General features: G+C 54.7%; 97 protein-coding genes (2 of these 97 running past the window's edge). 54 read left to right on the top strand and 43 right to left on the bottom strand.

Going from position 1 to position 115,343, the window contains the following annotated elements; genetic code table 11:
• The 21 genes from O1V65_RS06595 to O1V65_RS06695 all read left to right on the top strand — a co-directional run.
• A protein-coding gene (locus O1V65_RS06595) for an NAD(P)/FAD-dependent oxidoreductase (RefSeq protein WP_017491302.1) crosses the window boundary here: on the top strand, nt 1–342 show its 3' end. It extends 936 nt beyond the left edge of the window; the window shows 342 of its 1,278 coding nt (coding positions 937–1,278); its start codon lies off the left edge, out of view; the stop codon is at nt 340–342.
• Between the two features lie 85 nt (nt 343–427).
• A complete protein-coding gene (locus tag O1V65_RS06600; RefSeq protein WP_084912729.1) occupies nt 428–2,035 on the top strand; it encodes an ABC transporter substrate-binding protein in 1,608 nt (535 codons plus the stop codon).
• A 13-nt stretch (nt 2,036–2,048) separates the two neighbouring features.
• Nucleotides 2,049–3,002: an ABC transporter permease gene (locus O1V65_RS06605; RefSeq protein WP_017491304.1), complete on the top strand. Its 954-nt coding sequence runs from the start codon at nt 2,049–2,051 to the stop codon at nt 3,000–3,002.
• Between the two features lie 25 nt (nt 3,003–3,027).
• Nucleotides 3,028–3,897, top strand: a complete 870-nt coding sequence (locus O1V65_RS06610; protein WP_084912728.1) for an ABC transporter permease — start codon at nt 3,028–3,030, stop codon at nt 3,895–3,897.
• Nucleotides 3,894–5,615, top strand: a complete 1,722-nt coding sequence (locus O1V65_RS06615; RefSeq protein WP_084912727.1) for an ABC transporter ATP-binding protein — start codon at nt 3,894–3,896, stop codon at nt 5,613–5,615. Before O1V65_RS06610 ends, O1V65_RS06615 begins: the two co-directional genes overlap by 4 nt.
• A 110-nt stretch (nt 5,616–5,725) precedes the next feature.
• Nucleotides 5,726–7,057 carry an NAD(P)/FAD-dependent oxidoreductase gene (locus O1V65_RS06620; RefSeq protein ID WP_165429554.1) on the top strand — a complete coding sequence of 444 codons (1,332 nt, stop codon included), beginning with the start codon at nt 5,726–5,728 and terminating at the stop codon, nt 7,055–7,057.
• On the top strand, nt 7,058–7,945 hold the full coding sequence (locus O1V65_RS06625) for a GNAT family N-acetyltransferase (protein ID WP_017491307.1): 888 nt from the start codon (nt 7,058–7,060) through the stop codon (nt 7,943–7,945). It begins immediately after the preceding gene.
• A 9-nt stretch (nt 7,946–7,954) separates the two neighbouring features.
• Nucleotides 7,955–8,905: a 2-hydroxyacid dehydrogenase gene (locus O1V65_RS06630; protein ID WP_084912724.1), complete on the top strand. Its 951-nt coding sequence runs from the start codon at nt 7,955–7,957 to the stop codon at nt 8,903–8,905.
• Nucleotides 8,906–8,969: 64 nt separating this feature from the next.
• The gene (locus O1V65_RS06635; protein ID WP_206024019.1) at nt 8,970–10,148 is read left to right on the top strand and encodes a M20 aminoacylase family protein; all 1,179 of its coding nucleotides are present in this window, start codon (nt 8,970–8,972) and stop codon (nt 10,146–10,148) included.
• A 168-nt stretch (nt 10,149–10,316) separates the two neighbouring features.
• Complete coding sequence (gene gabT, locus O1V65_RS06640) at nt 10,317–11,633, top strand: 4-aminobutyrate--2-oxoglutarate transaminase (RefSeq protein ID WP_165429556.1); 1,317 nt, start codon at nt 10,317–10,319, stop codon at nt 11,631–11,633.
• A 193-nt stretch (nt 11,634–11,826) separates the two neighbouring features.
• On the top strand, nt 11,827–12,333 hold the full coding sequence (locus O1V65_RS06645) for an Lrp/AsnC family transcriptional regulator (RefSeq protein WP_084912722.1): 507 nt from the start codon (nt 11,827–11,829) through the stop codon (nt 12,331–12,333).
• Nucleotides 12,334–12,598: 265 nt separating this feature from the next.
• Entirely contained in the window at nt 12,599–13,291 is a 693-nt protein-coding gene (locus O1V65_RS06650; RefSeq protein ID WP_026110443.1) for a gamma-glutamylcyclotransferase, read from the top strand.
• A 569-nt stretch (nt 13,292–13,860) separates the two neighbouring features.
• On the top strand, nt 13,861–16,353 hold the full coding sequence (locus O1V65_RS06655; RefSeq protein ID WP_206600931.1) for an SET domain-containing protein: 2,493 nt from the start codon (nt 13,861–13,863) through the stop codon (nt 16,351–16,353).
• A 782-nt stretch (nt 16,354–17,135) separates the two neighbouring features.
• Nucleotides 17,136–19,076 carry an SET domain-containing protein gene (locus O1V65_RS06660; RefSeq protein ID WP_269130335.1) on the top strand — a complete coding sequence of 647 codons (1,941 nt, stop codon included), beginning with the start codon at nt 17,136–17,138 and terminating at the stop codon, nt 19,074–19,076.
• Nucleotides 19,073–21,361: a hypothetical protein gene (locus O1V65_RS06665; RefSeq protein WP_269130336.1), complete on the top strand. Its 2,289-nt coding sequence runs from the start codon at nt 19,073–19,075 to the stop codon at nt 21,359–21,361. The genes O1V65_RS06660 and O1V65_RS06665 overlap by 4 nt, the downstream gene beginning before the upstream one ends.
• Nucleotides 21,362–21,642: 281 nt before the next feature.
• Entirely contained in the window at nt 21,643–23,211 is a 1,569-nt protein-coding gene (locus tag O1V65_RS06670; protein WP_017491209.1) for an ABC transporter substrate-binding protein, read from the top strand.
• Nucleotides 23,211–24,263, top strand: a complete 1,053-nt coding sequence (locus O1V65_RS06675) for an ABC transporter permease (RefSeq protein WP_017491208.1) — start codon at nt 23,211–23,213, stop codon at nt 24,261–24,263. The genes O1V65_RS06670 and O1V65_RS06675 overlap by 1 nt, the downstream gene beginning before the upstream one ends.
• Before the next feature lie 8 nt (nt 24,264–24,271).
• A complete protein-coding gene (locus tag O1V65_RS06680) occupies nt 24,272–25,138 on the top strand; it encodes an ABC transporter permease (protein ID WP_017491207.1) in 867 nt (288 codons plus the stop codon).
• Nucleotides 25,128–26,018 (top strand): ABC transporter ATP-binding protein, encoded by an 891-nt coding sequence (locus O1V65_RS06685; protein WP_165429559.1) that lies wholly within the window; start codon nt 25,128–25,130, stop codon nt 26,016–26,018. Before O1V65_RS06680 ends, O1V65_RS06685 begins: the two co-directional genes overlap by 11 nt.
• The gene (locus tag O1V65_RS06690) at nt 26,015–26,695 is read left to right on the top strand and encodes an ABC transporter ATP-binding protein (protein ID WP_017491205.1); all 681 of its coding nucleotides are present in this window, start codon (nt 26,015–26,017) and stop codon (nt 26,693–26,695) included. Before O1V65_RS06685 ends, O1V65_RS06690 begins: the two co-directional genes overlap by 4 nt.
• A 427-nt stretch (nt 26,696–27,122) precedes the next feature.
• On the top strand, nt 27,123–27,692 hold the full coding sequence (locus O1V65_RS06695) for a YbhB/YbcL family Raf kinase inhibitor-like protein (protein ID WP_017491204.1): 570 nt from the start codon (nt 27,123–27,125) through the stop codon (nt 27,690–27,692).
• Between the two features lie 96 nt (nt 27,693–27,788).
• On the opposite strand, the gene O1V65_RS06700 is transcribed toward O1V65_RS06695, so the two are convergent.
• From O1V65_RS06700 to O1V65_RS06740, 9 genes are all read right to left on the bottom strand, one after another.
• The gene (locus O1V65_RS06700; RefSeq protein ID WP_017491203.1) at nt 27,789–29,111 is read right to left on the bottom strand and encodes a c-type cytochrome; all 1,323 of its coding nucleotides are present in this window, start codon (nt 29,109–29,111) and stop codon (nt 27,789–27,791) included.
• A 54-nt stretch (nt 29,112–29,165) separates the two neighbouring features.
• Nucleotides 29,166–30,770 carry a GMC family oxidoreductase gene (locus O1V65_RS06705; RefSeq protein WP_017491202.1) on the bottom strand — a complete coding sequence of 535 codons (1,605 nt, stop codon included), beginning with the start codon at nt 30,768–30,770 and terminating at the stop codon, nt 29,166–29,168.
• Complete coding sequence (locus O1V65_RS06710) at nt 30,763–31,302, bottom strand: sugar dehydrogenase complex small subunit (protein WP_017491201.1); 540 nt, start codon at nt 31,300–31,302, stop codon at nt 30,763–30,765. Before O1V65_RS06710 ends, O1V65_RS06705 begins: the two co-directional genes overlap by 8 nt.
• Nucleotides 31,303–31,321: 19 nt before the next feature.
• Entirely contained in the window at nt 31,322–31,789 is a 468-nt protein-coding gene (locus O1V65_RS06715) for a GlcG/HbpS family heme-binding protein (protein ID WP_017491200.1), read from the bottom strand.
• A 489-nt stretch (nt 31,790–32,278) separates the two neighbouring features.
• Complete coding sequence (locus tag O1V65_RS06720) at nt 32,279–33,412, bottom strand: M20 family metallopeptidase (RefSeq protein ID WP_084912718.1); 1,134 nt, start codon at nt 33,410–33,412, stop codon at nt 32,279–32,281.
• A 48-nt stretch (nt 33,413–33,460) separates the two neighbouring features.
• Complete coding sequence (locus tag O1V65_RS06725; protein ID WP_017491198.1) at nt 33,461–34,546, bottom strand: phosphotriesterase family protein; 1,086 nt, start codon at nt 34,544–34,546, stop codon at nt 33,461–33,463.
• A 4-nt stretch (nt 34,547–34,550) separates the two neighbouring features.
• Complete coding sequence (locus O1V65_RS06730) at nt 34,551–35,549, bottom strand: ABC transporter permease (RefSeq protein WP_026110439.1); 999 nt, start codon at nt 35,547–35,549, stop codon at nt 34,551–34,553.
• A gap of 29 nt (nt 35,550–35,578) precedes the next feature.
• Nucleotides 35,579–36,334, bottom strand: coding sequence for an ATP-binding cassette domain-containing protein (locus O1V65_RS06735; RefSeq protein WP_162287588.1), 756 nt, complete (start codon nt 36,332–36,334; stop codon nt 35,579–35,581).
• Nucleotides 36,335–36,801: 467 nt separating this feature from the next.
• Nucleotides 36,802–37,824, bottom strand: a complete 1,023-nt coding sequence (locus tag O1V65_RS06740; protein WP_084912715.1) for a LacI family DNA-binding transcriptional regulator — start codon at nt 37,822–37,824, stop codon at nt 36,802–36,804.
• Nucleotides 37,825–38,263: 439 nt separating this feature from the next.
• Between O1V65_RS06740 and O1V65_RS06745 the strand changes: the two genes are divergently transcribed.
• Nucleotides 38,264–39,169 (top strand): ABC transporter substrate-binding protein, encoded by a 906-nt coding sequence (locus O1V65_RS06745; RefSeq protein ID WP_086005809.1) that lies wholly within the window; start codon nt 38,264–38,266, stop codon nt 39,167–39,169.
• A 33-nt stretch (nt 39,170–39,202) separates the two neighbouring features.
• Here O1V65_RS06745 and O1V65_RS06750 read toward each other — a convergent pair whose 3' ends face one another.
• Nucleotides 39,203–40,099 carry a ribokinase gene (locus tag O1V65_RS06750; RefSeq protein ID WP_165429564.1) on the bottom strand — a complete coding sequence of 299 codons (897 nt, stop codon included), beginning with the start codon at nt 40,097–40,099 and terminating at the stop codon, nt 39,203–39,205.
• Nucleotides 40,100–40,126: 27 nt separating this feature from the next.
• On the opposite strand from O1V65_RS06750, the gene O1V65_RS06755 reads away from it, so the two are divergent.
• Both O1V65_RS06755 and O1V65_RS06760 read left to right on the top strand, forming a co-directional pair.
• Nucleotides 40,127–40,969, top strand: coding sequence for a BtpA family protein (locus O1V65_RS06755; RefSeq protein WP_269130337.1), 843 nt, complete (start codon nt 40,127–40,129; stop codon nt 40,967–40,969).
• A 3-nt stretch (nt 40,970–40,972) separates the two neighbouring features.
• Nucleotides 40,973–41,626: a TenA family protein gene (locus O1V65_RS06760; protein ID WP_269130338.1), complete on the top strand. Its 654-nt coding sequence runs from the start codon at nt 40,973–40,975 to the stop codon at nt 41,624–41,626.
• Nucleotides 41,627–41,656: 30 nt separating this feature from the next.
• On the opposite strand, the gene O1V65_RS06765 is transcribed toward O1V65_RS06760, so the two are convergent.
• The 6 genes from O1V65_RS06765 to O1V65_RS06790 are packed head-to-tail and all read right to left on the bottom strand — an operon-like array spanning nt 41,657 to nt 48,327.
• A complete protein-coding gene (locus tag O1V65_RS06765) occupies nt 41,657–43,201 on the bottom strand; it encodes a serine hydrolase domain-containing protein (protein WP_269130339.1) in 1,545 nt (514 codons plus the stop codon).
• 36 nt (nt 43,202–43,237) lie between these two features.
• On the bottom strand, nt 43,238–43,984 hold the full coding sequence (locus O1V65_RS06770) for an ABC transporter ATP-binding protein (RefSeq protein WP_017491189.1): 747 nt from the start codon (nt 43,982–43,984) through the stop codon (nt 43,238–43,240).
• Nucleotides 43,981–44,811 carry an ABC transporter ATP-binding protein gene (locus tag O1V65_RS06775; RefSeq protein WP_017491188.1) on the bottom strand — a complete coding sequence of 277 codons (831 nt, stop codon included), beginning with the start codon at nt 44,809–44,811 and terminating at the stop codon, nt 43,981–43,983. Before O1V65_RS06775 ends, O1V65_RS06770 begins: the two co-directional genes overlap by 4 nt.
• Nucleotides 44,811–45,725, bottom strand: coding sequence for an ABC transporter permease (locus O1V65_RS06780; protein WP_017491187.1), 915 nt, complete (start codon nt 45,723–45,725; stop codon nt 44,811–44,813). The genes O1V65_RS06775 and O1V65_RS06780 overlap by 1 nt, the downstream gene beginning before the upstream one ends.
• On the bottom strand, nt 45,722–46,735 hold the full coding sequence (locus O1V65_RS06785; RefSeq protein ID WP_017491186.1) for an ABC transporter permease: 1,014 nt from the start codon (nt 46,733–46,735) through the stop codon (nt 45,722–45,724). The genes O1V65_RS06780 and O1V65_RS06785 overlap by 4 nt, the downstream gene beginning before the upstream one ends.
• Nucleotides 46,732–48,327, bottom strand: coding sequence for an ABC transporter substrate-binding protein (locus tag O1V65_RS06790; protein ID WP_026110435.1), 1,596 nt, complete (start codon nt 48,325–48,327; stop codon nt 46,732–46,734). Before O1V65_RS06790 ends, O1V65_RS06785 begins: the two co-directional genes overlap by 4 nt.
• A gap of 243 nt (nt 48,328–48,570) precedes the next feature.
• Between O1V65_RS06790 and O1V65_RS06795 the strand changes: the two genes are divergently transcribed.
• A complete protein-coding gene (locus O1V65_RS06795; protein ID WP_084912710.1) occupies nt 48,571–49,695 on the top strand; it encodes a dipeptidase in 1,125 nt (374 codons plus the stop codon).
• A gap of 138 nt (nt 49,696–49,833) precedes the next feature.
• Here O1V65_RS06795 and O1V65_RS06800 read toward each other — a convergent pair whose 3' ends face one another.
• Both O1V65_RS06800 and melA read right to left on the bottom strand, forming a co-directional pair.
• The gene (locus O1V65_RS06800; RefSeq protein WP_084912709.1) at nt 49,834–51,102 is read right to left on the bottom strand and encodes an MFS transporter; all 1,269 of its coding nucleotides are present in this window, start codon (nt 51,100–51,102) and stop codon (nt 49,834–49,836) included.
• Between the two features lie 79 nt (nt 51,103–51,181).
• A complete protein-coding gene (gene melA, locus O1V65_RS06805) occupies nt 51,182–52,489 on the bottom strand; it encodes an alpha-glucosidase/alpha-galactosidase (RefSeq protein WP_269130340.1) in 1,308 nt (435 codons plus the stop codon).
• A 201-nt stretch (nt 52,490–52,690) separates the two neighbouring features.
• Here melA and O1V65_RS06810 point away from each other — a divergent pair, with 201 nt between their 5' ends.
• Nucleotides 52,691–53,521: an AraC family transcriptional regulator gene (locus O1V65_RS06810; RefSeq protein ID WP_017491181.1), complete on the top strand. Its 831-nt coding sequence runs from the start codon at nt 52,691–52,693 to the stop codon at nt 53,519–53,521.
• A gap of 110 nt (nt 53,522–53,631) precedes the next feature.
• On the opposite strand, the gene uxuA is transcribed toward O1V65_RS06810, so the two are convergent.
• Together uxuA and O1V65_RS06820 are read right to left on the bottom strand one after the other, a co-directional pair.
• Nucleotides 53,632–54,813 carry a mannonate dehydratase gene (gene uxuA, locus O1V65_RS06815; RefSeq protein WP_017491180.1) on the bottom strand — a complete coding sequence of 394 codons (1,182 nt, stop codon included), beginning with the start codon at nt 54,811–54,813 and terminating at the stop codon, nt 53,632–53,634.
• Between the two features lie 51 nt (nt 54,814–54,864).
• Nucleotides 54,865–56,178 (bottom strand): MFS transporter, encoded by a 1,314-nt coding sequence (locus O1V65_RS06820; protein WP_017491179.1) that lies wholly within the window; start codon nt 56,176–56,178, stop codon nt 54,865–54,867.
• Nucleotides 56,179–56,455: 277 nt separating this feature from the next.
• On the opposite strand from O1V65_RS06820, the gene O1V65_RS06825 reads away from it, so the two are divergent.
• On the top strand, nt 56,456–57,142 hold the full coding sequence (locus O1V65_RS06825; protein ID WP_084912706.1) for a FadR/GntR family transcriptional regulator: 687 nt from the start codon (nt 56,456–56,458) through the stop codon (nt 57,140–57,142).
• A gap of 133 nt (nt 57,143–57,275) precedes the next feature.
• Here O1V65_RS06825 and hutG read toward each other — a convergent pair whose 3' ends face one another.
• The 3 genes from hutG to hutC all read right to left on the bottom strand — a co-directional run bounded on the left by hutG (nt 57,276) and on the right by hutC (nt 60,246).
• Nucleotides 57,276–58,082, bottom strand: a complete 807-nt coding sequence (gene hutG, locus O1V65_RS06830) for an N-formylglutamate deformylase (protein ID WP_084912705.1) — start codon at nt 58,080–58,082, stop codon at nt 57,276–57,278.
• The gene (gene hutI, locus O1V65_RS06835; RefSeq protein WP_017491176.1) at nt 58,079–59,329 is read right to left on the bottom strand and encodes an imidazolonepropionase; all 1,251 of its coding nucleotides are present in this window, start codon (nt 59,327–59,329) and stop codon (nt 58,079–58,081) included. Before hutI ends, hutG begins: the two co-directional genes overlap by 4 nt.
• 131 nt (nt 59,330–59,460) lie before the next feature.
• Nucleotides 59,461–60,246, bottom strand: coding sequence for a histidine utilization repressor (hutC, locus tag O1V65_RS06840; RefSeq protein ID WP_017491175.1), 786 nt, complete (start codon nt 60,244–60,246; stop codon nt 59,461–59,463).
• Between the two features lie 167 nt (nt 60,247–60,413).
• Between hutC and O1V65_RS06845 the strand changes: the two genes are divergently transcribed.
• From O1V65_RS06845 to O1V65_RS06880, 8 genes are all read left to right on the top strand, one after another.
• Nucleotides 60,414–61,781, top strand: coding sequence for a formimidoylglutamate deiminase (locus O1V65_RS06845; protein ID WP_165429569.1), 1,368 nt, complete (start codon nt 60,414–60,416; stop codon nt 61,779–61,781).
• A gap of 8 nt (nt 61,782–61,789) precedes the next feature.
• Nucleotides 61,790–62,374 carry a HutD/Ves family protein gene (locus tag O1V65_RS06850; RefSeq protein WP_017491173.1) on the top strand — a complete coding sequence of 195 codons (585 nt, stop codon included), beginning with the start codon at nt 61,790–61,792 and terminating at the stop codon, nt 62,372–62,374.
• 270 nt (nt 62,375–62,644) lie between these two features.
• Entirely contained in the window at nt 62,645–63,643 is a 999-nt protein-coding gene (locus O1V65_RS06855; protein WP_017491172.1) for an ABC transporter substrate-binding protein, read from the top strand.
• Between the two features lie 83 nt (nt 63,644–63,726).
• On the top strand, nt 63,727–64,539 hold the full coding sequence (locus O1V65_RS06860; protein ID WP_420066652.1) for an ABC transporter permease: 813 nt from the start codon (nt 63,727–63,729) through the stop codon (nt 64,537–64,539).
• Nucleotides 64,536–65,321: an ABC transporter ATP-binding protein gene (locus tag O1V65_RS06865; RefSeq protein WP_017491170.1), complete on the top strand. Its 786-nt coding sequence runs from the start codon at nt 64,536–64,538 to the stop codon at nt 65,319–65,321. The genes O1V65_RS06860 and O1V65_RS06865 overlap by 4 nt, the downstream gene beginning before the upstream one ends.
• A 125-nt stretch (nt 65,322–65,446) precedes the next feature.
• On the top strand, nt 65,447–66,994 hold the full coding sequence (hutH, locus tag O1V65_RS06870) for a histidine ammonia-lyase (protein ID WP_084912701.1): 1,548 nt from the start codon (nt 65,447–65,449) through the stop codon (nt 66,992–66,994).
• 50 nt (nt 66,995–67,044) lie between these two features.
• Entirely contained in the window at nt 67,045–68,727 is a 1,683-nt protein-coding gene (gene hutU / locus O1V65_RS06875; protein ID WP_084912700.1) for a urocanate hydratase, read from the top strand.
• A gap of 233 nt (nt 68,728–68,960) precedes the next feature.
• Entirely contained in the window at nt 68,961–70,052 is a 1,092-nt protein-coding gene (locus tag O1V65_RS06880) for an iron-containing alcohol dehydrogenase family protein (RefSeq protein WP_269130342.1), read from the top strand.
• Nucleotides 70,053–70,143: 91 nt separating this feature from the next.
• Here O1V65_RS06880 and O1V65_RS06885 read toward each other — a convergent pair whose 3' ends face one another.
• A complete protein-coding gene (locus O1V65_RS06885) occupies nt 70,144–71,124 on the bottom strand; it encodes a LysR family transcriptional regulator (RefSeq protein WP_269130343.1) in 981 nt (326 codons plus the stop codon).
• A 201-nt stretch (nt 71,125–71,325) separates the two neighbouring features.
• On the opposite strand from O1V65_RS06885, the gene argH reads away from it, so the two are divergent.
• The 7 genes from argH to O1V65_RS06920 are packed head-to-tail and all read left to right on the top strand — an operon-like array spanning nt 71,326 to nt 78,442.
• Nucleotides 71,326–72,753 carry an argininosuccinate lyase gene (argH, locus tag O1V65_RS06890; RefSeq protein WP_017493757.1) on the top strand — a complete coding sequence of 476 codons (1,428 nt, stop codon included), beginning with the start codon at nt 71,326–71,328 and terminating at the stop codon, nt 72,751–72,753.
• 18 nt (nt 72,754–72,771) lie between these two features.
• Nucleotides 72,772–73,638: an amino acid ABC transporter permease gene (locus tag O1V65_RS06895; RefSeq protein WP_017493756.1), complete on the top strand. Its 867-nt coding sequence runs from the start codon at nt 72,772–72,774 to the stop codon at nt 73,636–73,638.
• A 9-nt stretch (nt 73,639–73,647) separates the two neighbouring features.
• Nucleotides 73,648–74,412 (top strand): amino acid ABC transporter ATP-binding protein, encoded by a 765-nt coding sequence (locus O1V65_RS06900; protein ID WP_269130344.1) that lies wholly within the window; start codon nt 73,648–73,650, stop codon nt 74,410–74,412.
• A gap of 26 nt (nt 74,413–74,438) precedes the next feature.
• Complete coding sequence (locus O1V65_RS06905) at nt 74,439–75,269, top strand: ABC transporter substrate-binding protein (protein WP_017493754.1); 831 nt, start codon at nt 74,439–74,441, stop codon at nt 75,267–75,269.
• A gap of 27 nt (nt 75,270–75,296) precedes the next feature.
• Entirely contained in the window at nt 75,297–76,151 is an 855-nt protein-coding gene (locus O1V65_RS06910) for a polysaccharide deacetylase family protein (protein ID WP_017493753.1), read from the top strand.
• A complete protein-coding gene (locus O1V65_RS06915; protein WP_017493752.1) occupies nt 76,141–77,061 on the top strand; it encodes a polysaccharide deacetylase family protein in 921 nt (306 codons plus the stop codon). The genes O1V65_RS06910 and O1V65_RS06915 overlap by 11 nt, the downstream gene beginning before the upstream one ends.
• Nucleotides 77,054–78,442: an MmgE/PrpD family protein gene (locus tag O1V65_RS06920; protein ID WP_269130345.1), complete on the top strand. Its 1,389-nt coding sequence runs from the start codon at nt 77,054–77,056 to the stop codon at nt 78,440–78,442. The genes O1V65_RS06915 and O1V65_RS06920 overlap by 8 nt, the downstream gene beginning before the upstream one ends.
• A 91-nt stretch (nt 78,443–78,533) precedes the next feature.
• Here O1V65_RS06920 and O1V65_RS06925 read toward each other — a convergent pair whose 3' ends face one another.
• Both O1V65_RS06925 and O1V65_RS06930 read right to left on the bottom strand, forming a co-directional pair.
• Nucleotides 78,534–79,523 carry an aldo/keto reductase gene (locus tag O1V65_RS06925; RefSeq protein ID WP_017493750.1) on the bottom strand — a complete coding sequence of 330 codons (990 nt, stop codon included), beginning with the start codon at nt 79,521–79,523 and terminating at the stop codon, nt 78,534–78,536.
• Between the two features lie 155 nt (nt 79,524–79,678).
• Nucleotides 79,679–80,644: an XdhC family protein gene (locus tag O1V65_RS06930; RefSeq protein WP_084912697.1), complete on the bottom strand. Its 966-nt coding sequence runs from the start codon at nt 80,642–80,644 to the stop codon at nt 79,679–79,681.
• A gap of 466 nt (nt 80,645–81,110) precedes the next feature.
• Here O1V65_RS06930 and O1V65_RS06935 point away from each other — a divergent pair, with 466 nt between their 5' ends.
• From O1V65_RS06935 to O1V65_RS06950, 4 genes are all read left to right on the top strand, one after another.
• Nucleotides 81,111–83,339, top strand: a complete 2,229-nt coding sequence (locus tag O1V65_RS06935; protein ID WP_269130346.1) for a xanthine dehydrogenase family protein molybdopterin-binding subunit — start codon at nt 81,111–81,113, stop codon at nt 83,337–83,339.
• 13 nt (nt 83,340–83,352) lie between these two features.
• Nucleotides 83,353–83,826 carry a (2Fe-2S)-binding protein gene (locus tag O1V65_RS06940; protein ID WP_017490660.1) on the top strand — a complete coding sequence of 158 codons (474 nt, stop codon included), beginning with the start codon at nt 83,353–83,355 and terminating at the stop codon, nt 83,824–83,826.
• Nucleotides 83,823–85,127, top strand: coding sequence for a cytochrome c (locus O1V65_RS06945; RefSeq protein WP_227955185.1), 1,305 nt, complete (start codon nt 83,823–83,825; stop codon nt 85,125–85,127). Before O1V65_RS06940 ends, O1V65_RS06945 begins: the two co-directional genes overlap by 4 nt.
• 77 nt (nt 85,128–85,204) lie before the next feature.
• A complete protein-coding gene (locus tag O1V65_RS06950; RefSeq protein WP_227955186.1) occupies nt 85,205–85,765 on the top strand; it encodes a nucleotidyltransferase family protein in 561 nt (186 codons plus the stop codon).
• 106 nt (nt 85,766–85,871) lie between these two features.
• Here O1V65_RS06950 and O1V65_RS06955 read toward each other — a convergent pair whose 3' ends face one another.
• Complete coding sequence (locus tag O1V65_RS06955; RefSeq protein ID WP_165429579.1) at nt 85,872–86,732, bottom strand: nitrilase family protein; 861 nt, start codon at nt 86,730–86,732, stop codon at nt 85,872–85,874.
• 181 nt (nt 86,733–86,913) lie between these two features.
• Here O1V65_RS06955 and O1V65_RS06960 point away from each other — a divergent pair, with 181 nt between their 5' ends.
• From O1V65_RS06960 to O1V65_RS06975, 4 genes are read left to right on the top strand one after another with little or no spacing between them, the layout of a single operon-like run.
• Nucleotides 86,914–87,918, top strand: coding sequence for an ABC transporter substrate-binding protein (locus O1V65_RS06960; protein WP_227955188.1), 1,005 nt, complete (start codon nt 86,914–86,916; stop codon nt 87,916–87,918).
• A gap of 6 nt (nt 87,919–87,924) precedes the next feature.
• The gene (locus tag O1V65_RS06965) at nt 87,925–88,635 is read left to right on the top strand and encodes a M24 family metallopeptidase (RefSeq protein ID WP_269130347.1); all 711 of its coding nucleotides are present in this window, start codon (nt 87,925–87,927) and stop codon (nt 88,633–88,635) included.
• A gap of 41 nt (nt 88,636–88,676) precedes the next feature.
• Nucleotides 88,677–89,468, top strand: a complete 792-nt coding sequence (locus tag O1V65_RS06970; RefSeq protein WP_084912347.1) for an ABC transporter ATP-binding protein — start codon at nt 88,677–88,679, stop codon at nt 89,466–89,468.
• On the top strand, nt 89,461–90,288 hold the full coding sequence (locus O1V65_RS06975) for an ABC transporter permease (protein ID WP_017490653.1): 828 nt from the start codon (nt 89,461–89,463) through the stop codon (nt 90,286–90,288). The genes O1V65_RS06970 and O1V65_RS06975 overlap by 8 nt, the downstream gene beginning before the upstream one ends.
• 169 nt (nt 90,289–90,457) lie before the next feature.
• On the opposite strand, the gene fetB is transcribed toward O1V65_RS06975, so the two are convergent.
• From fetB to O1V65_RS06995, 4 genes are all read right to left on the bottom strand, one after another.
• A complete protein-coding gene (gene fetB / locus O1V65_RS06980) occupies nt 90,458–91,225 on the bottom strand; it encodes an iron efflux ABC transporter permease subunit FetB (RefSeq protein ID WP_269130348.1) in 768 nt (255 codons plus the stop codon).
• Nucleotides 91,212–91,883, bottom strand: coding sequence for an iron efflux ABC transporter ATP-binding subunit FetA (fetA, locus tag O1V65_RS06985; protein WP_017490651.1), 672 nt, complete (start codon nt 91,881–91,883; stop codon nt 91,212–91,214). Before fetA ends, fetB begins: the two co-directional genes overlap by 14 nt.
• A 54-nt stretch (nt 91,884–91,937) precedes the next feature.
• Nucleotides 91,938–93,152, bottom strand: coding sequence for an FAD-dependent oxidoreductase (locus O1V65_RS06990; protein ID WP_269130349.1), 1,215 nt, complete (start codon nt 93,150–93,152; stop codon nt 91,938–91,940).
• A 187-nt stretch (nt 93,153–93,339) separates the two neighbouring features.
• Nucleotides 93,340–95,277: an exoribonuclease II gene (locus O1V65_RS06995; protein WP_084912343.1), complete on the bottom strand. Its 1,938-nt coding sequence runs from the start codon at nt 95,275–95,277 to the stop codon at nt 93,340–93,342.
• Nucleotides 95,278–95,521: 244 nt separating this feature from the next.
• Between O1V65_RS06995 and O1V65_RS07000 the strand changes: the two genes are divergently transcribed.
• Complete coding sequence (locus O1V65_RS07000) at nt 95,522–100,645, top strand: hypothetical protein (RefSeq protein WP_269130350.1); 5,124 nt, start codon at nt 95,522–95,524, stop codon at nt 100,643–100,645.
• 50 nt (nt 100,646–100,695) lie between these two features.
• On the opposite strand, the gene O1V65_RS07005 is transcribed toward O1V65_RS07000, so the two are convergent.
• On the bottom strand, nt 100,696–103,002 hold the full coding sequence (locus O1V65_RS07005; RefSeq protein WP_017490646.1) for an FdhF/YdeP family oxidoreductase: 2,307 nt from the start codon (nt 103,000–103,002) through the stop codon (nt 100,696–100,698).
• A 323-nt stretch (nt 103,003–103,325) separates the two neighbouring features.
• Between O1V65_RS07005 and dacD the strand changes: the two genes are divergently transcribed.
• On the top strand, nt 103,326–104,495 hold the full coding sequence (dacD, locus tag O1V65_RS07010; RefSeq protein ID WP_269130351.1) for a serine-type D-Ala-D-Ala carboxypeptidase DacD: 1,170 nt from the start codon (nt 103,326–103,328) through the stop codon (nt 104,493–104,495).
• 80 nt (nt 104,496–104,575) lie between these two features.
• Here the strand turns inward: dacD and O1V65_RS07015 are convergent, their stop codons facing one another.
• Together O1V65_RS07015 and O1V65_RS07020 are read right to left on the bottom strand one after the other, a co-directional pair.
• The gene (locus O1V65_RS07015; protein ID WP_017490644.1) at nt 104,576–104,986 is read right to left on the bottom strand and encodes a hypothetical protein; all 411 of its coding nucleotides are present in this window, start codon (nt 104,984–104,986) and stop codon (nt 104,576–104,578) included.
• A gap of 376 nt (nt 104,987–105,362) precedes the next feature.
• On the bottom strand, nt 105,363–105,590 hold the full coding sequence (locus O1V65_RS07020; protein WP_017490643.1) for a YgdI/YgdR family lipoprotein: 228 nt from the start codon (nt 105,588–105,590) through the stop codon (nt 105,363–105,365).
• A 361-nt stretch (nt 105,591–105,951) separates the two neighbouring features.
• On the opposite strand from O1V65_RS07020, the gene O1V65_RS07025 reads away from it, so the two are divergent.
• Both O1V65_RS07025 and O1V65_RS07030 read left to right on the top strand, forming a co-directional pair.
• Nucleotides 105,952–106,872, top strand: coding sequence for a LysR family transcriptional regulator (locus O1V65_RS07025; RefSeq protein WP_017490642.1), 921 nt, complete (start codon nt 105,952–105,954; stop codon nt 106,870–106,872).
• A 124-nt stretch (nt 106,873–106,996) separates the two neighbouring features.
• A complete protein-coding gene (locus tag O1V65_RS07030) occupies nt 106,997–107,497 on the top strand; it encodes a YjjA family protein (RefSeq protein WP_269130517.1) in 501 nt (166 codons plus the stop codon).
• Between the two features lie 77 nt (nt 107,498–107,574).
• Here O1V65_RS07030 and nth read toward each other — a convergent pair whose 3' ends face one another.
• From nth to araA, 9 genes are all read right to left on the bottom strand, one after another.
• Nucleotides 107,575–108,213: an endonuclease III gene (gene nth / locus O1V65_RS07035; protein WP_017490640.1), complete on the bottom strand. Its 639-nt coding sequence runs from the start codon at nt 108,211–108,213 to the stop codon at nt 107,575–107,577.
• The gene (locus tag O1V65_RS07040) at nt 108,213–108,905 is read right to left on the bottom strand and encodes an electron transport complex subunit E (RefSeq protein ID WP_084912339.1); all 693 of its coding nucleotides are present in this window, start codon (nt 108,903–108,905) and stop codon (nt 108,213–108,215) included. The genes nth and O1V65_RS07040 overlap by 1 nt, the downstream gene beginning before the upstream one ends.
• Nucleotides 108,898–109,530: an electron transport complex subunit RsxG gene (rsxG, locus tag O1V65_RS07045; RefSeq protein WP_017490638.1), complete on the bottom strand. Its 633-nt coding sequence runs from the start codon at nt 109,528–109,530 to the stop codon at nt 108,898–108,900. The genes O1V65_RS07040 and rsxG overlap by 8 nt, the downstream gene beginning before the upstream one ends.
• A gap of 9 nt (nt 109,531–109,539) precedes the next feature.
• Nucleotides 109,540–110,592, bottom strand: a complete 1,053-nt coding sequence (gene rsxD, locus O1V65_RS07050; RefSeq protein ID WP_026110365.1) for an electron transport complex subunit RsxD — start codon at nt 110,590–110,592, stop codon at nt 109,540–109,542.
• Nucleotides 110,593–112,689: an electron transport complex subunit RsxC gene (gene rsxC / locus O1V65_RS07055; RefSeq protein WP_017490636.1), complete on the bottom strand. Its 2,097-nt coding sequence runs from the start codon at nt 112,687–112,689 to the stop codon at nt 110,593–110,595. It abuts the gene before it with no gap.
• A 1-nt stretch (nt 112,690) separates the two neighbouring features.
• Nucleotides 112,691–113,257 (bottom strand): electron transport complex subunit RsxB, encoded by a 567-nt coding sequence (rsxB, locus tag O1V65_RS07060; RefSeq protein WP_017490635.1) that lies wholly within the window; start codon nt 113,255–113,257, stop codon nt 112,691–112,693.
• A complete protein-coding gene (rsxA, locus tag O1V65_RS07065) occupies nt 113,257–113,838 on the bottom strand; it encodes an electron transport complex subunit RsxA (RefSeq protein ID WP_017490634.1) in 582 nt (193 codons plus the stop codon). The genes rsxB and rsxA overlap by 1 nt, the downstream gene beginning before the upstream one ends.
• Nucleotides 113,839–113,910: 72 nt before the next feature.
• Nucleotides 113,911–114,351, bottom strand: coding sequence for a DUF2569 domain-containing protein (locus tag O1V65_RS07070; RefSeq protein ID WP_017490633.1), 441 nt, complete (start codon nt 114,349–114,351; stop codon nt 113,911–113,913).
• Nucleotides 114,352–114,678: 327 nt separating this feature from the next.
• On the bottom strand, nt 114,679–115,343 hold the end of the coding sequence (gene araA / locus O1V65_RS07075; RefSeq protein WP_017490632.1) for an L-arabinose isomerase. 841 nt of this gene lie beyond the right edge of the window; 665 of the gene's 1,506 nt are visible here — the last part of the coding sequence; its start codon lies beyond the right edge, outside the window — the gene reads right to left on this strand; its stop codon occupies nt 114,679–114,681.

Below are 115,343 nucleotides of genomic sequence, written 5' to 3' on the forward strand. Positions count from 1 at the left end.
GCCCGCAGCGGCGGCGTATTGCGCACGGGGCTGGGCGAGCTGTTCCCGTCGTTGGCCAATGCCAATATCGACTACTGCTGGGGTGGCCTGGTCGACATGACCGCCGATCGCCTGCCGCGCGCCGGTGAGCATGAGGGGCTGTTTTACTCAATGGGCTACAGCGGCCACGGCACGCAGATGTCGGTGTACATGGGCAAGGTGATGGCGGCGTTGGTGACCGGCAAACCGGTAAGCAATCCGTGGCAGCGCAGCAACTGGGCGGCGATGCCGGGATACTTTGGCAAGCCTTGGTTCCTGCCAGTGGCGGGCCTGTATTACAAAGCCAAAGACAAGGTGTCTTGAGTCGGCGGCACACAGCAATGCACTGGATTTTCTTGATCAAAAACAACAGCTTTTTTCGGTAAATACCGCATTCGGGGAGATTTCAATGAGTAAATTTCGTAAAGAATCAGGTCCAGCAACACCGAAGTCTGCTTCAAATTTTTCTGAGATCAATATCTCGCGCCGCGGCATGATGAAAATGTTCTCCGCCGGGGCGGCGCTCAGCACCGGCATCATCAGCCTGCCAAACGGAGCCTGGGCCGCCGAGGCCACGCCGGTCAAGGGCGGTAAACTGCGCGCCGCGGCCGCTAACTCCTCGGCCGCCGACACCATGGATCCCGCCAAGGCCAACAACAGCGGCGACTACATGCGGCAATATATGTTCTACAGTGGCCTGACTGAGCTGGACAGCAAACTTATCCCGCAGATGGGACTGGCCGAGTCGATTAGCAGCAGTGACGGTGTCACGTGGAGCATCAAGCTGCGTCAGGGCGTCACCTTCCACGACGGCAAGTCGCTTAACGCACAGGACGTGGTGTTCTCGCTGTCGCGCCATAAAGACCCTGCCGTGGCCTCGACCGCGATTTCACTCGCCAAACAGTTTGCCAGCATCAAGGCCGTCGGCCTGATGGAAGTGGAACTGGTACTCGAGCAGGCAAACTTTGACCTGCCGTCTATCCTCGGCACGCCAGCGTTTCTTATCCTGCAGGACGGCACCAAAGATTTCAGCAAGGCTGTCGGCACCGGCCCCTATGTCTGTAAAGAGTTTACCCCGGGAAATCGCACCCTCGGTGAGCGCAACAAAAACTTCTGGAAACCCGGCCTGCCGCACCTCGACGAGGTTGAGCTGCTGGGCGTGACCGACCAGGCGGCGCGCGTCAATGCGTTGCTGTCCGGTGAGCTGCACTTCGTCTCGACCATCAGTTCGCGCGACGTAAAGCGTATCAACGGCTCGGGATCCTGCTCGGTATTGGAGAGCAAGTCCGGCATGTACAGCGACCTCATTCTGCGTCAGGACGCACCGGTCACCGGCAATCCGGACTTTGTGCTGGCGATGAAATATTTGCAGCCGCGCGAACTGCTGCTTAAAACGGCGCTTCAGGGGTTTGGCACGGTGGCCAATGACCATCCGGTTCCACCTTGGCATCCGTATTTCAATAAAGACCTGCCGCAGCGGCCTAATGATCTCGACAAAGCGAAGTTTTATCTCAAGAAGTCCGGGTTAGTGAAGCCGAGCCTAGAAATCGTCACCACCGATAATATCGAAGGTGCGATGGAGGGGGCGCAGTTCCTGCAACAGCTCGGCGCACAGGTCGGAATGAACCTCAAGGTGCGTCGTGTTCCCTACGACGGTTACTGGTCGCAGCACTGGATGAAGCATCCTATTTCATACGGCTCGGTCAACCCCCGCCCGACGCTGGACCTGCTGTTCAGCCAGTTCTACAAGTCAGACGCCCCGTGGAACGAGTCCGGCTGGAAAAACCCGCAGTTCGACCAACTGGTGACTGCGGCACGCGGTGAACGCGATCAGGCCAGGCGCAAGCAGATGTATGGCGATATGCAGGCGCTGGTCTATGACCACTGCGGCACCATTATCCCGCTGTTTATCAGTTCGTTAGACGGCTACAGCAACAAGGTTAAAGGGGTGGAGTCTTATCCCTCCGGCATGATGATGGGCTATCGCTTCAGTGAGTTCGTCTGGTTGGCATCCTAATCTGGAGGCAGTTATGAATCAGCTTATCCTGTTACTTATTCTTCGTCGTATTGGTTCGGGCATTTTGACGCTGTTTATCGTCTCGGCGCTGGTCTTTATCATTACCAGCATGCTGCCGGGCGATGCGGCGCAGCAGCTGCTGGGGCAGGCGGCCACGCCGGAAACGGTCGCGGCACTGCGTGAGCAACTGGGCCTGAATCTGCCGATTTGGCAACGCTATTTCGAATGGCTGGGCGGCATGCTGCACGGCGATTTCGGCAAGTCGTTCGCCAACGGTTTACCGGTCGCCAAAATGGTCGCCCAGCGTATTCCCGCCACCTTCGAGCTGGCCGGGATTACCACGCTGGTGTCGGTGCCGCTGGCGGTAATCATCGGAATTACGGCGGCGATGAAACGGGGTTCGCTGATTGACCGCATGCTGGTGGTGGGCACTATGTCGGTGGTGGCCGTCCCTGAGTTTTTGGTGGCGACCGTCTCCGTTATGGTGTTTGCGGTGCATCTGCACTGGTTCCCGGCGATGTCGCTGGGTTCCACCAATCAGAATTTTCTGGGCTACCTGCAGGCGTACGCACTGCCGGTCTTTACCCTCTGCTGCGTGCTGGTGGCACAGATGGCGCGCATGACGCGCTCTGCCATCATCAACCAGCTCGACAGTTCCTATCTTGAAATGACCCTGCTGAAAGGCGTGCGTCCGCTGCGCGCCGTGCTGCGTCACGCGTTGCCCAACGCGGTCGGGCCGATTGCCAATGCCATCTCACTGAGCCTGTCTTATTTGTTTGGTGGGGTGATTATTATCGAAACTATCTTCAGTTATCCGGGCCTGGCGAGCCAAATGGTCGATGCCGTGAGCAATCGCGACCTGCCTATTGTGCAGCTGTGCGTGATGCTGTTCAGCGGCTGCTATCTGCTGCTACTGCTGCTGGCCGATATCGCCACCATTGCCTTCAATCCGAAGCTGAAACAATAAGTGACTTTCCAGAGGGGACTCAGTGATGCGTAAAACAGTTGTGGTGTTAAAAACGGCGCTGAACTTCTGGCGTTCGTTATCCAACGCCGGGCGAATCGGTCTGGTGATTACCCTGTTCTGGCTGTGCATGGCGCTGTTGGGTGGCTGGCTGGCCCCCTACAGCGTGGAGGACATTGCGGGCGGCGGCATCAACGAAGGCTTCAGCCGCGCCTTCCTGCTCGGTACTGACTACCTCGGACGCGACATGCTGACCCGCGTTCTTTATGGCGCACGCTATTCGATTGGCCTGGCGCTGTCGGCCGCCATTCTGGCCAGCGTCTGCGGCACGTTGCTGGCGCTGCTGGCGGCGATGTCCGGCAAGTGGCTGGAAGAGCTGCTGGGCCGTATCAACGACGCCCTGTTGATTATGCCGGGGAAAATTATGGCGCTGCTGATGGTGGCAGTATTTGGTTCCTCGCTGCCGATGCTGATTCTGACGGCGGTTATCACTTATTGGCCGGGTGCCTACCGTATCGCCTACGCCATGGCCTCGAACCTGCGTTCGATGGACTACGTGCAGGCCGCGCATCTGAGGGGTGAAAGCAAACTCTATATCGCATTAACCGACGTGCTGCCGAACATGCTGCATCCGATGCTGACAGATTTTGGCCTGCGCTTCGTCTACATTGTGTTGCTGCTCAGCGGCCTGAGCTTTCTCGGGCTGGGCGTGCAGCCGCCTTACGCTGACTGGGGCACGCTGGTGCATGAAAACCTTCAGGCATTGTTTGATGGCTCTCCGGCGGTGTTGGTACCGGCGGTGGCGATTGCCAGCCTGACCATTGGCGTGAATCTGTTTATCGACAGCCTGCAAACGCGTCGCGTGATTAGACTCGAACTGGAAGAGGAGGCGGCATGAATACATTTCCCATTCATTCAAAGCCGGGTGTGAAGGACGTAACGCAGGCCACGCGCAACGAGGCCCCTGTGCTGGTCAGCGTCAGCCAGCTTGAAGTGCAGGCCAAAAATGAGAGCGACGAGCAGATTGTGCTGGTCTCTGACATCAGTTTCGACGTGAAAAAGGGCGAGGTGCTGGCCCTGATTGGTGAGTCCGGCTCCGGTAAGACCACCATTGCGCTTGCGCTGATGGGCTATGCGCGTCACGGCTGTAGGATAACGCAAGGCACGTTGAACGTGGCGGGAACCGACGTCACGGCGCTGTCTGCTCGTCAGCTCAGCGAGTTTCGTGGCTCGAAGGTCGCCTATATCGCCCAGAGCGCGGCGGCGTCGTTTAACCCGGCAATGCGCTTGATGGATCAGGTTATCGAGCCGGTACTTATTCACCACACCATGAAACGTGCCGATGCCGAGAAAAAAGCCGTCGAGCTGTTTCGTGAAATGGCGCTGCCGTCGCCGGAAACTATCGGTCAACGTTATCCGCATCAGGTTTCTGGCGGTCAGCTTCAACGCGTGATGGCGGCGATGGCGCTGATTGGCGACCCGGAGGTGGTCATTCTCGACGAACCGACCACCGCACTCGACGTGACCACTCAGCTTGAGGTCCTCAAGACCTTCCGCCGCGTCGTCAAACAGCGCGGGACGACGGCGATTTACGTCAGTCACGACCTGGCTGTCGTGGCGCAGATGGCCGACAAAATACTGGTGCTATTGAAAGGGCAGATTGCTGAATACGGCACCACGGAAGACCTGCTGACGCGGCCTGCGGCTTCCTATACCCGCAGCCTGCTCGACGCGGCGCGGCATAAACCGCGCAACAGCCCGTGGAAACCGGAAGACGCGCCGGTCAAATGTTTGCTTGAGGTGCGTGACTTGGCCGCCGGATACGGTCCGCTGGACGCCGACGGTAAACCTAAAATTAGCATTCTGCAGGACATCAATTTCAAACTCTATCCGGGCCAGGCCATCGGCATTATCGGGGAGTCTGGTTCAGGAAAAACCACGCTTGCGCGGGCGATTGCTGGCATGATTTCTCCCAGCAATGGCTACATTTTGTTTAACGAGAGCTATCTGGCGGGCGAGATGTCTGCCCGCAGTCCGGACGAGCTGCGCCGGGTGCAGTTTGTGTTCCAGATGGCCGACACCGCACTGAACCCGAGTCAGACCATTGCCAGCATCCTGAAGCGCCCTCTGGTGTTCTTCCACGGGCTGCGCGGCAAGGCGCTTGATGCGCGCCTGAAAGAGCTGCTTGATCTTGTCCGCTTGCCGCACAGTATTCTGCATCGCAAGCCCTCGGGGCTGTCCGGCGGTCAAAAGCAGCGCGTCAATTTGGCGCGAGCGCTGGCGGCAGAGCCGGATCTTATTCTCTGCGACGAGGTCACCTCGGCGCTCGACTCGGTGGTTGCCGCAGCGGTACTGGACCTCATCTCCGAGCTGCGTCGCGAGCTTAACGTGTCGTTCCTGTTCATCAGTCATGACCTTCACGCCGTACGCTCGGTCTGTGACGACATCATCGTGGTGAAAAACGGGCAAATGGCGACCCAGGTGAGCCGCATTGACTACGACAAGACTTCCAGCAGCCTGTATTACGAAAGACTGAAAAGGGCGGTGCCAGAGCTGCGGCAAGGCTGGCTGGAGGAGCAGGACGGCAGTACCGAAGAGTCGATCAATGCCGAATAAGCTTTGCATTAATTTCGATAAATCCGCCACTTGATACAGTGACGTAAATCATCTCTATTGAATTAACCCCTTGCACCAGAAGATGCGTTTGAGATAAGGAAAAGCATTCGATGCCAGCACCGATCAGGTTTGTACAAGACAGTCATCTCTTCCCCGACGCGGTTGACGTTGTGGTCATTGGCGGCGGCATCGCCGGTGCCGCCACCGCCTATGAGCTGGCGAGAAAGGGCGTTTCCGTCGTATTGCTTGAAAAAGGCATGATTGGCGCGGAACAGTCGAGCCGTAATTGGGGCTGGTGCCGCCAGCAGAATCGCGATGAGCGTGAACTGCCGCTCTCCATCCACGCCCTGCAACGCTGGAAAGCGCTGAAAGAAGAAACCGGCGAAGAGCTCGGGTTTCGCAACACCGGGCTGGTTTACGCGACCAAAAAACAGGAAGAGATAGACGCCTGGGAAAAATGGGGGCAGATGGCAAAAAATTACGGCATGCACAGCGAAATCCTCACCGCCGCGCGGGCCAAAGAGCTGACCCAGGGCAGCGTCTCCCATTGGCTGGGGGGCGTTTATTCCCCGACCGACGGCCACGCCGAGCCCTCGCTGGCGGCCCCTGGGCTAGCGATAGCCGCCCAAAAGCTCGGCGCACTGGTGTTCCAATACTGCGCTGTGCGCGGGCTAGACGTCTCTGCCGGTTGCGTGAGCGGCGTATGGACCGAGCGCGGACTGATTCGCGCGGGTTCGGTCGTTTGCGCGGGGGGGGCCTGGAGCTCAATGTTCTGTCGCCGCCACGGCATCGACCTGCCGCTGGGTAACGTAATTGGCACCGCAATGCGCACTGCACCGGTCGAGCAGGTGATCAAGATGCCGCTCTATACCGAAGGTTTCGCCTGTCGCCCGCAGCTTGACGGCAGTTATACCCTGTCTGTCTCCGGCCGTGGCCGCGTGGCGATAGGTCCACAGGGTCTGCGTTACTCGAAAAAGTTTTACCCGACCTTTCAGGCGCGTCGCAAAAATCTCAAGGTGCATTTCAGCCCACGGGCGTTCCTTGAGGGGCCTGAAGCCTTGGGGTCGTGGCAATTTGATGGCCGATCGCCGTTTGAGAAGGTGCGTATCCTTGACCCCGAGGCCGACCATGCCATGGTAAAAGAGGGCATAGAGGCGATGCGCCGCGAGTTTCCTGCGCTTGGGGCGGTGAAGGTGGTGCAGTCCTGGGGCGGCATGATTGACAGCACGCCCGATGCGGTACCGGTCATCTCCAGCGTCGATAAACTGCCCGGCCTGTTTATCTCAGCGGGCTACAGCGCACACGGTTTTGGCATTGGACCCGGTGCGGGCAGCCTGATGTCAGATCTGGTGACCGGCAGTACGCCGGTCGTGGACCCAACGCCTTTCCGCTTCGATCGTTTTAGCGACGGCAGCGATATTAAAAAACCGGGAATGATGTAAATGACAGCACAGCTTTCACCTTCTTATGCAGAAATAACGCTGCGCGAAATGACGGCGGCTGATTTACCCGCCTGTCACGGACTCTCTCAGGCCGTATCCTGGTCGCACCGTCTCGAAGACTGGCAGCTGGCTTTCCGCTGTGGCAAAGGCTGGGTGGCCGAAGCCAACGGGCGCGTGGTGGGCAGCGCACTTTACTGGGCGTGGGGCAAAAAATACGCCACCCTCGGGCTGGTTATCGTCAGCCCTGACTTTCAGGGGCGCGGGATGGGCAAAAAGCTGCTCGTCACGCTGCTGGGCAAGCTTGAGGGTAAGACCGTGCGCCTGCATGCGACCCCGGAAGGTAAACCCTTGTATGAAAAGTTGGGTTTTGTCACCACCGGCGAGATTCGCCAACAGCAAAGCCGCGAACTGCCGCCGGTTACTGCGCCAGCCTTGCCCCAAAACTGTCAACTGCGTGAACTCAACGCCGAGGATGCGGCCACTCTCAGCGAACTAGATGGTCTCTCCAGCGGCATGCAGCGCCTTGCGCTGTATCAGGCGTTGCTTGAGACGGACTCATCGCATACGCAAAAGGGCCTGTTGCTGACGCGGGCGGGTAAGATTGCCGGTTTCGGTTTGCTGCGTCAGTTTGGGCGCGGGTATGCCATCGGACCGCTGATTGCCGACAACCTTGACGATGCCAAAGTGTTGGTTCGCCAGTTACTGAGTGAATGCAGCGGAAAATTTGTGCGCGTTGACGTCGAAGCGGACTCGGGTCTCGCCGAGTGGCTCGAGGCGCTGGGTCTGGCCTGCGTTGACCGGCCGACCACCATGTATAAAGACGGTGAGCCGCTTAAAGCCGCTGGCGGATGGCGTAATTTCGTGCTGGCAACCCAGGCGCTGGGCTAAGGGAGCAGGATGAAAACGATTCTCTATAAGTCTGAGCCGGTCCGGGGGGAACACTGGCAGAAACTTCTCGCCGACCTCGCCCCCGAATATCGTTTTGTGCAATGGAACAGCCTCGATTTTAGCGACGGTGACCCGGAAATCTTTGCCGAAGTGGATTATCTGGTGGCCTGGGTGCCGCCAGAAAACATCGCGCAGCGCATGCCGCAGCTTAAAGTTCTGTTTTCCGTTGGTGCGGGAGTCGACCAGTTTGATTTGACCCAGCTTCCCGCATCTTTACCGGTGGTGCGAATGGTTGAGCCTGGCCTCACGCAGGGTATGGTCGAATATGTCACCTTGGCTGCGTTGGCGCTGCATCGTGACCTGCCGCTGTATCTGCAACAACAGAAACAGAGCCTGTGGAAGTCGCATCCGGTGGTCAGTGCAAACAAAAGACGCATTGGCGTGTTGGGGTTGGGTGAGCTTGGGCAAGCGACACTGAATATGCTGAAGAATTTTGGTTTCGAATGCCACGGGTGGAGCCGTTCGGGCAATACGCCTGAGGGCGTGACCGGTTGGGCGGGCGTTGAGCAGCTGCCGGCATTTCTGTCGCACTGCGATATTATGGTTTGTCTGTTGCCGCTCACGCCGCAGACGCGCGGCATGCTTAATGGCGAACTGTTTGCCCGCTTGCCAAGGGGGGCGGCGCTGATTCAAACCGGGCGCGGGCAACAGCTGGTGGCAGAAGACCTGCTCGCGGCACTCGACAGCGGCCATCTTCGTGCGGCAGTACTGGACGTAACCGACCCTGAGCCGTTACCTTTGGAGGACGCACTGTGGTCTCACCCGGGTGTGTGGATAACGCCGCATATCGCCAGTCAGACCCAGCCGGAAACTGCCGTCACGGCGCTGTTGGCCAACCTTCAGCGTTATGAGCAAGGGCAGCCCATGCAGGGTGAAATCGACAAAACCAAGGGATATTAATATGAGCCGTACTGCCGTGAATGGCGATAATTGTTTAATTAATGGGTCTTTGATTAAAGAAATCCTGCCGCGCCTCGTTGCATTGCGCCACGATCTGCATGCGCACCCCGAGTTGGGTTTTAATGAACACCGCACGGCCAAAGTCGTTGCCGAGTTTCTGCGTGAGTTGGGGCTTGAAGTTCATGAAGGCGTTGGTAAAACCGGCGTAGTCGGGGTGTTACGCAAGGGCAGCAGCGGGAGAAGCGTAGGCCTGCGTGCCGATATGGACGCCTTGCCGATTATCGAACAGGGGACGCCGGACTATGTCAGCACCCATCAAGGCGTCATGCACGCCTGCGGCCATGACGGCCACACCACCATGCTGCTCGGCGCCGCGTGGCTATTGTCTAAAACGGGCGATTTTGACGGTACGGTAAACTTTATCTTCCAACCGGCCGAAGAGGGGCAGGCGGGGGCGAAAGCGATGATTGACGACGGACTGTTTACCCGCTTCCCCTGTGACAGCGTTTTCGCCGTACATAATTGGCCAGAACTGCCCGTCGGCGTGGCACAGACGCGTCCTGGCTCTATCATGGCGGCGGCCGATCGTTTCGACATTCGCGTTTATGGCGGTGGCGGACATGCGGCTCAGCCTCACCTTTCTCCTGATACTATGCTGGCGACCAGCGAACTGGTGGTTCAGCTTAATACCGTTGTTTCCCGCTGCATCGATCCGACCGACCCAGCGTTATTGACCGTCACGCAGGTACACGGTGGATTCTCGCACAACATGATCCCCGCCGAGGCGACCATCACCGGCACGGTACGCAGTTTCGACCTTCGTGCACAGGATATTATCGAAGCCAGCCTGCGTCGTATTGCGGAACATGTTCCTGCGGCCCACGGCCTCGATGCCGAGGTGAAGTATCACCGCTATTATCCGGCGACAATCAATAGCGAAGCCGAAGCCGAGGTGGCGTTACGCGCGGCGAAAAATGCCGGACTACAGGCCAGCGTCGCGCCAAAACCGGCGCTAACGTCTGAAGACTTTTCGTTTATGTTGCAGGAAAAACCCGGCGCCTATCTGTGGCTTGGACAGGGCGACGGCAGCCCTAAACCGCTGGCACCGCTGCATCATCCAAGATATGACTTCAATGACGATATCATTCCGGTGGGGGTGAGGTGGTTTGTAGAGGTTGTATTAAGTCAGCTAATACCTGACTCGCCGGGCGGCTGCCCAATAAATCCGTCGATTTCTTCTTAAATTTGCAATTAAAAAACCATTTGCGATTAAAGAAAACAACTGCCTTTTAACGCCCAATTACCGCATGATATTTTTTCTGAACCGCCATTACGGCACGAAATAAACGCATAGATTGAGATACTGAATCAAATTCTGACAGCGCCCGAATTAACCGGATGAGGTAATGCTATGCACAATGTATTAAATACACTGCCCGTAATTGAAGATGATACTGACTGGCTTGCGCTTCGCCAACAGCACGTTCCGCGTGGGGTGGTAACCGCACACAGCCTGGTTATCGCGAAAGCGAAAGGCTCAGAAGTGTGGAGCGATGACGGTCGTCGTTACCTCGATTTTGTTGGCGGCATCGGCGTATTAAACGTTGGACACAATCATCCTGAAGTGGTTAAGGCCGTTCAGCGTCAACTGGAAAATGTCTCCCACGCCTGTTTTCAGGTCGTCGCCTATCCTCCCTATATTGAATTGGCAAAACGTTTGAATAAAGTGGTTGGAAAGGGGGAGCATTATAAATCAGTACTCTTTACTTCCGGCGCTGAGGCCGTTGAAAATGCGGTTAAAATTGCGCGTTCTTATACCAATCGTTCCGGCGTTATTGTCTTTGACGGCGCTTTCCACGGGCGCACATTATTAGGCTGTGCGCTGACCGGAATGAGCCAGCCTTATAAACAAAACTTCGGGCCTTTCCCCGGTGATATATATCGTATTCCTTATCCGAATGCATTCCACGGTATTACGCCCGAGGACTCTCTAAAGGCCCTCGATACCCTTTTCGCCACGCAAACTCTGCCAGAGCGCGTCGCGGCTATCCTGATTGAGCCGGTTCAGGGCGATGGTGGATTCTTGCCAGCGCCTAAGGCCTTTATGCAGGCACTGCGTGACCTGACCCAAAAACACGGCATTCTGCTGGTCTGTGATGAAGTGCAGACAGGCTTTGGTCGCACCGGAAAGATGTTTGGCTTCCAGCATTCTGACATCACGCCAGACTTGATAACCGTGGCGAAGAGCCTCGGCGGCGGCTTGCCTATTTCGGGCGTCGTGGGTAAAGCAGAAATCATGGATTCTCCAACGCCGGGCGGGTTGGGAGGCACTTACGGCGGTAATGCGCTGTCCTGTGCGGCGGCACTGGCGGTGCTAGACGTGCTCGAAAACGAGCGTTTACTCGAGCGTTCGGTGAAGCTGGGCCAACAGCTTGAAACGCGCCTGCGCCAGCTGGCAGAGAAGTATGCCTGCATCGGTGAGGTGCGCGGCGTGGGCTTTATGCAGGCGGTCGAAATCGTCGATTACGATACCGGCAAACCGGATGCGGCGCTGACCGAGAAAATTCTCAGCTGTGCCTGCGACGCTGGGCTGTTGCTGATTAAGTGCGGTCTGTATCGCAACACCATTCGCTTCCTGGCGCCTTTAGTGACCACCGATGCTCAGCTGGAGGAGGCAATGCACATCTTTGATATCGCGCTGGCACGAGGAACGGGCCGTTTGGATTAATTTTTCTCCAGATATTTCATAGACTTTTATTACAAAGCGGAGGCAAAAACTCTCTGCGCCTGGCGCTGGTATTTCACTGCAAAAGCATGGTATATCCTATTCATGGCTTTTATGTGAATTCAGGGTCGAATCAGGTGCAGAGGGAAATCTGCTCTTTATTCCCGGTCGACGCTCAAGAAGACAGTGAGGTGCTATGAACGGCTTTTTAAAACTTGATCGCATCGACATCAATATACTGGTTCAACTGCAAAAAGATGGGCGCATTAGCAATGTCAACCTTGCGGATGCCGTCGGTTTGTCGCCTAGCCCTTGCCTCCAGCGGGTTAAACGCCTCGAAAGTGCAGGGTATATCACCGGTTATGAGGCTCACGTCAACCTGCCTAAAATCACCGACTCGGTGACGGTGTTTACTGAAGTGACGCTACAGGGGCATCGCCGTGAAGAGTTCTCCCGGTTTGAAAACTGCATCCGCGAATATGACGAACTGATTGAATGCCACCTGATAACCGGCGGCTATGACTATCTGCTGCGTTTCATCACTCGCAGCATTGAACACTATCAGGAAGTGATAGAATCTTTACTGGATAAGAATATTGGTATCGATAAGTATTTTAGCTATATCGTTATAAAATCCCCGATTATCAAAAGCAGCGTCCCACTGCGCACGTTGCTTACCCAACAGATGCAAAACACCAATTAATCTCATCTTTTTCCAATAGCACTCGACGCTAAAATAGCGCCGGGTGCTATTATTTCAGTCTGATGCTCATTTTTTTACAATTTTGTGGTTTATTTTCGTTTTGTGATCGACAGCATTCTTGATTGCAGCGCAATAAACGAATAAGGTTTGTCCTATGGGCCTTATTTATGTATGGCTAAACAAATTCTCAACCCCGATCAATCCTCAGTGAGGGAGAAGACACTAATAAAGTTATGGCAAGGTTAATGAGCGGAGGTATTGGATGGTGTTAACCCGAGATTTTCTGCGTAACGCAGACTGCAAAACAGCATTCGGCAGCATTGACGAGTCAATCTTATTGACCGCAGAGCAACGCTCGGCCTCGCTTGACTGTGCTCTGGCGAAAAGACCGGATAAAAGCCCGGTGTGGATCTTCGGCTACGGCTCGCTGATGTGGAATCCTATTTTCGATTCCGAAGAGTCATGTCCTGCAACGCTCAATGGTTATCATCGTGCCTTTTGCCTGCGCTTGACCGCAGGGCGTGGATCTCATGCTCAGCCCGGCCGTATGCTGGCGCTGACCGAAGGCGGCAAAACAACGGGTCTTGCGTTCAGACTGCCGGAAGACAAGCTGCGTGAGGATCTTGAACTGCTGTGGAAGCGCGAGATGCTTACCGGCAGCTACTGTCCGACCTGGTGTGAGCTTGAGTTGGCCGACGGGAGAACCGTCACGGCGTTGGTGTTTATCATGAACCCGCAGCATCCGTCGTTCGAGTCAGATACGCGTTATGAGGTGATTGCGCCTCTGATTGCCAAGGCCAGCGGTCCACTCGGGACCAATGCGCAATATCTATTTGCGCTGGAGAAAGAGCTGAAGACCTACGGCATGAACGATGACTGCATGAGCGAACTGGTTAATCAGGTAAGAATGTTATTAGGTATCTCGACAAATCCCACCACGGACATTCAGCTCATTTAGATAAGCCATCGGGTATAATGTGTATCCAACCCTTATTCGCTCACCCGCAAACGCCCGAAATACCCTAAGGTTTTCGGGCTTTTTTATAAATGTTTTCCGGTGTAAGGGTTAACCGTAGCGTGGAGTAGAACTTCTTCGGTGAGCCGGTGCTGGGGGCGCGCATCAATGTTAGCGCCACGCTGACGGATCCGGAGATGACCCAGACCCGGAGCGGGGACGGGAGGGGCATGACACAGGCCGACCCGCGTGAGTTTAATTTTTCTGCGACCTACGATTTCTAATATAGCCTTCACTGCGGTGTTAATTCACTGTGGTTTTTATTATTCTTTCATTATTCGCTTATTTAAATAAACTTTACTTTCCTATTGCATCACGCCCAGCATTACCCTTTTTATCTGCCAAATGGTTGCTTTGTATCTTGTGCTGGTATAACCGCCATTACATAATGATATCGTAAGTTAATAATGCCTTATAAGCACTCAGCTATTACCGGAAAAACGCAGTGAGTGCATAAAACCAAAGTTCATTAATGGGTAAGTCATCATTTAATTAATTTGGAAATAAATGCCATGAGCGATTTTTCAATATTACCGAACCCCGGCACATCAATCATTTCTTCATCATCAATGCCAATGTCGAGGCCCGACCCTCAGTCATTTTTAAACAATATTACCCACGTCAGTCAAAGCACGGAGGTCACCTGTTCACAGGGCCCTGCCTGCTTGCCTTCATCGAGAAAGTCAAAGATTGGTAATGAACAAACCACCTTTATAAATAACCTTATTCAACAATCAGGATGTGCTAATAACGTCGTTGAGGCCGCACGCGTCTGGCTAGATAATAAGCAAGAACTTGAAGCGTTACACATCTCAAGAGGTACTCTGGCAGAGCTTTGTAGCGTGCCACAAAAGGAATTATTCGCCCGTATCGGCAAGCTTGCCGTGCTGTCAAAGCTCGCGAAAATCAAACTTTCAGATGAACAACAGAGCATGATCACCAGGATCAGTGACGCCACAGGATGCAGGAGGAACCGGGCTCTCACCTCCGTTGCATGGGAGAAAAATAAAACCCAGTTGTTAAATAATAATATAGACGTGAAATTATTTGCCAGCAGGTGCGACGTTAACCCTCTGTCACTGGTGTGTTATATTTCTCAAAAAAAAAGGTGCTGGAAGCGGCTTGATAGCAATATCAGGCAACAGGTAGATAAACTCATTAATACTGCCGGGTGTAAAGGCGTCCCTAGCTTGGCTTCCGAGGTGTGGTATGAAAATAAAAAGACCTTAAAACAACTTGGGGTATCGAATATGGTATTTTGCTTTCGCTGTGGTGTGAAGACGCTTGCTATTAATACCGACCTGAGCATGCTTAATTATGTACCGCCGTCAAAAGAACCTGATTTCACGCCGCAACAGCGAGCACAGGTCGACAAGATTATTGAGGCGACTTCTTGCCTGAGCAATCCGGTGCTGGCGGCAAATGCCTGGGTTAAAAATCTGCAGCTGATGTCCGAGATGAACATTCGGCAGGAAGCCTTCGCTAACGCCAGTAGAGTCAATGCCACAGACCTGTTCATTAAAATACAAAAAGAGCGGGCACGCACCCGAGCATTGACAGAAACGCAACACGCGCTGCTGAACCGTATTGCCGTTAAAACCCGCTGCTGGCATTCCTCTACTAAAAGTGCCTGCGCCTGGCTGGATAATGAGCAATCTATTATTAAAGAAGATATTTGGCCGATAAATTTTGCCGAATTCTGTGGGATCAATTTAGACACATTTGGCTGGAGGATTGCCCGTGAAAGACGCGACAGAGTCATTCCTACCTCGGCGCAGCTAAGAGTTACAGAAGAAATAATACTCGCTGAGAACTCTGGAGGTAAGCCGTTAGAGACGGCCCAGGCCTGGGATAAAAATAAAAAAAGTCTGCTCGACGCCGGATTGACAGCCTGGCAATTTGAATATGCCAGTAAGGTCTGTTCCGGCACCATTTCATCACGGATTAGTTGTGTTTATAGGCCGCGAAAGAAAGGCCAGAAAACCCCGCAGTGGCGTTTACTACATGAAAAACGCCTGCAGGAACAGCAGCAAGTGATGGATGCCATCATTCTGAGCTCGAATTGCAGAAAAAACCTCAACAAAAGCACGCTTGCCTGGATAGAAAACCAACAAAATTTAGCGGATCTAAAGATAAGCAAAGTGCAATTTTCCCGCCGCTGCAATATTAATCCACAGTCATTGACCTCCTCGGTCAGTCGATTAAGAAAAAACAATGGCAGTTGCCCACCCCGGTCCGCTCAATATCTTCCCCCTGTGCCGCCGACGGGCATAAAAACGGGACTCGCCGCCGTTCGCGCTCAACTCGGGCGGGTCGACAGGCCCTCAATTAACAACTCACTGCCTATCCTTCGCCACCCTGATAATCCTCAGCACAGTTTGACGCTTGAAACGCTGGGCCTAGATGTGAATGCCAATGTCTCACAAATCAGGGTGACCCATTGGGGTAGCATGGAGCAAGTGTTTGCACGGTTACCCATTCTGGGACGCCTGAAATTGAAATCTAGACTTTTCATAGAATTACATCGACAGCTGTTGGATGAAAGAGGGCAGAGCAAGCCTATGAGTACGCTGATGAGCAATGCCGGAGAGCATCGTCTTGCTAACGGGGAGGACGGAATTATTAATCTGGATACGGGGGTGGTTAACCCCGGCCCAGCACCGGTGCCCATCAATACGGTATTGGGATTTTACGCGGGTTTACTGCTCGATAGTGCTACTTCACAGAAAAGGGTGCGTCAAACAGGAGCGGCAGAATTGAGCACTGATGCCTTTCAGGGCGGCAATATCTTACGCAATATCAACACCGGTAGATTGCCCGGGGAGCCGCCGCTGGCCGAAAATAATGTCGCCGCCGTTCAGGTTAATTCGCGGCTTATAGCCTACATCACTACGCGTGATATTGCGGCGGGTGAAGAATACTTCGTTGATTATGGTGTCCATTACAACCCTCTGTTTGGCATCGAAAAGGCCAGGCAGAAACAGCTCGCCGCCGGACGTCTTTAATTAATCTGGGAATAAACGCCATGAGCGATTTTTCAATATTATCGAACCCCGGCACATCAATCATTTCTTCATCTTTAATGCCACTGTCGAGGCCCGATCCACAATCATTTTTAAACAATATTACCCGCGTTAGCCAAAGTACTGAGGTCACCAGTTCACAGGGGTATGACGGTTGGCTTTCCTCTGGAAAGCGAAAGTTCGGTAATGACCAAATCAGTTTTGTAAATAACCTCATTAAACAATCAGGATGTAACAAAAGCGCAATCAAGGTTGCGCGCGTCTGGTTGGATAATCAGCAAAAACTTGAGGAATTACGTATCTCGAGAAGTTCGCTGGCAGAACTTAGTGGGGTAAAAAAGAAGACGCTTTACGCTAATATTTCTCAACTTGCCATTGATTCACGGCTGATGGAATTCCCATTCTCAAATGAACAGCAGAGCCTTATCGACAGGATCATTGACGCCACTGGGGGCAGGGGTAATTTAACTCTCACCGCCGCTGCCTGGGAAAATAATAAAGATCTGTTGTTAAAAAATAAAATTGATCTGCGATTATTTGCCAGCAGGTGCCGCGTCAACCCTCATTCACTGATGTGTTTTATTTCTGAAAAAAAAAGGGACTGGGAGCGGCTTCCTGAAAACACTAGGGATCAGTTAGAGAAATTAATTAAAACCGCCGGGTGTAAAGGGATCGCTGACCTGGCTTCCGAAGTTTGGTATGAAAATAAAGCGCTGTTTAAAAAGCTTAGGGTTTCTAATAAGGTATTTTGCTTTCGCACGGGTGTGAAGACCATTGCTATCAATACCGACCTGAATATGCTTGATTATGTGCCGCCGTCAAAAGAGCCTGATTTCACGCCACAACAGCAAGAGCAGATCGACAAAATTATTAAGGCGACATTATGCCTGAGAAGCCCTGCGCTGGCGGCTTACGCCTGGGTTGATAATCAGCGGTTGATGTCAGAGATGAATATCGGGCAGGAAGCCTTCGCTAACGCCTGTAAAGTGAATGCCCGACACCTGTTCATTAAGATACAAAAAGAGCGAGAGCGCACCCGACCACTGACAGAAACGCAAGAAAAGTTGCTTAACAGCATAGCCGTTACAACCGATTGCCAGGACTCATCCGCTAAAAGTGCCTGTGCCTGGCTGGATAATCAGCAATTCCTAAAGAAAGAAGGCATTTCACAGGCAAGTTTTGCCGATTTCTGTAGGATCAATTTAAAGACACTGGGCTGGAGCATTGCCCGGGAACGACAGGCCAGAAAGAACCCTTCACCGACGCAGGAGAGTTTTGCAGAAGGCATAATTCTCAAAGAAAAATGCAGGGGTAAGCCGTCAGAGACCGCGCTGGCCTGGGAGAAAAATAAACAGAGCCTGCTGGACGCCGGATTGACCGTCTGGCAGTTTGAACGCCTGTCTGGCGTCCTTATCGGCACCCTTTCATCACGGATTACCCCTATGTATCGGCAGCGAAATAAAGACCCTGACACTCCCGAGTCGCGTTTATTGCGTGAAAAACGTCTGCAGGAACAGCAGGAAGTGATGGATGCCATCATTCTGAGACTGGATTGCAAAAATAAGCTGATTAACAGCAAGCTTGCCTGGGTGAATAATGAGCAAAGGTTCACTGCGCTGGGGATAAGCAAAGCGCAGTTCTCCCGCCGCTGCAAGATTAACTCACAGTCATTGACCTCTTCAGTCAGTAGGTTAATAAGAAATAATGGTAATCACCCGCCCCCAGCCTCTCAATCTATACCGCCAGCGCCGCCGTTGGTTATAAAAACTGAAAGCGCCGCCAACCTGGGGATCATGGAAATTACTCTCGATGCCTTGGGTAACGAATTACGCGCCACCGTTCGTGCTGAAGCTAGGCTGGTCGACAGACCGTCAATTGACAACTCCCTGCCTATTCTTCGCCATCCTGATAATCCTCAGCATAGTCTGACGCTTGAAACGCTGGGGCTTGATGCGCATGCCGAAGTTACACAAATCAAGGTGACACATTGGGGCAGCATGTGGCAGGTGTTTACGGGCTTACCCGTTCGGAAACGCGAGACGTTGAAAGCAGAACTTTTGAAAGAATTACACCGACAGCTGATGGATGAAAAGGGGCAGAGCGCGCGTATGAATAGGCTGATGAGCAACGCCGGATCGCATCATCTTGCGGCCACTGGGGATGAAATTATTAATCTGGGTATGGGAGTGTTTAACCCCGGCCCTGCGCCGGTGCCCGCCAATACGGTGCTGGGATTTTACGCGGGTTTACTGCTCGATAGCGCCGCTTCACAGAAAACGGTGCGGCAAATAGGGACGGTCAACGGCCATTCTCACAGTTGGCAAACCCGAACGGAGAAATTGAACATTGATGCCTTTCAAAGCGGCAATATCCTGCGCAATATTAACACCGGTAAATTGCCTGCTCAGCCGCAGTTAGACGAAAACAACGTGGCCGCCGTTCAGGTTAATTCGCGGCTGATAGCCTACATCACTACGCGCGATATTGCGGTGGGTGGAGAATACTTTGTTGATTACGGTGACCACTACAATCCTCTGTTTGGCATAGAAAAGGCCAGGCAGGAAGAGCTTGCCGCCGGGCGTCAGCCCAAGACGGAACCCGAGGTGCTCACCGCGACGACTATCTACGGCGTCAATGCCTTTGAACCGCCGGTAAAAAGGCATCGACTCGAGTCAGTTCATAACGTGCTGGATGAAGCCCAATGAGCGATTTTTCAATATTACCGAACCCCGGCACATCAATCACTTCTTCATTGTTAAGGCCTCAGCCAAGGCCCGATCCTCAGCCATTTTTAAACAATATTATCCGCGTCAGCCAAAGTACTGAGGTCACCAGTTCACAGGGGCCTGACGGTTTGCTTTCCTCTGGAAAGCTAAGGCTCGGTGATGAGCAAATCAATTTTGTAAATACCCTCATTAAACAGTCAGGATGCAGAAAGAGTGGTATTAAGACAGCGCGTGTCTATTTGCTTAATCAGAAAAAATTTGAGGAATTATGTATATCGAGAATTTCGCTGGCAGAACTTAGTGGGATAAACAAGAAGACACTTAACGCCAATATCTCCCAACTGAACATTAAGTCACAGCTGATGGAATTCCCACTCTCAGAGGAACAACAGAGCCTTATCGACAGTATTATTGACGCCACAGGATGCAGGGGGAACCTGAATCTAATCGAGGGTGCCTGGGAGAAAAATAAAGCCCAGTTGTTAGATAATAATATAGAGGTGCGATTATTTGCCAGCAGGTGCGACATTGACCCTTATTCACTGGTCTCTTTTATTTCTGAAAAAAAAAGGGGTTGGAATCGGCTTAATAGCAATATTAAGGCTCAAGTAGATGAACTCATTAAAACCGCCGGGTGTGAAGGGATCGCTGACCTGGCTTCCGAGGTTTGGTACGCAAATAAAAAGTTGTTCACGCAGCTTGGAGTATCGAATAGGGTATTTTGCCATCGCTGTGGTGTGAAGACCCATGCTATCAATACTGACTTGAACATGCTTGATTATGTGCCATCGTCAAAAGAGCCTGGTTTCACGCCACATCAGCAAGAGCAGATCGACAAAATTATTAAGGCGACTTCATGCCTGAGAAGTCCTGCGCTGGCGGCTTACGCCTGGGTTGATAATCAGCGGCTGATGTCAGAGATGAACATCGGGCAGGAAGCCTTCGCTAACGCCTGTAAAGTGAATGCCCGACACCTGTTCATTAAGATACAAAAAGAGCGGGAGCACACCCGGTCACTGACAGAAACGCAACGAAAGTTGCTTAACAGCATAGCCGTTAAAACCGGCTGCCGGGACTCATCCGCTAAAAGTGCCTGTGCCTGGCTGGATAATCAGCCATCATTTAAGAAAGAAGAGATCCTGCAGACAAGTTTTGCCTATTTCTGTGGGATCACTTTAAAGGCACTTAGCTTGAGTGTTGGCCGGGAACGCCAGGCCAGAAAAGACCTTACACCGACGCAGGAGAGTCTTGCAGAAGGCATAATTCTCAAAGAAAAATGCAGGGGTAAGCCGTCAGAGACCGCGCTGGCCTGGGAGAAAAATAAACAGAGTCTGCTGGGCGCCGGATTGACCGTCTGGCAGTTTGAACGCCTGTCTGGGGTCCTTATTGGCACCCTTTCATCACGGATGAGCCTTGTGTATCGGCAGCCAAATAATGCCCCTAACACTCACGAGTCGCATTTATTGCGTGAAATACGCCTGCAGGAACAGCAGGAAGTGATGGATGCCATCATTCTGAGACTGGATTGCAGAAATAAGCTGATTAATAGCAAGCTTGCCTGGGTGAATAATGAGCAAAGGTTGACCGCGTTGGGGATAAGCAAGGTGCAGTTTTCCCAACGCTGTAAGGTTAACTCACAGTCATTGACCGCGATGATCAGTAGATTAAGAAATAACTGTGACAAACGCCAGCCCCGGACAGCTCAACTTGTTATCCCCGAGTTGGCGGCGGGCATGCAAACTGGACGCGCCAGCGTTCGCGCTGAAACCAGGCTGGTCGACAGGCGCTCAATCGACAACCCATTGCCTATTCTCCGCTATCCTGATCACTCTCAGCACAGTCTGACTCCTGAAACGCTGGGGCTTGATGCCAATGCGGATGTCTCACAAATTAAGGTGACAGACTGGGGCAGCCTGGACCAGGTGTTTAGACGGTTGCCGCCTCGGGAACGCGAGAAGTTGAAATCTAAGCTTTTGATAGAATTAAATCGACAGCTGAGGGATGAAAAGGGGCAGGACGCGCGTATGAATACGTTGATGAGCAACGCCGGAGAGCCTCGTCTTGCTAACGGGGAGGACGGAATTAATAATCTGGGTATGGGGGAGGTTAACCTCGCCCCTGCGCCGGTGCCCGCCGATACCTTGCTGAGAGCAGAACCCGAGGTGCTCACCGCGACGACGACCTGCGGCGTCAATGCCTTTGAACCGCCGGCAAAAAGGCTTCGGTTCGGGTCAGTCACAGCGTTCCCTAAAAACCTTTCTTAAAAACCGCAAAACTCTCTTTGGCCATCCCGTGCCCACCTCCTGCAAATAAGCCATATTGCTTGAGGTGGGGTTAGGCAGATGAACGCTTTGTATTGCCTGAGCCCTGATGACACAGGCTTTTTGCGGCTATTATGCCCGTTTTGCTCGACATATAACCATTCTCATCACGTTATGCAAAATTTGAATAACCATAGACCTCAAATGACTTTATTGTCGCTTCATAACTGCCATACACTCCCAAAATCATTAGCAACTTCGCTAACTTAAAAGAGCGTTAATCAATGAAAAAAATAATTCCTTCAGTTCTTTTTGCAGCCATTGCTGCCTCTTTTAGCGTACAGGCGGCGACGCCAGCCAACACTTTGGTTATTGCACAATCTCTTGATGATGCGTCGAGCTTCGACCCGGCTCAAGGCTTCGAACTGACTACCGTGCAGGCATTCACCAACGTTTACCAACGTCTGGTGCAGTCTGACCCAACTAATCCTATCGATTTGAAGCCAACGCTGGCGACCTCATGGCAGGCGGGAAGTGACAACAAGAGCCTGACCTTTACCCTGGATCCGAAAGCGACCTTCGCCAGCGGTAATCCATTAACCGCCGACGACGTGGTTTTCTCACTGTCTCGCGTGGTGAAGCTGAATCTTGAACCCTCCTTCATCCTGACCCAGCTAGGCTGGAACGCAAAAAATGTCGACGGTTTCCTGACCAAGATAGACGCACAGCACGTGAAAATTAGCTGGACTGAAAACGTCAGCCCGAGCTTTGTGTTGAGTCTGCTCTCTGCGCCGGTTTCTTCGATTATTGACGCTAAACTGGTTGAGCAAAACGCCAAGGGTGACGATCTCGGCCACCAGTGGTTGAGCGACCATTCCGCAGGCAGCGGCCCTTACAAAATTCGTACCTATATTCCACATCAGGTGCTGGTGTTGCAGGCAAACCCAAGCTCGCCGGAAGGCGCGCCGAAGATCCCGACCGTGTTGATTAAAAACGTGCCTGATGCGGCCGCTCGTCGTCTGCTCATTGAGCAGGGCGATGCTGATATGGCGCGCAACCTGGGTGCGGATCAGATGGCTGGCCTGCAGGGTAAGCCGGGCGTTAAGCCGCTGGCTGTGCCATATGCATCACTGTACTTCTTGTATTTCAATACTAAAGCCTCCCCAGCGTTAGCTAACCCGGCACTTTGGGAAGCGGCTCGCTACCTGTTTGACTACGACCATATCGCCAAGGATCTGCTGAAAGGCCAGTTCCAGGTGCATCAGGCGTTCCTTCCGGACGGTTATTTGGGCGCATTGAATGACAACCCTTACAAGTTTGATCCCGCCAAGGCCAAGGCGATTCTTGATAAGGCGGGGCTGAAAAACGTAAGCTTCACCATCGCCGTGACCAACCAGCCGCCGTATCTGGATATTGCTCAGGCGTTGCAGGCCAGTTTTGCTCAGGCAGGCATCAACGTTAAGCTGGAGCCGGGCGTGAGTTCGCAGATTTCACTGAAAGTGCAGTCACACGACTTTGACGCGACGCTGTCTTCGTGGGGGCCTGACTACTTCGACCCTAACACTAACGCCTCTGCCTTTGCCTACAATCCGGAAAACGGCAGCAAGACGCTGGCGTGGCGTGCAAACTGGAGTATTCCACAGCTGAGCAAGCAGACGCTTGCTGCGACGGCCGAAAACGACAAGGCTAAACGTGTAGCGGATTATCGTCAGCTGCAGCTTGCCGTACAAAAAGACTCACCGTTTGTTATCGGCCTACAGGCGCGCAGCCTGATTGCCGTGCGCGACAACATCAAAGGCTACGTGCAGGGCATTAATCCTGACATGGTGTTCTACAGCAAGGTCACCAAGTAATGATTCAAACTACTCCTCCTGTCGGTCTGTTCCGACAGGGTTGGCGTTGGTCAGGCCGCCTGCTAGGCGGCCTTGTTTCTTTAATGCTGACCCTGCTTGGCCTGCTGGCCTTTACCTTCGCGCTGTCACATCTTGCGCCGGTTGACCCGACGATGCAGATTGCTGGCGATCACGCCAGCGAAGCGACCTACGCGCAGGTGCGCAAGGATTTGGGGCTCGACCAGCCGATGCCAGTCCAGTTCTGGCGCTACCTCGAGCATCTGGCTCACGGCGATATGGGCATGTCGAGCATGACCGGTCAGCCGGTTTCCAGCGACCTGATGCATACGTTCCCTGCGACTATCGAACTGGCGACCTGCGCCATTCTTTTTGGTGCATTTTTCGGCATTATCCTTGCGCTTCTGTCGGTCTATAAACCCGGCAGCTGGCTTGATAACATCGTGCGTCTTGTCTCGCTGCTCGGCTATTCTGTGCCTATCTTCTGGCTCAGTCTGCTTGGACTGCTGCTGTTCTACGCCGTGCTGCACTGGGCCGGTGGCCCTGGCAGGCTCGACGACGCCTATCTCTATACCATGGAGCCGCGCACCGGCTTTGTGCTGATTGATACTTGGCTGTCGGGCGACCGCGACATGTTCTTCAACGCTATCCGCCACATGTGGCTGCCGGTAACGGTGCTGGGCCTGCTGTCGATGGCGGGGATAACCCGTCTGTTGCGCGCCTCGATGCTCGGTGAAATCAACAAAGAGTATGTGATCCTCGCACGCTCGAAGGGCGCTGGGCGCGTCCGGGTGTTGCTGTGTCACGTGTTTCCCAACGTCTTCGGCACGCTTATCACCGTGCTCAGCCTGTCCTACGCCAGCATGCTTGAAGGCGCGGTGCTGACTGAAACGGTCTTTGCCTGGCCAGGCGTTGGCCGCTATCTGACCACCGCACTGTTTGCCGCCGATATGCCGGCCATTTTGGGCTCGACGTTGCTGATTGGCAGCAGCTTTGTGCTGCTCAATGCGCTGGCCGATGCGTTGACCTATTTACTCGATCCGCGAACCCGGTAAGCCTATTTATGACTCCACTGACTCCTGAACAACCGGCGCTGGCTCGCGTCGCACCCGGCCGAGGCGCGCGTCGTGTGACCACGCTTTCCGTGGGCACCGTGCTGGCGGTAATTTTGCTGCTGGCCGCGCTGTTTGCACCCTGGCTGGCCCCTTTCGACCCGAATATTCAGCATATTGAAATCCGACTCATGCCGCCATCGGCACAGCATTGGCTCGGCACCGACGGTTTTGGCCGCGACCTCTTGTCGCGGGTGATTTATGGCGCGAGGCCGACGCTGCTGCTGGTGTCGCTGATTTTGCTGCTGACGATTCCCTTTGGTTTACTGATTGGCATCAGCGCCGGTTATCTCGGTGGCTGGGTTGAACGTATTCTAATGCGCTTCACCGACATCGTGCTGTCGTTGCCCAGTCTGGTGATGGCGTTGGCGCTGGTGGCGATTTTGGGGCCTGGTTTGATGAATGGGGCGTTGGCGCTGGCCTTCACCAGTTGGCCGCCGTTTGCCCGTCAGGCGCGCGCCGAGACGCTTGCCCTGCGTCGTAGCGACTATCTTGCCGCCGCGCGTATGCAGGGGATTGGCGGTTTTCGCCTGATGTTTGGCCATATTTTGCCGCTCTGCATGCCGAGTGCGGTCGTTCGCGCCGCGCTGAGCCTCGGCGGGATCATTCTTTCCTCCGCCGGTCTTGGCTTCCTCGGGATGGGCATTCAGCCGCCGACCGCCGAGTGGGGGTCGATGGTCGCCGAAGGCAGTAAAGTTATCTTTGACCAGTGGTGGGTGGCTGCAGCACCCGGCGGGGCCATTCTGTTCGCCAGTCTGGCGTTTAACCTACTGGGCGATGGCCTGCGCGACAAGATGGATACCCGTCATGGCAATTAATTCAACCACACCGCAAGCGGCGGGCGCAGATTCAAACCTGCTGATCGCGAAAGATTTGACCGTTTACGTTCCCGGTCCTCAGCCTATCGAGCTGGTGAAGTCAATTTCATTCAGCGTGGGTCAGGAACGTGTAGCGCTGGTGGGCGAGTCTGGCTCGGGCAAGTCGATGACCGCCCGGGCGCTGATGGGCCTGCTGCCAAGCCCTTGTCAGATGCAGGCCAGCCAACTGACTCTCGGTGGGCAGGATTTAACCCGCCTGAAGGAGCGTGAATGGAATCCGCTGCGCGGCAATCGCATTGCGATGGTGATGCAGGACCCGAAACACGCGCTCAACCCGGCGCAGGCTATCGGCAAACAGGTTGAAGAACCGCTGCGCCTGCACGGGCGCTTCAGCCGCAGTGAGCGCAAGGAACAGCGCCTCGACATGCTCAACGCCGTTGGCCTGCCTAATCCAGCGCAACTCAGCAAGCTTTATCCGCATCAGCTTTCCGGCGGTATGGGGCAGCGCGTGATGCTGGCCATTGCGCTTATCAATCGTCCGCAGTGGCTGGTGGCCGATGAACCCACCTCGGCGCTGGACTATGAAATGCGCGAGCAGGTGCTGAAACTGATTGAGCGTCTGGTTGACGAGCGCAATATGGGACTGGTGCTGATTAGCCATGATTTACAACAGGTTTCTCAGTATACCGAACAGGTGATGGTGATGTACAAAGGGCAAATTGTTGACCGTCTTGCCTCGAGCCAGCTGGCGCAGGCGACGCACCCCTATACTCATACGCTGTGGTCGTGCCGCCCGAGCAAAGCCACGCGCGGCGAAATGCTGCCGGTGTTGGACCGCGCGCTGTTGGCGCGCCTCAGCGGGGAGGAGGGCCAGCCATGAGCAGAGAAATTATTGCCCAACTGCATCAACTCAGCGTTTCTCACCGTCAAGGTTATGACGTGCGTACGGTGGTTCATGACGTCGACCTGACCATCAATCAGGGAGAGTGTTTCGGGTTGGTCGGACCGTCTGGCTGCGGGAAATCCTCGCTGCTGTGGGTGCTTGCCGGGCTAAATACGCAGTGGACGGGCGACATGACGCTGCTCGGCCACCGCCTGACGCCGGGCAAACCGTTTACCGGCGTATTGCGTCGCGAGGTACAGATGGTGTTTCAGGACCCGTATGCTTCGCTGCATCCCAAGCACAAACTTTTACGCACGCTGAGTGAGCCGCTAAAACTGCTGAAAGAGCAGGATATTGAGCAAAAAGTGGCGGAAGGTTTCCGCCTGGTGGGGCTGGATCCGGCGTTAATTCATCGTTATCCGCACCAGCTCTCCGGCGGTCAGCGCCAGCGTGTGGCCATTGTTCGTGCGCTGTTGCTCAAGCCAAAACTGCTGTTGCTCGATGAGCCCACCTCGGCGCTGGACATGTCGGTGCAGGCAGAAATCCTCAATCTGCTTAATGAACTGAAGGCGGCCGGGAATTTAACGATGATTCTGGTAAGCCATGATGCCGACGTTATTGACCACATGTGCGATCGCCATGTGACGATGGCGAAGGGAATTGTGCTGGGATAATGGCTGAGACTGACACGGGGCGTTGCTTTATTCTCAATGGCTATATTGTTGTGCAACGGCGTCACTTTTAGTGCAAAAAATCATCACCCCCCGATTGCATTAAGGCTAACTTATTGATTGTCTGAGTAATCGCGGGGCTGAAAATCTTGGCATATAAGCTGCATTGACCTTGGGTATAAACCGCGCCAACGGCGGCCCGGTTCAAGTTTGTGAATAAAAGGCGTCCGTTAGCGTTCAGGGAACTGAGCGCTAACAGGACGCTTTTTTATTGCCTAAACAGGTAATGAGGAGGGGCAGTAACGAAAACGCTTATAACAAGAATTTTCACATCTCTTTGCAATTAAAAAGCTTTCCTGAACTGAGAGAAAGCACCGCTTTGCTATCCTTACTGTTCTTGTGTCTTTTTTATCAAGCAAGGATGTCAAACATGGCTAAATCGATTTCGTTCTATAAAACGGTGGCAGGACTGGCACTCTGTGCATGGACGTCTATGGCTAGCGCAGCGCCTGCGCCAATGTTTACGCTGAGTTCGCCTGCTTTTACCGATAATGGCGTATTGGCAAAGCAGTTTGCCGGCAACATCAAGGCTAATCCCGCCTGTATCGGCGACAATTTCTCTCCTGCCTTCAGCTGGCAGAACGCACCTAAGGGGACCCAAAGCTTCACGCTGACGATTCGCGACGTCGACGCCAATCACGGTCTTGGGGTCAATCATCTGGTGACTTACGGTATTCCGGCCACCGCAACCGGCTTTGCTCAGGATGCGTTAAGCGAGGGTAAAGGCTTCGTCGGCGGGAGGAATACCATGGGACACGGCTACTATAATGGGCCTTGTCCACCGGTCGGCACCGGTTCGCATCACTATATCGTGCAGCTGATTGCCACGGATTTAGCGCCGAACGCGCTGCCGAAAGGCTTAACCTATGACCAGCTGTTCGAGCGGCTTAAAGGGCATGCCATCGACAATGCCACGCTGGTGGCTCGTTTCGGTGAGTAACGGCCGCCTGTGGAGAATAAAAAAGGCCGAACACTGTTCGGCCTTTTGTCGGGTTCTCAAAGAGTTCTCAGGGATATAGCCTGATTTTTTCCTGAATTATTTCTGAGTACCGTCTTCAATCTTCGGTGGATAGGTCAGGTCTGCCGCTTTGCGCATTTTCGCCACTTCTTTCGCCGTGACGGTGGCACCTGCCGGATTACCGAACTGGTTGCTGACGTAGTTGCTGATTTGTGCAATCTGTTCGTCGTTCAGCTGGTTGGCAAATGAAGGCATCATGACTTCACCCTGGTCCATGTGGCGCTGAACGCCGCCGAGGATCACGGAAACCATGTTGCGGCTGTCTGCTGCACCGGTGCTGGTGTGGTTAAACAGCGACGGATAAGCGTGGAAGCCCTTACCGATACCGCCACCTGATTGGCCGTGACAGGCCGCACAGTTGCTGTTGAACAGCGCTGACGCGGTTTTGTCAAACGGAACCGCGTTAGCACGGTCAGCGAACACGTCGGTTGCCGGTTTGCCGAACGAATCACGCGGCTGAGTCTGTTTGTCATCTGCAATCGCCGGAACGGAGCGAATGTAGGTGGCAATTGCGTTCAGGTCGCCGTCGGTCAGGTGCTGCAGGCTGTGTTCAATTGCCTCAGCCATTGCGCCAGAAGCCGAGGCTTTGCCTGCTACATCACCGGTCTTCAGGTAAGTGACCAGGTCTTGCTGCGACCAGTTACCGATACCTGCATTTTTGTCTGGCGTGATGTTGAACGCGACCCATGACCCCAGATCACCGCCTGAGAAGGCTTTGCTGTTGTCCATGCCCATGGTCAGGTTACGTGGCGTGTGGCAAGTGCCGCAGTGCTCCATCGCATCGACCAGATAACGGCCACGGTTCCAGTCATCGCTCTTGGTCGGATCGTTCTTCAGCTCGCCCTTATCAAAGTTGAACCATTTCCAGAACGTCATGCCCCAGCGCTGGTTGAACGGGAAGGAGAGGTCAGTCTTGGCCGGTGCCGCATGAACGCCCGGTAAGGACATCAAATAGGCCTTGATTGCCAACACGTCATCACGTTTCATCTTGGTGAATGAGTCGTAAGGCATCGCCGGATACAGCTGCTGTCCGTCTTTACCCACGCCGTCACGCACCGCACGTACAAACTCGTCGTCGGTCCAGTTGCCGATACCAAACTGCTTATCGGAGGAGATGTTAGTGCCATAAATCACACCAAACGGCGATGCCAGCGGATAACCGCCGCCAAACTGTTGGTTCTTAGCCGCATTCGGTGCCGTGTGACAGGCGGTACAGTCTGCCGCGGTTGCCAGATAGGCACCGCGTTTAATCATGTCTGCCGAGCTTGACGCATCGTCTGCAAAAGCGCTGGTCGCGGCCGCCAGAGGCAATAATGCCGCCAGCAAATATTTCATTTTCATTTCCACATCCTCATACGATACCCCTCGGTGGGCTAACGCAGTCCCTTAGAAGAATCAGGCCAGGCTTTTCAGCACCGAGTCAGCCATGCGAAGCGCCAGCGCCGTACCGGTTAACGTCGAGTTAACGGTTGAGGCAGAAGGCATGATGCCGGTACCGGCGATAAACAGGTTCGGGTGATCATGCGTGCGGCAGTTTCCGTCAACCACCGAATCTTTAGGGTCGCTGCCCATAATCATCGTGCCAGTGATGTGCTGGTTGTTGTTGTAAACGCCACGTTTGCTGTAAACCACTTCGGTTCCGCCCATCGCTTCGGCAATCTTCTTGAAGTCAATCATCGACTGGTCATAGCCTTTGTTGACGTACTCAGGGAACTTGTAATACACCTCGAGACGTGGAATGCCCCATTCGTCTTTCTCGGTTTTGCTCGGCACAACGCGGTTTTCCGGCTCTGGCAGCATCTCCAGCAGGCAGTTCAGCAGCACGTAACGCGGTGCCTGATAGGCCAGCTTGTCGTTCAGCGCCTTGCCATAGTAACCCTGTTTCACCAGACGTTCGGTCAGCGTACGCACCGGTGAGGTGTTTGCCAGGTCGACGCGCAGCGCAGAGCGCTCACCGCGCCAATCGCCGTCACGCAGGTTGTTGATACTGCCCGGACGCATTGGGCCACGGCCAAACCATACCGGCTCGTCGGCAAGGAACTCGACCGACGTGCCCGGGTGGTCCATCAGGTTACGACCCACCATGCCGGAGCTGTTGGCGATACCGTTTGGATATTTCTCGCTGGTGGAGATAAGCAGCAGTTTTGGACTTTCCAAACCGTTGGCGGTCAGAACGAAACGCTTGCCGGTGACCTTGTGGGTCTGTTTCTCTTTATCCAGATAATGGATAGCCACGATGTTGCCGCTGTCGTCAGCCTCAATTTTGTACACCACCGCGTTGGCGATGATGCGCACACCGGCCTCTACCGCTTTGCGCGCAGAGATACCGCCGTGATACTGGGCATCGATAGGGCAGACGGGCATGCAGTTGTTGTTACCGCAGCAGGCCGGGCGACCGTCGTAAGGAATACTGTTTCGCGCCTGAGGACCGATACCGACCACGTAGCCCAATGAGGCAACGCGCTCTTTAATGCGCTCAAAACCGTATGACAGCGGGATACCCGGCAGCGGATAAGGCTGTGAACGCGGTGAGCCCAGGTCATCGTCGCCGGAGACACCCATCTGGATCTCGGCTTCCATGTAGTAAGGTTCAAGATCTTCGTAGCCGATGGGCCAGTCGCGACCGACGCCATAAAGGGTCTTGATTTTCATGTCGTTAGGCAGCAGGCGGAAGGCCTGACCCGCCCAGTGCCAGGTGGTGCCGCCGACGCCGCGCAGATACTGCGCCGCATACACGTCCGGACCTTTCTGGATAAGGTAGTTGTTATCTTTTGGCTGGAACTTAGGCTGTGGCGCCCAAGGTTTTGCCGGATACGGTTCGGTGAAGTCACCCTTAAGCGGAGACTGGCGGAACAGCTCTACCGCTTCATCACGCTTGAAGAAAGGACCTGAATCCAGCATCAGCACGGAGACACCAGCCTTGGCCATTTTCTCTGCGGCCAGTGAACCGGCAATACCGGCTCCGATGACGATAACGTCAGCGTTCAATGAATCAGCCATGGGTTGGCGCCTCGCTGTCAGGTTTGTGGATCCAGAAGTTCGGTTCGCCTACCGCGTAACTTGGGGGTAATAAGCTGTCTTTCACTAGTTCGTAACTCACAATATTTTCAAAACCGATACATACCTGGCTGCCCGGTTGACCGACCACGCCCAGATACCAGCCGTTGACCAGCTGCTGATAAAGTTGACCTAACGCCGCAGGCTGCTGCGCCAGAAGCTGATGCAGCGGGTCGCCTACCACGTCGCTGTGGGCGCTGAGCAGGGTCGCCAGCGCGTCTAGCTGAGCGTCTAGCTCGGCGTGATGCAACCAGCTGTAAAGCGCCTGACCCAGATGAGATTCGAGGTTGTCGACGGCCGTCAGCTTTTTGGAAAGCTGCATAAAGTTGTCTGGCATCGTAATGGCTGATGCCAGAGGTGGCGCGGCGTGCGCCAGAGTCCCGAACACACTGCTGCCCAGCAACTGGCTGCCGAGACCGACCGCAACAACGCTGGCAGTGCCGAAGACCATTCGGCGGCGTGAAAGATTGATCATGATTGTCTTCCGTTAGAGGTTATTTCAAAACGCTTGCGGCGGTTTCTGACGCCTGATTGTCAATATCCTGTTTTGGGGTACTCACGCCGACGGCTCCGACAACTTCACCAGACAGCGTCAGGGGGTAGCCGCCGCCGAGTGGAACGGCGTGCGGGATAGCCAGCACTGTCGTTTCGCCACCCTGCAGACGTTGCATAAATTTCAATGAAGGAGCGTGGTAGAGCGCCGAGGTGCGCGCTTTACCGATAGCGGCGTCTACGCAGCCAGCCGGAGAGTTATCCAGACGCTCAAACGCCAGCAGCTTGCCGTCGGCGTCAACCACCGCCACACAGCCGGTGCTGTGCTGTTGACCGATCGTCGCTTTAACGCTGCTAATCACTTGGCGCGCCTGCGCATTGTCGAGTTCAGGATGCACGGCGGCCAGAGCAGAAGTGGCCGTAAACATCAGGCCAGCGGTGCAAAATACAGAGAGAAGACTAGGTTTCATGATCGGTTCCAGTTTTAAAAAAATGAGCAAATGTAAAAAGGTATCGAAGCAAAGGGTTCACAAAACCCTAATTGTGACTGAGTTATTTTTAAATGTTTCGTGGATGTTAATTCACTTCTTTTCGTGGGTGAATAGATCGTTTCGCTGCGAAATTAATTATTTGTCACTGTTTTTCCACTAAAAACCCTAAAAATGGCCCGCAAAGCCTTGTGGGCATTGGGCTTATACATTTTGTGCTATTGCGAACCGTTTGATACGTTATCAGGTGGCGGGATCTAAAAATGTGAACTAAAAGACATTTTTTGTATGGGGTTTTAGTAAAGAGGCAGGGGATTGATACGGATAAAAAACTCAAAACTGTGATCGCCGTCACCCCTTAAAGCATGAGGCCTTCAGGCGATTTAGGCATCAGCAAGAGGGGATTGAAAATCTTCAACAAGAGACATTTTGACATCCTTTTTAAGCGCAATCCTTTTTGTTACCAAGCTGTTACTTATTTAACCTTGTATTAAAATCCGCCAGCAGGGTCTGGTAAATGTCTACGCTCTCGAGCAAACGCTCCACCTTGCAATATTCATCGGTCTGATGCGCCATCGCCGGTTCGCCGGGGCCCAGAATGACGCAGGGCGGATTGCCGAGTGCGGCCAGCAGTACCGAGGCATCGGTAAAATAAGGCACAATACGCGGCGTAATGGGCTCAGAATGCCAGGGCTGGCACAGCGCAATGGTGCTCTGGATCCACGGATGCAGGCCGTCGGTGAGCACGGCAGGCAAGTCGATAAGCGGAGTTATTGTGACAGCGTCACTAAGGTGACGTTGTAACCTTTCGGTGAGGTAGTGGTGGTCAATGGTAGGGTCAGTACGTAGGTCAACGTCAAAGCTGGCGCGGTCTGGCACGGAGTTTATATTTAACCCACCGCGGATAACGCCGACGTTTAGCGTCGGTTTTTTCATCAGCGGATGCGGCGGGCCCGGTTCGAAGCCGCGTATTTTACCGACGGCATCCATCGCCAGATAAATCGCGTTGATGCCCAACTCGGGCATTGCGCCGTGCGCCGTTTTGCCGTGTGTTTCGCAGCGCAACCACAAGGCACCTTTATGGCCGATGACCGGGTAATTGGCCGTCGATTCGCCGACGATCACCGCGGCGGGCTGCGGAAGCCTGATGTCTGGTGAGTCGATAAGCGCGCGTGCGCCATCGCAGCCGGTTTCCTCACCGCCGGTGAGCAGCAACACCACGCCCGCCTGGAGGTTATCTCGCTGTGCAAGACAGGCGACAATAAACGCCGCAATCGCCGCCTTCATATCGCTGCTGCCGCGGCCATAGAGTTTTCCATCAACGATATCACCGCCGAAAGGACTCTGCTGCCATGCGGCATTGCCCAGCGGCACGGTATCAAGATGACCGGAAAAAGCCAGCGGAGGCGTTTTATCCTTAGCGTTTAAATGGGCAATCAGGTTCATTCTGCTCTCGCCAAAGGCGTGAGTTGCTACTTCAAAGCCATGCTGTCGCAGGTACTCCGCGAGCCATAGCATACATTCCTGCTCGTTGCCGGGCGGGTTGATGGTGTCGAAGGCCAGCAGTTTTTGCGTCAGTTCGATGACCGAGAGGTCCGTCTGCATACATTTTCCTGCAATCATAAAGCGTAGGTTTCCCTGGTGTGAGCGAACCTACTGTTGACTAAAAACGCGCTGTGGATTACCCATCAGCAACTGCTCGAGCTGTTCACCGGTAACGCCATGACGGCGCAGGCGGGGAACAAAATGCTTGAGAATATAACCATAGCCGTGGCCGCCGAAGCGGGTCAGCATTGTTTTTAAAAACACGTCTTGAGAGAGTAAAACCTGTTGGATAAAACCCTCGTCGATAAGCTCGCGAATGGCGCGCGCATTCTCCTCGTCAGAGGGGGACTGGGCGCTTTCATCGGCGTAAAAATAGTTCATGCCAATCATATCGTATTCGAGAAATGCGCCGCGTTCGGCGAGGGTGCGCTGATAGTTTTTATCGGCAAAGCTCGGGTTCATGTGGCAAAGCACGGTGTGATGCAGGTCCGCACCTTCTTCGGCCAGAATATCCAATACTTTATGCCCCAATCGCTCCCAGCCGGGCAGATGCACCTCGAGGGGGACACCGGTTGCCGCATTGGCACGACCGGCCGCCCGCAGCGATTTTTGCTCATCGGCGGTAAAGGCGCTCGAGACGCCTATCTCGCCTATCAGACCGGCAATCACTTCCGGCTTGTCGTCAAACCCGCCGACGTCGTAGATTAGCAAATCGGTGAGCGTTTCCAGCGAATGGGTTTTGACATAGGCCGGGTGTGAGGGTTCGAGATAAAACCCGGTGCCCATCACAATATTCAACCCGGTCAGGCGTGAGATACGCTGTAGCGCCTTCGGGTCACGACCGATGCCGATATTGGTCGGGTCAACCACGCTTTGACCGCCCTGAGCCTTGAATTTCATCAGTTCTTCAATTGCCAGATCGACGTCAAAAAGCTGACAGTTATCGCGGCTAGCGAGCGGATTTAACGACAGTTCGCCGAGGTTCTCGATTTTAACCGGCATCTCGGCGATGTGGCGTTCGCTGCAACAGCACGGCGGTACCCACTTCCCTGAGGCATCGAGCAAAATATGTTCGTGCATCAAGGTCACGCCCAGGTCGCAAACCGGCATCGGGCCGAGAACGGTGCTGACATAGCCGCTGGTTACGCCGAGCGGATAGGGGTTGGCATGACGGAAAAGTGAACCTGAATTCATAGGACTATCCTTTGCTCGTTCGGGCGGGATTAAAGATACGGGTGTTCAGCCAGATGGCCAGCAGGATAATCAGACCAGTAGCAATCTGTGTATAAAACGGCGACATGTGCGAGAGGATTAGGCCATTTTGGATAACCGCAATCGACAGCGCGCCGAGCAGGGTGCCAATGATGGTACCGAATCCGCCAAACAGACTGGTGCTGCCGAGCACCACGGCGGCAATGACCTGTAACTCGAACCCTTCCCCTTGATTAGACGAGCCGCTGCCGAGGCGCGCGGTGATGATCATTCCGGCCAGCGCCGCCGACATGCCGCTCAACATGTAAACCCACAGCGTTATCGAGCGGGTGTTGACTCCGGCGCGGCGAACCCCTTCTGCGTTGGCACCCACGGCGGTGATATAGCGGCCAAATCGGGTGTGCGTCAGTAAAATGTGCCCAAAAAACAGCGCCAGTACGCCGAGAATGGCCGGAAGCGGCAGACCGAGCACCCAGGCGCGGCCCAGCCAGGTAAAGTCACTGCCTGCTGGAACAGGGATTGAATATCCCTGGGTCAGCAGCAGCGCGATGCCGCGAAAGACGGCGAGCGTTGCCAGCGTAACGATAAATGCCGGAATTCCCTCATAGGCTATGAAATATCCATTGATAGCGCCGATGACCGCACCGAGCGCCAGACCGGCAACAAGCACCACCGGCCATGGCCATCCCCAGTTATTTAGCGCTATCGCCGACAGCGCACCGACCAGCGCCAGCGTCGAACCCACCGAGAGATCGATACCGCCGGTGGTAATCACTAGCGTCATTGCTGCCGCCACAATCAGCAGCGGGGCGCTCTGGCGCAGAATGTTCAGCCAGTTGTAGTGGCTCATGAAATCGTCGGTGGCGAAGGTGAACGCTGCGCAGCAAAAGATAAAGAAAACCGCGATGCTGACTACGCCGGAATGGTTGTGCAGTATTCGGCGCGACAGCGAATGTTTAATCAGTCGTGGACTGGACATATTCACAATGCTCATGGATTTACCTTTTAGAAGACTCATTGGTGGACGATTTCACGCGCCGAATGTGCTTCAAATTTTTGCCCGACAATCAGATTCACAATGTCCGAAAGGCTAGTGTCCGCGATTTTCCTGTCGGCCACGTTGGTGCCTTCATACATCACCATGATACGGTCGCAGACCAGGAACAGGTCCTGCAAACGGTGGGTAATTAGGATCACGCTGACGCCGCGCGCGCTTACGCGTTTCACCAATTCGAGCACCGCTTCCACCTCGGCGACCGCCAGTGCCGCCGTCGGTTCGTCCATAATCAACACCTTCGGCTCGAAGGCGGCGGCGCGTGCGATAGCGATCGCCTGCCGTTGCCCTCCGGACAGGTTGCGCACCAGCAGGCGCGTATCAGGAATGGAAATCCCCAGTCCCTTGAGCATCTCATGCGCCTGTTGGTGCATCTTTTTTTCATCAAGAAACGGGATGCCCAGCAGGCGAGTCTGCGGTTCCCGCCCCATAAACAGGTTACCCGCTACGTTGACCGTATCGCAGAGCGACAGGTCCTGATAGACCATCTCGATGTGACAGCGCCTGGCGTCGGCGGGGTTAGCAAAGCTGACCTCTTCGCCGTCGATGCGCAGTTTGCCGCTGCTCGGCACCACGGCACCGGCCAGTATTTTGGTTAAGGTTGATTTGCCCGCGCCATTATCGCCGACCAGCCCGAGCACTTCTCCCGGAGCCAGACTGAGATTAACGCCGCGCAGAGAGCGGATTGAACCGTAGGTTTTGGTGATGTTAATCATCTCCACCCGTGGCGGGCCTGACAGGTCTCTGGACATAAATCTGCTCCATCACAAAGGGACGGCGGGCGGCAGCCTGTGTCTTCATCAGGCTAAGTCCTGGATGCGCCGTTATTGGTCATTTCCGATTTTCCTCTCCTTGTAAACCGGTTTACCCAAATGACAAAAATAACGGCGAATCCGTTTTCCCGCTCAACCGATCAACAAAAAATTGAGTATGGATATCTGAGTCGCCGAAAATAAATTTGCACTAACCGTGCCAAGAGTTGAGTAAAAGTTAAGCGATGTGAGTAAGGTAAAGGGGCTTTTTTGTGTTAATTTTATGATTTATATATAAATTATTATTTTAATGAAATTCATCACGGCGGCTTAATTCAATTATCCTCCGGCAAAGGGCCACCATTTTTACTCTGCCCGAAAAGGACTTTTTGCTCTAAAAAGGGGCAAAGGCCCCAGATTGGGGCGCAAAATCAAGGTTTCGGCGGGTAAGCGGACACGGAGTCACGGGCTATCCATGCAACCGGAATTCTCGACACCGTATTCGGGCTTGCGTCGTCGTTTAAACGCTGTATCAGCGCTTCGACCGCCGTACGGCCCAGCTCCCGCGCCGACTGGCGGATGGTAGAGAGCCGCGGAGTAATTAGATCCGAGTAAATCGCGTCATCGAAACCTACCAAAGACAGTGAACCCGGCACGCTAAGCCCTCTGGCTCGCACCCCGTCGAGCAGCCCCAGCGCCAGATAATCGCTGGCAGCGAAGATGGCACTTGGCGGCGTCGGGAGGGCAAGCAGGGTATCAAGCGCCTGCCGACCAAACACCCGGTCGTAGTCACCGTACAGCACGAGCGCAGGGTCGTAGGCGATAGCACCTTTTGCCAGCGCCTGGCGATAGCCCTGATGGCGCTCACGTACGCTCATTAGCTCATCGGGACCCCCGACAAACGCTATCCGGCGATGCCCGGCATCGATAAGCGCCTGTGTCGCCAGTTCACCGCCATGAACGTTGTCTGAAAACACCTTTGGCACCTCGCAGCCGGGCACGTCTTCGTCAATCAGTACCACGTTACGCTGGTCCTTGAGTTCGGTATACAGTTGACCGTTATCGGGGCGGTTGGTGGTAAACAGCAGGCCGTCGACCTGTCGGGTGTCTAGCCAGCGAATAAACTGGCACTCTTTTTCCAGATTATTACGGGTGACGCACAGCACCAGGCTGTATTTATATTCGGACGCCGCCTCTTCTGCCGCGTCGGCAAGTTCGGCGAAGAAGGGGTTGGCAATATCCGGCAGCACCAGACCGATGGTTTCGCTACCGCCCATGCTTAAACGCCGGGCGAGGCTGTTGGCACGATAACCCAGCGTGTTAATGGCGTTTTCGATGCGCTGTACCGTCTGCTGCGGCAGCACAATGCTGTTGTTGAGGTAGCGTGAGACGGTGGCTTTTGACAGTCCCGCCATCTGCGCTACGTCAGATAATACTACCCGTTTATTGGCCATATGTTATCTCTGCTTTCCCGGCGGAAGGGCCTGTGTTAACAGGCTTATAGACACTATTCCTGATATCAGCATCAGCATATTACAAACTGCGGGCCGATACCGAATTTTACTTGTGCTGCGGCTAATGGACCGCAGTGGAAAAACACGCCGTTGAAATATTGTTCTTGACAATTTTTTGCCCGCGTTTAATTGTTATCGCCAGTTTACCCGCAGTATCGTTTTATCGAAACAGTGTCGTTTGGAACGTCGCTTTTCGTATTCTTCGCCCTACATTCTGATATCTGACCCGCCCAAAAAATTTCCTGACAGGCTAATGCCATTGGGAACTCACGCCTTATTTCTTCTCTGCATTTTTAAGGATGTCATTATGTTGACCCACACCGGCAAGAAAAGCAGCGTCTCTAAGACGACTAAAACGGCACGTTCAGTATTGGCCGTCATGACCCTGGGTTTATTATTTTCAAGTGCGGTATCGGCCAAGGAGGCACCGACTTATGCCATGGTGCAAATTAACCAGCAGGCGCTTTTCTTTAATCAAATGAATAAAGGTGCGGCAGATGAGGCGAAGAAAACCGGTGCAAAATTGGTCGTGTATAACGCGAATAATAATCCCGTCTCACAGAATGATGCCATTGAGAACTATATTCAGCAGGGGGTGAAAGGAATTATGGTCGACGCGATTGACGTCAACGGAATCATGCCCGCTATCGCCGAGGCGGCCGTCAAAAATATCCCCGTTATTGCCATCGATGCCGTATTGCCTGCCGGACAACAAAAGGCCCAGGTCGGCGTGGATAATATTAAAGGCGGTGAGATTTTGGGTAATTTTTTTACCGATTACGTGAAGAAAGAAATGGGCGATAAAGCCAAGGTTGGGATTGTCGGCGCACTGAATTCAGCGATTCAAAACGATCGCCAAAAAGGCTTTGTGAATACTCTGCAAGGCCACGGTGGAATAAGCGTGGTGGGCGTGGTTGACGGACAAAACATTCAGGACAACGCACTGACTGCTGCGGAGAATCTGATCACCGGCAATCCCAATATGACCGCCATCTATGCCACCGGTGAACCGGCCTTGCTGGGGGCTATCGCCGCCGTAGAAAATCAGGGGCGTCAAAAAGAGATAAAAGTGTTTGGCTGGGATCTTACCGCGAAGGCGATTTCGGGAATCGATCAGGGTTACGTGGTGGCGGTGCTGCAACAGGACCCGTTAAACATGGGCGTTGAGGCGGTCAAAGCGCTAAACAAAGTCGTGGCCGGTCAAGCGGTTCCCAAGACAATCAACGTTCCGGCTACCGTGGTCACCAAGGCCAACGTCGATAAGTTTCGGCAGCAGTTTAAATAATAACTACCCACTTTTTGCGGGGAGTTTGCTGATTTAATTAAGCAGCTCGGCCAGCTCTTGTCGGGTAGGAAAGGCGCTGAGGGTGCCTATTCTGCCGATGGTGATGGCCGAAGCTTTCGCGGCACGCCGCATATCCTTTGCGGATATTGGCGATTGACCGCGCAGCGTGGAAGCAAGCATGACGGCCAGGAAGGTATCGCCTGCGCCGGTGGTATCGGCAACCTTTACCGGCGGTGCGGCAATGCGTTGCAGGCCCTGAGCGTTGAGCAACAGCGCGCCCTCGGCGCCCAGTGTAACAACAACCTGAGAAACACCGGTGTTAAGCAGCGCTTCGGCGGCAGGCAAGATTTCGTTTTCGCCGCTTAATAGCCGTACCTCAAGCTGATTGACGACCAATATATCCGTCAGCGGCAGAAGTTGCGCAAAGGCCCGTTTTACCGGCGAGGGGTTGAAGACGGTGATTAATCCTTTTTTCCGCGCAAGGGCAAATACGGCTGCGGTTTTTTCAACGCTGAAGTTTCCCTGCTGTAATACCACATCTCCGGAGTTGGAAAATGACATTGCCTGATTAATGTCATCGAGAGATAAAACATTGGCAGCGGTGACGGTAGTGATATTGGCGTTATCACCATCGGCACAGTTTAATACCAGTGAAGTATCGGTACGACAGTCTCTGGGTGAGGAGGGAAATAATGCCAGATTTTCGCTGGCTATTTTCTCATGGCACCATTTTCCCTGGCTGTCATTGCCGACGGCGGCGATAAGCGTGGTTTTTATTCCACAGCGGGAAAGAATAATAGCCTGATTAGTGCCTTTTCCACCGAGGTCTTGATGCGTCTTGACGCCGTGGATTGAAGCACCTTTAGCCGGTAATTCATCGATAAGAAAAGTTTCGTCAACGCTAATATTACCCACCACGAAGACCTGCATGAAATATTCCTTTAGGAGAGTGAAGTCATGGCATCTATATCAGCAGAAAAAACCAGTGCGATACAAGAAATATTTTCAAGAAGCAAGGCAATAATTGGCGTGGTTCACTGTGAGCCATTTCCCGGCTCGCCAAATTATCGCGGAAAATCAATTAATCAAATAATGGATATTGCATTAAGCGATGCGCAGGCTTATCTGTCGGGCGGGGTTCATGGGTTGATTATTGAGAATCACGGGGATATTCCTTTTTCAAAACCTGAAGATATTGGTTATGAAACCGCAGCCTTTATGTCGGTGATTACCGACAGGGTTAAAACGGAGTTTGGGTGTCCGCTTGGTATTAACGTGCTGGCCAATGCGGCGATTCCTGCGCTGGCTACCGCACTGGCCGGCGGTGCGGATTTTGTGCGCGTTAACCAGTGGGCCAACGCCTATATTGCCAACGAAGGTTTTATTGAAGGGGCGGCCGCGAAGGCCCTGCGTTATCGTTCGCAGCTGCGGGCCGAAAAGATCAAAGTCTTTGCAGACAGCCACGTGAAGCACGGTAGCCACGCGATTGTGGCCGACCGTACCATTACCGAATTAACGCGCGACGTCGATTTCTTTCAGGCGGATGCGGTGATTGCGACCGGACAACGCACCGGCGATAGCGCCACCCTGGACGAAATCGACGAGATAAGTGCGGCTACCTCGCTGCCGCTGTTGGTGGGTTCTGGCGTGACACCGGCCAATATCTGCCAAATTTTGCAGCGCACACAGGGGGTTATCGTCGCCAGTACCCTGAAATACGGCGGCGTATGGTGGAATCAGGTCGAACCGCAACGGGTTAAGCATTTTATGGCTGTGGCACAGGCCGAGCTGGGGGAATAAATCATGCCGCAACGGACAAGTTTTACCGAGCGCCTGCTGGCAGAAAATCAGGAACTCTGGCAGGGGATGCAGCAGCACCGTTTTGTGACTGATATCGAGCAGGGGGCCTTAACCGCCAGAGTATTTAACCAGTATCTGGTTTTTGAAGGCGATTTTGTGGCAACCGCGATCAAGATTTTCTCGTATGCGGTCATCAAGGCGCCCGAGATTTGTCAGCAGCGGTGGTTGATTGGCGTGCTTGATGCATTGGCCAACGAGCAAATGGCCTATTTCGAGTGCGTAATGACTAAGCGAAACATCAGTTTAGACGGCTACAGACGCAGCTCGCCTGAGGTTTACCGCTTTAGTCAGGGTATGCTGCGCGCCGCAGAGACCGGCAGCTATGCCGAGATCCTCACGCTAATGTTTGCTGCCGAATGGATGTATTACCATTGGTGTGCGCGGGTGAGTCAGAACGAGATAGAGAGTCCTGATGTGAAAGACTGGGTGGCGATGCACGCAGAGGAAACCTTTATTAGCCAGGCCAACTGGTTAAAAATAGAGTTGGATTGCTGTGCTGAAAACATGCCGGAGCGAGAGAAAATTCAGCTCTCGGAGCTGTATGCGCAGGTGTTGCAGTGGGAAATTGATTTTCACAGTGCGGCTTACGAGGTGTAAATTGCGCCCCCGAAGAGGGGGCGCAAAGGTTTACGCGGTAGGTTCCCAACTGATGCGGCACTCGTCGCGGCGGAAAATCAATACCCGGCTGCGGTTCGAGATAAGATGCACGTCATAACCCTGGAAGTACAGGCAGAACGATTTTTCCCACGGACCGTCAGGCATTTTCACCAGCAGTCGACCTTCACCGACCGGCACGAGCTTACCGCTGGCACGCAAAGGCCCAATCCCCATCTTCAGCTCGTCGCCTTCGATATCAAAAGCGGCTTTCGATTCCGGGTGGAACCAACGGCCCTGAATCATGTTCAGACAATCATTGGCCTCGATGGGCGCGAAAAAGCGTCGCGCCAGACCGATTTCGCCTTCGATGGCGTCTCCGTTCATCTCTAAACGCATCGGCAGATGCGCAGAAAGCGACACGCTGCTGCCATCTTCGGCCTGATACAAATTCTCGCTGGCCCCCAGATAGCTGGCCACGCCGTTATTTACCGACAGCCAGTAAGGTTCGGCCTTGCTGGCATACAGGCCGTCTTTTAGCGACGTACTGCGCGCGGGAAGCGGGGTCTCAAGCAGGGCAGACATCACCTCGAGCAGCGCCGTAAACGAGGCGGTGTCTTCGCGGTTGGACACCAGCGCGGCGCCTATTTGCAGCTCGGGATGCAGCAGGAAATAAGTTTTATAGCCCGCGTGTGACCCGCCGTGACCGACCAGCTGATGCCCGCCGATTTTGCTATGGGCGATCCCCAAGCCATAGGCGGTTGGTGTGCCGTCTTTCAGGAAGCGCGGCTGACTCAGGTGTTCTAACACCCCTGCGCCAGGGCCGCTGTCTTTAAGCAGGCTTTGCAACCAGCTCGACAGTGAACGCAAACTGCCCGTCAGGCTGCCGGACGCCGAGAGATGCAGACCTGCGGCGGCGGTTTTCCAACCGGTTGCCGATTTCCAGTAACCCGGCACCAGATTTGGCACAATATCAAACCAGCTTTCAGGGGCGTGGAACGCGATATCCAGCGGTTGAGCAATGTGGCGCTGCAGCAGATCTTCGAACAAAATCCCTTTCTGTTTCAGAATGGTTTCTACCAAACGGTAGCCGGTGTTCGAATAAGAAATCTCAGTGCCCGCGGCAAAGTTAAGGCTGCCGTCGGTGGCCAGAAAGTCGATTAATGCATCAGCCTCGGTGACGTTATAGACCGATATTCCCAGCAGGGACAGGGTCTCGCGCACGTCGGGTAAACCGCCGGTCATATCCAGCGCCTGACCTAGGGTGACTTTTGCCATCGGGCCTTTAAGCTGGGGCAGATGTTGTCCCAGTGGGTCGTCGGTCGATAATCCGGCATGGCTGCGTAAAAGGGCCAGTGCAGCAAAAATATGCTTGGTTACCGAGGCATAGCGCACGACGCTGTCGATGCTAAACTGCTCACCGGTGGTCAGATTCGCCAGACCGCCGCAGGCTTCACCGCGCAGCGTCGAGCTGTCAAAAAGTGTGATGGCACCTCCGGGCTCTCCCGGCTGGTTCCAGCGTTGGGTGATCTTTTGGGCCGCATCGAGTGCGGCTTGCCAGTTAACACGTGAAGTCATTCCATTATCCTTGGCTAATCTATATTTGGTTAAGCCTCAGTCGATTTCCGGCTCTTCGAGATTCAGACTCAACTTTCTGAGCTCGGCGGTGTGCGGATGTGTAACGTTACCCGCCCGTAAATCGTTCGCACTCACAAGCTCGACCATTTGACCACCGATCATGACTCCGATTCTGGTGCAAAGATGCGTTACGACGGCTAAATTGTGCGTCACCATCACATAGGTCAGCTTTTTTTGCTCTCTGATATCGGTCAACAGGTTCAGAATTTCGGCCTGTACCGAAACGTCGAGGGCGGAGGTGGGTTCGTCGAGCAACAGAACCTGGGGTTCCGAAATCAGCGCACGGGCAATGGCAACGCGCTGGCGCTGACCGCCCGAAAGCTGGTGAGGGAAGCGAAAACGCACGCTCTGCGGCAGGGCCACTTCGCTTAGCGCATCGGCAATGCGTTTTTCAATGTTCAGAAAACCGTGCACTACCAGCGGCTCGGCCAGTATGCGGTCAATGGTTTGACGCGGATGCAGCGAGCCATAGGGGTCTTGAAACACCATTTGTACCCTGCGGTAAAAGCGTTTTGCCCGCTTTGCGGTCTGTGCTTCACCGCCGATGTCCATCGAGCCGGACCAGTGCTGATTCAGCCCGGCCAATGCGCGTAGGATAGTGGATTTTCCAGAGCCACTTTCGCCCACAATGCCAAAGCTTTCACCATTGGCGACGTGAAAACTGACCCCTTTTACGACTTCGGTATCGCCGAACGAGATGCGCAATTGGTCTAAAGTAATCATGCTGTCTTCCACGCCTCGTCGCGAACCAAAATCGGCAGTCTGTCTCTCGGATGCATCAGCGAAGGCAGGCATTCCAGCAGGCCACGGGTGTAAGGATGTTTGGCGTGGCGCAGTTCGCCCGCCTGTAACGTTTCGACGATGCGACCGGCATACATTACCGCCACGCGATCGCAGAATTTGGACACCAGCGGCAGGTCGTGGCTGATGAGAATCAACCCCATTCCTCGGCTCGACACCAAATCGTCGAGCAGGCGCAGGATTTCGGCCTGAACCGTGGCATCGAGCGCGCTGGTCGGCTCGTCGGCAATCATCAGCTCCGGGTCCGGTGCCAGCATCATGGCTATCATGACGCGCTGGCCCATCCCGCCCGAGACCTCGTGCGCGTAGCGTTCTGCCACCTTGTGCGGGTCACGGATACGCACCTGATCCAACAAGTCGATGGCCGCTTCCATCGCCTGACGTTTGCTGCCGCCCTTGTGCGTCTGCCACGCCTCGGCCACCTGTTTGCCGATGGTCATCACCGGATTCAGAGAATATTTCGGGTCCTGTAAAATAAAGCCGACGCGCTTGCCGCGAATTTGTCGCATCTGCTTTTCACCGGCGTTACGCAGATCGATACCGTCGAAGGAGAGGGTATCGGCGCGGCATTTGGCGCTGGAGGGCAGCAGGTTCATCAGACAGCGGGCGGTCAACGATTTGCCGGAGCCGCTCTCGCCCACGATGCCGAGCTTTTCTTTGCCCAGAGACAGAGAAACGCCGCGTACGGCGTCAAAGCTGCCGCTGCGGGTTTCAAACGTGATATGTAAATTCTTGATATCGACCAGCATTAGCGTTCCTTAGGATCGAGGACGTCACGCAAACCATCGCCGAGAAAATTAAAGGCCAGCGAGGTGACAAAAATAGCGATTGCGGGAATGAGCGGAACCCACCATTCGCTGAACAGGAAACGTCGTGCGGTTGCAATCATCGCGCCCCATTCCGGCGACGGCGGCTGTGCGCCCATGCCCAGAAAGCCGAGGCTGGCGGCGGTGATGATAATCGAGCTCATGTCCAGCGTGACGCGAACCACCAGGCTTGGCACACACAGCGGCATGATATGGCGCATCACGATGCGCGCAGGCGTTGCCCCGGTCAGACGGCAGGCGGCGATATAGTCGGTGCCGCGTACCTGCATGGTTTCGGCGCGGGCCAGTCGAGCGTAAGGCGGCCAGGCGGTGAGGGCGATGGCGAGAATGGCGCTCTCGATGCCCGGTTTGAGCGCCGCGACGAACGCCAGCGCTAAAATCAGGCGCGGGAAGGCCAGAAACACGTCGGTGATACGCATCAGGATGCGGTCAACCAGCCCACCAGCATAGCCGGCCACACAGCCAATCAGCAGACCGAGTGGGGCGACGATGGCGACCACCACAATCACCATGCCGAGCGTGATGCGTCCGCCATAGAGGATGCGGCTATAGGTATCGCGCCCCAGTTCGTCGGTGCCCAACAGGTGCAGTGCAGAAGGTTTGGCGAGACGGTTGGCGAGGTCCTGGTCGCCCGGATGATAGTGCGTCAGCAGCGGTGCGCAGAGCGAAATAGCCAGCACCAACAGTACAGTCACCAGGCCAATCAGCGCCAGCGGGTTGGAGCGCAGGCCAAGCCAGATACGATAGCGTCTTCCCCAAACGGCCTGAGTACGTGTTTTAGGGGTCTCATCGAGCAGCCATGCCCGTGACCCCGTTCGTGAAATTAAGCGGGTCATTTTACGCGAGGATCCAGAAGTCGATAGAGAAGGTCGGCAAGCAGATTGAGCAGCACGTAAATCGCGCCAATCAGCAACGTGGAACCGATGACCGGGTTCATGTCGGCATTCATCAGCGAGACGGTGAGATACTGTCCGAGGCCCGGCCACGAGAAGACATTTTCGGTCACCACCGCGCCTTCGAGCAGACCGGCATAGGTCAGTGCCAGGACGGTAATCAGCTGCACGCCCACCGTCGGGAAGGCGTGTTTCCAGATAACGCGGCTTGCCGAGAGTCCCTTGGCGCGCGCGGTGATAACGTATTCACCGCTAAGCGCATTGAGCATAAAGGTCCGGGTCATGCGGGTGATGTAGGCCATGCTGAAATAGGCCAGAATCAGCACCGGCTGCACCATGTGCGCCAGTGCGTCCCAGAATGCGCCGGTGTCGCCCGCCAGCAGGGAATCGACCGTAAGTAAACCGGTCACCTGCGGGATCATGTCCTGATAAATGATGTCCTGACGGCCGGGGCCTGGCGCAATGCCGAGCACCGAGTAGAAAATCAGCAGGCTGAGCAGCGCGAGTACGAATACCGGCAGGGAGTGTCCCGCCAGACAGACGACGCGAATGGTCTGATCAATCCAGCTTCCCTGACGCGTTGCCGCCCATACGCCAAGCGGAATGCCGATGACCGCGGCGATAATAATCGCCGCGGTGGCAAGCTCGAGCGTAGCGGGGAAGTAGCGCGCAATGTCGCTGGTCACCAGATTCGAGGTTACCGCAGAGCGACCAAGGTCACCGTGAGCCAACTGAACGAGATAGTGGAGGAACTGCATCCAAAGGGGCTGATCCAGCCCCATTTCATGACGTACACGTTCGACAACCGATTCCGGTGCGTTATCGCCAACCGCAGCCAGCACCGGATCTGTCGGCATCACCCTGCCTATAAAGAAGGTAATCACCGACAGGCCAAACAAAGTAAGACAAACGCTGATGCAGGTACTCAGAAAACTGTTGAGTCTCTTGCTCACGCTTTAACAACCTTCTCGTAAGGACTGGTGCTCATGACCGTTAATACCACGCCGCTAATATCATGACGGCAGGCGGCGGTTAACGTCGGCTGGAACATTATCATGAACGGGCTGTTTTCCATGTGCTGGGTTTGTAGCTGCTCATAAAGCTTGATGCGGGTGGCCGGATCCGACTCGTGCAGCGCCTGGGTGCTGAGATCAGAAATGGCCTTGTCCTGCCAGCTACAGCGCCATGCCAGCGTCCGGCTCTTGGCGTTGGTGGTGTTGTCAGGGTTGCTGCAAAAAGCCTCGGCGTTAGAGTTCGGATCAAAATAGTCAGCGCCCCACTGGGTCAGTGCCAGCTGCTGTTGACGGGCACGCATCTTGGTCAGCACCTGACGGCTCTCGGCGGCCAGCAGGGTGACCTTGATGCCGATTTCGCCTAGGTTGGACTGAATCGCCTGGGCAATATCGGCGGAAGGCGAGGCTGAATAGTGGTCGAGCGTGACCTCGAAACCGTTCGGGAAACCGGCCTCGGCCAGCAGCGCCTTGGCTTTGGTGACATCACGTTTGTACATGATGGTGTTCACCGCGGCAGGGAAACCCTCCGGCAGGAAGCTCTGGTGAATTTTGTGGGTCAGCGGGATGATGTTTTTCTGAATACTTTCGTAATCCAACGCCCATTTTATCGCCTGCCAGACCTGAGGTTTGGCAAGGTTAGGGTTGGCGACGTTGGCGGAGACCATCAGGGTACCGGCGATACCTTTACTCACCAGCGTGAAGTTCTTGTCGTTTTGCAGCGGTCGCAGCTGTTCGGTGGTCAGGTTGCGCGCGATATCGACATCGCCTTTTTGCAGCATCAACAGCTGCGCGGACGGGTCAACGATGTGGCGGATAATGACCCGTTCGATTTTCCCGGCGTGAGGATTATTTTTGTTGCTCTCGAGGATCACCGTTTCACTGACTTTCCAGGTACGCAGCTTGAAGGCACCCGAACCGGCGCTGTTGGTTTTCAGCCACGCGTTGCCGAGGTCATCCCCTTTCTGGTTGGCAAGGCAGGCTGACTTCTGTACCACGGAACCCACGTTGGCCGACAGACAGTAGAGCAGGAAGGATTCAGAGGCCGGTTCGGCAGTTTTGATAACCAACGTTTGTTTGTCTGGTGCGCTGATAAACTGCTCGACGTTGTCTTTGGTATAGCCAAACTGGTTGATGATGTAGGCCGGGCTTTTATCGAGTTTCACCACGCGCTGAAGAGAGAAGGCGGCATCTTCGGCGGTGAGCGGCGTGCCGTCGGCGAATTTTGCGTTCGGGTCCATCTTGAAGGTGAAGGTTTTTTTGTCGTCAGAGGCGGTCCAGGAGAGCGCCAGGTCGCCTTCAATTTCGTTCGCTGCGGTAAGTTTAGGTTTAACCAACTGCTGATACAGGTTGCCAGTGACTTCTTCACCGACGGATTCGAAGGCTTCATGCGGGTCAAGGCTGGTAATAATATCGAGCTGAAGCGCCATCACCAGGATGTTTTTGGGCGTGGCTGCGAAGACATTATCGAGGCTGAGGTAAGATAAAACAGGCATTGCTGCGAAACCGGTAATAAAACTACGCCTTGTGACCATGAGGACTCCCATCGTGTTGATATTTAAACTTAAAATTTAATTTTATTAGGTCCTGCCCTTGACTTGTCCGCTGCGCTTTGTCTCTAATGGACGGCATCGCAGCCGCGCCACGATGCGCCGTTTTCACAAGAAAATGTAATGTGAAATTTTGCTCATGCGTGGTGCGATTCAGAAATGAATTGCACCTTTTAAGAGCGAGGCTGAATCATTCCTGTCGTGCTTAACCAAGGGTAGACCTTTTTTATGAATAACATAGTCAGCGCAACTGAAGGCCCGGTACCGGTATTTGACGGACATAACGACGTTTTACTGCAACTTTGGTTAAATCATCGCCAAAATCCGCAACACGCGTTTCTGGAAGGTCCCGCCTGCGGGCAAATGGACCTGGCACGCTGCCGTGAGGCAGGCTTTGCCGGAGGCCTGTTCGCGGCCTATGTTCCCTCACCGAAGCTGCCTGACTTAACGGAAGAAGCAAGTATCGTGCCGGGTTCAGGAATTGATACTCGTTTCCTGTTGGAAGGTACTAATAAGCATCCCGATTTTTCTCCGACGCCAGATTTCAATTCTGCGCGTGACGTCACAATTGGCATGATGGCGTTTTTGCTGCGTATCGAAAAAGCCTCTGCGGGCGCGGTAAAAATTTGCCGCAGCGCGAAAGAAATCCGTGAGTCGATACAAAATCAATCATTAGCTGTGGTTATGCATATTGAAGGCGCCGAGGCGATTGACCCTGACCTCTATCTGCTGGACGTGTTCTACGCGATGGGGCTGCGTTCGATTGGCCCAGTCTGGAGCCGTCCGAACATCTTTGGGCACGGCGTGCCGTTCAAATTTCCGTCATCGCCAGACCTCGGACCGGGACTCACCGAGCTGGGGATTAAGCTGGTCAAGGCCTGTAATCAGAAACGCATCATGGTTGACCTGTCGCATCTGGATGAAAAAGGTTTCTGGCAGGTGGCAAAACACAGCGACGCACCGCTGGTGGCCAGCCACTCTAATGCCCATGCACTCAGCGCTCAGTCACGCAATCTGACCGACAAACAGCTCGAGGCGATTAAAGAGAGCGGCGGCTTTGTCGGCGTGAACTTTGGCATGTCATTCCTGCGCGAAGACGGGCAAAAATCCCCGGACGCCTCGGTGCTCGATATGGTGCGCCACGTCGATTACCTGGTCGAGAAACTCGGTGAAGACAAAGTGGGCTTTGGCTCAGACTTCGACGGCGTAACACTGACACCGGACATGGTCGATGTGCGCGGCCTGCGCAAGTTCGAAGCCGCGCTGCGCAAGGCGGGATATAACACTTCGCTGCTGGAGAAAATCTGCCATAAAAATTGGATTAGCGTGCTCGAAAGAACCTGGGGTGAGTAATTTAAGTTTATTATATTCAATAAATTAAGGTTGAAGCCCTGTTAAAGGGGCCGCGCAGAACAACCCCGACCGTCAGTTCTGCGCAACCCCATCGTTTCCTGCAAGAGCGTCTCCTCAAGGGGTGAGTGGGCCAGGGGTTCATTGCGCAGCAGGCCGCGGAGCAGGCGCGTGCAGGCCTTCTTCCTCGACAATCGCCGCTTTACCGCTCAGAACAAAGGCCGAAATGAGGGTGAACAGCAGCGCAATGCATCCCAGCATTAGATAAGAAGTTTTGAAACCATAGTTGACGTACATCAGACCTGCCGCATAAGACATACCTATCGCCGATAGCTGCTTGAAGAAGCAGTAACCCCACAGATAAATGGAGGCGGAAAGATTGACGTTAAATTGGGTGGTGATGTATTTGAAAATGCCCACCAGCAGGAACGGCACTTCAAACATATGCAGCGTCTTGAGTAAAATCACCGCCGTAACCGACTCCGCCTGCGACGAGCCTATAATCCGCACCGACATAATCAGTCCGGCAATCAGCAGCGCATTCTTGCCGCCAATGCGATTGATGATAAGCGGCGCAAAGAACATGATGAAAGCATTGAGAAACTCGCCTAGCGTGGTCACATATCCAAACGCCTGGGTACCGGCGTGCCTGTCGCGGAAGAAAGAGGTAAAGAAGTTGGCGAACTGCTGATCGTAGACGTCGTACACGCAGGCAACGCCAACGATATACATCACCAGATACCAAAATTTGCGCATTTTCAGCAGGCCAAGCGCCGTTTTTAGCTGCACCGGGTTATGGTTCAACGCCAGCCCGTCCGCCACTTTTAGCGTATTGCCTTTTTCCGGTTTGAAAAGATAGAGCAAGCCCGCCATGGCGAGCGCAAAGCTTGATGCCAGCCAAAAAGCAAACTGATTGTTGATGGTGAACATATAGCCGACGATAGAGGCGCAGATGGCCCAGCCAATGCAGCCAAACAGACGAGCGCGACCATACTCAAACTGGCTGCGGCGGCTGACTTTTTCGATGTAGGCTTCAATGGCCGGTGACCCACCGCTGCACACCACGCCCAGATAAATCCCGCACAGCAACGCGCCTAAAAAGAAGTTGCTTTGCAGTAACGGCGAGAACACATAGATAAACAGCGGGGCCAGAAACAGCAGCAGAAAGATAATCATCCAAAGCAGATGTTTCTTCAGTCCAAACTTGTCAGTGACGAAGCCAAATACCGGCTGAAATATCAGGGCAAACAGTGCCATGCTGGCGAAGACTACGCCAGTTTGTCGCTGGTCGAGATGATTGACGTCATGCAGCCAAATGGGGAAGAAAGGCATCACCGCGCCAATGATAAAGAAATAGAAAAAACAGAAGGCACCGAAGATCCAAAAATTTTTGTTTTTTAAATAGAACATGGTCCACCGTCCATTTTTGACGGCGCAGAACGGGCCTGCGCCTTATGGGTTTTGATGCAGTAACAGCTTGATTTAATGATTAATGATAGGCAGGGAGCCATGTGCCGTGCGCGTCGATAAGCTCGTCGCAAAGCTTACGAATGTCATCGATAGACAGCTCGGCAGAGGTATGCGGGTCGAGCAGCGCCGCGTGGTAAATAGCCTCACGTTTGCGGCTGACCGCTGCTTCAATGGTCAGTAACTGGGTATTGATATTGGTGCGGTTTAGCGCGGCGAGCTGCACCGGCAAATTACCGACGTAGCAAGGGCTGACTCCCTGACCGTCTACCAGGCAAGGGACCTCGACACAGGCCTCGGCGGGCAGGTTGGTTATCAGGCCGGTATTCAGCACGTTACCGCCAATCTTATAAGGTTTGTCGGTTTCAATCGCCTCAATGATGTAAGAGGCATATTCATGGCTGCGCTGGTGCGTCAGGTTGGCATCGTGGGTTAGCGCCAGTTTCTGCTGCTGCCACTTTTCAATCTGCTCAATGCAGCGGCGAGGATATTCATCGAGCGGAATATTGAAGCGCTCAATGAGTTGTGGATAGTGACGCTTAATCCAGTAGGGCATGTATTCAGCGTTATGTTCTGAGGATTCAGTGACATAGTAGCCAAAGGTCTTCATGATTTCGTGGCGCACCATGTCATCGTGCTTGCCCTCTAAGGCGTTGGCTCGACGCTTGATCTCTGGGTAAAGGTCCTCACCGTGGCGGCGAATATCCAGCAGCCATGCCATATGGTTAATGCCTGCGATATGGAACTGTACGCCATCGGTCGGCATCCCCACGCTTTGTAACAGCGTTTGCGCGCAGACCTGAACGCTGTGGCATAGCCCGACGGTTTTCACGCCGGTATGACGCAGCATGGCACCGGTCAAAGACGCCATGGGATTGGTATAGTTCAGCAGCCAGGCGTCAGGGCATACCGCCTCGATATCCCGTGCAAAATCAAACATCACCGGCAGCGTGCGCAGGGCACGGAAGATACCGCCAATTCCCAAGGTATCGGCGATGGTTTGCTGTAGGCCGTATTTTTTGGCGATGGCGAAATCGGTGATGGTGCAAGGGTCATAGCCACCGACCTGAATGGCATTCACCACGTAATCGGCATTCTTGAGTGCCGCGAGGCGATTCTCTACGCCGAGGTAGGGGGTGATTTTCGCCCGTCCGGCGTTGGTATTACGGTTGATATTGTTCAACATGGCCAACGATTCGCTGAGGCGCGCACCGTCAATATCGTATAACGCAATATCCACCTCTTTTAATGCCGGGGTCGCCATAATATCGCCCAACACGTTTTTGGCGAAGATGGTGCTGCCCGCGCCCATGAAAGTGACTTTTATCATTTAATCTCTCCACTGCTGCTGTTTTCGATTTGCTGAAACTACGCTGCAATGGCGGCGCGAGATATGGATGAATGTGACCTTGTTATGGTGAAAAATGACTCACCTCGAATAATGTGAGCGAGATCTTGATTTGATGACGGACGCCATAATTTGCCTCGACTACACTGCTAGAACAGGCAAGAAAATCACGGACGTCCACTGATGCATAAGACCTTTACGCTGAATCGCACAGACAATATCGAGTTGAATCTCTATCAGTACGGAGAGGAAGATTGCGATAAGGGACACCGATTTGGACCCGCTGTGCGTCAGCACTATCTATTTCATTATGTGATAAGTGGTGTCGGCGTTCTGCACAGTGAATACGGATCCTTTAGCGTTGCGGCGGGAGAAGGGTTTTTGATTCACCCGCACGACGTGACCACCTACTGTGCCGATGAACGTCGCCCCTGGCACTACATGTGGCTTGAGGTCGATGGGCTGGTGGCCAGCAAGATTTTTGCGGAGTGCGGGCTGAGTCGACAGTTTCCCGTTTATCGGCCCAATCGGCCTGAACAAGGCGCTGACGCCGAGCGCTGCCTGCGGCAGATCATTGCCGACGGGGATGGGCATCGCCTCAAGGTGCTGGGCCTGTGTTACCTGTTCTTTTCTGCACTGATTGGCAATACGCAGCAGGGTATGGCAGAGCAGCATAACGACAAAGCGCAGCACCTGCGTAAGGCAATCAAACAGATTGAAAACCGTTACCATGAAAACCTGACCATCGAGAGCCTGTCGGCTTATTGCAATATCAACCGCAGCTATCTCTGCCGCCTGTTTAAAAGCCAATACGGCATCGGCCCCAAGGAATATTTGCTTAATTTCCGTATGAGCATCGCGGTTAGCCTGTTGTGCAATCAACATACCGCCATCAAGGTGGTGGGAATATCGGTAGGTTATGAAAACCAGCTTCACTTTTCCAAGGCGTTCAAGCAGGTTCATGGCGTATCGCCGGCCAAATGGCGAGAGCAGAATCTTGGGCGGGAGCAGTAAAGGGGGGAGCAGTAGAGGGCGGGAATTTTTTGTGGCAGATTCACCCCCGCTTTCCCCTTTGTCGTGACGGGGAAAGCGGGGGCAGGGCTAAATATTCAACTCAGCGGCTATCAAGAAAAAAGCGTCTGCTTCAGTGCGCGTTCAACGCCTCGAAGTTCGGCCAGCCCGCGCAGTCGGCCAATGGCTGAATAGCCCGGGTTAGTTTTCTTTTTCAGGTCATCCAGCATCTGATGACCGTGATCGGGGCGCATCGGAATAGGGCGTAGATCCTGAGTGCGTTGGCGGCGCTGCTCTTCGGTCAGTATCGCTTTAATAACCGCCACCATATCCACATCACCGTCCAGATGGTCGGCCTCGTGGAAACTGCCCGGCGTCGCCTCGCGCGTGGTGGCACGCAGGTGAATAAAGTGAACGCGGTCGGCGAAGGCAGTAAACATCTTCACCAGGTCGTTATCCTCACGGACGCCGTATGAACCGGTACAGAAAGTGAAGCCATTGTGCACGCTGTCGACGGTGTCTTTCAGCCACTGCATATCTTCGAGGGTGGAGACGATGCGCGGCAGGCCGAGGATCGGACGCGGGGGATCGTCCGGGTGAACGGCAAGGCGCAGGCCGTGCTGCTCGGCAACCGGCACGATGGCACGCAGGAAGTGCGCCATGTTGTCACGCAGGCCCGCCTTGTCGATGCCGTCGTAGGTCGCCAGACGTGCGCGGAACTGCTCCAGGGTGTAGCCTTCTTCGGCACCCGGCAGGCCGGCAATAATATTGGCGGTTAACGTGTCTTTTTCCTGCTCGGACATCGCCGCAAAATACTCTGCCGCCTGCTGCTGTTCGAGGGAGGAGTAATCTTTTTTAGCCCCTTCACGTTGCAGAATATGCAGCTCGAAGGCCGCAAAGGCCGTCTGGTCAAAGCGCAGTGCGCGCGAGCCGTCTGGCAACAGATACCCGAGGTCGGTGCGGGTCCAGTCGAGCACCGGCATGAAGTTATAGCAAATAGTATCGATGCCGCAGGCCGCGAGGTTGCGCATCGACTGTTGGTAGTTGGCAATATGCTGTTCGCACTGTCCGCTGCGGGTTTTAATCTCTTCGTGAACCGGAATACTTTCGACCACCGACCAAACCAGGCCTTTCTCGGCCAGTTCCGCCTGACGCTGTTTGATTTCCTCAATCGGCCACACCTCACCGTTAGGAATGTGGTGCAGGGCGGTGACCACGCCGGTTGCGCCAGCCTGACGCACGTCATCCAACGAAACCAGGTCTTTTGGGCCATACCAGCGCCATGTTTGCTCCATGTTTTACTCCTTGTATTTCATCAGCGCCGCCGAGCGGTGGCGGCAAATGGGTCAGGCTGTTGCAGCCGATTCAATTGGGTTTTTAACGATAAAGAAATAGGACAGCGCACCGGCAAAGGTGACGCATGAGCACACCACTAACGCCCAGTTAAACGAGCCGGTGGTGTCGAGCACCCAACCGGTCACAATCGGCGCAAAAGAGGCAAAGATAAAGCTGCCAAAGTTCTGAATACTGCTGACTGAAGCCACCATGCGCGAAGGTGCGATAATCTGTACCAGCCCCCACGCAGAGGTGCCAGCAAAGTGGATAAAGAACAGCGCGAGGCTAATAAAGGCGACGGCTTCGGCAGTGCTCGAAGACTGGATAACCAGCAGAGTGCAGGCCGCCGAACACACCAGGCCAAAGCAAATCAGCGCCTTTCGGCTTCTTAACAGCGAGTAACCTTTATTGGCCAGTTTGTCTGCCACCACACCATTAACCAGCATGCCAAGCGAGCCAAACAGGAAGGGAATGGCCGCAACCCAGCCGGTGTTAGCCAGACTCAGACCGCGCTCGGCCTGCAAATAGCCGGGCAACCAGGCCAGATAGAGCCAGCCGGTGTAGTTAACGCCGCTGAAGCCTAAAATCATCCCCCAGACGCTGCGACGTTTAAACAATGAACCCCATTCACGCAGGCTAAGGCGGGTTTGGACCAGCGGTTTGCTGCCGCTGTCGAGATAGGCGGTGTCCTCGGCGCTAAGGCTGATTTGATCTCGATTGCGGTACCAGGCGTACCAGCAGAGCGCGATAGCGATGCCCGCCACGCCGATGATAACGAACATCATCCGCCAGCCGAACGCCAGCATCAGGGCGACCAAAATTGGCGGCGCGAACGCCTGACCGAGCGTGGTCGAGGAGTTGAAAATGCCCATCGGCAGGCCGCGTTTTTTGACGTTAAACCAGTCGTTCACCACCTTGACGCCGCTCGGCATAAACGGCGCTTCGCCGATGCCAAGCCCGATACGCAGCATAATAAAATGGCTGAAGCTGTTAACGCTGCCCGCCAGGGCCTGCATCACTGACCAGAACAGCAGGCCGCCGCCAAGCACTACGCGTGGGCCAAAACGGTCGAGCAGAATGCCGCTGGGCAGTTGTGAGATGCCGTAGGAGAGTGAAAACGCCGACAGCAGAAAGCCAAACTCGGTGGCCGAAAGTCCTAAATCACCGCGGATGGCCTGATTGGCAATCGACAGTGACCCGCGGTCGAGAAAATTAACGATCCCTGCCATGAACAGCAGGGTGAGGGAAAGGGTCTGAATGCGCTTTATTTTATTCGATCTGGCGAGTGTTTCCGGCAGCACGCTGTCCAGAGAAGAGGTTTGCATAGCCTGTCCTTACTTATGTTTTTTATCGTAGGGTCGGTCAGTAATAATAATCTTGTGGCCCAATCGTCTGCTGGTCAGGCCATCAGGCCTGTGTATAATTCAGCAGTCTGAAGTAAATTAATGTGATCCTTGCTGCAATATTGATCATCCAATAAATGGGGCAGTGCGCGACGAGTCGGGGGCTTAGGCGCTATGATAGACGCAGTCATATTGGCGCGGTATCGGTATCAGAGCCTGATAAATCAGCGCGATAGCAGAATCAAATTCGAGGAATAAAATGGAATTACCAACGCTAAAAGTGGAAAGGCTCTACCGTCAGATTTCCAATCTGCTGATCGGGTATATCAACGGCGGTGAATTTTTGCCGGGGCAGATGATTCCTTCTGAGCGTGATTTGGCGAAGCAGTTGGGCGTCAGCCGTTCATCGATTCGTGAGGCCCTGATTGCTCTTGAGATAACCGGCTGGGTGGAGATCCGCACCGGGAATGGCGTTTACGTCAATAATCCACTGCCGACGCAGTCGACCGCACCGGCAGAAGAGGAATTCAGCCTGCAATCGCTGGTGAAGGCTCGCCAGATTTATGAATGTACCACCGCCGAGCTTGCCGCCTTGAACGGCACCGACGATCAGCGCGAAAAGCTGGCTGAAATCAACCGTGAACTGACGCAGTTGAACATCAACAATCAGGATTTCTTGCAGGAGGATAAACGCTTTCACCTGATGATTAGCGAGATGACCGGCAATGAAGTGCTGCGCGATATGATGGAATATCTGTGGAACAAGCGTGAGTCGGCGCGCTTTGTCCGCCTGGAGGCACACTATGCCGAGACTGACTTTCCGCTGGAGATGAACGCCGACCACCAGGCCATCACCGATGCGATTCTGGCCCGTGACCCGACAGCGGCCAAGAAGGCGATGCAGCTGCATTTGCAACACGTCTATGACCGGTTATTTAATGAATAACCTTCCGCCTCCCTGAAGCGGCGGCGCGCATATTGACCCGAATCTCACTGACCTGCGGTGACTCATCGGGATTATACGGCCGCAGCTCCAGCGACTTTGGCAGTGTGGTGGTCATTGCCAAGGCTTAGCAGGCTTATTTATAAACCTGTTCACCCCAATGCAGCATCCCGCCCAGCATCTGCTTTAACACTGCCTGTAAGGGCTCGGCTTTTTGCGGCGCATAGGGGTACGGCTCAATCTCTTCCATATAGTTACACTGCGCCAGCTCAAGCTGAACGGCGTGCAGGTGCTGGTTGGGCTGGCCGTAGGCGCGGGTGATGTATCCGCCTTTAAAGCGGCCGTTGAGCACGTGGGTGAATTTATCCTGCGCGGTGCAGCAGCCCTCTACCACGTCGCTGAGTCCCGATGCACAGCTAAGCCCACCGTTGGTGCCGAGGTTCAGGTCCGGCAGTTTACCCTCGAACAGGCGTGGGATAACCGAGGCGATAGAGTGTGCGTCAAACAGCATGGCGTAGCCGTGCAGTTGCTTGAGGCGGGCCAGTTCCTGCTGGATCTTTTGATGGTAGGGCTGCCAGATATCGTTCAGATAACCTTGACGTTGTTCGTCGCTCGGCTGCTGGCCTTCTTTGAAGGTCGCACGACCGTCGAACAGGGTATCGGGATACAGCCCGGTGGTGGCCGTGGTGTAAAGCGGTTTGTCATCGGCCGGGCGATTGAGGTCAATCACAAAGCGCGAATATTGGCCGATGATCATGCTCGCGCCCAGCGCCTTGGCAAAATCGTAGAGCTGCGGAATATGCCAGTCGGTATCGGAAAGCGGCAGCGCGGCGTCGGTCAGGCCGCTAGCGACTTCAGGCGTAAGATGGGTCCCGGCGTGGGGAATACTGATCAGCAGCGGCGCGCTGCCCTGAATAAATTCAAACGGATCGGCAAGACTCATAAACGAATTTCTCCTCGATAAACCACGGTGCAGGGCAGTTGCCCCCCCAGCCAATAAACCAGTTCAGCCGGACGCGCGAGCGGCCAGTGTACAAAATCGGCCACCTTTCCGCTTTCCAGCGTGCCGTGCGTTTCCTGTAATCCTAGCGCCTTCGCCCCGTGGCAGGTGATACCGGCCAGCGCTTCTTCCGGCGTCATGCGAAACAGCGTGCAGGCCATATTGAGCATCAGGCGCAGCGACAGTGCGGGCGAAGTCCCGGGATTAGCGTCACTCGCCAGCGCCATCGGCACACCGTGACGACGGAACAGCTCAACCGGTGGACACTGGGTTTCACGCAGCAGGTAATAGGCGCCCGGCAACAACACCGCGACGGTGCCGCTTTCTGCCATCGCCTCAGCGTCAGACTCGGTGGCGTATTCCAGATGATCGGCGGAAAGCGCGTGATGCTTCGCCGCGAGGGTGCTGCCGTGCAAGGATGAGAGCTGTTCTGCGTGCAGCTTGACCGGCAGTCCCAGTGATGCGGCGGCGTTAAACACGCGCTCAACCTGGGCGGGTGAAAAGGCCAGATGTTCGCAGAAAGCGTCGACCGCATCGGCAAGATTTTCCTGTGCCACCTGAGGCAGCAGGGTATCGCAGATCAGGTCAATATAATCATCGGCCCGCCCCTTGAACTCTGGCGGCACGGCGTGAGCGGCTAAGCAGGTTGATTTGACCTCAACCGCCTGCGTCGCGCCCAACTCGCGGATCGCTTGCAGCATTTTCAGTTCGCTTTCAACGCTTAACCCATATCCGGATTTTATTTCAATGCAGGTTACGCCTTCTGCCAGCAGCGGACGCAGGCGAAATTCGGCTTGCTCAAGCAACTGTGAGTGGCTGGCATCGCGGGTGGCGTTGACGGTGGAAAGAATGCCGCCGCCCTGAGCGGCAATTTCGGCATAGCTAACGCCGTTGAGGCGCTGTTCGAATTCGGCGCTACGGTCACCGCCAAAGACTAAATGGGTATGACAGTCGATAAAACCGGGGGTCACGATGCCGCCGCCAAAGTCGGTGCGCTGGGGGGCCGAAAAGTCCGGGCATTCGCTGAGCGGGCCGATCCACAGGATCTTGCCGTCTTTAACCGCAAGCGCGCCGTTTTCGATGATGTTGTAGCGCCCGTCGCGCAGGGTGACGAAATCCGCCCCAAACCACAGGCTGTCGCAGGGGGTTTTACCCGCGAAAGGGGACGCTGAATGCAAGGGTGCCGCCATGAGAATCTCCTGACTGAACGTATCTTGTATAGACAACCACAGGCAAGCTAACGCATAAAATCCCGGGCGGCAAGCGGGAGAGCGATAGCTTTTTCTTATTTCTCAATCTACTGGCCGCCGTGCACAATGGCTTAGCCGTGGCTGGTAAAGCGGCCAAACAGCTGATAGCGCGAGCCGGGATACAGCAGTCTCGCCGAGGTTACCACCTGATTACCGCTCCAGGTGCGACGATGAATCAGCAGGCAAGGCTCGTGCTCTTTGAGCTGCAAATGACCGCTCTGCTCGGCGCTGGCGCTAACCGCCTCCACGCGATGCTCGCCGGAGGTCAGCGGGGCAACCTGCATCAGGTAGTCATAGGGCAGCCGGTTGTTGAAGACGTGCTGTAAGTAATCGGGTGCGGTTTTTGGATTCACGCAGCGTTCTTCAATCTGCACCGGGACGTCATTCTCGTAATGAACGATCTGTGAATAAAACAGGGAGTCGCCGCGTGCAATGCCGAGCTGCAACGCCTGTTCGGCATCCGCCGCGCGAGCTTCACAAATCAGAATTTTGCTGCTGTGGCGGTGGCCGCGCTCGGCGATTTCATCGGCAATGTTGTGCACCTCAAGCATCGGCGTGTAGGCCTTGGCCTCGGCAACGAAGGTACCCACCCCTTGCATGCGGATCAGGAACCCTTCGCTGGTCAGCTCACGCAGTGCGCGGTTGATGGTCATGCGGCTGACGCCAAGTTCGTTGACCAGTTCACTCTCCGACGGCACGCGCTGATGAGGTTGCCATACGCCGGTGCGAATCTGGCCGATAATCGCCTGCTTCACGCGCTGATAAATCGGTGCCGGTGTATCGCTAATCGCCGCAGAGAGCTGCGACAGAATTTGCTGTGACACCACCTGTTGTTCCGACAACGATTGGTCAGACATGCCACTTACCTCACTATTATTAAAATTTTCTTCAAAAATCCAAGGTCTGGAGTTTACAGTTCTCAGCGCCGTATGTATATGTATAGACAAGCTGATGAATAAAATCTCAAAAGTTGCTTAAAATTTCTATTTTGCTGTTTTTAACACACTGAATCAGGAAGGCAGCCATGCCCGTATATTTCGCTTCCCGCGCCTTATTGCCTGACGGCTGGGCCAGGGATGTCCGTCTCGTGGTCAGCAGTGACGGTTTTATCACTGAAGCGCTGCCAAACTCCAGCGCCGATGACGCGAGGGTCTTGCCGGGGCCGGTGATTCCTGGCATGCCGAATCTGCATTCTCACGCCTTTCAGCGGGTGATGGCCGGGCTCGCTGAAGTGGCGGGTAATCCGCAGGACAGCTTCTGGACCTGGCGTGAGCTGATGTATCGCATGGTTGGTCGCCTGACGCCCGAACAGGTCGGCGTCATCGCCCGTCAGCTGTACATCGAAATGCTCAAGGGCGGCTATACCCAGGTCGCCGAATTCCACTATTTGCATCATGACCCGCAGGGCAAGCCCTACGCCAATGCGGGTGAGATGACCGCCGCGCTCAGCCACGCCGCCGTGCAGGCGGGGATCGGGCTGACCCTGCTGCCGGTGCTCTACAGCTATGCCGGGTTTGGCGCTCAGCCGCCGCAGCCGGGCCAGCGTCGTTTCATTCAGGACGCCGACAGCTATCTTCGTCAGCAGCAGACTATTGCCTCACAGATTAACGGGTTTGCCACGCAGAATCAGGGGCTGTGCTTCCATTCGCTGCGCGCGGTGTCGCTCGAGCAGATGCAGCTGGTGCTGGCCGCCAGCGACAGTGATTTACCGGTGCATATTCATATCTCCGAACAGATCAAAGAGGTCAACGACTGCCTCGCGTGGAGCGGTCAGCGGCCTATTGCCTGGCTGTTTAATCATTTTGAGGTCGATGCACGCTGGTGTCTTATCCACGCCACGCATCCCGACGGCTCCGAGCTTAAACAGCTGGCTCAGAGCGGGGCGGTCGCGGGTCTTTGTCCAACCACCGAAGCCAATCTGGGCGACGGCATCTTCCCGGGCGTGGATTACCTCGCCCTCGGCGGCCGGTGGGGTATAGGTTCAGACAGCCATGTTTCTCTCAACGTAGTCGAAGAACTGCGCTGGTTGGAATATGGTCAGCGCCTGCGCGATACGCGACGCAATCGTCTGACCACCGCCGAGCAACCCTCGGTGGGCGACCTGCTTTATACGCAGGCGTTAGCCGGTGGCGCACAGGCCTGCGCGATAGCAATCGGTCAACTTGCGGCCGGTTATCGTGCGGACTGGCTGGTGCTGGACCCAGACTGCCCGTATCTGGCCGCGGCAGACGACGGCCAATTGCTCAATCGTTGGTTATTTGCGGGCAATGCCTCACAAATTAAGGACGTATGGGTGGCGGGAGAGGCTAAAATTATTGCAGGCCGTCATCCGCAGCAGGCAGAGGCGGCGGCCGACTTTCTCGCCTTGCTAAAACTCCTGGGCCAGGAGTAGGAGCCACTATGCGTTTCCACGATTCATTAACCTTTTTCAGCATCGACAGCCTGCCTGTCACACCCTGGCGCAACGGCGGTGGCGAAACCCGCGAAATTATCAGCATGCCGCAGGACGCCAAAGACTTTAACTGGCGCGCCAGCGTTGCCACCATTGCGCAGGACGGCCCGTTCTCGGCGTTTCCTGGCATCGACCGCTCCATTACCTTACTGACCGGCGAGGGCGTACACCTGTTTGCCGAAGGGCAGGTGGATCACCTGCTCACCACGCCCGGCGAACCTTTTGCCTTTTCCGGCGAAGTGCCACTGACCTCGACGCTTATCGGCGGGACCACCACCGATTTCAATATTATGACCCGTCACGGCACTTGCCGTTCGGTGGTCAGCCGCAAGGAGTACGACTTCTGCGCGCCGCTGTTGATGGGAGGCGTGTTGCTGGTGCTCAAGGGCGAATGGCTGTTGCAGGACGAAAAGCGGCTAACCGCTAATCAGGGAGTGGTGTGGAGCAACACGCAGGACGTCACGCTCGAACTGCTGTTGCGCGCCAGGAGTGTCGATAGCCTGCTGCTGTGGGCGGCGATTTTGCCGCTGTGAGCAGAAAGCCATGCGCCAAAATAGCGCGCATGCTGCACCGAATTAATCTCCTTGCCGGATAAGTCTGGTGGATAAACACCCAATAAGGTGGCTGAGAGCCGGTAATTCAATCACCAGCCCGTTTTTTACGACCTTTCTGACGCGGTCAAAAGTGGCATAAAGTTTGCTGAATCTATAAACCAGCTTGTATAGACAAGAATAGACAGTGGCACGGCTCTCCTCTTCGGCGAGCCATTATTCCAAGACAGGACCTTTCGACGGGAGTGGCAAATGAACAACGTGTTTTCTAAAGCCGGAATGAAAAAATCCTTCACCTTATTGAGTCTGGCGGTGGCGCTGGGGGGCATTAGCGCAGGCGCGGCACAGGCGGCGGATACTCCGGTCGCTATTGGTATTTCTGGCTGGACGGGTTTTGCTCCTCTCACGCTTGCCGACAAGGCGGGCATCTTTAAGAAAAACGGCCTCGACGTCACCCTGAAGAGTGTCCCTCAGCAGTCACGCCATCTGGCGATTGCCTCGGGTTCCTTGCAGTGTGCGGCCACCACCGTTGAAACCTATCTGACCTGGAACGCAGCCGGTGTCGCTATCAAGCAGATAGTGCAGCTCGACAAGTCCTACGGTGCGGACGGCATCGCGGTGCGTCAAGGCATCAACAAGATTTCAGACCTGAAGGGTAAAACCATCAGCGTTGACGCCCCCGGTACGTCTTCCTATTTCCTGCTGGCCTGGATGCTGGATAAAAACGGCATGAGCGTCAAGGACGTCAAGTTGGCGACGCTGGGGCCTGACGCCGCCGCGCACGCTTTTATCGCTGGTCAAAATGATGCCGCGGTGACCTATGAGCCGTATCTTTCCACCATTCGCCAGAGCCCGGACAAGGGCAAGATCCTCGCCACCACGCTGCAATACCCGATGGTGATGGATACCCTGGGCTGTACGCCGAGCTTCCTCGAGAAAAATCCCAAGGCGGCTCAGGCGCTGGTCAACAGCTACTTTGAAGCGCTGGACATGATCAAGAAAGACCCCGAAAAATCTAACGAAATCATGGGTGCGGCGGTGAAGGAAACCGGCAAGCAGTTTGCCGAGGAGTCGAGCTATCTGCGCTGGCAAGATCTCAACCAGAACAAACAATTCTTCAGCGGTGAGATAACCCGCTTCAGCCAAGAGGCGGCAACGCTGCTGACGGAGATGAAGATTCTGCGTAAAACGCCCGATATCAGTACCTTGTTCGATCCTCAGTACGTTAATAACGCCACGGTTGCGAAATAGTCATGAAGGGAGCGTTGATGCAAAGTCCTATTACTCATGCACCGCAGGAACCCTCCGAGTCAGTTCAACGCGAGCCGGGACCTATGCCGGCGAGCAAAAAGGTCTGGCATAACCCGATGATGGTTCCGCTGCGGCCCGTGCCCAGCCGCCAACGCTGGTTTTTGGGTTTCTGCTTCTTTGTGGTGTTTTTCGTCGCCTGGGCGCTGGTCACCTTCACCGGCGTGGTGTCGCCGACGTTTTTAGCGAATCCTGCCAGTATGCTGGAAGAGGGCTGGCTGCTGTTTACCCAGTTCGACTTCGCCAATGATATCGGCATGACGGTGATGCGGGTGTTGGGCGGCTTTGTTCTGGCGTCAATAATTGCCGTTCCGCTGGGGATAATGATGGGCTCTTACAAGCTTATCGAGGCCTTCTTCGAGCCGTTCGTCTCTTTTTGCCGCTATCTTCCCGCCTCGGCGTTTGTCCCGCTGCTTATCCTGTGGGCCGGTATCGGCGAGATGCAAAAAATACTGGTTATCTTCATCGGCTCATTCTTCCAGATAACCCTGATGGTGGCCGTGACGGTGGGCGCAGCGCGTCGCGACCTGGTTGAAGCGGCATATACGCTGGGGGCAACCAATCGCAGCGTGGTGCGTCGGGTTATTATTCCCGGTGCCGCACCGGAGATTGCCGAGTTGCTGCGTCTGGTGCTCGGCTGGGCATGGACCTACGTTATCGTCGCCGAGCTGATTGGCTCCTCAAGCGGGATAGGCCACATGATTGTCGACAGTCAGGCGATGCTCAACACAGGACAAATGATCTTCGGCATTATCGTCATTGGCTGCATTGGCCTGCTGTCGGACTTCCTGTTTAAAGCCGCCAACCGTCGCCTGTTTGTCTGGAGCGCATTTAAATGAATAAACCCAAGCTGAGCGTGCGACAGGTTGAACGCATCTTCACCGGCCCGAAGGGCGAGAAAACGCAGGCGCTGCTGCCGGTGGATTATCAGGTCAATGAAAACGATTTTATCACCATCCTCGGGCCTTCGGGCTGCGGCAAATCGACGCTGCTGCGCATTGTTGCCGGCCTCGACCAGCCAACGCGTGGCGAGGTGTGGTTGGACGGCGAACGGGTAGAAGGGCCGGGGGCCGATCGCGGCATGGTTTTCCAGAGCTACACGCTGTTCCCGTGGCTCAGCGTGCAGCAAAACATCTGTTTCGGCCTCGAAGAGCGCGGGGTGAGCAAAGCGGCACAAAAGGAGCGTAGCGACTACTTTATTAACAAGGTCGGGCTGCGTGGTTTCGAGCATCACTTCCCGCGTCAGCTGTCGGGCGGTATGCAGCAGCGTACTGCCATCGCCCGTGCGCTGGCCAATGACCCAAAAATCCTGCTGATGGACGAACCGTTCGGCGCGTTGGACAACCAGACCCGAGTGATGATGCAGGAACTGCTGCTGTCGATTTGGGAGTCGTCGCGCAAAACCGTGCTTTTCGTGACGCACGATATCGACGAGGCGATTTTTATGGCCAATAAGGTCGCGATTTTCAGCGCACGGCCGGGAAGAATCAAGACCGAGGTGGCGGTGGATTTTCCGCATCCTCGTGAGTATCGACTCAAAACCTCGCCGGAATTCATGGCATTAAAGGCCAGAGTAACGGAAGAAATACGCGTCGAGACGCTACAGGCGCAAGAGCACTAGCTTCATGGTAACCGCTTTACAGTCACCTATTTACGGCGGGAGTTTTCCGCAAACGAACCGATATCCCGGGCGGTCAGCCGTCCCGGGAATTTGTTTCACTTAACTTGTCTATACAGGAATAGATTATGGCTTCTTCATCCAAAGATATGACACTTTGCCATCTGCAACCCGGTCAGGTTGATTTGGCCACGCTGCGTAAAATTTATCAGGGCAATGTGCGCATAGAACTGGCTGATTCGGCGCGCGCCGATGTGCTGGCATCGCAGGAAACTGTGCAGCGCATTGTCGAGCAGGGACGCGTGGTTTACGGCATTAACACCGGTTTTGGCAAGCTTGCCCAAACCATGATCCCGGCCGAACGTCTGGCCGAACTACAGCGCAATCTGGTGCTGTCGCACAGCGTAGGGATTGGCGAAGACCTGCCGGACAACGTGGTACGCCTGGTGATGGCAACCAAGGTACTCAGCCTGTCTCGCGGCCATTCCGGTATCCGCATTGAGGTTATCGAGGCGCTGATTGCGTTGTTCAACGCGGGCGTGATGCCGTGCATTCCCGAAAAAGGCTCGGTCGGGGCATCGGGTGATTTAGCGCCGCTGGCGCACCTTTCCCTGATGCTGATTGGTGAGGGTCAGGTCCGCGTTAACGGCGTGAAAATATCTGCGGTGGAAGGGCTGGCGACTGTCGGCCTCAAACCTTTCGTGCTGGGGCCTAAAGAGGGTCTGGCGCTGCTCAACGGTACGCAGGTTTCGACCTCGCTGGCGCTGCGTGGTTTGTTTGAGGGTGAGCGTGTTTTCGCCGCCGGACTGGTGGCCGGTGCGCTGTCGCTCGAGGCGATTAAAGGTTCAGTCAAACCTTTGGATGCGCGTATTCACGAAGCCCGTGGACAAGAGGGACAAATCGCGGTGGCGGCGGCCGTCTCCAGGCTGCTGGCAGGGAGTGACATTGTCACCTCTCACGCGAACTGCGGGCGTGTGCAGGACCCGTATTCGATTCGCTGTGTGCCGCAGGTGATGGGCGCCTGCCTCGATAATCTCAAGCATGCTGCGCGAATTCTGCAAATTGAAGCCAACGCCGCGTCCGACAACCCGCTGGTGTTTGAGAACGGCGACGTGATTTCTGGCGGTAACTTCCACGCTGAACCGGTGGCCTTCGCCGCCGACATTATTGCGCTGGCGGTGGCCGAGATTGGGGCCATCTCTGAACGCCGCCTCGCGCTGCTGCTCGACACCGGTCTCTCTGGTCTGCCGCCGTTCCTGGTGCACGACGGTGGCGTCAACTCCGGCTTTATGATTGCGCAGGTGACCGCTGCCGCGCTGGCCTCCGAGAATAAATCGCTGGCGCATCCCGGCAGCGTAGACAGTCTGCCGACCTCCGCCAATCAGGAAGACCACGTGTCGATGGCGACCTATGCGGCCCGCCGTCTGGGGGATATGTGCTTTAACACCGCTGTAGTGGTCGGCATTGAGGCGATGGCCGCCGTGCAGGGCATCGATTTCAACCGTCCGCTGCGCAGCTCCGAGATTATCGAAGGTGAAATCAACGCCGTACGCGAGAAGGTGGCCTTCCTCGAGCGCGACCGCCTGATGGCGCCGGATGTCGAAAATATGCGCCTGTGGGCCAGCCGTGAACACTGGCCTGAGCCGATTCAGTCCCTGCTGCCAAGCTTTCGTTAATCTTAAAAAATACGTTGAATACTGACGTTTAAATCATGAAGGAGTGAAAAATGAATTCACCGCAGAAAACCGCCGTTGCCCGCGTCATTCGCGCCCCGCATGGCACGGAGTTGAGCTGTCAGAACTGGCTGATTGAAGCGGCCTACCGCATGATTCAAAACAATCTGGATCCCGACGTCGCCGAACGTCCTGAAGATCTGGTGGTGTACGGTGGCATCGGCAAAGCGGCACGCAACTGGCCGGCGTTCGAGGGGATTCTGGCCAGCTTGCGCAGCCTCAAAGAAGATGAAACGCTGCTGGTGCAGTCCGGCAAGCCGGTGGGCATTTTCCGCACCCACACCGATGCACCGCGGGTGCTGATTGCCAACTCCAACCTGGTACCACACTGGGCCAACTGGGAGCATTTTCATGAGTTGGATAAGGCGGGTTTGATGATGTACGGCCAGATGACGGCCGGTTCGTGGATTTACATCGGTGCGCAGGGCATCGTTCAGGGTACCTATGAGACCTTCGCCGAGGCGGGTCGCCAGCACTATGACAGCAACCTGCGCGGCAAGTGGATCCTCACCGCCGGTCTGGGTGGCATGGGTGGCGCGCAGCCGTTGGCGGGCGTCCTCGCGGGTGCCTGTGTGCTGGCTATAGAGTGTCAGGAGTCGCGCATTGATTTCCGTCTGCGTACCCGCTATCTCGACTACAAGGCACACAGCATTGACGAAGCGCTGACCATGATTGAAACGGCCTGCGCCGAGAAGAAGGCCATTTCCGTAGGTCTGCTGGGCAACGCCGCCGACATTATGCCTGAGTTGGTGAAACGTGCGCAGCAGGGCGGATTGCGCCCGGATATTGTCACCGATCAGACTTCGGCCCATGACCCACTCAACGGCTACCTGCCGCAGGGCTGGACGCTCGAGCAGTGGCAAGAGGCGCGTAAGTCCGACCCACAGTCGGTGGTCAAAGCGGCGCGTGCCTCGATGGCCGTTCACGTGCAGGCGATGCTCGATTTCCACGCGATGGGCATTCCCACCGTCGATTACGGTAATAACATTCGTCAGGTTGCTAAAGATGAAGGCGTTGAAAATGCCTTTGATTTCCCTGGGTTTGTGCCTGCCTACATTCGTCCGCTGTTCTGCGAAGGCAAAGGTCCGTTCCGCTGGGTAGCGCTGTCCGGTGACCCGGAAGACATCTATAAAACCGATGCCAAACTCAAAGAGCTGTTCCCGGATAATGCTAATCTAATCAACTGGCTGGACATGGCCCGTGAGCGAATTGCCTTCCAGGGTTTACCGGCGCGTATTTGCTGGCTGGGGTTGGGTGAGCGCCACATCGCCGGTCTGGCATTTAACGAAATGGTGCGCAACGGAGAACTGAAAGCGCCGGTGGTCATCGGTCGTGACCATCTCGATACCGGTTCCGTTGCGTCACCAAACCGTGAGACGGAAGCCATGAAAGACGGTTCCGATGCTGTGTCTGACTGGCCGCTGCTCAACGCGTTGTTAAACACTGCGGGGGGAGCGACCTGGGTAAGCCTGCACCACGGCGGTGGCGTGGGCATGGGCTTCTCGCAGCACGCAGGGATGGTTATTGTCTGTGACGGTACGGAGGCGGCCGATGCCCGACTGGCTCGCGTTCTGTTCAACGACCCGGCCACCGGCGTGATGCGTCATGCTGATGCGGGTTACGAACAGGCGATCGAATGTGCCAAAACCCACGAGCTGAACCTGCCGATGCTCTGATGAGGTCAGGGGTTTGGATTAAAAAGGCGGGCAGAAGAGAGCATCTTCTGGCCGCCTTGGTATTTAACTGGCTAATAACGCAAACCCTGTGAGAGAGAGTGCCGTGTCAGCTGGCACCCATTTATTACGTCACGGCCTTTGAACTGTGGCGCATAAATTGCTTACCCGTTCCCATCGGCTACTACCCGGTAGCCTGCTAACATCACTATTACGCAAGTTGAGAGAGGCGGTACATGCACGCACAGAATATTATTTTCCCGGCGCAGGTCCTGCGCGGTCCGGGCGTATTGGCGCAGTTGGGCGAAATTTGCAGCCTGCTGGGCAAGCGCGCGCTGGTGATTGGCGGGCATCAGGCCTTGGCCGCCTTAGGGGATAAAATCAATCATTACCTCGAAGGGACGCCGGTCTCTGTCGTAGGCACCGAGTGGTTTGGCGGTGAGTCCAGCGAGGGCAATATTCTGCGTTTGGCCGAGCGGGTGAAAACGCTGTCGGCCGACCTTATTCTCAGCGTTGGCGGCGGCAAGTCGCTTGATACCGGTAAAGCCGTCGGTGCAGCGGCCCAGGTACCGGTTGTCACTATTCCCACTGTCGCCGCGACCTGTGCCGCCGTAACGCCGCTGACCATTCGCTATTTTGACGACGGACACTTTCGTGACCTTTTTCCGCTGCCGCAGGCACCGGCCAGCGTCATCATCGACAGTGAGCTGTTGTCGAAAGCGCCGCTGCGTTGGTTGGCGGCTGGCCTCGGCGACACCTTGGCGAAATGGTATGAATTTCGCGCCATCAGCAACCATCACGCCGCGCTGAGCGGCGTCGCGCGATCCTCCAGCGCCAACAGCCGCATTTGCTATGACCTGATAGCCTCTTACGGCGGCGCGGCCTGTGACGCAGTGCGTGAAGGCAAGACCAGCGCTGAACTGGACCAGGTATTGGATGCTATCTTTATGTTTGCCGGGTTAACGTCGCTGATGAGCAGCGGGGCGCACGCCGCTGCATCGCACGCCATCTATGAAGGTTTTACCGTTTGTGACAAGACCCGCGAGTTTGGTCATGGACTGCTGGTGGGGTTGGGCAATCTTTGCCTCTTGGCGCTGGAGAACCGCAGCGATGACGAGCTTCGCGAAGCGATATTGCTGTCTCATGCCTGCGCGGTGCCTTTACGTTTACGCGAGATTGCCGAGTTGAGTGATGAAGAGCTCGAAAGCATCGTTCAGGCTTCGCTGCATGCGCCAGACATGCACAATATGCCGCATCCGGTCTCTGCCGAATCGCTGTATGCCGCTTTCGCCCGCGTTGAAGCGATGGCCGACGAGCTCAAGCTTTAATCCTCTATTGCATTCGCTGCAAAATCTGACGCATTGTGCCTTTATGGTGCAATGCGTTGGTGCAAAGTAAACCTAAAAACCTGACGATGGTCTAGCTCGCCGACCGCAGCGGCGGTGATTTTGCTTTCTGCTGTAATGCCTGAAGAAATAGCGTTAATACCGAATTTAATGCGCTGCCTTTTTTCACCACCAGGCTGAAGGGCGTCGCTATTGATATTTCTTTCGGCAGAAGGGCTTTTAATTTCCCACCACCAAAAAGGTGCAGGGCAAAATGCTTTGGCAGGAAGCCAATATAATTTCCGGTTAAAATAAGCAGGCTCACCGCTTCAACCTGAACCGCGACGGCGTTTGATGAGCCGTATTCGAGATAATTATTTTTCTCGCTGTGATTGGCATAAAAGTGATTGACGACTTCGGCGGATTTTATCTGGGCCTGAGTTATTTCATCTTCAGGTAAACAATAGAGCGGATGTTTATCACCGCAGTACAGATGTGCTATTTCCTCATAGAGATAGTAGTAATCAAACTCGGGCTTTTCCTGATACACCGGCATGATTCCGCAGGTAAAGCGTCCGTCGAGCACGCCTCGTTCAATTTCGTCGAGCTGGGTTGCGTGCAGGCGCAGGCTAACTTTGGGCGCCTTGCAGTAAATCTCACCAAGTGCATGAATAATAGGTGAGGTTGAGTCGGTAATGGTGTTGTCGATGATGCCAATGTTCAGCTCACCAAACATGTCGTGGCGGGCATTATTGAGCTTGTCGCGGAACTGGTTGATCGACGAAAACAGGTCGAGACAGGCCTGGTAGGTCACTTTGCCATGCTCGGTTAAATAAAACCCCTCACGGCCTCGGGTGCAGAGTTTCATTCCAAAACGCACCTCGAGATCGGAAATTTGTTTACTGATTGCCGCCAGGCCAATATTCAGTTCATTGCAGGCGGCGGTGAATCCTCCCGCTTCGACCACGGTTTTAAAAACGCGTAAAAGTTTTAGGTCAGCGACCCCAATGCCATGCTGATTAACCTCATTTCTGATGGAGGGCGAGTTTCCTGATTTGGAAAGTGGACTTTCCATAATAAATATTTACCCCCGGCAAAAATAAATCCAACATCGAATCAAGGCAAGTTTCTTAATTTATATTTTCATGATGGCAAGCAGATCTTTTTTTATATTTTTCGCATCATCAGTTTCCCCAGGATGAGCCGTAAAAATGGCCCACGTCTCGCTGCCTTGTTAAATCATTTTTGCAACATCTATGCCAGAAAGGAGTACGACATGTCTCAGCCCGTTGACCGTCTTTGGGGCGCGCGATTTAAACAAGGTCCGGCACCGGCCTTGAGCGCGCTGTCACGCAGCCCCGGCTACTATTTTGCACTCGCCGAATATGACCTCGAAGGCTGCCGCGCCCATGCCTATGAACTCCAGCGCGCAGGCCTGCTTGACGAGGGCGAAACCGAACGCATGGTGGCAGCGATTAAACAGCTGGCGGCAGACTATCGCGCCGGAGAGGTTCAGCCTGTCGAGAACGATGAGGACGTACACACCTTCATTGAGCGGGTATTGACTGAGCGCCTGGGAGAACTCGGCGGCAAGCTGCGTGCAGGGCGTTCACGCAACGACCAGACGGCCAATGACCTGCGGCTCTACCTGCGCGACAACGCCCGCAAGATAGTCGCTGCGCTGCTGCAACTGCAACAGGCGCTGGTGAACCAGGCTGAGCGGCATATCAACACGGTGGCACCGGGTTTTACCCACTTACAGCAGGCACAGCCGATCGTTTTTGGTCATCAGTTAATGGCTCACGCTCAAGCTTTTTCGCGCGACGTACAGCGTTTTCAGGACTGGGATAAACGCTGCGCGCGCTCTCCGCTGGGCGCTGCCGCGATGGCGGGGTCGGCAATCGCCCTGCATCCCGAGCTTTCGGCCAAAGATCTCGGCTATGACGGCGCGTGTGAAAACTCGATAGACGCCGTTGCCAGCCGCGACCACGTGGCCGAATTCCTGTTTGCGGGCAGCATGCTCGCGGTCAACCTTTCGCGCATCTGCGAGGAGGTTTGCCTATGGGCGTCGCGCCAGTTCCGCTGGGTAGAACTCAACGACGGCTACGCCACCGGCAGTTCCATTATGCCGCAGAAGAAAAACCCCGATATCGCCGAACTGGCGCGCGGCAAAACCGGTCGCCTGATAGGCAACGTTACGGCGATGCTGGCGACCATGAAAAGCCTGCCGTTGTCCTACAATCGCGACCTTATTGAAGACAAACGCAACGCCATCGACACCGTTGAGCAACTGATGCTGGTGCTGCCTGCGATGGCCGGGATGATTGACACCATGGTGGTCAACGTCGAGCGGCTGAAGGAGGACGCACCGCAGGGCTTCACGCTGGCGACCGAAGTGGCCGACTGGCTCTCCCGCCGCGGTGTGCCGTTCAAAGAGGCGCACGAGATTACTGGCAAGCTGGTGCAGGTCTGTGAACAGCATTGCCTCGAGCTACATCAGGTCAGCGACGTGCAGCTGCAAGAGGTGGACTCTCGCCTGCAGCCGGAGGTACGCGAGTGTCTGACGTTAGAGGCCGCCATTCACGCCCGCAGCGGTTGGGGGGGCACCTCGCCGCAGCGCGTCGCCGAACAGATAGCGCGCCTGAAAACGGTGCTTGAGCAGCAGTCGGACTGGGCCGCGTCGTACATCGGCCTGTCTCTTTAACCGCCTCGGGAGCCTCATATGACAGACTTACGTGCTAATACCGTGCTAAAGAGTCCCGCTGTCGATCTCAGCGAATATCACTATGTTCCCAGGCGTTACTACGGCCGTATTGTCGCCTCGGTGATTATCCTCGCCCTGCTGGCGCTGCTGATTAACGCCTTTGCCCACGGAAAAATTGAATGGCGCTTTGTGGGGCAGTTTCTGACCGCCCGGGCCATCCTGTTTGGTCTGGGTAACACCATCGTGATGTCCATTCTCGCGATGGCGTTGGGGGTGATTTTTGGGGTGATTATTGCCGTGATGCGCATGTCGAGCAATCCGGTGCTCAGCGGTGTGGCGATCGGCTATACCTGGATATTTCGCGGTACGCCGCTGATCCTCCAGCTTTTGCTGTGGTTCAATTTGGCGTTGATTTTCCCGACCATCGGTATTCCGGGGCTGTTTCAACTGCAAACCGTTGACATCATGACCCCGTTCTCGGCCGCTTTGCTGGGCCTGAGCATCAATCAGGGGGCCTATACCTCCGAGGTAGTGCGCGCTGGGCTGATTTCTGTCGACCTGGGTCAGTATGAGGCGGCGAAGTCAATCGGCATGACCCGCCTACATGCGCTGCGTCGCATCATTTTGCCGCAGGCGATGCGGGTGATCATTCCGCCAATTGGCAACGAATTTATCAGCATGGTTAAGACCACCAGTCTTGCCAGCATGATCCAGTATTCCGAGCTGCTGTATAACGCCCAGACCATCTATTTCGCCAACGCGCGCGTGATGGAACTGCTGTTCGTCGCCGGTATCTGGTACCTGGTGGTGGTGACGCTGCTTTCCCTTGGGCAAAACCGTCTTGAACGTTATTTCGGCCGCGGTACTCGCCGCCGCAACCGGTGAGGATCTCTCATGAAAAACATCATCAAGGCGTTGAACGTAAACAAGTATTTTGGCGATTTTCAGGCGCTGAAAAACATCAGTCTTGAGGTCCGGCACGGTGAAGTGATGTGCGTTATAGGGCCGAGTGGATCGGGGAAAAGCACCTTCCTGCGCTGCATTAATCAGCTTGAGCGCATCGACAGTGGCGGTATCTGGGTCGATGACGAGTTGGTGGGGTATCGGATGGACGGCAAGAAGCTGTATCCGCTTAATGACCGGCAGATTGCCCGCCAGCGCCTCAAGACCGGCATGGTGTTCCAGCGCTTCAACCTGTTCCCGGATAAGACGGCGCTGGAAAACATCATCGAGGGACCCTGTCAGGTGCTGCTGCGCCCGGTCAAGGAGGCAAAAGATGAGGCGATTGCGCTGCTCGAACGCGTCGGGCTGGCGCACAAGCGTGACGCCTATCCGATGGAGCTTTCGGGAGGACAACAACAGCGTGTGGCGATAGCCCGTGCGCTGGCAATGAAGCCGAAGCTGATGCTGTTTGATGAGCCGACCTCGGCGCTGGACCCTGAAATGGTCGGCGAAGTGCTGGCGGTCATGCGCAGTCTGGCAGCGGAGGGAATGACGATGATCGTCGTGACTCATGAGCTTGGTTTTGCGCGAGAGGTCGCGAATCGCGTGGTCTTTATGGATGAGGGCGGAATTATAGAAAGTGGTAATCCGGAAGATGTCTTGCTGAATCCACAAAACCCAAGGACGCAGAATTTTATTTCAGCGGTTCTGATCTAGAAACTTTACACATGGGAAATCTGTTGATGAAAAAAACACTGTTATCGCTGGTCGCCGCAGGCGTGTTGATCAATACCGCTGTTTGGAGTCAGGGCGCTTCGGCCGCCGATGCGCTCAGGCAGAAAGATGAAATCAAAGTGGCGATGATGCCCAACTATCCCCCGCTGGAATTCAAAGACCCGGCGACTGACCAGCTCACAGGCATGGATTATGACCTGGGTATGGAGATAGGTAAACGCCTGAACCGCAAAATCAGCTGGCAGGAAATTGGCTTCGAACAGATGGTTAACGCCGTGGCGACCCACCGCGTGGACATGATTCTTTCTGGCATGACGGACACCAAACCGCGTCAGGAGATTGCTACTTTCGTCGACTATTACAACAGCGGACCGCAGTTCTACACCACCGTGGCGCATAAAGAGATCAACACCATGCTCGACCTGTGCGGCAAAAAGGTGGGCACCAGCCGTCGAACGACCTTCCCGGCGGAAATTGCGGCATGGAGCGCAGCAAACTGTACGCCTGCGGGTAAACCGGCTGTCGTAGTGGTCGGCGCAGAGGGCACTGCCGATGCGCGCACCCAGCTGCGTCAGGGGCGTATCGAGGGCGTGGTGCAGGGCAGTGAAACCCTGCCATACATCATGAATCTTGAAAAAGACACCTATAAGCCGCTCGGTAAAGCCTTTGCCTATCAGGTGACCGGTATTGGCATCAGCAAAGACGATACTGCGCTTATTGACGGCGTGAAAGGCGCACTGACCGCAATGATTGCTGACGGCACCTATCTGAAAATCCTCACTAAATGGGGATTACAGGATGGCGCTATTCAGGAAGTTACCCTTAATAAAGGCAAGTAACTGTCTACCTCTGGAGCGGGATAATTGATGACGATTTCCAATCTGGCTACGCGGTGGCCGCAGGATAAATGGGGCTGCATGGCGCTGGCGTTTGACCTCGACGGGCCGACCGGCGATGCGATGCTTAACGGCACGCTCTGGCACAAGCCCGAGTATTTTACCTTCGGGGGCTATGGGCCATATCGGGCGCTGGCGAGGCTGCTCGACCTGCTCGACGACTATCAGCTGCCGGCGACCTTCTTCGTGCCGGCCTGGGTGGTCGAAAACTGGCCGAAGCAGTGTCAGGCGATCGTTGAGCGCGGTCATGAGGTGGCGTACCACGGTTATCGTCATGAGTCTTTCTACGCCATCGACGCGCAAATGCAGCGTTGGGTGATGGAAAAATCCCGCGAGATTTTCTGGAATAACCTCGGTATTCGCGCCGAGGGTTTCCGGACCCCGTCGGGAGACTGGCATCAGGATACCCCTGCCATGCTGGTCGAAGCAGGCGTAACTTACTCGAGCAGCATGCGCGGCGATGACCGGCCTTATCTGATTCAGGTGCCGGGTTTTGATAAGCCGCTGGTGGAGATCCCCGGGCGTTGGGAGATGGACGACTACGCCTCGATTGCCTACACCCGCGAGCCCAATTTCCCGTCGGGGCTCGATCGCACCGCAAGCTACGCGCTGACGCTGGACAACTGGTGCCGCGAGTTTGACGGCGCAATGAACGAAGGGCTGAGTTTGACCACGCTGTTCCACCCGAAAATTACCGGGAAACCGGGCCGCATTATGCTGCTCGAACAATTTTTTGCCCATCTTCGTACCCGTGACGACGTGTGGTTTGCGCGCTGTCGCGAGGTGGCCCACTGGTGGTTACAGGAGCACGTCGATGCCCATTAATCAGAACGCGACGCAGGACAAATGGCCGCAGGGCAAGCGCTGTGCGGTGGTGATCACCGTCGATTTTAACGATGTGCAGGGCATTCTTAGTCAGGTTCCGGCGGTGGCCGGCCGCGAGAAAACGCTGTCGGTCTGGCGCTACGGCACGCTGCGCGGAGTCGACCGGCTGTTAGCGCTGCTGGCGGAAAAGAATCTGCGCAGCAGCTGGTGCGTGCCGGGAAGAGTTGCCGATGAGCATGCAGATAAGATCACGCAGATTTTCCGCGCCGGTCACGAGCTGGCAACCAGCGGCTACGAGTTTGAAAAATTTGATGAATTGACCTTAGAACAACAAGTTTCCAGTTTGCAGCGGGGTCAGGCAGCATTGAAGGCGCATACCGGCCAGACGCCGCGCGGGTTTCGTCTTCCTTCGGGCAACTGGGCAGCGGGCTTTGCCGAGGCAATGAGCGAGGCGGGGATTGGCTGGAGTTCGTCATGGCGCGGCGATGACCTGCCTTATTTTCAGCCGATGCGCGACGGTTTGCCTTCGCAGTTGGTTGAGTTGCCGCTGCACTATGAGCTGGAGGACGAACCCTATTTCGCCTTCAACCTCAGTCCAGCGGTGCCTCCGGCGCAGTCGCGCATCGCGTCCTACAGCCATACGCTGGGCAACATGAAGATGGATTTTGACGGCTTTTACCGTTTTGGGCTTTGCTATGTGCTAAGACTGCATCCCGAGGTGATCGGCACCGCGGGGCGCATCGGCCTGTTGAGTGAACTGCTGGATGATATCACCTCGCGGCCAGATGTCTGGGTGGCGACGGCGGGCGAGGTAACCGACTGGTGGCGGCAAACGCAGCCGCAGAATGAGCCCTCGCATCCGGCACAAATCTGGCAGCAGCATACGCAAAACGGGGGCAGCAATGAGTGAAAATCAGGACTTTCAATCGCAGCTGGTGGCATTTGTTCATGATACCCGCTTCGAGGACTTACCCCCTGAGCTGGTGGCGCGCACCCAGCGGCATATCGTCGATACGCTGGGGGCGGGCCTGGTGGGCGCATCCAGCGAGGTGGCGAAAGACGTGAGCACGATACTGCTGGCAGAGGGCGCAGCGCCCGTTGCCGCGCTGTGGGGGCGTGGCGAGAAAACCTCTGCGCGAAATGCGGCGCTGCTCAACGGTATCGCTTGCCATGCGCTCGAACTCGACGACACCGGCGGCTGTGACCACTCGGGTGCGGTGGTCATTCCGGCCCTGCTGGCGGTGTTGCCTTTTTGCCCGCAGCCGGTCAGCGGTAAAGCGTTTATCACCGCCGTGGTGCTCGGTTACGACATCGCGCGTCGGGTGCTTGAAGCCTGCGGAGGATATTCCGCCCACAATGGCGCAGGGTGGCATTCTACTTCAACCTGCGGCGTATTGGGTGCCGCAGCGGCTGCGGGGCGTCTCTTGGGATTGGATAAGGCACAGATCTCGTCGGCGTTGGGTATCGCGGGCAGCTTTAGCGGCGGGCTGTGGGCGTTTATTCACGACGGTTCACAGAGCAAAAAACTGCACGCCGGCAGAGCGGCCGAGGGAGGCGTTCTGGCCGCATTGAGTGCACAGGCGGGGATAACCGGACCTGCTGGCCTGTTTGAGGACCACTGGGGCGGTTTTCTGAAAACCCTGGCTGCGAAGACCGCACAGCCATCAGCGCTGGTTGCCGACCTTGGGCAGGTGTGGAAACTGATGCGTTGTTCGATCAAACCTTATGCGTCGTGTCGCGGCACCCACTCGGCGATTGATGCGACGGGGATCTTGCTCGACCGCCTGGAGGGAGCAGTCGATGAAATTGAACAGGTTAAAGTGACCCTGTCACCATTTTTACAGGAAATGTGCGGTGACGAACAGATAAGTACGCTGGCGGCGGCGCAGATGAGCATTCGCTATGCGGTGGCCGCGAGGCTGGTTTATGGGCACGCCGGACTGGACGCCTATGGCGACGAGCAGCGGCGCTGTCCCGCTTTGCTGGAAGCTATCGGACGCGTGGTGCTGGAGGTTGACCCTGCCTACAGCGCCGACGGCGAGCCGCAGGTCACGCTGGTCACTAAAGACGGCATCAGTCTTACGCATCGGGTGGATATCGCCCTCGGCGCGCCGACCCATCCGATGAGCGACGCGCAGCTGCGCGACAAATTTATGTCGCTGGCTACGCGCTCAATATCGAGCTTGCAGGCGGAAACGCTGTGGGAGCAAACGCTGGCGTTGGAAGACGTTATGGATATGCGGGTGATTGAGCAACTGCTGGAACTCTCATCGTCCGCACCTTTCATTTAATGCGACTCGTTACTGCGTCAGCGGCGCGGTTCAATGAAAAGGCTGCGATCGTCGGCAGCCTTTGTGTTTTTACGATGACCTCACGAAACCGCTAGCGACCGACGCGCGCCTGCAGTGAGGCAGGATAACGTTCGCCTACAACGCGGACGGTTTCGAGCGCGGAATTGATTTTTTTATACTCTTCGGCGGTCAACGAAAGGTCTGCCGCACCGAGATTCTCTTCCAGGCGGTGCAGCTTGGTGGTGCCTGGAATAGGCACAATCCAGTCGTTCTGCGAGAGCAGCCAAACCAGCGCAATCTGCGCCGGTGTCACGCCTTTGTCGTTGGCGATACGGTTCATCAGGGTCATCAACTGCTGATTGGCCTCAAGCGCCTCGGCGGCAAAGCGCGGCACCTTGCTTCTGAAATCATCGGCCCCGAAGGTGGTGTCGGCGGAGATAGCCCCGGTCAAAAACCCTTTGCCCAACGGGCTGAAAGGCACGAACCCAATCCCCAACGCTTCCAGCAGCGGAATGATCTCCTGCTCGGGTTCACGCCACCACATCGAGTATTCACTTTGCAGCGCGGTAACAGGCTGAACGGCGTGGGCGCGGCGAATAGTCTGTGGGCCAGCCTCAGACAGGCCAAAGTGTTTAACCTTACCTTCTGAAATCAGGTCCTTGACGGTGCCTGCAACATCTTCGATAGGCACTTCAGGGTCTACGCGGTGTTGATACAGTAAATCGATGACCTCGGTGTTAAGCCGGGTTAGCGAACCTTCAACCGCCTTACGAATATGTTCTGGGCGGCTGTTGAGGATCTGCTGTTTGTTATCGTCCCCAAAGGTGAAGCCAAACTTGGTGGCGATAACCACCTGGTCTCGAATGGGTTTCAAGGCTTCCCCAACGACTTCCTCATTGAGGTAAGGGCCGTAAACTTCGGCGGTATCGAAAAACGTTACGCCGCGATCGAAAGCCGCGCGGATAAGCCCGACGGCCTGACGCGTGTCGGTCGCCGGACCGTAACCGTGGCTTAGCCCCATGCAGCCGAGGCCCAGCGCCGAGACTTCCAGTCCTGATTGCCCGAGTTTGCGTTTTTGCATCTCATGCTCCTTTACGTTTAGGGGGGTGAAGAGGTGACCTGCTGGAGAAAGAGACTAGGCGGTTGGGCGATTGAGGACTATAGACATAATCAGGTTGTTGTTATGAGTTCAATTCATGACTGAGGTGAAGAGAGGAAAAGCCGCTGGCAATGGCGTTAACGCGGCATGTTTTTTGTTCTCACGATGTCTGCCATGACCGCCAGCGCGATTTCCGCCGGGGTCTTACTGCCGATATCAATACCGATAGGAGCATGAATACGCGCTAGCTCAGCGGGCGTCATTCCACCGGTATGCTCTAGCCTTGCCAGCCGGTTTTTACTGTTGCGCTGTGACCCCATCACCCCGATGTAGAAAGCTTCGGTATTGACGGCTTCCATCATCGTGAGGTCGTCCATGCGCGGATCGTGGGTTAATGCCACGATGGCGGTGTTCGGATGGCAGCCGTTTTGTTCCAGATAACGGGCGGGGAATATTTTTTCCAGCCGGTGCTCTGCCCGAAGCTGTCCGCTGAAGTTAGCCAGCATCTCCTCGCGAGGTTCGCAAACGAGGGTTTCAAAGCCGAGACCTGCCGCAAACTCCGCACAATAAACCGCCACGGCGGAGAGCCCGGCAATGATTATTCTCGGCGCGGAGGAGAGGGTAATGACAATCTCCTGCAACCTGCGTTCAATGAGGGTGCTGCTGCTCCAGGCGACCGACGATAAAGAGTGACAGGCCGAAGGTGGCGTGATGCTCTTCTGTAGCGCGGTATGATTTTCCAGCCCCTGTTTTATCTTCTCGAGGTATAAGACACTGTCAGGAACCGGCTCGAGATATTCAATCAGGACGTCGAGTATCCCTCCACAGGGGAGAACGCGGTCGGGAGTCAATCCGCCGTCGCCGTACCTGATTATTTGGCTCGGTTGACGAAAATAGCCTTCCTGAATACGGGTAATAAAATCATCCTCAACACAGCCCCCCGATAACGATCCGAGAAAATTCCCTTGGTCGTTAATGACCATTAATGCGCCGGGAGGACGGGGTGAGGATCCAAATGTATTCAGCACGGTACACAGCCAAACGGGCTGAGTTTGAATCCACAGGCACGACTGATTGATAACACTGAGGTCCAGGCTTTGCATGGAGTGACTTTATAGTTTGAGGAGTCTTATCATTATTAATAGCTAAAAATAATTAATTCGCAAGATGAATGTCAATTCGCTATATATTTTTTTATATAACGATAATGGTGTTAATTTTACTTATATTGTTGTTTTTACTGATTATTAATGTCAGCATTAAAAATGTGGGATTTATTGGCTCAACTCATAACCTTTATCAATTTATAGCTATAATCAAAAGGTCATTAGCCTGTTATATTCGAGGGGAAAATAGATTAGGCTTTTATTTTTTATCATTTTTCTTCCTCTTTAATTAAATCAGTTCAGCATTAATACATTCATTTATTGTGATGCCACACTCAAGATATTACGCCATGCATCATGTCATTCATCAACATTCGCGCGTATTTCCGAGAAGGAAATTGCCCAAAGATAGATCAACTAAAAAAATAAACGTTAATACCCGTAGCTTTTGGAGCAATGTGCAATGAAAAATCCGGACGTTCAGCTGTCACGACGCCGTTTTATTATCGGCGCCGGGGCGCTCGTAGTAGGGACCTGGTTACCCTTTGGCGGAGCAAGAGCCAGCGCGCTCGCGGCGAATAACGCCGCTCCTGCGGCGGCGAAGGCAGGGACAGAGCTGTTTACCGCCAATGCCTTTGTGCAGGTTGGCACCGATGGAATAGTCACCGTGCTCAGCAAGCACACCGAGGTCGGACAGGGCGTTTACACCGGTATGGCCACGCTGGTCGCCGAAGAATTAGACGCCGACTGGTCCAATGTTCGCGTCATTGCTGCCCCGGTCGATACCGCAGTGTATAAAAACCTCAAGTTGGGAATGCAGGGCACCGGTGGCTCAAGCTCGGTGGCCAATGCCTATGACCAGATGCGCCAGATGGGCGCCATCGCGCGCGCGCTGTTGGTTCAGGCCGCTGCCGAGACCTGGAAGGTTCCTGAAAACGAAATCACCGTTGAGAACGGGATTATTCATCATGTTGCCAGCGGTCAATCAGGCGGTTTCGGGCAGTTTGCGACGCGTGCTTCTCAGCTTCCTTCACCGGACACCGCTAAGATTACCCTCAAGAATGCCCAGGATTTCAAGCTTATCGGCAAAGTCAGTGGTCTTCATCGGGTTGACTCGGTCTCTAAAACCAACGGCACGGCCTTCTTTTCTCAGGATATTCATGAGCAGGACATGGTCACCGTCATGCTTAAAAAGCCCCCGCGATTCGGCGGCAGGCTGCAATCGTTTGACGCCAGCGCGACGCTGCAAGTCCCCGACGTGATTGCCGTGAAACCGACCTCCAGCGGTGTTGCGGTCTATGCCCGCAACACCTGGGCCGCCATGCGTGGGCGCGAAAAACTTCAGGTGGTGTGGGACGAATCAAACGCCGAGAAGCGCAGTACCGAAGAGATCTTTACCGAGTTTAGAGAAAAGGCCAAATCACCGGGCGCTGTCGCCGCGACCCGAGGTAATCCGGATGATGCCTTCAAACATGCCGATAAAATCATCGAGGCCGAATATACCTTTCCCTACCTGGCCCATGCGCCGATGGAACCGCTGGCGGGATATCTGTTCTGGGACGGCGAAAGCGTTCACGCCAAATATGGCTGTCAGATCCAGTCCATCGACCAAAACCAGTTCTGCAAATATTTCCAGCTGCCGCCAGAAAAAGTGCATATCGAAACTATTCTGGCCGGGGGCAGTTTCGGGAGGCGTATCGATCTTGGCATTGAGGGCACCAGGCCTGACCTCGCGGCGGATATGGCGGTGGTGGCCAAGGCCTACGGTCCCGGAACCGGAATCAAGGTGGTGTATGCGCGTGAAGACGACATTCGCAACGGTTGGTATCGACCGATGATCCTGCATCGGTTCCGTGCGGCAATAAAGGACAACAAAATTGTCGCCTGGACTAATACCGTGGCGGGGCACTCTTTTGCCGAGGGCAGTGTGTTCGCGGCAATGATTAAAAACGGTATCGACGGCACCATGGTTGAAGGGGCTAAAGAGCTGCCGTACACCTTCGAAAACTTCCGCTGTGACGCGCATATTTTGCCAGGACAGGTGCCGACGACCTCGCTGCGTTCCGTCGGCAGTACGCATACCGGGCATGCGATCGAGAGCTTTATCGACCAACTGCTGCATGAAACCGGGCAGGACCCGGTCGAGGGAAGGCTGGCGCTGATGGGCGACGCGCCGCGAGAAGCGGGCGTGTTACGCGCGGTGGCAGAAGCTGCGCAGTGGAAGGGGCCAGCCTCGACGCCCGGCAGAATGCGCGGCGTGGGGGTTGCCAAGGCCTTCGGTACCCGCGTTGCCCAAATTGCCGAAGTGTCGATTGGAGAAGCAGGCATACCTAGGGTGCATAAAGTCTGGTGCGCCGTTGACTGCGGTATCGCCGTGAATCCCGACGTGATTAAGGCACAAATCGAGGGCGGTATCGGCTACGGGTTAAGCATCGCCCTGTTTGGCAATATCTCGATGAAAGACGGGATCATTGAACAATCAAACTTCAACAATTATCGCCCTTTGCGCATCAATGAGATGCCGGAAGTGGAAGTTATCATCGTCCCTTCCTCAGAGCCGCCGAGCGGCGTTGGCGAACTGGGGTTGCCGACGATTGCTCCGGCTGTGGGTAATGCCCTGGCTCTGTTGGGGCGGCCACGTAGCTCACTCAGCCTGCCATTCCATCGTCCCGGCACGTCTGAAACCGTTTAAGTCTGAGGAAACCATGACTACTTTGATCATTAATAATAAATCCATCGAGTTCAACGGCGACGAGCAGATGCCTTTGCTGTGGTTTTTACGTGACGAAGCCGGGCTGACCGGCACTAAATTTGGCTGTGGCATTGCGATGTGCGGCGCGTGTACGGTACATCTCGACGGCGTGCCGGTGCGCTCCTGTCAGGCCACCGTGGCGAGCGCGGCAGGCAAGAAGATAACGACTATCGAGTCCGTCGGTGAAACGCCGACCGGAAAGGCGGTGCAACTGGCCTGGGTCAATCTCGACGTCGTACAGTGTGGATACTGTCAGTCGGGACAGATTATGTCTGCGAGCGCATTGCTGGCACAAAAACAGAATCCGACAGACGCCGACATTGACGCGGCGATGAGCGGCAATGTGTGCCGCTGTTCGACCTATGTCCGCATCCGTGCCGCTATCCACCAGGCGGCCAATGCCCTCTCGCAGGAGGCTAAAGGATGAAAAAAGGGCTTCGAGGTATCCTGTGGCTTATCGCAGCTGGGGTGGTGATTGCATTAATTTACGTGGTTTATCTGTTGTTACGACCGGTCGGAGCTGAACCGACCGCTCCGCTTTCTGGTGCACCTGCGAGCATCACCAGCCCGATTGAACGCGGGAAATATCTGGTTCGAGCCGCCGACTGCGTCGTGTGCCACACCGCCCCCGGCGGTAAACCTTTCGCCGGGGGCTTCAGATTCAAGCTGCCGTTTGGCTCAATCTATGGCACTAACATTACCGCCGATAAAGAGACCGGTATTGGCAACTGGAGCGACGAACAGTTCGTTCGCGCCGTGCGTGAAGGCGTGGGGCCAGAAGGTAATCTCTATCCGGCGATGCCCTATACCTCCTATACCGGCATGAGCCGCGAGGACTTGCTGGCCATCAAAGCCTATCTTTTCAGTCTGCCGGGGGTGAAACAGCCGAATCGCCAGAATGAACTGTCTTTCCCCTTTAATCAGCGCTGGGGCATGAAGTTCTGGAATCTGGCTTTCTTCCATCAAAGCCGCTTTGTTGCTGACCCGCATCATGACGCTCAGTGGAATCGAGGGGCGTATCTGGCGACGGCATTGGGCCACTGCAGTGAATGTCATACCCCGCGCAACGTGGCCTTTGGTCTGAACCAGAGTCAGTATCTGGGAGGTATGGCGGTTCAGGGCTGGTTTGCCGGAAACATTACCCCGGATAAACAGACCGGGATCGGCGACTGGAGCGAGCAGCAGCTGTCCGAGTTTCTCTCTCAGGGCCACGCAGCGGGTCGCAGCAGCGCGTCGGGTCCGATGGCCGAGGTTATCGAAAACAGCACCCAGTATCTGACGCCGGAAGATAACCAGGCGCTGGTCAACTATCTGCGTAACATTGAGCCAGTCAAAACCGACGTGGGCAGTGCCGTCAATCTGCGGCCGAAAGGTGCGATGAACTCCAGTGCCATCCTCCCCGCCGATCAGGACAACTCCCTGGGGCGTCAGCTGTTTGCCGGAGACTGTAGCGGCTGTCATCAGTGGAATGGAGAGGGGCGCCAAACGCCTTATGCCTCTCTGAAAGGCAGCACGGCGGTGAACGACCCGCAGGGCCGCAGCGTCATACAGGCCATTCTGCACGGCACCAAAATCAGCGTCGGGCAGCAGCAGGTGATGATGCCTGATTTTGGCGCTAAATATTCTGACGATGAAGTTGCCGCAGTCGCCAACTATGTGCTCCATCAGTTTGGTGATAAAACCGGGACGGTGACGTCGAAACAGGTGGCAGACCAACGCAAGCAATAAGCCTGGGTGATAAATGATGGTGCTTGGAATGAGTCTGCGAATAATGCAGACTCATTTTTTATCGGGAGAATAACGCGATGACCAAGCCGGGAGTTATCCTGCTGGCGGCAGGAAAGAGTCAGCGCTTTCGTGCGGCAACGGGGCGACACAAGCTGCTGGAAACGCTAAAAAACTCCTCGCTAACTGTCTTTGAACAAAGCCTGGAGAACATCCAGCGCAGCGAGCTGGATATACAGGTTGTATTGCGCCCTGAAGACGTGATGCTACAGGATTTTTGTCAGCGAGCGGCAGTGCCTTATCTATGCCTGGAGAGCGAGGGTATGGGTGACTCGATTGCCGCAGGCGTTAGGGCGAGAGCTGACTGGTCGGGCTGGATTATTGCGCTAGCAGATATGCCCTTCATCAAGCCTGAGATTTTCGTTGCGGTCGCGCAGTCCGTGCAGCAGGGGCAATGCGCGCGGCCAGTTTACCGCGGGCAGGTAGGGCATCCTGTGGGTTTCCCGCTGACGATGAGGCACCCCCTTGAGGCATTGTGCGGTGACGAGGGCGCGCGCGGGTTGTTAAAGGCCCATCCCCCGTGGCTGATTGAAACACAGCACGCAGGATGCCTGTGGGACATTGATGTGCCGCAAATCTAGCAGGTCATCACCCGGTAACACGTTTTAATACGATGAAATTTTTTTAAGTTCGTGGGGCGGCGATATCCGCCCCTGATATCAGAGTGGTAAGCTTTTTAAGGCTTAATCATTTGACAACGCCCGTTGGCTCATAGGTTTCCGGACGGCGATCCTTCAATACTTGGTTAAAATCATTCCAGTTGCGGTGGCGTTTGGCGTCCGCCAGATTCACCGTGGCGATGACAATCTCTGGCTGGGTGACGCTGGCGGGGCCGGCGACCGGCCAACCGGTGTAGCTGGTTATCAGGCTCTGGCCGATAAAAGGCTGACCGCGCTCGGTGCCGACCCGATCGGCGGCGGCAATATACAGGGAATTGCTGTGAGAGGCGGCCATGACCAAAATATTGGCCATCGCCTCGCGGTGAGGATCCTGACCGGGGATGGGCACCCAGTTGGTCGGAACGCAGACGATTTCTGCCCCCTGTAACGCGGCCATTCTGAAGCTTTCAGGGAACCAACAGTCGTAGCAAATCTGGCAACCGAGTGTGCCGATGCGCGTCTTGAATACCGGAAACCCGAGATTACCCGGCTCAAAATACAGGGCTTCATCTCCCCAAAGATGCACCTTACGGTAACGGCCAATGAAACCTTCCGGGCCGATAACCACTGCGGAATTATAAAGACTTTCTCCCTCTCTCTCGGTGATCCCGGCGACCAGGTAGACGTTAAGCTGCGCCGCGCAATTGCACCACGCCCGAGTGGACGGGCCGCCAGGAATCGTTTCTGCCAGTGCGAATGCTTCGGCGCGAGACGCGAAAACGTAGCCGGTATTGCACAACTCTGGCAAAACCATCAGGCGAGCGCCCTGAGCCGCGGCCTGCTCAATCATTGAAATTGAGGTGGCAATATTGCGCTCGGTGTCGCCGAACACAGGTTCCATCTGTAGACAGGCCACGGTTAACGGGGCTTCCGGTGATTTATTGGGCATCTTAGCCGCTCCTGATTAGGCAGGTTAATTTTTAACCTGTACGCGGATTATAAATGTCACCGTTCGCGGTACTTTTCAAGCTCAAAAATACTCAACAAATTGATTGACATAAAATAATGTCCCCCCCCAATATGCAGGAGGCTTGACTAAATATTCCTCTAAAACTGCCGGAGAAATGAACATGAAAAGACGTACATTTTTAGCTGGGACCATTTTAGCGGCGGCAACGCTGATGAGTACTCTGTTGCCGGCGGTAGGGGGGATAGCCACGGCCTCGGCGGCCTCGCTGACCAAAGTGACCTTTATTCAGGAATGGCCGGTGGCCGACGGTTTCTGGATCCCGTGGATCCTGGGCAAGGAAAAAGGTTTTTACGCGCAGGAAGGGATCGACCTGGATATCGTGGCGCCGCCCACCGTGGCTGACACCATGAAGTTTCTGGGGACCGGGCGGGCAAACGTCGCGTTTACCACAGTCATGGACATCATCTTTGCCAAAGAGCAGGGGGCGCCGGTCGAGGCTATTGGTCGTTACGGCAACGGCAATAACTGGGGCATTATTAGCCAGCAGGGCAAAACTTATACCGTGGCGGACCTGAAGGGGAAAAGCGTCGGCATTTATAACGACGCCTGGACCAAAGCCCAGTTGGCGCTGATGCTAAAAAGCGCCGGTCTGACGCTGAATGACGTACAGATGGTGACCGCCGCAGACGATACCGTACCGCTGCTGCTGCAAAAACGCGTTGATGTCATTACCGGCATTACTAACGCCGAAGGCACCGAGATGACCACCACGGGTAAACAGAAACCAGAATTTTTGCCCGCTATCGCCCACGGCGTGCCTAATACGCCTATTTTCATGCTGGCGGGTAATCAGGACTGGCTGAAGGCCAATCCTGAGCTGGCCAAGGCCTTTATGCGTGCAACGGTGAAAAGTATGGCCTACGCCGTTAACCATCCTGACGAGGGCGTGCAGGCGTTTGCGACCGCCTACAGCAAAGCCTACGACCCGGTTTATATCAAGCAGCAATGGGCCGATACCGTGCCGCTGCTGAAGCCTGCCGACAGCAAATCCTTGGCACAGGAAGCCGCAACCTGGCAGAGTCTGCTGACCGCCATTAAAGCCGAAGGCATCGTCAAGGATCCTCTTCCTGCCGACCAATATTTCACCAATCAGTACCTGCCGTAAGGAGCCATGATGAGCTCACCTTCTATCCTCAAACCGGCCTGGACCTATCGTCCCGGGCCGGACATTGCTTTTGATGCCCCCGCGGGACTGCGGGCGGCGCAGAGGATGGCAAAACAGGCTGCGCTGACGGGCGTTGCCGCAGCGCGTGCCGGAATTCGAGAAATTGACGTCGAGCAGGTGGTTCATACCTCTCTCTACGAGCAGGGCGTACAGGGCATCTGGACCATCACCAACGTTGGGTTGGGGGAAAACACCCGCGTGTGCTTTCCAACGCAAGGGCCGGGGGAGCGGGCCGCCGCCGAGCAGGATGTGCTGATGGTCGACGTGCACCCGATAACTGCCGAGGGCTTTTGGGGCGACTGCACACGCTGTGCCATTGTCGGCGATTATCCCGAGGCCACCCAAGCGTTACGTGATCTGGAGCGTCTTCATTATGAGACGTTGGCGCTTTGCCGTCCGGGGATGCCTGCCAACGAACTGTTCGGTCTTTCACACCAGCGGCTCACTCAGGAGGGATTTATCCTGCTCGACCTGCTGGGTAATATCGGCCATTCTCTGACCGCTGGGGCGGCCTATACGCACGGTTTTATCGATGCCGGTAATGCGACGCCGATGTGGGGCGCATGGGCGATCGAACCTTTTGCACAGCGCGGTGAAGTGGCGGTGAAAGTGGAAGATTTAGTGTGGTTTGGTCGCGAAAAATGCGAAATTTTGTAGTGATTTAACCTGCACACTGACGTATGAGGAAAAGGTGAGAGATGACATACCCCAAACTGTCGCTGCAACAGGTGACACGTCGTTTTGGCAGTATGACTGCCCTGGCACCGACTAATCTTGATATTCAGCAGGGCGAGTTTGTCTGCATCGTCGGGCCTTCAGGCTGTGGCAAGAGCACCTTGTTTAACCTCGTTTCGGGCGTTCTGACGCCTGACTCTGGCAAAATTCTCATTGATAATCAGAATGTCACTGGAACAAGCGGTCACGTCGGCTATATGCTGCAAAAAGACCTGCTGCTGCCGTGGATGACGGTGATTGATAACATCGTGCTCGGGGCCATTCTTAAGGGCGGAGCCACTAAGGCACAGCGCGCGGCGGGTGTGGCGCTGGCCCAACGCTATGGGTTGGGTGAGTTTATCCATCACTATCCAGCGGCGCTGTCGGGCGGCATGCGCCAGCGTGTGGCGCTGATGCGTACGCTAGCGATGCAACACGAAATCATGCTGCTCGATGAGCCCTTCGGCGCCCTGGACTCGCAGACCCGTCTTTCTATGCAGCAGTGGCTGTTGACGGTATGGTCTGAACAACAACGTACGGTGATTTTTGTGACCCACGATATCGACGAAGCGGTCTATCTGGCCGATCGCGTGGTGGTGATGTCGCCGAGGCCGGGACGTGTTCGAGAAATCTTGACGGTGGACATTCCGCGGCCAAGGCCACTTTCCTGCCTGACCAGCCCGGAGTTTACCGTGCTGAAACGAAAAATCCTCGATTTGGTGTTTACGGAAAGCCACGCCGACCAAGACCTACAGGAACCCCTGACTCATGACTGATGCCCGTAGCCTGACCTCGGAACGCAAGCCGCTGCTGTTGAAGAAACTGCTGTTGCCGCTGGGTGGCCCGCTTGCTGCGCTGCTTTTGGTGCTGCTGGTGTGGGATTTGGCGGTGCGGATTTATCATATTCCGCCGTATGTGCTGCCATCGCCAGAGCAGACCTGGCAGCACATGCTTTCTGACATGCCGGTGTTGCTGCAAGGATTTCGCATTACCTTCGTCACCTTTGTGATGGGGTTTGTGCTGGGCGCGGGGGCGGGTTTTATCTTCGCCGTCCTGATGGACGCCACGCCGTGGATCCGCAGCATTCTGTACCCCATTCTGATTGCCAGTCAGGCGGTGCCGGTGATTGCTATCGCTGCGGCGTTGACTATCTGGCTCGGATTCGGTCTGGCACCCAAGCTGGTTATTGTGGCGCTGGTGGTATTTTTCCCGGTGGTGGTCAACGTGCTCGATGGACTTAATTCGGTTGATAAAGACATGTTGAATCTGGTGAAGTCGATGGGCGGTTCACGCTGGAGTATTTTCCGCTACGTGAAGCTTCCGGCGACCTATACGCCGCTGTTCTCGGCGCTCAAGCTTTCGGCGACCTTCAGCGTCACTGGTGCTGTTATCGGCGAGTGGACGGCTTCGACCAGCGGTGGGTTGGGGGCCTATCTTTTGCAGGCTAATTCTCGATTAAATACCGCGGGTACTTTCTCGGCAATCGCGTTCCTGGCGCTGCTTGGGGTGGTAAGTTTTCTGCTGGTCATTTTGCTGGAATACCTGATGACCCCATGGCGTACCTCTGCCACCGCCCGGCGATGGGGCCGTAAATAAAATTTGGGTTTTTAATTGCAGATTTTTTTAAGGTCAAGTCTTTTGGGTCAAAGGCACGCGCCCAGCGTGCAAAGCACGTGCCCTTGGTCTAAAAGCGGATCAGAGCCGCCGCTCAAAAAATGCCTCGGTATCAAAGGCTTTACCCCGAAAATTTTGCAATAAAAAGCCCCTACTTTTGGACTTTTAGTTGAACTCGGTCGTTATAAAAACGCTTATAGGCCAAATACCCGGCGATAATCGTTGAGAGGCTTGCGGTGGCGAGGAGCATAAAGGTCACCATTATTTGATACTTGATGGCTTTTACAGGGTCGATACCGGCAAAGATAAGTCCCGACATCATGCCCGGCAGGCTCACCAATCCCACGGTTTTTGCAGCATCTACGGTGGGAATCATCGCTGAACGAATGCTGTCGCGGATGATTGTCCCTGAGGCCATCTTGCTGGTGGCTCCGAGGCTCAGCATCTCGAGGATTTTTTGCTGGTTGTCGGCGAAACGCTGGTTAAGGTTGCTGTAGCACAGACCGACGGCGACCATGGCGTTGCCGGCTATCATGCCTGAGATGGGGATAACCTGCATCGGCAGGAACTCAATCGAGCCCGTGAGGATAAGCACGGACAGCGTGAGTGAGCTGCCGACGGTGATAGCAATAAACGAAATGATAAAGCCGTTATCGATATTGCGGCTGCGCTTCTTGGCGTTGAGCGCGGCGTTGACGCAGATAAACAGCACCATCAATACGGTCAGCCAGCCGTTATTGACTTCAAAAATGTATTTGAGCACGTAGCCGACGATAATCAACTGCACGACGGCGCGCGCCACGCTCCAGATAATGTCCTTCTCCAGCCCGAGCTTCTCTTTCTTGCTTATCAGCAGCGCGACAACCACCAGAACCAGCGCCAGTCCCAGTGACTCATTGGTGATGTTATGCTGATTCATGGCTGCTCTCTCCTGCGGCTTCACGCGTTAAGGTAATGACCCGCTGAGCGTGGCGAATCTCGTTGCTATCGTGGGTGACCCAAATCACCGACAGGCGCTGTTGTTTAACCTGTTCGGCAATAATTGCATTAACGTTCTGCTTATTTTCTTCATCCAGCGCGCTGGTGATTTCGTCGAGCAGCAGCACCTTGGGCAGAAATTGCAGATTTCGCAGCAGCGAGACACGCTGTTTTTCACCGCCTGAGAGCTCTTGCACATTTTTCTCCAGCAGGGAGCGAGACAGATTAACGCGCTCGAGCCAGTCGGCCATCGCCGACTTGTCGACTTTCTTGCCGCGTATCTGGTAAGGCAACGAGAGGTTGTCGAGCACTGTTTGGCCGAACAGCACCGGCGTCTGGAAACAGTAGGAAACCTGCTGACGGTAGGACTCTGGCTTGAGGGTGCGGATATCCTTGCCTTCGAAATAAACTGTGCCGCGGGTCGGATTTTGCAGCGAGGCCACAATTTTAAGCAGCGTACTTTTGCCGCTGCCCGACGGTCCGGTTAGCAACGTGAACTCGCCGGGTAAGAGTTCTAATGACGTGGGGCGCAAAAGCACCTGGTTATTCAGACTAAAGCTCACATCCTGCAAACGCAGTAAAATCTCAGATGAAGACATATCAGGCTCGTTATCAATAATTTGCGAGCGATTTTACCACGCTATACCTTAAGATTACCTTTTGAAATTTTCCTTAAAGAAGCCAATTCCAATCAGACGGCCAAACAGGAACGGGATAAATGCACGTTGCCGCAGCCACAGCTCCATACCAGAAGGCGCTTTGCGACGCGGTTTTTGTCCTGCTTTACTTATCATGATTTGCAGCGACTGGGTGGCCCAGGTTGGGAAGGTGCGGCGGCGCTGTACGCGCTGTAAATCCCGGAGCGTCAAGCGGCCTTTAAGCAGCGCTGGCGCGATAATATTGGCGGTAGCGACTGCATCCTGAATAGCCAGATTCACGCCGACGCCGCCAATCGGAGACATGGCATGTGCCGCGTCCCCGATGCACAACAGGCCGGGCTTTGACCATTTCTTCAGGCGATCGATACGAATCTCCAACAGTTTGACCTGTTCCCAGTCGGTAATGTCAGTCAGCAGGCGAGCCTCGTCAAACGGTGAAATCTCAGCAATAGAGGTTACCAGAGCGGCAAGCCCTTGTTGTTTCATGTCCTCCAGACTGCCTTTGTTGATGGAGTATCCACACTGCCAGTAGTCACCGCGATCGATCATGATAAAGCCCTTGCGTGGGCCGCGATGGCCGGTGGTCCACTGAGGATCGTTGTCACGTTTTTTAACCTTCAGCCACAGCACGTCGCGCGGTACGCCAAAGTTCATTACCTCAAGTCCGGCTTTTTCACGAACCACTGAGCGACGACCGTCACAGCCCACCACAAGCAGTGCGCGAATTTCCTGCGCGCCCTCCAACGTGGTGACCTTTACGCCCACCACCTTGCCATCTTGCTGGAGAAGGTCGTCAACGCTTGCCTGCTGCAGCAGCCTAAAGTTAGGCAACCGGCGCGCCTTATCGGCGATAAAATTCAGGAAGTCCCACTGCGGCATAAAGGCGATAAATTTGCATTGGGTCGGCAGACGAGTGAAGTCGGCAATCGTCGCTTCTTTTCCGGCGATTTCACCGTACAGCTTCTCGGCGCGTTGATGGGGCAGCCTGAGAAACTCGTCAAGAAAGCCCAGTTGCCAGATGATTTCCAGCGTCGAAGGGTGGATGGTGTCGCCGCGAAAATCTCGCAAAAAGTCAGCATGTTTCTCCAGCACCGTGACGTCGACCCCCTTGAGGGCCAGCAGGTAGCCAAGCATCAGGCCAGCGGGGCCGCCGCCGACGATGCAGCAGGTGGTGGAGACGTTGATAGGGGGTTTCACAGGTAAACTCATCGTTGCAGGCATTCCTAAGTCATGACAAATAATAATTGATAATGATAATCATTTGTTTGAATTGCTGGCTGACACTTTACTCCGGCCGAGCGCCGCATGCCAATCCTTGCGCATTGATCGTCAACGATTAGGCGAAAAAAAACCTGCCGATAAATACCGACAGGTTTTTGCGTGATGCAGCAAGCCGTTAGGCGGCAGGTTTAGCGATCACGTTGCGGTTTTCCATACGAACTTCAGCGATGTTGACATCGATAATGTCGCTCTGACGATAGGCAACTTCACCTTTGATAAGCACGGTGCCAGTATCCTGGCTGCACACCAGCTCGTCGCGAACGGCGTGCAGGAATGGCGCAGGAATGAAGGCAACGGCGCCGATGTCCTGAAGGCGAACGCGCAGGCCACCCCGGGTGACGTCGATAATCTCGGCGCTAAATTTTGTGTCGGTTCCGACTTTGTCTTCCAGGTAACGGGCGTACAGCCAGTCACCCACGTCGCGCTCGGCCATACGACCCAGACGGCGGCGTTCGGCCAGTTGAACGGTCATTTCGTCCTGTGGCTTCTCGGCGGTCTGCTGGGTAATCATCGCTTTCAGCAGGCGGTGGTTAACCATATCGCCGTATTTACGGATTGGCGATGTCCAGGTGGCGTAAGCCTCAAGGCCCAGGCCGAAGTGCGGACCAGGCACGGTGCTGATTTCAGCAAAGGTCTGGAAACGACGAATGCGGCTGTCGAGGAACTGCGTTGGCATCGCATCAAGCTTGCGGCGCAGGTCGCAGAAGCCAGGCAGCGTCAGCAGCGTTGGGCCGTCTGCCTCAACGTCGTTGGCCTGTAGCACGGCAACCGCGTTCTCAACTAGCAGCGGGTCGAAACCGTTGTGCACGTTATAAACGCCGAAACCGAGGTTGTCGCGTAGCGCAATAGCGGCACAGACGTTGGCAGCAATCATGCACTCTTCAACGATGCGGTTAGCGATGCGGCGGTGCTCGGCGATGATTTCCAGCACGTTGCCTTTCTCACCCAGCACGAAGCGGAAGTCTGGACGGTCTTTAAACACCAGCGCGTTAGCGGTACGCCATGCGGAGCGAACGTCACACACGCGCTTTAACAGACGAATCTGCTGGGCGATGGTCTCATTCTGTGGCTGCCATTCGCCAACGTCTTCGAGCCAGTCGGAAACTTCGTCATAAACCAGTTTGGCGTTTGATTCGATCCACGCAGCGTAGAAGCGAATATCGTCACCCAGTGCGCCGTCGGCAGACAAGGTCACGCTACACGCCAGCACCGGGCGACGTTCATTTGGCAGCAGTGAGCACAGGTTGTCGGACAGTTCACGCGGCAACATTGGAATGTTGAAGCCCGGCAGGTAGTTGGTGAACGCGCGTTTGCGAGCCAGATTGTCGGCGTCGCTGCCCTCGGTCACGTAGGCCGTTGGGTCCGCAATGGCGATATTCAGTTGTAGTGTGCCGTCGCCGTTATCTTTAACGTAGAGGGCATCGTCCATGTCCTTGGTGCTGGCGCTGTCGATGGTAACAAACGGCAGGGCGGTCAGGTCTTCACGCGTCAGGCCCTGTTCCAACAGTTCAGTCACATCAAATTCTGGCGCTTCGCGCTCGAGGTTATGACGTGCCAGGGTAACCCACCACGGGGCCAGGTCGTCTTCACCGGTGGTTATCCACTCGGTCAGTTCGGCCTGGAAGCCACGATCGCCTTCTTTCAGCGGGTGACGGCGCATTTCTGCCACGCACCAGTCACCTTCGTTAACTTCATGATTGAAGTTACGGCCGGTGCGGCATGGAATGGCGTCGCGCAGCAGCGGATGGTCCGGCATGATCGAAAGACGATCGTCTTTTTTGATCACGCGGCCCACAAAACGGCTGAGGAAAGGTTCTACCAGCGTTTCAGGTTGAACGATTTCACGCTCTTTTTCTGTTTGAACGGAAGCAATAACCCGGTCGCCATGCATGACTTTTTTCATGTATGGAGGTGGGATGAAATAGCTCTTTTGACCGTCTACTTCAAGAAAGCCAAAGCCTTTCTCAGTTCCTTTTACGATGCCTTCAACGCGCGGAGTCTGAGAGTGAAGTTGCTGTTTTAGCTGTGCGAGCAGCGGGTTATCTTGAAACATATCGTCCAGAGAATGAGGTTAGAGTGGTTCGATTAGCGGCAGACAGTTTTACGCGAATCGGCCATCGTGGGCAAGCGGCATCTGCCTATTTTGACGTTATTAAAGCAGATGAAAAGCCGTCTGTGGCTATTTTGCTGGCTGATAATTAAACGTTGAGCGGAATGTTATAGCAGCGAATACTTCATTCGTTTAAAAATCACCCCACAATGGCCGGGAACCTTCATTCTCATTAAAGGGGGGTGCGATGCCAGTTGATGCTCAGAAGGACGCGATTCAGGCCGTGGGTCAACCGACTACTCCCGTTTTGAGTTTGTTGAAAACCTACAACGGCTTCACACAGTTTATTGACCGTATCAGAAACGCGCCGGTGGCGCTGCTTTCCCAATCTTTTATTGTCGGCTATCAGTCTCGGGTTGAGCCGCTGAGCGGCAGGCTGAACGCGATGGTTGAAACGTTGCTGAGCCGCGCTTCTCAACCTTTGCTTCAGGGTCCTTGTTTTGCACCTTTTATTGACGTCGTCAAAGCGGATCACGCGCTGCGGACAGCTGAAAATTTGCAACTGCTTAATGCGCTTTATCAACCCGCACCTTTCCCGCCTCCAGAAATAGAGGACAGCGAGTTTTCGAAACAGATGGCCTACTTTCTGTCATTTGCAGGGCTTTCTGCGGCAGGTATCCCAGTTGAGTTCAACAGGCAGGTTTTAAGGCAACTTAGCAGGGCGCTTGCGCAGGCCGGTGCATTAAGAGGGATAACAGCGAACGAAATCGCCGCGCAATGTGAAAGGCCGCTGCTGCTGTTCCTTTCATCACGCCTTACCGGCCGCTATATCACGCCGGAAATGGCCGTTTTCGCCCTGATTCCGATGCTTAAACAGGCCAACGCGTTGATCAACGGTCTGGGGACTGCGCTCTACCATATTATGACCTGCAACCCTTTGCGGCTGGCGTTTCCTGATACAGCTGACCGGACCGGGTGGCAAAAGGATACCCGCCACGCGCAGCAACAGGCCGCGCCTCTGACGACTGATGCCGAAACCCTGCCGGGATATCGCCTACCCGGAATGGCTCCTTGCTACGGGCCGCCGTCGGCGATAGGGCGCTATGAGATTGCCCCACAGTCTAGCGCCTTTTTTTGCGGACATTATCGGGCAGCGCCGGGAGGGTACTGCGTCAATGCGCCGTCCGAGAACGGTTCGGCGGTGGGTTTTGTGACGGCAGGAGTGGCGGGTTATGCTCGCGTATGGCCTCAGCAACGACAGATTGCGCTGGCAATGACCACCGGAAGGCTGGGCGTGACCCTGGACACGGCGGGAGCGTGGTTTTTGGACCTCTCTGCGCCGGTGGCGACCGGCGTTTCACCAGCCCGTCCCGCGTTTGACGCGCAGTCTTTGACCGTTGATTCGATAATGGCCACCCTGACTCGTGGTATCCAGCGCATTGAACGCCGGATGAGCATCATAGGCAGGGTATACGCTCAGCCGCAGGCTGATTATGTTCCTCACCGCTGGCACACCGGCAACAGGGCTCCGAGGGCAATAAATAGCGTGCCTTTACCTCCTGACCCGAGCGATCGGGCAAAGAATAATACGCCCAATATCGAGCGTATTTTCCCTAATGAGTATGTTTACGACGATATTACCCGGCGATATAAGCCGCTTTTTATCGCCGATTCGACCGATTTCACCCTCATCGATTTGGTCAAAGCGATGCTCGACGATGTTACCGTTGCCTGGTTGTGCAGCGATAAAGAGCAAATAATGCCCGTGCCGGTGCAACGCTTTTATGCCTGCGCCAATCTGGATATGCGCAATCAATCGCGCACGTGGGCGGTAAACGGTTATATAAATTATATTTTCCATCTTTTGAAAATAGAAAATATTTTCGATGAACAGGACGGTGGTGAACTCTATTATTTACTTAAACGCTTTGGTTATATTGATGCCGCGCTAAGTTTTGAACTAAAACGTTTTATAAAAATAAAATCCGGCAGTGATTATATCGATAAACGTCTTGCTGATATAATAGCAATCCTGGCCTTCCCCTTTCACCTGTTAAAAAACAAGGCCTATCACACTCATGAAATGCGCGGCTGGAAGTTGATGTTGGGTCTGCTGATTGAGCAATATTTTCCGCAGGAAAAAAGGGGTAAGCCGCTGGAGCGATGTAATGAATTTATTTATCTCATTACCGACGTTTCCGTTACACCCGCCGACAGGAAAAAGTTCAGGTCTATGCTGACCCACCCTCCGCTGAGTTTTGTTGTCCAGCTGATGGCGCAGGACTTGCTGCATGAGCGACTCAGTGAAAACAACCTCGAGCGGGTTATCGAGCTACTGTCTACATTTCACCTGATAGACAAGCAGCGAACCCAGGCGCTGAAGCTGAGCAGTCACGTAGTGGTCGAACAAATTTATGCCTTTTATAAAGACGACAATACGCTTGCCAAGAATGACCGAATAAACATTATTCGTGACTCACTGATTTCGTCGGTTGAATTAACGCTGAGGTTTATTATCGATAACTGGTTTAATCAGTCACGAAAAGGACAGGTAAAAGTCGGTATTCAAATTATCATTCTCAACTGCTGGATAAAGGGGGCTGCTCGCAGCCTGAGCAATAGTAATCTTTTTCAGGGGGGCGTGGTTTCCTTTGAGTTCAATACCAGTAAATACCTGTTTTTTATCGATGACTCCGGTTCGTGCTCTTTCCTGGGGCCAAATGAAAATGAGGCCCGCGCCGATATGCTGAATAATAAAAAGTTCTTCAAGGAAGGGGATATTAAAAGCGCCTTTCTCGAGAAGACGGGATATGAGTTTGAGCAGATTGACGGTGGTCTCGATCTTTCGTTCAGCGAACTGGGTAGCTTTATTGTCGATGATGATTTCTCTGAGGCAGCGACCTGTTTTGTCGACCGCATTGCCTTTAGCAGCGCCCGCAAGAACAAGCTGATTGGCAGCACCTTTTTGACCCGTATGGAGGACTGGGCGAGAGATATCTCTCTGGCGTCGTTTATCCCGCTGTGGGGATGTTACGACGGGTTCCGCTCCCCGTCTTATGATAACGTTGAAAAAAATATCGTGTGTAGCTTTGAGGCGCCCACGCTCTCCCTGGTGGCAAAGAAGGGCGTCGAGCTCACGAAAACCGTTAAAAGTCTCTTCTCATTTCGGCCACAGGATCTGTTTTCCGAAGCCACCGACACGCTGTCTTCTTCACGGACGTTATTTATGTCTCCGGCACGTGGAATAACTCTCTCTAGCGAAGTACCCACCGAAATATTCACCGCCAAAGACACCTCTGCGGCGATGCATACTATTGCCCGGCTGCACGGTTCGAGCATCGAGTCATTTTCCACCTATGCTACGGCCGAGCAACCGGTCTATTATTTCGGCAGCGCGCGACCTATCGTCTTACACACTTCAGACTCTTTCACTCTGCCGATTAATTCATTGGAAATCTCAGCCAGCATGGGTGACCTTGCGAGCACCTTTTCCTCTTTTAGCGGCAGAGTCAGCCTGAACTCTCAACTTATATATTCTGACGACGGCGAGCCTCTTGCCTTTGAAGATGACATTAGGCGATTTCTGGATATTGTGGTGGATAGAAGAAGAGAACATCAGCGGCAATCAATACAGGCAACCTTGGCTATTGTCGAAGAGCTTTCCAACATTTTTCTGGCCAATATTCCAGGTATGATAACCCGAAAAGTCGGTGCTAAAGCCTTCGCGTATTCGCTGTTGATGGTGGCGACGCTGGAAGTCATTAAAGCCTCTATTCTGGCGTGGTATAACGAAGATAAACACGGGGGCTATCAGGACACTAACGTCGTCGATTTCCAATTGAAATTCATCGATAAAATCAAGATGCAGTTGGCGATGAATATCAGTAGCGGAGAGGGGCGTCACGACCAGCCTCGGCTTATCGAGCGCAGCATCCCGCTCAGTGAGGAGGAGACCCGCGAGGTCATTCGCCAAGGGGTGGTGCCGTTGCCCGTCGAGGAGAGAATTAACACCCGGCGCTATGCCTCGGTTTCGGCGCTGGCATATGAATTTAATCAAAGTGTTATGGACATTTTACTCCTCGGGCTACCTTTACCGAGGGAGCCAATGCGGGCAATGTCGCTGACGCAGTCGACCGATAATAGCCTGAGCCTGCCCTCCAGGCTTTATTTCAAAACGCTTTCCCTTGAGCCGGAAAACTTTCTCGCTTTACTAACCTATAGGTACGGGCTCGATTATGTCCTTGATGACGTCCCGGTGAGTTGCGTCTCCTGTTTAAAAGGCCCCGGCAAGAGGCAGGAATATATCCGACTCGCCGACGCGCTGGTGAAGTACAAAAATACCCCGGCAGTTATCCGTTATCCGGCATTAATAAACCGACAGTTGCAGCAGGCGCTTGAGGAATATCGCCATGCCAGAGTGGCAGACTATGTGCGGGAATATAATCGCGTTCATGCTCTGCAATATTTACGGCTGGGTGAGCAACAGTATCTTAATGCCGACTATTCACAGTTACGGGAATATCTGTTTACCAGAAAAAAGGTTGAGCTGGCGGACCTTGAGATTACGCAGATAGATTTTCAGCCTTTTCGCGTATGGAGCGGCAAATTTACCGAACTCTGTGAGAGAGTCATACCGACGGAGAAAGCCAGGCCTTTCATTACGCTGTTGCCGGAGAATATTCCCGCGGATGTGGCACTGATGTTACATCAATACCTGCACGCCACGCCCGAACAGCGACTGGGGGAGCGAGCATCCTGCATCGCGCAAAATCGTCAGTCTGGCTTAGGTATCGGGATAGTCAAGTCGGCGGTCACGCCTTACTACACCTTACCGGCGGCGCTTTTTTTCACCAGTCGGCTGCTGCGTTACGGTTTGGCGCGAAAGGATTGGGAAGCCTTAACCTTCGAGTTTTCCAGTAACGGACAGGTCGAGCGCGTGTCCCTGATGGGGGTATTGGCCGGTCGGCTGCACGTCTACCTGAAAAGTCAGCCGCTGCTGCGCGGTAATAAGATGCTGCGCAGAGAGATTGCCGGTTATTGTCGGGCAAACGCGGCATTACAGGGAGAAGAACGGCAAAACATTGAACTGTATTACGCTATTTACCGGCGTGACGCGGTGTATCTGGCGCAGACGGATGAATTTATTCGCCGCATTGCGCAGCGTTATGGCGTCGAGGAGACCCTCACCCAAGCGGCCGAGGTGTTGATGATTGATGCCTACGGCAGCCAGCGTAAAACGCTGCTGGCAGCGCTGGACGATAAAACCGACAACGCGATCATCGGTTATCCGGTCGACTGGCCCGCAGAGGCGCGCAATGAGTTGGACGTGTATCGCGATGTGCGTTTTGGAAATCTTATCGCCTGGCCGTAGCCATTAATGGGAAGGCAGGGCGCAAGAAATGCACCCTGCCAAACAGTCAATCAGGCAATACGACGCGTATCGGCCACCGCCTCACAGCGACGGATAGCCACAGGAATCGATTTAGAGGTTGGGGTATGAGTCTGATCGCCGAAGCTCGACAGCGGCACCAGCGGATTGGTTTCAGGGTAATAGGCCGCCAGATTCCCGCGTGGGATGTCGTAGCTGACCAGCTTGAAACCGCTTACCTTTCTCTCAATGCCGTCATTCCAAAGCGTTTCAATTTCAACCAGCTCACCGTCTTCAAGGCCTAAGTCAGCCAGGTCCTGCGGGTGGATGAACAACACTTCGCGCTGACCATAAACGCCGCGATAACGGTCATCGAGGCCGTAAATAGTGGTGTTGTACTGGTCGTGCGAACGCAGCGTTTGCAACGTAAACGGCGCGTCGTCATTTTCCATCGGGATCACGCGCTCCGGCAGCGGTGCGGCGCTGAAGTTGGCCTTCCCGGTTGGGGTATTGAAGGTCAATTCTGCGGCAGCGTTACCCAGGTAGAATCCCCCCTTGATGTCGCAGCGTTTGTTGAAGTCCTTAAAGCCTGGGATAGTCGCTTCGATGTGGTCACGGATCAGGTTGTAATCATCCGCGAGCGCCATCCAGTCCAGATAACGTTTACCGAGCACCGCGTCGGCGATACCACAGACAATCGCGGTTTCAGAGCGCTGTTCGCTCGACAACGGCACGCCGACGCCTTCAGAAGCGTGGACCATGCTGAACGAGTCCTCAACGGTGATAAACTGTGAACCGGTGGCCTGCATGTCCAGCTCTGTGCGCCCCAGAGTGGGGAGAATCAGTGCTTCGCGGCCAGGTGTCAGGTGGCTTCGGTTCAGCTTTGTGCTTATCTGAACCGTTAAATCACAGTTGCTCAGCGCCTGCTCGGTGCGTGGCGTATCCGGCGCCGCAGCGGCCAGATTGCCACCCAGCGCGATAAGCACTTTGACTTCGCCGCGCAGCATCGCCTCGAGTGCCTCAACGGTGTTGTGGCCAGGCTCACGCGGTGGGGTAAATTTGAAATGACGCTGAAGGCTGTCGAGCAGCGGTTTTGGCGCTTTCTCGTCAATGCCCATGGTGCGGTTACCCTGCACGTTACTGTGACCACGAACCGGACACAGGCCAGCGCCCGGTTTGCCCAGCTGGCCGAACAGCAACTGTAGGTTGGTGATTTCGCGCACCGTCGGCACGGAGTGTTTGTGCTGTGTAACACCCATCGCCCAGGTACAAATCACCCGTTCAGCCTTCATATAGATGTTGGCGGCTTCGCGGATCTCGAACTCTGTCAGGCCAGACTGGTGGGTAATTTGCTCCCAGGTAGTCTGATCAACGATATCCAGGTATTCATCCACGCCGTGGCAGTTTTTCTCGATGAAGTCTTCGTCAAATAATGAAGCTTCGCCGGAGGCAATACGCTGGCGGTGTTCTTGTAGCAATACCTTGACCATACCGCGAATCGCGGCCATGTCACCGCCGAGATTCGGCTGGTAATAGGCAGAGCTGATGCGGCCCGCTTTGGGGGTCACGACTTCGAGCGGTTTCTGCGGATCGGCAAAACGTTCCAGCCCGCGCTCGCGCAGAGTGTTAAAACTCACGACCTTGGCACCGCGATCGGCGGCGTGACGCAGGCTGTGCAGCATACGTGGATGGTTGGTGCCCGGGTTCTGGCCGAAAACGAAAATCGCATCCGCCTTGTCGAAATCGTCCAGACGAATCGTGCCTTTACCGACGCCGATGCTCTGCTTGAGGCCGACACCGCTTGCTTCGTGACACATATTGGAGCAGTCAGGGAAGTTGTTGGTGCCGAACATACGACCAAATACCTGATACAGGTAAGAAGCTTCGTTGCTGGCGCGACCGGAGGTGTAGAAATCAGCCTGATTAGGATCCTCGAGCCCCTTAAGGTGGCTGGCAATCAGGGAGAAGGCGGCATCCCACGAAATAGGCTCATAGCGGTCGGTGGTGCGGTTGTAGCGCATCGGGTGGGTGAGGCGACCTTGATATTCAAGGAAATAGTCGCTTTGCTCACGCAGTTTTGCCACGCTGTGCTGTGCGAAAAACTCAGGCTCTACCGCTTTACGGGTGGCTTCCCAGCTTACCGCCTTGGCGCCGTTTTCGCAGAAGCTGAAGGTGCTGTGGTTATCGTCGCCCCAGGCACAGCCTGGGCAGTCGAATCCACGACCTTTATTAACACGCATCAGGTTACGCAGGTTGGAAAGCACTTTTTTACTGTCGAAAACGTAACGGGTGGTAGCTTCCAATGAACCCCAACCGCCCGCCGCGCCGGTATAAGGTTTTATCTCGGATTTGAATTTCATTTTAGGTCTTCGCAGGTGTGTGTGGGTTAATCTGTTAAAAGAGATTTATCTGGAATGTTAATTTTATGTCACAACTTTATTAGGGATAATGCTTTACGTCTAATTGAATGTTGTAATTGTGGGATAGAGCGCATTGATGACGGCCCAAAATTTGGAAATTGTAAGCAAATGGTTTCATTGTGAAACTTTCAGCAAAAGTCTTGTTGTTTAGCTTCTGCGTGAATTGATGCACCCTATGCCGCCAATGGGTTGTTTTAACCTTGTGCGGCTTTCCCAATGACTGGGTTTCGGCTGACTTCAAAAGTGCGTTTGAGGATGATTAAGTGAAGCGTTTAGTATTGAGTCTTTTGTCCGGTGTAATCTGTGTTTCTGCTAGCAATGCGTGGGCCGTAGCACCGATCGATTTTCAGGTAGTGCCACCCAGCATTGATGCTGCTTCTTATGTTCTTATGGATTACGCTACCGGCGATGTACTGGCTTCCGGAAATCCTGACGAGCGCCGCAACCCTGCCAGCCTGACAAAATTGATGACAGGATATGTCATCGACCGTGCGCTGGATCAGCATAAAATCACCATGGATGACGTGGTGACTGTGCCTCAGGAAGCCTGGGTCGCAGGCAACAAAGTGCTGGCCGGTTCTTCACTGATGTTCCTCAAACCTGGCGACCGCGTGACCGTGCGTAACCTAATTCAGGGCATTATCATCGATTCTGGTAACGACGCCTGCGTGGCCATGGCTGACTATGTTGCCGGTAGCCAGGACGCATTCGTTGGCATGATGAACCAGTACGTACAAAAACTCGGCCTGACTAACTCACACTTCGAGACCGTACACGGTCTGGATGCGCCAGGTCAGTACACCACGTCATACGACCTTGCTAAGCTTTCGCGCGCGATTATCGGCGGTGAGCCTGAGGAATATCATATGTATGACGAGAAGACGCTTACCTATGACAACATTACTCAGAACAACCGTAACGGCCTGCTGTGGGATAAAAATCTCAACGTTGATGGTCTGAAGACCGGTCACACCGAAACGGCGGGCTTCAACATTATCGCGTCTGCGACAGAAGGCAATCGCCGTCTGATTGCGGTGGTAATGGGAGGCAAAAGCTCAAAAGGTCGTGAAGAGCAGGCGCGTAAGCTGCTGACCTGGGGCTTCCGTGAATTTACCAGCATGCAGGTATTCAAAGCGGGCCAGAGCGTTTCGACCGAGAAGGTGTGGTTCGGTGATAAACCGCAGATTAAGGTGGGTAGCCTTGACGACGTATACCTGAACATTCCGCAGGCAGACAGTGAAAAAGTGAAGGCGCAGTACGTCTTGAACAATCAGCAGATTGATGCACCGCTGACCAAAGGTCAGGACGTGGGAACCATCAATATTGTGGATAACGGTAAAGTGATTAAAACTGTGCCACTGGTTGCGCTCGAAGACTTGCCGAAGGGTGGCATTGTTAGCCGCGCTATCGATTACATCAAACTGAAAATCTAGTTTCACGCCGAGTCAGTGATTGACTCACCGCGTAACAATCTGTCCTCACGGGCAGGTTGTTACGCCATCCTCGCTTTATATCAGTGGTCTTTACAACCGACGTCCTTTAATGCCGCGACCAGCCAAGGTAATGCAGGCTGCTGCCACTGTTCTACGCCGCTAATTTTGTGATTCACCTTATCCAAAATCTGTCGATAGGTGACGGCAGGGCACGTGCCGTTTCCGTTGTTCGTCGCCGACTGAACTGCCGCCATCATAAAACCGTTGCAGATGAGACGCTGCCCCTCTTGAGCCTTGGTTCCATCGTAGGTTGCGCCATTTTTACACTGGCGATAGATATCGGCTATGGTAGGCGAGGACGTAGCAGCCCGTTGCTCTCCCTGCGGAACGACAATCGCATTATCAAGCGCATCGCTGGCGTACACAGCCGGGAGCGACGCAAAAAATAATACCGTTGTGCTGCAAACAAAACGCCTTAAGTTTGGAGTCATATCAAGCACTTTTTAGAAAGAATAATCAAACTTTACGCGATTGTTAGATTAAGTAAAGATTGAGAACATACTTATCAACTCAAAATGTCCTGATTTCAGGCCCATTGGTTAAATTTTGACAGATTATAGAATCAGGGTTGTTATTGAACATTTGTCCGCTGCGAATAGCAGCGCAAGAAGCGCGTAAAATTGCGTCATCTCTTAATGGGGCAGTTTGTGGCAGGAAAAGGCGTCAGCGACCAGGATGGATATCGACCGGAATTGTTGCAATGGCGGTAATGACGAGGTTTATAACTCTGCGCTTTGGCCATCACTCAGCGAGCGTCAATAAAAAAGCACCCTGGGCTATTTCCACGGTGCCATTGAGATTGCGCAATTAATTAGGCAGCGCGGAGATTTCTTTCACGTCGGCCTTATTTATCTGCTGTTTGGTGCCCCAGGCATCGGTATATCCGATCAACCCGGTACTGGCTTCAACAGGTTTACCGTCACTGATAATAGTGCGGGCGTCATTGGTATGGATTGCATAGCTCGTGCGTGTGCATCCAGTCAGAGCAACGGCAGATAGTAAAGCGGCGATTGAAATAACAATAACCTTTTTCATCTGAATTTCCTTTTGTCAGCTATCAACGTCCACTCATTGTTTCTCTTGAGTGGGTGGGTAATTCAATTCTAGACCGTTAAGAACAAAGAGAGATAAAAGTTTGCCTACCCACATCACAAAGTGAGTTATAAAGGTCGATAAAATGCGCATTGAGCCATAAAAACTGTTTCTGGCATCGAAACAGTGTAAATCGGTCGTTAGGGGGGAGTGACCCTGTTAACCGCCTCCGCTATGATTAACGCTATAGTGCGAAGAACATAAAAGATTCCTGTGGTCGGTTTTTTCGAATCAGTACTTCTACAAGTATATAAATTCTTAATGACCGCAGCGCCTCCCAATTAACTTACTGAAAATAAAGCCTTTGGACATTAAGCAACTTATCTATTTGTGTAATCTTGAGCGCGAAAAACATTTCGGCCGCGCCGCCGAGGCGAGTTTTGTCAGTCAGCCGACCCTGTCGATGCGGCTGAAGAATCTCGAGAAAGAGCTCGATCTCAATTTAATTAACCGTGGCAACAACTTCGAGGGCTTTACCGCAGAAGGCTTGCGGGTGCTGAGCTGGGCACGTGAGATTGTCTCGGTCTATGAAGGCCTCAAGCTTGAGGTCGCCTCGTTGAAGCAGGGCCTGAGCGGTACGCTGCGCATCGGCGTGATGCCGCAGTGCAGCCTGTCGCTAGCGGCGCTGCTGAAGGGAATAGGCCAGGAGCATTCCGGACTTGAGTATCGGGTCTCTGAGGTCAGCGCCGATCAACTGATCGAGGCACTCAGCAGCCATTCGGTGGATATTGGCATCGGTTTCTTCGAGTTTTCGACCCTCAACGAACTGCGTTTCCAGCTGTTTCCTCTGCACGACGGTGGTGTAGACCTGGTTTATCATCCCGACCACTTTCCGCAGCTTAGCCCGCTCACCCAGCTGAGCGTGCAGCAGGTTGCGGAGCTGCCGCTGTGTCTGTCAGAGCCAAGCCGCTATTTCCGCCGCTATCTGGATAACTATTTCCGCACCAACGGACTGGAGCTGCATCCGATTCTGGAAAGCAGTTCTATCTTCCAGCTTATGCAGGGAGTCTTTGTCGGACTGGGGTGTGCGCTGGTGCCAAGAGGTCACTTGATTGATGAGATGACGCCAGCACTCAAGCGCTGCTCGCTGGATATCGCGCCAATGAGTCGCCACGCCGCGCTGGTGGTTGCCGAGGCGGGAAGGGCAACGCCGTTGGCCCAGCACTTTTTTGGTGCCGCAAGCCGCTGGCTGGCTCAACAAGGTAACGCGAACGTCAGCAGATAAATTTAACTTTTCTGCCCTGGGCCATTATCCGACGTATTCCTATTGCGATGCGTCGTCATTCGCGACAAGCTTATGTTGATCAACATAAAACGAATCTGTAATCGCAAAATGGATGGAGCAAATGATGAAAGCATTTCGTAGCAGTATTTTGGCCCTGGTAGCCAGCGGACTTCTGATTGCCGGAGGCGCACAGGCCAATAGCCTTCTCGGGTCTCTGTCGGATGCAGCGAATCAGCAACTGAGCGGAAGCGGCAACAGCACGCCCGCGAACGGCACCTCGATGAGCCAGCTGACCTCTTTATTGAACGGCAGCGGAAATAACCTGACCTCGAAAAGCAGCACCAACGCGGCCGGTATCCTGCAATACTGTGTGCAAAATAACGTGCTCTCGGCAACCAATGCCACATCGGTTAAAGACAAATTGATGAATAAGTTGGGGATTGAGAACAGTACGGCGACACAAAAGGTCGATTATCAGGATGGGCTAAGCGGTATTTTGCATACCGGTAACGGTCAAAATCTGGATCTGAATAACCTCGGCGGCGGGGGATTCACTCAACTGAAAGAAAAGGTGAAAACCAAGGCCTGTAACGTGGTCCTCAAACAGGCGAAATCCTTCCTGTAACCCTCTGCGCCGCTATTAAATTATATTTATAATAGCGGCTTCAAACAGAGCTTAACCCCGGCGGTATTGACAGGCCCTTATTCGGGATAAACCTTCTCTTTGCTTTCGCAGAGGTCTTCAATCAGGCAGGACCCGCAGCGTGGCTTGCGCGCGATGCAGGTATAGCGGCCGTGCAGGATAAACCAATGGTGACAGTCGAGCTTGAATTCGGCAGGCACCACCTTCAGCAGTTTCTCCTCAACTTTTTCAACCGTGTCACCCGGCGCAAAACGCGTGCGATTACAGACGCGGAAAATATGCGTATCAACGGCGATAGTCGGCCAACCGAAGGCGGTGTTAAGCACCACGTTGGCAGTTTTACGGCCCACGCCCGGCAGAGCCTCGAGCGCTTCACGGTTTTCAGGTACTTCACCGGCGTGCTTGTCGAGCAGAATACGGCAGGTCTTGATGACGTTCTCGGCTTTGGAATTAAACAGGCCAATCGTCTTGATGTACTCTTTCAGGCCGTCAACGCCTAGTTCCAAGATAGCCTGCGGGGTGTTGGCGACCGGATAAAGCTTTGCGGTCGCCTTGTTCACGCTCACGTCGGTGGCCTGGGCGGAGAGCAACACGGCAATCAACAGTTCGAAAGGCGTGGTGTAAACCAGCTCGGTAGTCGGATGCGGATTATTATCGCGCAAACGCTCAAGAATACTGATGCGTTTTTCCTTGTTCATCAGGCTTTCTCAGTGTTCCCTTGCGGTAAAGTATGCGCAGCGCGCGCTGCGGCACGGGCTTTCATCCGTTGGTCTATCAAGTATTTACCGGCCAGCAGCATGCCGAGACCGATGAACGCGCCCGGTGGCAGCATCGCCAGCAGGAAGGGGTTATCGAGGTGAATAACCTGCACGCGCAGCACTTTGGCCCAGCTCCCCAACAGCAGGTCTGCGCCGTTAAACAGAATGCCTGAACCCAGAATTTCACGCAGCGAACCGAGCACGAACATCGCACCGGTCGCACCGAGCCCGGTCATCATGCCGTCGAGCGCCGCAAGGTGTACTGGGCTGTTGGCGGCAACCGCCTCGGCACGGCCGACCACGATACAGTTGGTCACGATAAGCGGGATAAAAATCCCCAGCGCCTGATAAAGCCCAAAAGCATAGGCGTTGATCAGCATCTGCACGGTACTGACCACCGAGGCGATGATCAGGACGTAAATAGGGATACGGATCTCGTTCGGCACCCAGCGGCGGAAGGCCGAGATCATGGCATTGGTGCAGGTCAGCACCATGGTCGTCGCCAGACCGAGACCCAGGGCGTTGGTTGCCGTCGAGGTCACTGCCAACAGCGGGCAGAGACCAAGTAATTGAACGAGGGCGGAGTTGTTTTTCCACAACCCGTTAACGATTAGTGTTTTTGCTTCACTCATCACGTGCTCCACAAGGGGTGAGGTGGGAAAGCTGCGCAGGCACAGTTTCAATAAAGAGTGCGGTACGTTTTACAGAGCGGACCACGGCCCGCGGTGTGATAGTCGCACCGGTGAATTGATCAAACATGCCGCCGTCTTTCTTAACCGCCCAGCGCACGTCATTAGCGCCGTTAACAGTCTGATTAGCAAAGCTTTTGATCCAGTCTGAAATTCGCACTTCAATCTTGTCACCGAGTCCCGGCGTTTCATGTTGTTCAAGAACGCGGGTACCGTATACCTTGCCATGAAAATCGGCGGCAACCAATAGTTGAATCGCACCCGAATAGCCGTCAGGTGCCGTGGTCTCGACCACGGCGGCAACGGGTTGACCGTCTTTACGCGCCAGATACATGCGGTGAGGTGTCTCGGTACCCAGTGAATCACTGGTGACGTTGTAACACTCTTGCTGCATGTTGTTATCGTACACGCTGGACGGAATAACCTGATCGAACAGGCCTTTTTGCTGTAACAGGGCCTGATGTTCGATGGTCGGCTTGGTCAGCAGGTTAACCAGCGCGGTCATGCCGGTCATCAGCACACCAAAGAACGCCAGTGTCAGGCCATAGCGACGCATTGTTTCTAACATAACTCTTCCTCAGCGATGGCCGTAGACACGTGGTTGGGTGTAATGGTCAATCAGTGGGACCGTAATATTTGCCAGCAGAACCGCAAAGGCAACGCCGTCAGGATAACCGCCGTAGGCGCGGATCAGCCAGATAAGCAGGCCAATCAGGGCACCAAAGATCAGACGACCACGCGGGGTGGTTGACGCGGTAACCGGGTCGGTGGCGATGAAGAACGCGCCGAGCATGGTGGCACCGGAGAAAAGGCCAATCATCGGCGGCGAGTAGCTTCCCGGTGCCAGCAGCCAGGCGAGCGTCCCGCAGAAGGTCAGCATCACCAGCATGCTGACCGGGATGTGCCAGCTAATGATTTTCCGCCACATCAGGAACAGACCGCCAAGCAGGAAGCCCAGGTTTATCCACTGCCAGCCCAGACCGGCCAGAATTCCGCTGAACATCGGCTCGTCGAGCACCTGCTTAGCGGTGTGGCCGGCGCGCAGACCGGTTTTGAAACCGTCTAGCGGGGTGGCCTGCGTAATACCGTCAACGTTCATTTGCAGCTGATAGGCGGTCATGTTTTGCGAGTCATGGCCGCTAAAAATGGTTAACAGCGTATCGACCAGACCGACCGGATGCGCCTGCAGGCTCTCCGGCGGCAGCCAGGTGGTCATTTGAACCGGGAAGGAGATGAGCAGCACAACGTAACCGACCATCGCCGGGTTAAACGGGTTTTGCCCCAGACCGCCATACAGCTGTTTGGCGATGATGATGGCAAACACCGTACCGATAACCACCATCCACCAGGGGGCCAGCGGCGGCAGGCTGACGCCGAGCAGAATGGCGGTGAGCAGGGCGGAGTTATCGCCAAGGCGCTTGGCAACCGGCTGTTTGCGAAGCTGTAATATTGCCCCTTCGGCCAATACGGCAATCAGGATAGCCAGGGCAATCTGCACCAGCGTCCCGTAACCAAAGAACCAGACCTGTGCCAAAATCCCTGGAATACAGGCCAGCACGACCATCAGCATTATTGAGCTAGTGCTCTGCCGATTATGGGTAAAAGGAGAACTCGCGATTCTAAAGGCCATCTATTCCTCGTTCGACATTTCGCTCGACAACGTCTGAGCTTGAGCGGCTTTACGGGCCTTTACTCGAGCGATCGCGGCTGCCACGGCAGCTTTTCTCGGATCGCTTTCTGGTTGTGATACTTCTTGTGATATTTCTGATGCAACAACTTCTGGCGCCGGTTCCTCGGCCGGTGTATCACCCGCTGCGACGGCTTTTTTCGCCCTGGCGCGCGCAATGGCGGCGGCGACGGCGGCCTTGCGTTTGTCTTCCGGCGATGCCTCAACGATTTCACTGGCGACGGTTTCTGGCGCGGGCTCGACCGAAACAGGCTCTGCGACGGCAGGCTGAGACTCGGCCTGTGCCGCCGCTTTCTTGGCTTTGGCGCGCGCAATAGCTGCCGCAACGGCGGCCTTGCGGCTGTCACCTTCTACCGGCATATCAGCGGGCGGAGTGACAGGCTCATTGGATACCGGCACGTCTTCGACAGCCTCGGCTAAGGCGGTTTTCTTCGCCTTAGCCCGCGCGATAGCGGCGGCCAGAGCCGCCTGACGCGAATCCGCGGCTGGGGTTTCACTCTCGGCCACCGGTTCCTGAACGTTTGCCGCTGCGCTGACGCGAGGTTTCAGTGCGGCGGTTTCTTCCGCACTCAGTTTGACCTCAGACTTCTTGTGCTTCTCTTCACGGGCCAGTTTTTCGCGTTCCATTCGCGCCTGTTTGGCCTCAAAGCGAGCCTTGGCCTCGGCGGCACGACTGGCTTCGAGATCGAGGGCGCGTATTTCGGCCTTTTCCTGGCGGTAGTACTGCACCAGCGGAATGTTACTCGGGCAAACATAGGCGCAGGCGCCGCATTCTATACAGTCGAACAGGTTGTGATTGCGCGCTTTCTCGTGTTCTTCACCGCGGCTGAACCAGTACAGCTGCTGCGGCAGCAGGCCAGCCGGACAGGATTCTGCGCACAGGCTGCAGCGAATACAGGCTTCTTCCGGCTCGGGCGCCCCCATCTCACTCTCTGAAGGGGCAAGAAGGCAGTTACTGATTTTGACGATCGGCACATCCAATGACGGCAAGGTAAAGCCCATCAACGGACCGCCCATGATGACCATTTTTTGCTTGTTCTGCGGAACAAACTCAGCCTCGCGCAGCAGCTCGGCCACCGGGGTGCCGAGTCGCGCCCAGACGTTGCCCGGTTTCTTGACCGATTCACCGGTCAGGGTGACCACGCGCTCAATCAACGGCTCAGCGTCGATAATGGCGCGTTTAATGGCAAAAATGGTGCCTACGTTCTGCATCAATACGCCAATGGCAGAAGAGTGCTTGCCCTTTGGCACCTCACGGCCGGTCAGAATACGCGTCAACTGCTTGGCCCCGCCCGAAGGATATTTGGTCGGCACTACGCGCAGCTCAATCTTCACGCCTGGATGGTTTTCATGCTTGATGGCGGCTTTCAGCGCGGCAATGGCTTCCGGCTTATTGTCCTCAATGCCAATCAGCACCTGTTCTGGGTGCAGCATATGGCAGAGAATACGCGTGCCCTGAAGAATTTCGTCAGCGTGTTCCTGCATCAGGCGGTCATCGGCGGTGATATAAGGCTCACACTCGGCGGCATTCAGAATCAGCGTTTTGGTGTGTTTCAGGCTTCCCTGGATTTTGCTTGCCGTTGGAAAGCCTGCACCACCCAGACCGGCAATACCGGCCTGATGAATAAGCTGATTAAGCTCGTCAGCACTGAGTTGGGTGTAATCGGCAACCGCCTCACGCTCGCACCAGCGGTCTTCACCGTCGGCGTCGATCATCACGCACAGCTCTTTCAGACCCGAAGGGTGAGCGGTGATGTGCGGCTCAATGGCGCGAATCATGCCGGAGGTCGGCGCATGAACGGGCACGGTACGCCCGCGTCCGGTGGTCAGTGGCTGGCCTTTACTGACTCTGTCGCCAGGCTTCACGCAAAGCTCGCCTTCCGGCCCGAGGTGCTGCTGTAAAGGAATGATGAAACGCTCAGGAAGCGGCATCCGGCGCAGCGGAACCAGGCTGGACTGGGTCTTCATTTCAGGCGGATGGATTCCGCCGTCAAAGTCCCAGATCTTCTCTTTCTTGAGCGCAGAAAACAGATTGAACATGTTACTCCGCATGAATAATTTGCACAGGAATGGTGTTCATATCCCATTTCCAGTTTGCGGTGGTGGTTTTAATCGGCAGCATTTCAATGCAGTCGGTCGGGCAGGGGGCGACGCAGAGGTCGCAGCCGGTACACAGGTCAGAAACGACGGTATGAACAGCACGCGTCGCACCCACAATGGCGTCTACCGGACAGGCCTGAATACACTTGGTGCAACCGATGCAGTTGCTTTCGTCAATGTAAGCGACCTTACGTACGGGCACGGCTTCAACGACGTCACCGTCCATCGGCTGAGGATCGACGTTGAGCAACGTGGCAAGTTTCAGCATGACCGGTTCGCCGCCCGGCACGCATTTATTAATTTTATCGCCGTTGGCGACCGCCTCGGCATAAGGCTTGCAGCCGGGGTAACCACACTGCGCGCACTGGCTCTGTGGCAGGATATCGTCAATCTGGTCGACAACCGGGTTTCCCTCCACCGCAAAACGGCGAGAGGCGTAGCCCAGCAGCAAACCAAACACCAGCGCCAGTGCGCTGAGTGAACCAATAGCAACCCATAATTCGAACATTAGAATTTCACCAGCCCGGTAAAGCCCATAAAGGCCAGAGACATGAGGCCGGCGGTGACCAATGCGATAGAAGAACCCCTGAAGGGGGCGGGCACGTCGGCAACCACCAGACGTTCACGAATACCGGCAAACAGCACCATGACCAGCGAGAAACCGAGCGAGGCGGCGAAGCCATAAAGTGCCGACTGCATAAAGTTGAGCTGCTGGTTGATGTTCAGCAGCGCCACGCCAAGCACCGCACAGTTGGTGGTAATAAGCGGCAGGAAGATACCCAGCAGGCGGTAAAGCGACGGGCTGGTTTTACGCACCACCATTTCGGTGAACTGCACGACAACGGCGATAACCAGAATAAACGCCATGGTGCGCAGGTATACCAGGCCCAGGGGCATCAAGATAAAGGTATTCACAATCCATGAGCAAATATTGGACAGCGTAATGACGAAGGTGGTGGCTAACCCCATGCCAATAGCAGATTCCAGTTTTTTGGAGACGCCCATAAATGGACAGAGCCCAAGAAACTTGACCAGTACGAAGTTGTTTACCAGCATGGTACCAATAAACAGTAATAAGTATGATGTCATGATAGTGCCTAAAAATTGCCAGAAAATAGTTGAATACGTTTAAATTTTCGAACCCGTTACCTGAAGGCTAATTTACTGCGTAAACGTCTCTTTAACGCGGCGAGAACGTTTGAAATAGGGTACCAACAGCGCCGCCGCGAGAAGCGGTATCAGTAAATTTCGCACCGCCAGATTGTCGCTGATTGGCGAAAAGGCAAAGGTCTTGATAGCCAACAGGACGGTAAAGAGCAGCCAGAGAATATAAAGTCTTGGCAGCGATTTCATTCTTCTGCAGAACGACCACAGCACGCTGAGGGTAAATGCTCCCATTGCCAGCGTCGTCACCACCGAGAAATACCACTGTAGGGTAAACGCCTGAGAGTGGGTGATTAAATACTTGCGCGACTCGGGCTCAAACACGGCCATTGAATAAAGCAGCAGCATCAGGACCACACTCATCAAATTGACAATCAGGTAAGCCATCGGGGCCAATAACCAGCCGCCAATACGCTGATAGCCAGAATTAAGAGACATATGAAACCTTATTCCAATCGTGTTGACGACAATCCAGCCTGAGGCAGTAGTTAATACCGCTGCAACAAAAGGCGGATTTAGACATTCAAGGCGCGATAGCTTAACGCTAGAAAGTGTTCGTCTCTATCGTATTCATGTGATTGCTGCGCAACAGCGTAAAAAATATCACTTTTTGCCTTAAAAATGAGAATAGTGCTGGTGATTTGTTCAATTGAGGAAGGCAAGAATAAAGCTTTGCGCGTTAGCCCATTTTGAGCGACGGGAAAGACAGGCAGAGTCAATGAGTCTGCCTGTCTATTAACCTTATTTAAAGGGAGGGAAAAGCGCTCAGTTAGCGCAAAGTTTGTAGTAAACCTCGTTCCAGCGCAGCTGATTTTTAAAGTCAGGCAGCGTGGTGTCGTTATCAATAACAAGCAGCTCGATGTTGTATAGCTCGGCATAGAGTCGCAGATAGTCAACGTCCAGCGCCTGTGAGAACACCGTATGATGTGCACCGCCGCCGAGGATCCACGCCTCCGCCGCCGTAGCTAGCGAGGGCTGAGCCTTCCAGATAGCGCGCGCCACCGGCAGTTTCGGCAACGGTTTCGGCTGCTCGATGGTGTCCACCAGATTGACCAGCAGGCGGAAACGGTCACCCATGTCGATAACGCTGGCGTTGACCGCAGGACCGGCCGGAGTCGAGAAAATCAGCCGTGCAGGGTCTGCCTTGCCGCCGATACCCAGGAACTGCGCATCGACAATGGGCTGCTGGGCGCTGGCTATCGACGGACAGACCTCCAGCATATGCGAGCCGACCACTAAATCATTGCCGGTCTCGAAGTTATAGGTGTAGTCCTCCATAAAGGAAGTGCCGCCTTTGAGTCCGCTGGCCATGACTTTCATGATGCGCAGCAGGGCGGCGGTTTTCCAGTCTCCCTCGCCGCCAAAGCCATAGCCTTTTTGCATCAATCGTTGCACCGCCAGCCCCGGCAGCTGTTTAATGCCATACAGGT

The organism is Rouxiella badensis, assembly GCF_026967515.2.
In the GTDB taxonomy this organism is placed as follows: Bacteria; Pseudomonadota; Gammaproteobacteria; order Enterobacterales; family Enterobacteriaceae; genus Rouxiella; species Rouxiella badensis.

Bases quoted from the DNA above. Each gene is read 5' to 3' on its own strand.
- O1V65_RS06600 (WP_084912729.1), top strand. From the start codon at position 428: ATGAGTAAATTTCGTAAAGAATCAGGTCCAGCAACACCGAAGTCTGCT.
- O1V65_RS06605 (WP_017491304.1), top strand. From the start codon at position 2,049: ATGAATCAGCTTATCCTGTTACTTATTCTTCGTCGTATTGGTTCGGGC.
- O1V65_RS06610 (WP_084912728.1), top strand. From the start codon at position 3,028: ATGCGTAAAACAGTTGTGGTGTTAAAAACGGCGCTGAACTTCTGGCGT.
- O1V65_RS06615 (WP_084912727.1), top strand. From the start codon at position 3,894: ATGAATACATTTCCCATTCATTCAAAGCCGGGTGTGAAGGACGTAACG.
- O1V65_RS06620 (WP_165429554.1), top strand. From the start codon at position 5,726: ATGCCAGCACCGATCAGGTTTGTACAAGACAGTCATCTCTTCCCCGAC.
- O1V65_RS06625 (WP_017491307.1), top strand. From the start codon at position 7,058: ATGACAGCACAGCTTTCACCTTCTTATGCAGAAATAACGCTGCGCGAA.
- O1V65_RS06630 (WP_084912724.1), top strand. From the start codon at position 7,955: ATGAAAACGATTCTCTATAAGTCTGAGCCGGTCCGGGGGGAACACTGG.
- gabT (WP_165429556.1), top strand. From the start codon at position 10,317: ATGCACAATGTATTAAATACACTGCCCGTAATTGAAGATGATACTGAC.
- O1V65_RS06645 (WP_084912722.1), top strand. From the start codon at position 11,827: ATGAACGGCTTTTTAAAACTTGATCGCATCGACATCAATATACTGGTT.
- O1V65_RS06655 (WP_206600931.1), top strand. From the start codon at position 13,861: ATGAGCGATTTTTCAATATTACCGAACCCCGGCACATCAATCATTTCT.
- O1V65_RS06665 (WP_269130336.1), top strand. From the start codon at position 19,073: ATGAGCGATTTTTCAATATTACCGAACCCCGGCACATCAATCACTTCT.
- O1V65_RS06670 (WP_017491209.1), top strand. From the start codon at position 21,643: ATGAAAAAAATAATTCCTTCAGTTCTTTTTGCAGCCATTGCTGCCTCT.
- O1V65_RS06675 (WP_017491208.1), top strand. From the start codon at position 23,211: ATGATTCAAACTACTCCTCCTGTCGGTCTGTTCCGACAGGGTTGGCGT.
- O1V65_RS06680 (WP_017491207.1), top strand. From the start codon at position 24,272: ATGACTCCACTGACTCCTGAACAACCGGCGCTGGCTCGCGTCGCACCC.
- O1V65_RS06685 (WP_165429559.1), top strand. From the start codon at position 25,128: ATGGCAATTAATTCAACCACACCGCAAGCGGCGGGCGCAGATTCAAAC.
- O1V65_RS06690 (WP_017491205.1), top strand. From the start codon at position 26,015: ATGAGCAGAGAAATTATTGCCCAACTGCATCAACTCAGCGTTTCTCAC.
- O1V65_RS06695 (WP_017491204.1), top strand. From the start codon at position 27,123: ATGGCTAAATCGATTTCGTTCTATAAAACGGTGGCAGGACTGGCACTC.
- O1V65_RS06700 (WP_017491203.1), bottom strand. From the start codon at position 29,111: ATGAAAATGAAATATTTGCTGGCGGCATTATTGCCTCTGGCGGCCGCG.
- O1V65_RS06705 (WP_017491202.1), bottom strand. From the start codon at position 30,770: ATGGCTGATTCATTGAACGCTGACGTTATCGTCATCGGAGCCGGTATT.
- O1V65_RS06710 (WP_017491201.1), bottom strand. From the start codon at position 31,302: ATGATCAATCTTTCACGCCGCCGAATGGTCTTCGGCACTGCCAGCGTT.
- O1V65_RS06715 (WP_017491200.1), bottom strand. From the start codon at position 31,789: ATGAAACCTAGTCTTCTCTCTGTATTTTGCACCGCTGGCCTGATGTTT.
- O1V65_RS06720 (WP_084912718.1), bottom strand. From the start codon at position 33,412: ATGCAGACGGACCTCTCGGTCATCGAACTGACGCAAAAACTGCTGGCC.
- O1V65_RS06725 (WP_017491198.1), bottom strand. From the start codon at position 34,546: ATGAATTCAGGTTCACTTTTCCGTCATGCCAACCCCTATCCGCTCGGC.
- O1V65_RS06735 (WP_162287588.1), bottom strand. From the start codon at position 36,334: ATGATTAACATCACCAAAACCTACGGTTCAATCCGCTCTCTGCGCGGC.
- O1V65_RS06740 (WP_084912715.1), bottom strand. From the start codon at position 37,824: ATGGCCAATAAACGGGTAGTATTATCTGACGTAGCGCAGATGGCGGGA.
- O1V65_RS06745 (WP_086005809.1), top strand. From the start codon at position 38,264: ATGACCCTGGGTTTATTATTTTCAAGTGCGGTATCGGCCAAGGAGGCA.
- O1V65_RS06750 (WP_165429564.1), bottom strand. From the start codon at position 40,099: ATGCAGGTCTTCGTGGTGGGTAATATTAGCGTTGACGAAACTTTTCTT.
- O1V65_RS06755 (WP_269130337.1), top strand. From the start codon at position 40,127: ATGGCATCTATATCAGCAGAAAAAACCAGTGCGATACAAGAAATATTT.
- O1V65_RS06760 (WP_269130338.1), top strand. From the start codon at position 40,973: ATGCCGCAACGGACAAGTTTTACCGAGCGCCTGCTGGCAGAAAATCAG.
- O1V65_RS06765 (WP_269130339.1), bottom strand. From the start codon at position 43,201: ATGACTTCACGTGTTAACTGGCAAGCCGCACTCGATGCGGCCCAAAAG.
- O1V65_RS06770 (WP_017491189.1), bottom strand. From the start codon at position 43,984: ATGATTACTTTAGACCAATTGCGCATCTCGTTCGGCGATACCGAAGTC.
- O1V65_RS06775 (WP_017491188.1), bottom strand. From the start codon at position 44,811: ATGCTGGTCGATATCAAGAATTTACATATCACGTTTGAAACCCGCAGC.
- O1V65_RS06780 (WP_017491187.1), bottom strand. From the start codon at position 45,725: ATGACCCGCTTAATTTCACGAACGGGGTCACGGGCATGGCTGCTCGAT.
- O1V65_RS06790 (WP_026110435.1), bottom strand. From the start codon at position 48,327: ATGGTCACAAGGCGTAGTTTTATTACCGGTTTCGCAGCAATGCCTGTT.
- O1V65_RS06795 (WP_084912710.1), top strand. From the start codon at position 48,571: ATGAATAACATAGTCAGCGCAACTGAAGGCCCGGTACCGGTATTTGAC.
- O1V65_RS06800 (WP_084912709.1), bottom strand. From the start codon at position 51,102: ATGTTCTATTTAAAAAACAAAAATTTTTGGATCTTCGGTGCCTTCTGT.
- melA (WP_269130340.1), bottom strand. From the start codon at position 52,489: ATGATAAAAGTCACTTTCATGGGCGCGGGCAGCACCATCTTCGCCAAA.
- O1V65_RS06810 (WP_017491181.1), top strand. From the start codon at position 52,691: ATGCATAAGACCTTTACGCTGAATCGCACAGACAATATCGAGTTGAAT.
- uxuA (WP_017491180.1), bottom strand. From the start codon at position 54,813: ATGGAGCAAACATGGCGCTGGTATGGCCCAAAAGACCTGGTTTCGTTG.
- O1V65_RS06820 (WP_017491179.1), bottom strand. From the start codon at position 56,178: ATGCAAACCTCTTCTCTGGACAGCGTGCTGCCGGAAACACTCGCCAGA.
- O1V65_RS06825 (WP_084912706.1), top strand. From the start codon at position 56,456: ATGGAATTACCAACGCTAAAAGTGGAAAGGCTCTACCGTCAGATTTCC.
- hutG (WP_084912705.1), bottom strand. From the start codon at position 58,082: ATGAGTCTTGCCGATCCGTTTGAATTTATTCAGGGCAGCGCGCCGCTG.
- hutI (WP_017491176.1), bottom strand. From the start codon at position 59,329: ATGGCGGCACCCTTGCATTCAGCGTCCCCTTTCGCGGGTAAAACCCCC.
- hutC (WP_017491175.1), bottom strand. From the start codon at position 60,246: ATGTCTGACCAATCGTTGTCGGAACAACAGGTGGTGTCACAGCAAATT.
- O1V65_RS06845 (WP_165429569.1), top strand. From the start codon at position 60,414: ATGCCCGTATATTTCGCTTCCCGCGCCTTATTGCCTGACGGCTGGGCC.
- O1V65_RS06850 (WP_017491173.1), top strand. From the start codon at position 61,790: ATGCGTTTCCACGATTCATTAACCTTTTTCAGCATCGACAGCCTGCCT.
- O1V65_RS06855 (WP_017491172.1), top strand. From the start codon at position 62,645: ATGAACAACGTGTTTTCTAAAGCCGGAATGAAAAAATCCTTCACCTTA.
- O1V65_RS06860 (WP_420066652.1), top strand. From the start codon at position 63,727: ATGCCGGCGAGCAAAAAGGTCTGGCATAACCCGATGATGGTTCCGCTG.
- O1V65_RS06865 (WP_017491170.1), top strand. From the start codon at position 64,536: ATGAATAAACCCAAGCTGAGCGTGCGACAGGTTGAACGCATCTTCACC.
- hutH (WP_084912701.1), top strand. From the start codon at position 65,447: ATGGCTTCTTCATCCAAAGATATGACACTTTGCCATCTGCAACCCGGT.
- hutU (WP_084912700.1), top strand. From the start codon at position 67,045: ATGAATTCACCGCAGAAAACCGCCGTTGCCCGCGTCATTCGCGCCCCG.
- O1V65_RS06880 (WP_269130342.1), top strand. From the start codon at position 68,961: ATGCACGCACAGAATATTATTTTCCCGGCGCAGGTCCTGCGCGGTCCG.
- O1V65_RS06885 (WP_269130343.1), bottom strand. From the start codon at position 71,124: ATGGAAAGTCCACTTTCCAAATCAGGAAACTCGCCCTCCATCAGAAAT.
- argH (WP_017493757.1), top strand. From the start codon at position 71,326: ATGTCTCAGCCCGTTGACCGTCTTTGGGGCGCGCGATTTAAACAAGGT.
- O1V65_RS06895 (WP_017493756.1), top strand. From the start codon at position 72,772: ATGACAGACTTACGTGCTAATACCGTGCTAAAGAGTCCCGCTGTCGAT.
- O1V65_RS06900 (WP_269130344.1), top strand. From the start codon at position 73,648: ATGAAAAACATCATCAAGGCGTTGAACGTAAACAAGTATTTTGGCGAT.
- O1V65_RS06905 (WP_017493754.1), top strand. From the start codon at position 74,439: ATGAAAAAAACACTGTTATCGCTGGTCGCCGCAGGCGTGTTGATCAAT.
- O1V65_RS06910 (WP_017493753.1), top strand. From the start codon at position 75,297: ATGACGATTTCCAATCTGGCTACGCGGTGGCCGCAGGATAAATGGGGC.
- O1V65_RS06915 (WP_017493752.1), top strand. From the start codon at position 76,141: ATGCCCATTAATCAGAACGCGACGCAGGACAAATGGCCGCAGGGCAAG.
- O1V65_RS06920 (WP_269130345.1), top strand. From the start codon at position 77,054: ATGAGTGAAAATCAGGACTTTCAATCGCAGCTGGTGGCATTTGTTCAT.
- O1V65_RS06925 (WP_017493750.1), bottom strand. From the start codon at position 79,523: ATGCAAAAACGCAAACTCGGGCAATCAGGACTGGAAGTCTCGGCGCTG.
- O1V65_RS06930 (WP_084912697.1), bottom strand. From the start codon at position 80,644: ATGCAAAGCCTGGACCTCAGTGTTATCAATCAGTCGTGCCTGTGGATT.
- O1V65_RS06935 (WP_269130346.1), top strand. From the start codon at position 81,111: ATGAAAAATCCGGACGTTCAGCTGTCACGACGCCGTTTTATTATCGGC.
- O1V65_RS06940 (WP_017490660.1), top strand. From the start codon at position 83,353: ATGACTACTTTGATCATTAATAATAAATCCATCGAGTTCAACGGCGAC.
- O1V65_RS06945 (WP_227955185.1), top strand. From the start codon at position 83,823: ATGAAAAAAGGGCTTCGAGGTATCCTGTGGCTTATCGCAGCTGGGGTG.
- O1V65_RS06950 (WP_227955186.1), top strand. From the start codon at position 85,205: ATGACCAAGCCGGGAGTTATCCTGCTGGCGGCAGGAAAGAGTCAGCGC.
- O1V65_RS06955 (WP_165429579.1), bottom strand. From the start codon at position 86,732: ATGCCCAATAAATCACCGGAAGCCCCGTTAACCGTGGCCTGTCTACAG.
- O1V65_RS06960 (WP_227955188.1), top strand. From the start codon at position 86,914: ATGAAAAGACGTACATTTTTAGCTGGGACCATTTTAGCGGCGGCAACG.
- O1V65_RS06965 (WP_269130347.1), top strand. From the start codon at position 87,925: ATGATGAGCTCACCTTCTATCCTCAAACCGGCCTGGACCTATCGTCCC.
- O1V65_RS06970 (WP_084912347.1), top strand. From the start codon at position 88,677: ATGACATACCCCAAACTGTCGCTGCAACAGGTGACACGTCGTTTTGGC.
- O1V65_RS06975 (WP_017490653.1), top strand. From the start codon at position 89,461: ATGACTGATGCCCGTAGCCTGACCTCGGAACGCAAGCCGCTGCTGTTG.
- fetB (WP_269130348.1), bottom strand. From the start codon at position 91,225: ATGAATCAGCATAACATCACCAATGAGTCACTGGGACTGGCGCTGGTT.
- fetA (WP_017490651.1), bottom strand. From the start codon at position 91,883: ATGTCTTCATCTGAGATTTTACTGCGTTTGCAGGATGTGAGCTTTAGT.
- O1V65_RS06990 (WP_269130349.1), bottom strand. From the start codon at position 93,152: ATGAGTTTACCTGTGAAACCCCCTATCAACGTCTCCACCACCTGCTGC.
- O1V65_RS06995 (WP_084912343.1), bottom strand. From the start codon at position 95,277: ATGTTTCAAGATAACCCGCTGCTCGCACAGCTAAAACAGCAACTTCAC.
- O1V65_RS07000 (WP_269130350.1), top strand. From the start codon at position 95,522: ATGCCAGTTGATGCTCAGAAGGACGCGATTCAGGCCGTGGGTCAACCG.
- O1V65_RS07005 (WP_017490646.1), bottom strand. From the start codon at position 103,002: ATGAAATTCAAATCCGAGATAAAACCTTATACCGGCGCGGCGGGCGGT.
- O1V65_RS07015 (WP_017490644.1), bottom strand. From the start codon at position 104,986: ATGACTCCAAACTTAAGGCGTTTTGTTTGCAGCACAACGGTATTATTT.
- O1V65_RS07020 (WP_017490643.1), bottom strand. From the start codon at position 105,590: ATGAAAAAGGTTATTGTTATTTCAATCGCCGCTTTACTATCTGCCGTT.
- O1V65_RS07030 (WP_269130517.1), top strand. From the start codon at position 106,997: ATGAAAGCATTTCGTAGCAGTATTTTGGCCCTGGTAGCCAGCGGACTT.
- nth (WP_017490640.1), bottom strand. From the start codon at position 108,213: ATGAACAAGGAAAAACGCATCAGTATTCTTGAGCGTTTGCGCGATAAT.
- O1V65_RS07040 (WP_084912339.1), bottom strand. From the start codon at position 108,905: ATGAGTGAAGCAAAAACACTAATCGTTAACGGGTTGTGGAAAAACAAC.
- rsxG (WP_017490638.1), bottom strand. From the start codon at position 109,530: ATGTTAGAAACAATGCGTCGCTATGGCCTGACACTGGCGTTCTTTGGT.
- rsxD (WP_026110365.1), bottom strand. From the start codon at position 110,592: ATGGCCTTTAGAATCGCGAGTTCTCCTTTTACCCATAATCGGCAGAGC.
- rsxC (WP_017490636.1), bottom strand. From the start codon at position 112,689: ATGTTCAATCTGTTTTCTGCGCTCAAGAAAGAGAAGATCTGGGACTTT.
- rsxB (WP_017490635.1), bottom strand. From the start codon at position 113,257: ATGTTCGAATTATGGGTTGCTATTGGTTCACTCAGCGCACTGGCGCTG.
- rsxA (WP_017490634.1), bottom strand. From the start codon at position 113,838: ATGACATCATACTTATTACTGTTTATTGGTACCATGCTGGTAAACAAC.
- O1V65_RS07070 (WP_017490633.1), bottom strand. From the start codon at position 114,351: ATGTCTCTTAATTCTGGCTATCAGCGTATTGGCGGCTGGTTATTGGCC.